Annotated in this window: 108 protein-coding genes, 1 tRNA gene and 3 pseudogenes (1 of these 112 running past the window's edge); 60 read left to right on the top strand and 52 right to left on the bottom strand. The window is 71.8% G+C overall.

The annotated features are described in order from the left end of the window. Window positions 1–1,389: the 5' portion of a hypothetical protein gene (locus ACZ7DL_RS20005; RefSeq protein WP_470775530.1), read on the bottom strand. It extends 51 nt beyond the left edge of the window; 1,389 of the gene's 1,440 nt are visible here — the first part of the coding sequence; it begins with the start codon at window positions 1,387–1,389; its stop codon lies beyond the left edge, outside the window. A 109-nt stretch (window positions 1,390–1,498) separates the two neighbouring features. Next, on the bottom strand, window positions 1,499–2,659 hold the full coding sequence (locus ACZ7DL_RS20000; protein ID WP_470775528.1) for a PP2C family protein-serine/threonine phosphatase: 1,161 nt from the start codon (window positions 2,657–2,659) through the stop codon (window positions 1,499–1,501). A gap of 154 nt (window positions 2,660–2,813) precedes the next feature. On the opposite strand from ACZ7DL_RS20000, the gene ACZ7DL_RS19995 reads away from it, so the two are divergent. Together ACZ7DL_RS19995 and ACZ7DL_RS19990 are read left to right on the top strand one after the other, a co-directional pair. After that, window positions 2,814–3,296: a hypothetical protein gene (locus ACZ7DL_RS19995; protein ID WP_470775525.1), complete on the top strand. Its 483-nt coding sequence runs from the start codon at window positions 2,814–2,816 to the stop codon at window positions 3,294–3,296. Between the two features lie 283 nt (window positions 3,297–3,579). Continuing rightward, the gene (locus ACZ7DL_RS19990; protein ID WP_470775523.1) at window positions 3,580–4,509 is read left to right on the top strand and encodes a hypothetical protein; all 930 of its coding nucleotides are present in this window, start codon (window positions 3,580–3,582) and stop codon (window positions 4,507–4,509) included. Here ACZ7DL_RS19990 and ACZ7DL_RS19985 read toward each other — a convergent pair. Further along, window positions 4,409–5,755, bottom strand: a complete 1,347-nt coding sequence (locus ACZ7DL_RS19985; RefSeq protein ID WP_470775521.1) for an aminotransferase-like domain-containing protein — start codon at window positions 5,753–5,755, stop codon at window positions 4,409–4,411. The genes ACZ7DL_RS19990 and ACZ7DL_RS19985 overlap by 101 nt on opposite strands. 87 nt (window positions 5,756–5,842) lie before the next feature. Here ACZ7DL_RS19985 and ACZ7DL_RS19980 point away from each other — a divergent pair, with 87 nt between their 5' ends. The 5 genes and pseudogenes from ACZ7DL_RS19980 (at window position 5,843) to metG (ending at window position 11,925) form a co-directional block, all read left to right on the top strand. Further along, complete coding sequence (locus ACZ7DL_RS19980; RefSeq protein ID WP_470775519.1) at window positions 5,843–6,631, top strand: alpha/beta fold hydrolase; 789 nt, start codon at window positions 5,843–5,845, stop codon at window positions 6,629–6,631. 10 nt (window positions 6,632–6,641) lie between these two features. Then, window positions 6,642–7,598 (top strand): endonuclease/exonuclease/phosphatase family protein, encoded by a 957-nt coding sequence (locus tag ACZ7DL_RS19975; protein ID WP_470775517.1) that lies wholly within the window; start codon window positions 6,642–6,644, stop codon window positions 7,596–7,598. Between the two features lie 276 nt (window positions 7,599–7,874). Continuing rightward, window positions 7,875–8,249: pseudogene (locus tag ACZ7DL_RS19970) on the top strand (FUSC family protein); the annotation flags it as partial. Window positions 8,250–8,338: 89 nt separating this feature from the next. Then, window positions 8,339–10,078, top strand: a complete 1,740-nt coding sequence (locus ACZ7DL_RS19965) for a VWA domain-containing protein (protein ID WP_470775515.1) — start codon at window positions 8,339–8,341, stop codon at window positions 10,076–10,078. Between the two features lie 131 nt (window positions 10,079–10,209). Then, a complete protein-coding gene (gene metG / locus ACZ7DL_RS19960; protein WP_470775514.1) occupies window positions 10,210–11,925 on the top strand; it encodes a methionine--tRNA ligase in 1,716 nt (571 codons plus the stop codon). Between the two features lie 64 nt (window positions 11,926–11,989). On the opposite strand, the gene ACZ7DL_RS19955 is transcribed toward metG, so the two are convergent. After that, on the bottom strand, window positions 11,990–12,199 hold the full coding sequence (locus ACZ7DL_RS19955) for a DUF397 domain-containing protein (RefSeq protein WP_470775512.1): 210 nt from the start codon (window positions 12,197–12,199) through the stop codon (window positions 11,990–11,992). Next, window positions 12,196–13,071 (bottom strand): helix-turn-helix domain-containing protein, encoded by an 876-nt coding sequence (locus ACZ7DL_RS19950; RefSeq protein ID WP_470775510.1) that lies wholly within the window; start codon window positions 13,069–13,071, stop codon window positions 12,196–12,198. The genes ACZ7DL_RS19955 and ACZ7DL_RS19950 overlap by 4 nt, the downstream gene beginning before the upstream one ends. A 247-nt stretch (window positions 13,072–13,318) precedes the next feature. Here ACZ7DL_RS19950 and ACZ7DL_RS19945 point away from each other — a divergent pair, with 247 nt between their 5' ends. Then, the gene (locus ACZ7DL_RS19945; RefSeq protein ID WP_470775508.1) at window positions 13,319–13,600 is read left to right on the top strand and encodes a hypothetical protein; all 282 of its coding nucleotides are present in this window, start codon (window positions 13,319–13,321) and stop codon (window positions 13,598–13,600) included. Window positions 13,601–13,693: 93 nt separating this feature from the next. Here the strand turns inward: ACZ7DL_RS19945 and ACZ7DL_RS19940 are convergent, their stop codons facing one another. Then, window positions 13,694–15,043 (bottom strand): pectate lyase family protein, encoded by a 1,350-nt coding sequence (locus tag ACZ7DL_RS19940; RefSeq protein WP_470775507.1) that lies wholly within the window; start codon window positions 15,041–15,043, stop codon window positions 13,694–13,696. A gap of 147 nt (window positions 15,044–15,190) precedes the next feature. On the opposite strand from ACZ7DL_RS19940, the gene ACZ7DL_RS19935 reads away from it, so the two are divergent. Next, window positions 15,191–15,886 (top strand): hypothetical protein, encoded by a 696-nt coding sequence (locus ACZ7DL_RS19935; RefSeq protein WP_470775505.1) that lies wholly within the window; start codon window positions 15,191–15,193, stop codon window positions 15,884–15,886. A 106-nt stretch (window positions 15,887–15,992) separates the two neighbouring features. Here ACZ7DL_RS19935 and aspS read toward each other — a convergent pair whose 3' ends face one another. Then, window positions 15,993–17,756: an aspartate--tRNA ligase gene (gene aspS / locus ACZ7DL_RS19930; RefSeq protein ID WP_470775503.1), complete on the bottom strand. Its 1,764-nt coding sequence runs from the start codon at window positions 17,754–17,756 to the stop codon at window positions 15,993–15,995. 175 nt (window positions 17,757–17,931) lie between these two features. On the opposite strand from aspS, the gene ACZ7DL_RS19925 reads away from it, so the two are divergent. After that, a complete protein-coding gene (locus tag ACZ7DL_RS19925; RefSeq protein WP_470775501.1) occupies window positions 17,932–20,097 on the top strand; it encodes a SpoIIE family protein phosphatase in 2,166 nt (721 codons plus the stop codon). Here the strand turns inward: ACZ7DL_RS19925 and ACZ7DL_RS19920 are convergent. Beyond that, window positions 20,055–21,113 (bottom strand): AI-2E family transporter, encoded by a 1,059-nt coding sequence (locus tag ACZ7DL_RS19920; RefSeq protein ID WP_470775499.1) that lies wholly within the window; start codon window positions 21,111–21,113, stop codon window positions 20,055–20,057. The genes ACZ7DL_RS19925 and ACZ7DL_RS19920 overlap by 43 nt on opposite strands. A gap of 113 nt (window positions 21,114–21,226) precedes the next feature. On the opposite strand from ACZ7DL_RS19920, the gene ACZ7DL_RS19915 reads away from it, so the two are divergent. Continuing rightward, complete coding sequence (locus ACZ7DL_RS19915) at window positions 21,227–21,817, top strand: GNAT family N-acetyltransferase (RefSeq protein WP_470775497.1); 591 nt, start codon at window positions 21,227–21,229, stop codon at window positions 21,815–21,817. Between the two features lie 166 nt (window positions 21,818–21,983). Here the strand turns inward: ACZ7DL_RS19915 and ACZ7DL_RS19910 are convergent, their stop codons facing one another. Continuing rightward, window positions 21,984–22,625, bottom strand: coding sequence for an Asp23/Gls24 family envelope stress response protein (locus ACZ7DL_RS19910; protein ID WP_470775496.1), 642 nt, complete (start codon window positions 22,623–22,625; stop codon window positions 21,984–21,986). After that, window positions 22,616–23,206: an RNA polymerase sigma factor gene (locus ACZ7DL_RS19905; protein WP_470775495.1), complete on the bottom strand. Its 591-nt coding sequence runs from the start codon at window positions 23,204–23,206 to the stop codon at window positions 22,616–22,618. The genes ACZ7DL_RS19910 and ACZ7DL_RS19905 overlap by 10 nt, the downstream gene beginning before the upstream one ends. Window positions 23,207–23,361: 155 nt before the next feature. On the opposite strand from ACZ7DL_RS19905, the gene ACZ7DL_RS19900 reads away from it, so the two are divergent. The 6 genes from ACZ7DL_RS19900 to ACZ7DL_RS19875 all read left to right on the top strand — a co-directional run bounded on the left by ACZ7DL_RS19900 (window position 23,362) and on the right by ACZ7DL_RS19875 (window position 26,117). Next, entirely contained in the window at window positions 23,362–23,844 is a 483-nt protein-coding gene (locus tag ACZ7DL_RS19900; protein ID WP_470775493.1) for an Asp23/Gls24 family envelope stress response protein, read from the top strand. A 72-nt stretch (window positions 23,845–23,916) separates the two neighbouring features. Then, window positions 23,917–24,087 carry a hypothetical protein gene (locus tag ACZ7DL_RS19895; RefSeq protein WP_470775788.1) on the top strand — a complete coding sequence of 57 codons (171 nt, stop codon included), beginning with the start codon at window positions 23,917–23,919 and terminating at the stop codon, window positions 24,085–24,087. Beyond that, window positions 24,084–24,491 carry an Asp23/Gls24 family envelope stress response protein gene (locus ACZ7DL_RS19890; RefSeq protein ID WP_470775491.1) on the top strand — a complete coding sequence of 136 codons (408 nt, stop codon included), beginning with the start codon at window positions 24,084–24,086 and terminating at the stop codon, window positions 24,489–24,491. Before ACZ7DL_RS19895 ends, ACZ7DL_RS19890 begins: the two co-directional genes overlap by 4 nt. A 121-nt stretch (window positions 24,492–24,612) precedes the next feature. Beyond that, window positions 24,613–25,239 carry a DUF6286 domain-containing protein gene (locus ACZ7DL_RS19885; protein WP_470775488.1) on the top strand — a complete coding sequence of 209 codons (627 nt, stop codon included), beginning with the start codon at window positions 24,613–24,615 and terminating at the stop codon, window positions 25,237–25,239. Window positions 25,240–25,264: 25 nt separating this feature from the next. Next, on the top strand, window positions 25,265–25,873 hold the full coding sequence (locus ACZ7DL_RS19880) for an alkaline shock response membrane anchor protein AmaP (RefSeq protein ID WP_470775486.1): 609 nt from the start codon (window positions 25,265–25,267) through the stop codon (window positions 25,871–25,873). A gap of 88 nt (window positions 25,874–25,961) precedes the next feature. Next, the gene (locus tag ACZ7DL_RS19875) at window positions 25,962–26,117 is read left to right on the top strand and encodes a DUF6131 family protein (RefSeq protein WP_470775484.1); all 156 of its coding nucleotides are present in this window, start codon (window positions 25,962–25,964) and stop codon (window positions 26,115–26,117) included. A gap of 133 nt (window positions 26,118–26,250) precedes the next feature. Here the strand turns inward: ACZ7DL_RS19875 and ACZ7DL_RS19870 are convergent, their stop codons facing one another. From ACZ7DL_RS19870 to ACZ7DL_RS19860, 3 genes are all read right to left on the bottom strand, one after another. Then, window positions 26,251–26,643, bottom strand: coding sequence for a DUF5994 family protein (locus tag ACZ7DL_RS19870; protein ID WP_470775482.1), 393 nt, complete (start codon window positions 26,641–26,643; stop codon window positions 26,251–26,253). Between the two features lie 276 nt (window positions 26,644–26,919). Beyond that, on the bottom strand, window positions 26,920–27,891 hold the full coding sequence (locus tag ACZ7DL_RS19865; protein WP_470775480.1) for a pirin family protein: 972 nt from the start codon (window positions 27,889–27,891) through the stop codon (window positions 26,920–26,922). A 144-nt stretch (window positions 27,892–28,035) separates the two neighbouring features. Beyond that, window positions 28,036–28,518, bottom strand: a complete 483-nt coding sequence (locus ACZ7DL_RS19860; protein ID WP_103813517.1) for an SseB family protein — start codon at window positions 28,516–28,518, stop codon at window positions 28,036–28,038. Window positions 28,519–28,712: 194 nt separating this feature from the next. On the opposite strand from ACZ7DL_RS19860, the gene ACZ7DL_RS19855 reads away from it, so the two are divergent. From ACZ7DL_RS19855 to ACZ7DL_RS19845, 3 genes are all read left to right on the top strand, one after another. Next, window positions 28,713–30,539, top strand: a complete 1,827-nt coding sequence (locus ACZ7DL_RS19855; protein WP_470775478.1) for an acyl-CoA dehydrogenase — start codon at window positions 28,713–28,715, stop codon at window positions 30,537–30,539. A gap of 98 nt (window positions 30,540–30,637) precedes the next feature. Then, a complete protein-coding gene (locus ACZ7DL_RS19850; RefSeq protein ID WP_470775476.1) occupies window positions 30,638–31,936 on the top strand; it encodes a M18 family aminopeptidase in 1,299 nt (432 codons plus the stop codon). Window positions 31,937–32,002: 66 nt separating this feature from the next. Next, the gene (locus ACZ7DL_RS19845; RefSeq protein WP_470775474.1) at window positions 32,003–32,251 is read left to right on the top strand and encodes a DUF6458 family protein; all 249 of its coding nucleotides are present in this window, start codon (window positions 32,003–32,005) and stop codon (window positions 32,249–32,251) included. Here the strand turns inward: ACZ7DL_RS19845 and ACZ7DL_RS19840 are convergent. Both ACZ7DL_RS19840 and ACZ7DL_RS19835 read right to left on the bottom strand, forming a co-directional pair. Beyond that, on the bottom strand, window positions 32,239–34,104 hold the full coding sequence (locus ACZ7DL_RS19840) for a thioredoxin-like domain-containing protein (protein WP_470775472.1): 1,866 nt from the start codon (window positions 34,102–34,104) through the stop codon (window positions 32,239–32,241). The two genes, ACZ7DL_RS19845 and ACZ7DL_RS19840, sit on opposite strands and share 13 nt — an antisense overlap. Before the next feature lie 116 nt (window positions 34,105–34,220). Continuing rightward, on the bottom strand, window positions 34,221–34,616 hold the full coding sequence (locus tag ACZ7DL_RS19835) for a cupin domain-containing protein (protein ID WP_470775774.1): 396 nt from the start codon (window positions 34,614–34,616) through the stop codon (window positions 34,221–34,223). Between the two features lie 60 nt (window positions 34,617–34,676). Here ACZ7DL_RS19835 and ACZ7DL_RS19830 point away from each other — a divergent pair, with 60 nt between their 5' ends. After that, on the top strand, window positions 34,677–35,645 hold the full coding sequence (locus ACZ7DL_RS19830) for a GlxA family transcriptional regulator (RefSeq protein WP_470775470.1): 969 nt from the start codon (window positions 34,677–34,679) through the stop codon (window positions 35,643–35,645). 168 nt (window positions 35,646–35,813) lie between these two features. Beyond that, window positions 35,814–36,308, top strand: a complete 495-nt coding sequence (locus tag ACZ7DL_RS19825; protein WP_470775468.1) for an LURP-one-related/scramblase family protein — start codon at window positions 35,814–35,816, stop codon at window positions 36,306–36,308. Between the two features lie 21 nt (window positions 36,309–36,329). Here the strand turns inward: ACZ7DL_RS19825 and ACZ7DL_RS19820 are convergent, their stop codons facing one another. Further along, window positions 36,330–37,295 carry a LuxR C-terminal-related transcriptional regulator gene (locus tag ACZ7DL_RS19820; protein WP_470775466.1) on the bottom strand — a complete coding sequence of 322 codons (966 nt, stop codon included), beginning with the start codon at window positions 37,293–37,295 and terminating at the stop codon, window positions 36,330–36,332. 221 nt (window positions 37,296–37,516) lie between these two features. On the opposite strand from ACZ7DL_RS19820, the gene ACZ7DL_RS19815 reads away from it, so the two are divergent. The 13 genes from ACZ7DL_RS19815 to ACZ7DL_RS19755 all read left to right on the top strand — a co-directional run bounded on the left by ACZ7DL_RS19815 (window position 37,517) and on the right by ACZ7DL_RS19755 (window position 49,436). Further along, window positions 37,517–37,690, top strand: a complete 174-nt coding sequence (locus ACZ7DL_RS19815; RefSeq protein ID WP_470775465.1) for a hypothetical protein — start codon at window positions 37,517–37,519, stop codon at window positions 37,688–37,690. A 184-nt stretch (window positions 37,691–37,874) separates the two neighbouring features. After that, complete coding sequence (locus ACZ7DL_RS19810; protein WP_470775463.1) at window positions 37,875–38,831, top strand: 2-dehydropantoate 2-reductase; 957 nt, start codon at window positions 37,875–37,877, stop codon at window positions 38,829–38,831. Beyond that, on the top strand, window positions 38,828–39,958 hold the full coding sequence (locus tag ACZ7DL_RS19805) for an NAD(P)/FAD-dependent oxidoreductase (protein ID WP_470775462.1): 1,131 nt from the start codon (window positions 38,828–38,830) through the stop codon (window positions 39,956–39,958). Before ACZ7DL_RS19810 ends, ACZ7DL_RS19805 begins: the two co-directional genes overlap by 4 nt. A gap of 4 nt (window positions 39,959–39,962) precedes the next feature. Then, window positions 39,963–40,259, top strand: coding sequence for a 2Fe-2S iron-sulfur cluster-binding protein (locus tag ACZ7DL_RS19800; RefSeq protein ID WP_470775461.1), 297 nt, complete (start codon window positions 39,963–39,965; stop codon window positions 40,257–40,259). Between the two features lie 55 nt (window positions 40,260–40,314). After that, window positions 40,315–41,085, top strand: coding sequence for a hypothetical protein (locus ACZ7DL_RS19795; RefSeq protein ID WP_470775460.1), 771 nt, complete (start codon window positions 40,315–40,317; stop codon window positions 41,083–41,085). 117 nt (window positions 41,086–41,202) lie between these two features. After that, window positions 41,203–42,561, top strand: coding sequence for an ATP-grasp domain-containing protein (locus ACZ7DL_RS19790; protein ID WP_470775459.1), 1,359 nt, complete (start codon window positions 41,203–41,205; stop codon window positions 42,559–42,561). Window positions 42,562–42,618: 57 nt separating this feature from the next. Then, a complete protein-coding gene (locus ACZ7DL_RS19785) occupies window positions 42,619–43,959 on the top strand; it encodes an ATP-grasp domain-containing protein (protein WP_470775458.1) in 1,341 nt (446 codons plus the stop codon). Next, window positions 43,959–45,248, top strand: a complete 1,290-nt coding sequence (locus ACZ7DL_RS19780; RefSeq protein WP_470775457.1) for an ATP-grasp domain-containing protein — start codon at window positions 43,959–43,961, stop codon at window positions 45,246–45,248. Before ACZ7DL_RS19785 ends, ACZ7DL_RS19780 begins: the two co-directional genes overlap by 1 nt. Then, entirely contained in the window at window positions 45,245–46,336 is a 1,092-nt protein-coding gene (locus ACZ7DL_RS19775; RefSeq protein WP_470775456.1) for an LLM class flavin-dependent oxidoreductase, read from the top strand. The genes ACZ7DL_RS19780 and ACZ7DL_RS19775 overlap by 4 nt, the downstream gene beginning before the upstream one ends. After that, window positions 46,333–47,988 carry an MFS transporter gene (locus ACZ7DL_RS19770; protein ID WP_470775455.1) on the top strand — a complete coding sequence of 552 codons (1,656 nt, stop codon included), beginning with the start codon at window positions 46,333–46,335 and terminating at the stop codon, window positions 47,986–47,988. Before ACZ7DL_RS19775 ends, ACZ7DL_RS19770 begins: the two co-directional genes overlap by 4 nt. Next, window positions 47,915–48,520, top strand: coding sequence for a flavin reductase family protein (locus tag ACZ7DL_RS19765; RefSeq protein WP_470775454.1), 606 nt, complete (start codon window positions 47,915–47,917; stop codon window positions 48,518–48,520). The genes ACZ7DL_RS19770 and ACZ7DL_RS19765 overlap by 74 nt, the downstream gene beginning before the upstream one ends. After that, on the top strand, window positions 48,517–48,804 hold the full coding sequence (locus tag ACZ7DL_RS19760) for a hypothetical protein (RefSeq protein ID WP_470775453.1): 288 nt from the start codon (window positions 48,517–48,519) through the stop codon (window positions 48,802–48,804). Before ACZ7DL_RS19765 ends, ACZ7DL_RS19760 begins: the two co-directional genes overlap by 4 nt. Then, entirely contained in the window at window positions 48,801–49,436 is a 636-nt protein-coding gene (locus tag ACZ7DL_RS19755; RefSeq protein WP_470775452.1) for a 4'-phosphopantetheinyl transferase family protein, read from the top strand. The genes ACZ7DL_RS19760 and ACZ7DL_RS19755 overlap by 4 nt, the downstream gene beginning before the upstream one ends. A gap of 68 nt (window positions 49,437–49,504) precedes the next feature. Here ACZ7DL_RS19755 and ACZ7DL_RS19750 read toward each other — a convergent pair whose 3' ends face one another. Further along, on the bottom strand, window positions 49,505–50,299 hold the full coding sequence (locus tag ACZ7DL_RS19750; protein WP_470775451.1) for a carbon-nitrogen family hydrolase: 795 nt from the start codon (window positions 50,297–50,299) through the stop codon (window positions 49,505–49,507). Window positions 50,300–50,481: 182 nt separating this feature from the next. Between ACZ7DL_RS19750 and ACZ7DL_RS19745 the strand changes: the two genes are divergently transcribed. Together ACZ7DL_RS19745 and ACZ7DL_RS19740 are read left to right on the top strand one after the other, a co-directional pair. Further along, the gene (locus ACZ7DL_RS19745) at window positions 50,482–51,306 is read left to right on the top strand and encodes a maleylpyruvate isomerase family mycothiol-dependent enzyme (RefSeq protein ID WP_470775450.1); all 825 of its coding nucleotides are present in this window, start codon (window positions 50,482–50,484) and stop codon (window positions 51,304–51,306) included. Between the two features lie 114 nt (window positions 51,307–51,420). Further along, on the top strand, window positions 51,421–52,197 hold the full coding sequence (locus tag ACZ7DL_RS19740; RefSeq protein WP_470775773.1) for an SAM-dependent methyltransferase: 777 nt from the start codon (window positions 51,421–51,423) through the stop codon (window positions 52,195–52,197). 220 nt (window positions 52,198–52,417) lie between these two features. Here the strand turns inward: ACZ7DL_RS19740 and ACZ7DL_RS19735 are convergent, their stop codons facing one another. Both ACZ7DL_RS19735 and ACZ7DL_RS19730 read right to left on the bottom strand, forming a co-directional pair. Continuing rightward, window positions 52,418–53,728, bottom strand: coding sequence for an MFS transporter (locus tag ACZ7DL_RS19735; RefSeq protein ID WP_470775449.1), 1,311 nt, complete (start codon window positions 53,726–53,728; stop codon window positions 52,418–52,420). Continuing rightward, a complete protein-coding gene (locus tag ACZ7DL_RS19730; protein ID WP_470775448.1) occupies window positions 53,725–54,399 on the bottom strand; it encodes a GntR family transcriptional regulator in 675 nt (224 codons plus the stop codon). Before ACZ7DL_RS19730 ends, ACZ7DL_RS19735 begins: the two co-directional genes overlap by 4 nt. A 189-nt stretch (window positions 54,400–54,588) precedes the next feature. Between ACZ7DL_RS19730 and ACZ7DL_RS19725 the strand changes: the two genes are divergently transcribed. Next, window positions 54,589–55,491: a D-alanyl-D-alanine carboxypeptidase family protein gene (locus ACZ7DL_RS19725; RefSeq protein ID WP_470775447.1), complete on the top strand. Its 903-nt coding sequence runs from the start codon at window positions 54,589–54,591 to the stop codon at window positions 55,489–55,491. Window positions 55,492–55,666: 175 nt separating this feature from the next. Then, window positions 55,667–56,386 (top strand): annotated as a pseudogene (locus ACZ7DL_RS19720) (BRO-N domain-containing protein); the annotation flags it as partial. Window positions 56,387–56,502: 116 nt separating this feature from the next. Here the strand turns inward: ACZ7DL_RS19720 and ACZ7DL_RS19715 are convergent. From ACZ7DL_RS19715 to pdhA (ACZ7DL_RS19705), 3 genes are read right to left on the bottom strand one after another with little or no spacing between them, the layout of a single operon-like run. Beyond that, a complete protein-coding gene (locus tag ACZ7DL_RS19715; protein WP_470775446.1) occupies window positions 56,503–57,900 on the bottom strand; it encodes a dihydrolipoamide acetyltransferase family protein in 1,398 nt (465 codons plus the stop codon). A 10-nt stretch (window positions 57,901–57,910) separates the two neighbouring features. Then, window positions 57,911–58,888 (bottom strand): alpha-ketoacid dehydrogenase subunit beta, encoded by a 978-nt coding sequence (locus ACZ7DL_RS19710; protein ID WP_470775445.1) that lies wholly within the window; start codon window positions 58,886–58,888, stop codon window positions 57,911–57,913. Between the two features lies 1 nt (window position 58,889). Then, window positions 58,890–60,131: a pyruvate dehydrogenase (acetyl-transferring) E1 component subunit alpha gene (pdhA, locus tag ACZ7DL_RS19705; RefSeq protein ID WP_470775444.1), complete on the bottom strand. Its 1,242-nt coding sequence runs from the start codon at window positions 60,129–60,131 to the stop codon at window positions 58,890–58,892. 323 nt (window positions 60,132–60,454) lie between these two features. Here pdhA (ACZ7DL_RS19705) and ACZ7DL_RS19700 point away from each other — a divergent pair. Continuing rightward, window positions 60,455–60,592, top strand: a pseudogene (locus tag ACZ7DL_RS19700) (DNA-binding response regulator); the annotation flags it as partial. A gap of 281 nt (window positions 60,593–60,873) precedes the next feature. Continuing rightward, window positions 60,874–61,890, top strand: coding sequence for a phosphotransferase (locus ACZ7DL_RS19695; protein WP_470775443.1), 1,017 nt, complete (start codon window positions 60,874–60,876; stop codon window positions 61,888–61,890). Window positions 61,891–61,941: 51 nt separating this feature from the next. On the opposite strand, the gene ACZ7DL_RS19690 is transcribed toward ACZ7DL_RS19695, so the two are convergent. Continuing rightward, entirely contained in the window at window positions 61,942–63,576 is a 1,635-nt protein-coding gene (locus tag ACZ7DL_RS19690; protein ID WP_470775442.1) for a protein kinase domain-containing protein, read from the bottom strand. 342 nt (window positions 63,577–63,918) lie between these two features. On the opposite strand from ACZ7DL_RS19690, the gene ACZ7DL_RS19685 reads away from it, so the two are divergent. Next, complete coding sequence (locus ACZ7DL_RS19685; protein ID WP_470775441.1) at window positions 63,919–65,589, top strand: protein kinase domain-containing protein; 1,671 nt, start codon at window positions 63,919–63,921, stop codon at window positions 65,587–65,589. Between the two features lie 66 nt (window positions 65,590–65,655). Here ACZ7DL_RS19685 and ACZ7DL_RS19680 read toward each other — a convergent pair whose 3' ends face one another. Next, window positions 65,656–66,198 carry a bacterial proteasome activator family protein gene (locus tag ACZ7DL_RS19680; RefSeq protein ID WP_470775440.1) on the bottom strand — a complete coding sequence of 181 codons (543 nt, stop codon included), beginning with the start codon at window positions 66,196–66,198 and terminating at the stop codon, window positions 65,656–65,658. A gap of 173 nt (window positions 66,199–66,371) precedes the next feature. Between ACZ7DL_RS19680 and ACZ7DL_RS19675 the strand changes: the two genes are divergently transcribed. After that, window positions 66,372–67,073, top strand: coding sequence for a hypothetical protein (locus tag ACZ7DL_RS19675; RefSeq protein ID WP_470775439.1), 702 nt, complete (start codon window positions 66,372–66,374; stop codon window positions 67,071–67,073). A gap of 18 nt (window positions 67,074–67,091) precedes the next feature. Here the strand turns inward: ACZ7DL_RS19675 and ACZ7DL_RS19670 are convergent, their stop codons facing one another. The 7 genes from ACZ7DL_RS19670 to pdhA (ACZ7DL_RS19640) form a co-directional block, all read right to left on the bottom strand. After that, complete coding sequence (locus ACZ7DL_RS19670; protein ID WP_470775438.1) at window positions 67,092–68,072, bottom strand: NAD(P)H-quinone oxidoreductase; 981 nt, start codon at window positions 68,070–68,072, stop codon at window positions 67,092–67,094. A 29-nt stretch (window positions 68,073–68,101) separates the two neighbouring features. Beyond that, window positions 68,102–69,199, bottom strand: a complete 1,098-nt coding sequence (locus ACZ7DL_RS19665; RefSeq protein WP_470775437.1) for a potassium channel family protein — start codon at window positions 69,197–69,199, stop codon at window positions 68,102–68,104. Next, window positions 69,196–70,602, bottom strand: a complete 1,407-nt coding sequence (locus ACZ7DL_RS19660; RefSeq protein WP_470775436.1) for a molybdopterin molybdotransferase MoeA — start codon at window positions 70,600–70,602, stop codon at window positions 69,196–69,198. Before ACZ7DL_RS19660 ends, ACZ7DL_RS19665 begins: the two co-directional genes overlap by 4 nt. After that, window positions 70,599–71,507 carry an NTP transferase domain-containing protein gene (locus ACZ7DL_RS19655; RefSeq protein ID WP_470775435.1) on the bottom strand — a complete coding sequence of 303 codons (909 nt, stop codon included), beginning with the start codon at window positions 71,505–71,507 and terminating at the stop codon, window positions 70,599–70,601. Before ACZ7DL_RS19655 ends, ACZ7DL_RS19660 begins: the two co-directional genes overlap by 4 nt. Before the next feature lie 233 nt (window positions 71,508–71,740). After that, window positions 71,741–73,138, bottom strand: coding sequence for a dihydrolipoamide acetyltransferase family protein (locus tag ACZ7DL_RS19650; protein ID WP_470775434.1), 1,398 nt, complete (start codon window positions 73,136–73,138; stop codon window positions 71,741–71,743). Then, window positions 73,138–74,142: an alpha-ketoacid dehydrogenase subunit beta gene (locus ACZ7DL_RS19645; RefSeq protein ID WP_470775433.1), complete on the bottom strand. Its 1,005-nt coding sequence runs from the start codon at window positions 74,140–74,142 to the stop codon at window positions 73,138–73,140. Before ACZ7DL_RS19645 ends, ACZ7DL_RS19650 begins: the two co-directional genes overlap by 1 nt. Next, window positions 74,139–75,302, bottom strand: a complete 1,164-nt coding sequence (pdhA, locus tag ACZ7DL_RS19640) for a pyruvate dehydrogenase (acetyl-transferring) E1 component subunit alpha (protein WP_470775432.1) — start codon at window positions 75,300–75,302, stop codon at window positions 74,139–74,141. Before pdhA (ACZ7DL_RS19640) ends, ACZ7DL_RS19645 begins: the two co-directional genes overlap by 4 nt. 175 nt (window positions 75,303–75,477) lie before the next feature. Here pdhA (ACZ7DL_RS19640) and ACZ7DL_RS19635 point away from each other — a divergent pair, with 175 nt between their 5' ends. Further along, entirely contained in the window at window positions 75,478–75,978 is a 501-nt protein-coding gene (locus ACZ7DL_RS19635; protein WP_470775431.1) for an Lrp/AsnC family transcriptional regulator, read from the top strand. Between the two features lie 2 nt (window positions 75,979–75,980). Here the strand turns inward: ACZ7DL_RS19635 and ACZ7DL_RS19630 are convergent, their stop codons facing one another. Continuing rightward, entirely contained in the window at window positions 75,981–76,568 is a 588-nt protein-coding gene (locus ACZ7DL_RS19630; protein ID WP_470775430.1) for a TetR/AcrR family transcriptional regulator, read from the bottom strand. Then, window positions 76,565–78,079: a 3-hydroxyacyl-CoA dehydrogenase gene (locus ACZ7DL_RS19625; RefSeq protein ID WP_470775429.1), complete on the bottom strand. Its 1,515-nt coding sequence runs from the start codon at window positions 78,077–78,079 to the stop codon at window positions 76,565–76,567. The genes ACZ7DL_RS19630 and ACZ7DL_RS19625 overlap by 4 nt, the downstream gene beginning before the upstream one ends. Before the next feature lie 160 nt (window positions 78,080–78,239). Here ACZ7DL_RS19625 and paaN point away from each other — a divergent pair, with 160 nt between their 5' ends. Further along, complete coding sequence (paaN, locus tag ACZ7DL_RS19620) at window positions 78,240–79,931, top strand: phenylacetic acid degradation protein PaaN (protein WP_470775428.1); 1,692 nt, start codon at window positions 78,240–78,242, stop codon at window positions 79,929–79,931. A gap of 70 nt (window positions 79,932–80,001) precedes the next feature. On the opposite strand, the gene ACZ7DL_RS19615 is transcribed toward paaN, so the two are convergent. From ACZ7DL_RS19615 to ACZ7DL_RS19605, 3 genes are read right to left on the bottom strand one after another with little or no spacing between them, the layout of a single operon-like run. Beyond that, complete coding sequence (locus ACZ7DL_RS19615; RefSeq protein WP_470775427.1) at window positions 80,002–80,751, bottom strand: TrmH family RNA methyltransferase; 750 nt, start codon at window positions 80,749–80,751, stop codon at window positions 80,002–80,004. Then, entirely contained in the window at window positions 80,748–81,959 is a 1,212-nt protein-coding gene (locus tag ACZ7DL_RS19610) for an HTTM domain-containing protein (RefSeq protein ID WP_470775426.1), read from the bottom strand. The genes ACZ7DL_RS19615 and ACZ7DL_RS19610 overlap by 4 nt, the downstream gene beginning before the upstream one ends. Further along, window positions 81,956–82,708, bottom strand: a complete 753-nt coding sequence (locus ACZ7DL_RS19605) for a DUF5819 family protein (RefSeq protein ID WP_470775425.1) — start codon at window positions 82,706–82,708, stop codon at window positions 81,956–81,958. Before ACZ7DL_RS19605 ends, ACZ7DL_RS19610 begins: the two co-directional genes overlap by 4 nt. A 526-nt stretch (window positions 82,709–83,234) precedes the next feature. Here ACZ7DL_RS19605 and paaA point away from each other — a divergent pair. The 6 genes from paaA (at window position 83,235) to ACZ7DL_RS19575 (ending at window position 88,156) form a co-directional block, all read left to right on the top strand. Continuing rightward, a complete protein-coding gene (paaA, locus tag ACZ7DL_RS19600; RefSeq protein ID WP_470775424.1) occupies window positions 83,235–84,251 on the top strand; it encodes a 1,2-phenylacetyl-CoA epoxidase subunit PaaA in 1,017 nt (338 codons plus the stop codon). Continuing rightward, complete coding sequence (paaB, locus tag ACZ7DL_RS19595; RefSeq protein ID WP_014673816.1) at window positions 84,248–84,535, top strand: 1,2-phenylacetyl-CoA epoxidase subunit PaaB; 288 nt, start codon at window positions 84,248–84,250, stop codon at window positions 84,533–84,535. The genes paaA and paaB overlap by 4 nt, the downstream gene beginning before the upstream one ends. A 26-nt stretch (window positions 84,536–84,561) precedes the next feature. Next, window positions 84,562–85,263 carry a 1,2-phenylacetyl-CoA epoxidase subunit PaaC gene (gene paaC, locus ACZ7DL_RS19590; RefSeq protein ID WP_470775772.1) on the top strand — a complete coding sequence of 234 codons (702 nt, stop codon included), beginning with the start codon at window positions 84,562–84,564 and terminating at the stop codon, window positions 85,261–85,263. Continuing rightward, entirely contained in the window at window positions 85,257–85,784 is a 528-nt protein-coding gene (gene paaD, locus ACZ7DL_RS19585) for a 1,2-phenylacetyl-CoA epoxidase subunit PaaD (protein ID WP_470775423.1), read from the top strand. The genes paaC and paaD overlap by 7 nt, the downstream gene beginning before the upstream one ends. Then, a complete protein-coding gene (locus tag ACZ7DL_RS19580) occupies window positions 85,784–86,848 on the top strand; it encodes a 2Fe-2S iron-sulfur cluster-binding protein (RefSeq protein ID WP_470775422.1) in 1,065 nt (354 codons plus the stop codon). Before paaD ends, ACZ7DL_RS19580 begins: the two co-directional genes overlap by 1 nt. Before the next feature lie 165 nt (window positions 86,849–87,013). Next, window positions 87,014–88,156, top strand: a complete 1,143-nt coding sequence (locus ACZ7DL_RS19575; protein ID WP_470775421.1) for an acyl-CoA dehydrogenase family protein — start codon at window positions 87,014–87,016, stop codon at window positions 88,154–88,156. Between the two features lie 103 nt (window positions 88,157–88,259). Here the strand turns inward: ACZ7DL_RS19575 and ACZ7DL_RS19570 are convergent, their stop codons facing one another. From ACZ7DL_RS19570 to ACZ7DL_RS19555, 4 genes are all read right to left on the bottom strand, one after another. Further along, window positions 88,260–88,589 (bottom strand): rhodanese-like domain-containing protein, encoded by a 330-nt coding sequence (locus tag ACZ7DL_RS19570; protein ID WP_470775770.1) that lies wholly within the window; start codon window positions 88,587–88,589, stop codon window positions 88,260–88,262. 50 nt (window positions 88,590–88,639) lie between these two features. Next, a complete protein-coding gene (locus ACZ7DL_RS19565) occupies window positions 88,640–89,449 on the bottom strand; it encodes a hypothetical protein (RefSeq protein WP_470775420.1) in 810 nt (269 codons plus the stop codon). Between the two features lie 90 nt (window positions 89,450–89,539). Continuing rightward, complete coding sequence (locus ACZ7DL_RS19560) at window positions 89,540–90,970, bottom strand: DUF2252 domain-containing protein (RefSeq protein ID WP_470775419.1); 1,431 nt, start codon at window positions 90,968–90,970, stop codon at window positions 89,540–89,542. 270 nt (window positions 90,971–91,240) lie between these two features. Beyond that, window positions 91,241–91,324 (bottom strand) — tRNA-Leu (locus ACZ7DL_RS19555). A 419-nt stretch (window positions 91,325–91,743) separates the two neighbouring features. Between ACZ7DL_RS19555 and ACZ7DL_RS19550 the strand changes: the two genes are divergently transcribed. The 7 genes from ACZ7DL_RS19550 to ACZ7DL_RS19520 all read left to right on the top strand — a co-directional run bounded on the left by ACZ7DL_RS19550 (window position 91,744) and on the right by ACZ7DL_RS19520 (window position 100,703). Next, window positions 91,744–92,598 carry an FhaA domain-containing protein gene (locus ACZ7DL_RS19550; protein ID WP_470775418.1) on the top strand — a complete coding sequence of 285 codons (855 nt, stop codon included), beginning with the start codon at window positions 91,744–91,746 and terminating at the stop codon, window positions 92,596–92,598. A gap of 10 nt (window positions 92,599–92,608) precedes the next feature. Continuing rightward, window positions 92,609–93,136: an FHA domain-containing protein FhaB/FipA gene (locus tag ACZ7DL_RS19545; protein ID WP_470775417.1), complete on the top strand. Its 528-nt coding sequence runs from the start codon at window positions 92,609–92,611 to the stop codon at window positions 93,134–93,136. A 140-nt stretch (window positions 93,137–93,276) separates the two neighbouring features. Beyond that, on the top strand, window positions 93,277–94,908 hold the full coding sequence (locus tag ACZ7DL_RS19540) for a Stp1/IreP family PP2C-type Ser/Thr phosphatase (protein WP_470775416.1): 1,632 nt from the start codon (window positions 93,277–93,279) through the stop codon (window positions 94,906–94,908). A 27-nt stretch (window positions 94,909–94,935) separates the two neighbouring features. Beyond that, window positions 94,936–96,387 (top strand): FtsW/RodA/SpoVE family cell cycle protein, encoded by a 1,452-nt coding sequence (locus tag ACZ7DL_RS19535; RefSeq protein WP_470775415.1) that lies wholly within the window; start codon window positions 94,936–94,938, stop codon window positions 96,385–96,387. Further along, window positions 96,384–97,868 carry a peptidoglycan D,D-transpeptidase FtsI family protein gene (locus ACZ7DL_RS19530; RefSeq protein WP_470775414.1) on the top strand — a complete coding sequence of 495 codons (1,485 nt, stop codon included), beginning with the start codon at window positions 96,384–96,386 and terminating at the stop codon, window positions 97,866–97,868. The genes ACZ7DL_RS19535 and ACZ7DL_RS19530 overlap by 4 nt, the downstream gene beginning before the upstream one ends. Before the next feature lie 195 nt (window positions 97,869–98,063). Then, window positions 98,064–100,070 (top strand): Stk1 family PASTA domain-containing Ser/Thr kinase, encoded by a 2,007-nt coding sequence (gene pknB / locus ACZ7DL_RS19525; protein WP_470775413.1) that lies wholly within the window; start codon window positions 98,064–98,066, stop codon window positions 100,068–100,070. A 207-nt stretch (window positions 100,071–100,277) separates the two neighbouring features. Beyond that, window positions 100,278–100,703: a hypothetical protein gene (locus ACZ7DL_RS19520; protein ID WP_470775412.1), complete on the top strand. Its 426-nt coding sequence runs from the start codon at window positions 100,278–100,280 to the stop codon at window positions 100,701–100,703. 98 nt (window positions 100,704–100,801) lie between these two features. Here the strand turns inward: ACZ7DL_RS19520 and ACZ7DL_RS19515 are convergent, their stop codons facing one another. From ACZ7DL_RS19515 to ACZ7DL_RS19490, 6 genes are read right to left on the bottom strand one after another with little or no spacing between them, the layout of a single operon-like run. Next, complete coding sequence (locus tag ACZ7DL_RS19515; RefSeq protein WP_470775411.1) at window positions 100,802–101,551, bottom strand: class E sortase; 750 nt, start codon at window positions 101,549–101,551, stop codon at window positions 100,802–100,804. A gap of 27 nt (window positions 101,552–101,578) precedes the next feature. Then, the gene (locus tag ACZ7DL_RS19510; RefSeq protein WP_470775410.1) at window positions 101,579–102,694 is read right to left on the bottom strand and encodes a class E sortase; all 1,116 of its coding nucleotides are present in this window, start codon (window positions 102,692–102,694) and stop codon (window positions 101,579–101,581) included. Next, complete coding sequence (locus ACZ7DL_RS19505) at window positions 102,691–103,329, bottom strand: aminodeoxychorismate/anthranilate synthase component II (protein WP_470775409.1); 639 nt, start codon at window positions 103,327–103,329, stop codon at window positions 102,691–102,693. Before ACZ7DL_RS19505 ends, ACZ7DL_RS19510 begins: the two co-directional genes overlap by 4 nt. Beyond that, the gene (locus tag ACZ7DL_RS19500) at window positions 103,326–103,487 is read right to left on the bottom strand and encodes a hypothetical protein (RefSeq protein WP_470775408.1); all 162 of its coding nucleotides are present in this window, start codon (window positions 103,485–103,487) and stop codon (window positions 103,326–103,328) included. Before ACZ7DL_RS19500 ends, ACZ7DL_RS19505 begins: the two co-directional genes overlap by 4 nt. 53 nt (window positions 103,488–103,540) lie before the next feature. Then, entirely contained in the window at window positions 103,541–104,230 is a 690-nt protein-coding gene (locus ACZ7DL_RS19495; protein ID WP_470775407.1) for a class E sortase, read from the bottom strand. A gap of 21 nt (window positions 104,231–104,251) precedes the next feature. Then, window positions 104,252–105,040 carry a DUF881 domain-containing protein gene (locus tag ACZ7DL_RS19490; RefSeq protein ID WP_470775406.1) on the bottom strand — a complete coding sequence of 263 codons (789 nt, stop codon included), beginning with the start codon at window positions 105,038–105,040 and terminating at the stop codon, window positions 104,252–104,254. Window positions 105,041–105,191: 151 nt separating this feature from the next. On the opposite strand from ACZ7DL_RS19490, the gene crgA reads away from it, so the two are divergent. Then, the gene (gene crgA / locus ACZ7DL_RS19485; protein ID WP_061922326.1) at window positions 105,192–105,446 is read left to right on the top strand and encodes a cell division protein CrgA; all 255 of its coding nucleotides are present in this window, start codon (window positions 105,192–105,194) and stop codon (window positions 105,444–105,446) included. A 280-nt stretch (window positions 105,447–105,726) separates the two neighbouring features. On the opposite strand, the gene ACZ7DL_RS19480 is transcribed toward crgA, so the two are convergent. Together ACZ7DL_RS19480 and ACZ7DL_RS19475 are read right to left on the bottom strand one after the other, a co-directional pair. Then, a complete protein-coding gene (locus tag ACZ7DL_RS19480) occupies window positions 105,727–106,611 on the bottom strand; it encodes a rhomboid family intramembrane serine protease (RefSeq protein ID WP_470775405.1) in 885 nt (294 codons plus the stop codon). Between the two features lie 121 nt (window positions 106,612–106,732). Beyond that, window positions 106,733–107,263, bottom strand: coding sequence for a peptidylprolyl isomerase (locus ACZ7DL_RS19475; RefSeq protein WP_470775404.1), 531 nt, complete (start codon window positions 107,261–107,263; stop codon window positions 106,733–106,735). 279 nt (window positions 107,264–107,542) lie between these two features. Here ACZ7DL_RS19475 and ACZ7DL_RS19470 point away from each other — a divergent pair, with 279 nt between their 5' ends. Further along, a complete protein-coding gene (locus ACZ7DL_RS19470) occupies window positions 107,543–108,244 on the top strand; it encodes a DUF5324 family protein (RefSeq protein WP_470775403.1) in 702 nt (233 codons plus the stop codon). Between the two features lie 67 nt (window positions 108,245–108,311). On the opposite strand, the gene ACZ7DL_RS19465 is transcribed toward ACZ7DL_RS19470, so the two are convergent. The 4 genes from ACZ7DL_RS19465 to ACZ7DL_RS19450 all read right to left on the bottom strand — a co-directional run. After that, window positions 108,312–108,791: a hypothetical protein gene (locus ACZ7DL_RS19465; RefSeq protein ID WP_470775402.1), complete on the bottom strand. Its 480-nt coding sequence runs from the start codon at window positions 108,789–108,791 to the stop codon at window positions 108,312–108,314. 116 nt (window positions 108,792–108,907) lie between these two features. Further along, window positions 108,908–110,695, bottom strand: coding sequence for an alpha/beta hydrolase (locus ACZ7DL_RS19460; RefSeq protein WP_470775401.1), 1,788 nt, complete (start codon window positions 110,693–110,695; stop codon window positions 108,908–108,910). A gap of 8 nt (window positions 110,696–110,703) precedes the next feature. After that, entirely contained in the window at window positions 110,704–111,120 is a 417-nt protein-coding gene (locus ACZ7DL_RS19455; RefSeq protein ID WP_470775400.1) for a hypothetical protein, read from the bottom strand. Window positions 111,121–111,325: 205 nt separating this feature from the next. After that, the coding region (locus ACZ7DL_RS19450) for an ABC transporter permease (protein ID WP_470775399.1) at window positions 111,326–111,839 on the bottom strand (514 nt) is incomplete at its 5' end.

The following is a 111,839-nucleotide window of genomic DNA, read 5'->3' as shown; positions in this document are numbered from 1 at the left end:
GCCGCGCCGGCGCCCCGGCACCCTGAGCCGCAACTCCGCGAGCGCGGGCCCGAGTTCACGGGCCCGCGCCGTGTCCTTGATACGGGTCCACTGGTGGTGGGCGCGGTCGACGGCCGCCTCCACGGCGGGCGCGTCTCCCGCCTGACCCGCGGCCAGCCGCGCCCCCGCGACGTCCAGCCAGACCCGGCAACTGCGCACCGGGTCCCCCGCGAACATCGCCAGGTCGGCCCGGACCTCACTCCAGTGCAACGCCTGCTCGGACCCGGCCCCGTGCGCCCGCACGGCGTCCGCCTCATACCGAGCCGCCAACCCATCCGCCTCCCCGTGCCGCCCGGCCTCCACGGCAGCCGCGATACCGGCGTGCGGGTCGTCGGGGTGGGGGGTGGTGGTGGGGGAGGTGAGGGGGGTGAGGGGCCTGAGGGAGTCGATGGTGCCGGTGACGGGGACGGTAAGGCCGGCGGCGGTGGCCGGGCCGGTGGCGGGGAAGGCCGGGGAGTCGGTCGGGCCGGGGGCGGTGGCACCAGCCCTGGAGTCGTGGGCAGGGCCGCCGTACCGGGATCCCGGCACCAGGCCCTCGGAGCCGCCACCCGACACCGGGCCACCGGCCACGGCACCCGGCATCGGACCACCACCCGCGACACCCGACACCAAGCCGCGGCTCTCGGTGCCCGGGACCGGACCGGCGCCCCCGGCCGGCGGCGCGAAGCCGCCCATGCCCGCACCCGGCACCATGCCGACCGCCGGGTAGGCCGGCCCATGGCCGCCGGCGCCGGCCAGCAGCAGGTTTCCCACCGTCTCCGCCGGGATCCGGCCCAGCGCCTGCTGGTGCAGGACGTCCAGGGGAGGTCGGTGGCCGCTGCGCAGCAGGGTGGCCACCGTTTTCATGTAGGCCGGCTCGGCCAGGGTCCGCCGGGAGGCGGGCGGGGCGATGCGGCCGTAGACGGCGGTGTGCGGGCCGGAGTCGAGGCCGCGTTCGGTGATGTGCCGCCAGGTCTCCGCGTCCGTGTGCAGGTCCACGACGAGGGCGGTGTCCGTGGCGGAACGCAGCCGCAGCTCCTCGCGGATCCAGTGCCAGGGCAGGGCGGTGTAGCGGACCGTGGCCGGTGTGGTGCGGGCCAGGGCCAGATGGAGCTGGTGCTGCCGGCGGTCCAGGTGGAGCTGGCCGGTGACGTACACGGTGAGCGGACCGGGGGAGGCCGCGGCGGCCCGCAGCCGGGTCAGGACGGCCTGTGGTTCCAGCGGGTCGGCGAGTTCGACGACGTTCGCGGTGTCGGTGCCGGCCAGCACGGCGGGGGCGACGGCGGCCAGCACCGGCAGGACACCGGCCGCGTCCACCAGGCGTCCCCGGCCCAGCGGCGAGGCCGCGAGCAGCAGCACGGTTCCGGGCATCGTGCCTCCCCCTGTCGCACTGCGAACCCCGTGAACCCTCCGTACCCGAGGACCCCGTAGATCCGCTCTCCAGCCAGCACCGTAGCCGCTGCCGCCGCCCATCGGCGCCTCAGGACCGCAAACGTCCCTGTTCGTGGTCTTCGACCGCGGCCGCGGCCCGCCGCACCGCGAAGATCGTGGTGTCGTCCACCAGCCGCCCCCCGGTGTGCCGCAGGACGCCGTCACGGACCCCGCGGACCAGGGGCCGGGGCTCGGCGCGGTGCGGGTCGGCGGCGACGGCGCGGGCGACCTCGCGGGCCAGCTGGTAGAACGCGCCGGGGCCGTCGCGGGCCTCGGTCACCCCGTCGGTGACCAGCAGCAGCGTCTCGTCGGCGGCCAGCGGCACCCGGTGCACGGGTGGCAGGGCGCCCGCTAGGTCACCGAGGCCGAGCGGCACACCGTCGCCGCTGGGCAGCTCCCGGACCCCGCGCGGGCCGACGGCGAGCGGGGCTTCGTGGCCGAAGTTGAGCATCTCGATCGCCTCCGGGGCGTCCTCGGGGAAGGCGATGAGGACGGCGGTGGCGAAGCGGTCGCCGTCGTCCCGGCCGAGCGCGGCGGTGTGGGACCGGTGCCTGAGCATCCGGATCTCCAGGCGTTCGGCGACGGTCGCGAGGCCCTTCTCGTGGTAGCCGGCCTCGCGGAAGGTGCCGAGCAGCGCGGCGGCGGCCTCCACCGCGCCGAGCCCCTTGCCCTGCACGTCGCCGACGAGGACCCGGGTGCCGTGCGGGCCGGGCTGGATGTCGTAGAAGTCGCCGCCGACCCGGGCGTCGACGTCGGCGGCCAGGTACACCCCCGCGTGCTCCAGCCCGGCCCAGCCGGGCGGCAGCGGGCGCAGCACGGTGCGCCGGGTGGTCTCGGCGATGTCCCGGATGTGCAGGACCTGGCGTTCCTGGCGCACGCGCACGGCGGCGGCCAGGGTGGCCAGGGCGCCGCCGAAGGCGACCAGGAGGAAGTCGCCGAGTCCGGCCTGGTACTGGTCGGGCCAGGCGCTGTCCACGGCCACGTACGTCACCACCGACACCACGCCGTACGCGGCCGTCGTCCACACCCCGCAGATCGCGGCGGCGATGCCGGGGACCAGGACGATCCAGGAGACGATCCGGAACTGCTCGCCGGTGTTGAAGTCCAGCAGGACGACGCCGGTGAGCAGCAGCAGCGGCGGCAGCCACGCGATGCTCCACCCGTGGACCCGCAGCAGCGGGCGCCGCCGCCCGTACTCGATCTCCGTCACGGCGGGCAGCCCTCCATGTCTTTCAGACAAGCACGGGAGAGAACCGCATGCATCCGGGCACTCGTCACCTTCCTGGCCGATTTGCCAGCCCTGGTGCCCCGGTGTGCCCTGGTAGCGGGGGGCGGATCGGGGGCGAGGAGAGAGGAGTGCCCTCATGGCTCAAGCGGCACCCGCGCCCGGCGGCATGTCCCGGCCCGGCCGCACGCCCGAGGTGGAGGGCCGGGCGGCCGATGTGCGCGCACGGCCACCGGACATCTTCGACGCCCGCACCCACGCGGTCGCCCGGCTGGCCGTCCCCATCGTCCTGGGACTGGTCTACGGCTACTGGGTGGCGGCCAACAACCGCTCCGGCGGTGCGATCACCGGCTGGAACCTGCTGCTCGGCTTCGTCAGCGCGCTGGTGTTCGCGGTGGCGTGCATCGCCCTGCTGACGCTGGCCCCGCGGATGCCGCGGGAGGTGCACGCGCTGCTGTGGACGGCGTTCGTCGGCTGTGCGTTCGGCTTCATGTACAGCCAGACCGGCGCGACGGTCCTGCGGTCCGTGCTGATGTCCCTGGTGGTGTCGGCGGTCACCTTCGCCGTGTTCTTCTACCGCTACTACACGCGGGAGGACGCCTTCGGACGCCGGGTCCGCTGAGCGGGCACGGCGGAGAGCGCGCGTGGGCCCCGGCCGGACGGCCGGGGCCCACGCGCTCCCCTGTGCCCCCCGGGATCCCCACCGGGGCTGCGTTCCGGACCCGGTCCGGCTCCACGACCCGGAGAAGCCGGACGATCCGGAACCGCCCAGCACCAGGAAACACCCGTTCGGGTGAACCCTCCACCGGAGAGCGGAAACCCCAGTTCCGCCAAGGGGGTCCTCCTACCGCCCGAATGCAGTCCTCCCGCTCGCGTGCCGGCCGCCGCAGCCCTTGCCTGGAACCGTGCCCTCACGCCTCAGGAGCGCCCTGTCGACCGTACTGATCGCCCTGTCCTGCCTCCTCGTGCCCTTCGGCGCGCTGGCGGCCTGGGCGGCGTACGGGCTCGCCGACACGGGCCGGTACGTCACCACGATGGCCCCGCTCGCCGCCGACCCGGCCGTGCGGGAGGCCGTCGCGGACGCGGTCGGGGACGGCATCCTGCGCGCGGTGGACCAGCACGTGGACGTCCGCCCGCTGCGCGGCTCGGTGCGCCCGTTCGTGCACGACGCGGTGCGCTCCTTCACGCAGACCCGGGCCTTCCGGCTGGCCTGGGACACCGGCAACCAGGTCACCCACGACGCCGTGCTGCGCGCCCTGCGGGCCAAGGACGAGGACGAGCGCGATGTCACCGTCGACCTGGCTCCGGTCACCGCCCAGGTCAAACGCCAGCTCGCCCAGGACCACGTGCCGCTCGCCGCGCGCATCCCGGTGGAGCACACCGCGGTGGCCGTGCTCCCGGCGGGCGAACTGACCGCGCTCCGAAAGGGGTTCCACGTGCTCGAAGTCGCCGGTTTCTGGCTGCCGGTGGCGGCCGTCGCGTTCGCCGTGAGCGGGATCGCGCTCGCCGTCCACCGCCGCCGTGCCGTCGTCGCCACCGCCCTGGGCACGGCCCTGGGCGGCGCCCTGCTCGCGCTCGCCCTCACCGTCGGCCGCGGGCTGACCCTGGCCGACCTGCCCGCCGGCGTGTCCCATCCGGCGGCGGGCGCGGTCTACGACGCCCTCACCGCCACCCTGCGGTCGGCCGCCTGGCTGCTGCTCGGCCTGGGCCTCGTGGTGGCCCTCATCGCCTGGCTCACCCGGTACTTGCGGCTGCCCCGTCCCGTGCGACGCCGGCGAGGGTCGCCAGCGCCCGCGCCAGCACCGGCTCCGGCTCCGACCCGAGCCCGAGCCTGACCGCGTCCGGGGTCCGGTTCGGGTCGACCGAGAAGGCCGTACCCGGGGTGACGGCGATCCCGCGGGCCCGCGCGGCGGCCGTGAAGGTGTCCGCCCGCCACGGCGCCGGCAGCTCCCACCAGGCGAAGTAGGCGGCGGGATCGGACCGTACGGCGAACCCGGCCAGCTTCTCGGCGACCAGCCGCTGCCGCCGCTCCGCTTCCCGCCGCTTGGCGGCCACCAACCGGTCCACGGTCCCGTCGCCGAGCCACCGCACGGCCGCCTCCAGCGCGAAGGCACCCGCGCTCCACCCGCCGGACCGGATCGCCCGCGCCACCGCCTCGCCGCGGTCCTCCGGTACCACGGTGAAGCCGACGGTGAGGCCGGGCGCGACCCGCTTGGACAGGCTGTCGACCAGGTGCACAAGACCCGGAGCGAGCGCGGCGAGCGGGGGTGTGCCGCCCGGCTGGAGGAAGGCCCAGATCCGGTCCTCCACCACCGGTATCCCCAGCCTGTGGACAGTGTCCGCCAGCTGCCGCAGCCGCTCGGCACTCGTCGTCCGGGAGGTCGGGTTGTGCAGGGCCGGCTGGAGGTAGAGGGCGGACAGCGGCGTGCCGCGGTGGGCGGCGGCCACGGAGTCGGGCACGGGCCCCTCCGCGTCCGTGGCGAGCGGGACCAGGACCAGGCCGAGGCGGGCGGCGATCTCCTTCACCAGCGGATACGTCAGCTGCTCCACGCCGACCCGGCCGCCGGGCCGGACCAGCGAGGCGAGGGTGGCGGCGATCGCCTGGCGGGCGTTGCCGGTGAACAGGATCCGCTCCGGGCGGGTCCGCAGCCCGCCGCGTGCGAGCAGGGCGGCGATCGCCTCCCGGGCCACCGGGGTGCCCGCGGCGGCGGCCGGCCGCAGCGCCTGGCCGAGCGCGTCGGGCCGCAGCAGCGGGGCGAGGGCCGGGGCCAGCAGTTCCGCCTGGCCGGGCGCGGAGGGGTAGTTGAGCTCCAGGTTCACCAGCGGGGCGCCCGACGCCTCGGTCAGGGCGTGCCCCGGCTGCCCGTCCGGCGCGGTGGCCCGCACGAACGTGCCGCGGCCCACCTCGCCCACCACCAGTCCCCGGCGCACGAGTTCGGAGTACACCCGGCCCGCAGTCGACGGCGCGATGCCGTGCCGGCGGGCGAACGCCCGCTGGGGTGGCAGCCGCGCGCCGGGGCGGAGCCGTCCGCCGGTGATGTCCGCCGCTATCCGGTCGGCGATGCGCCGGTAGTCGTCCACAAGTCCCCCTGTTCTCCGATGCGTTGGATTGCACCGAGGGCAAAGATTTTATTGCACCGAGCGATGGGGCGCCCTAGGGTCGTTGCCATGCCCCCCTTCCTCGCATTCGAGGACAAAGACCCCGGAGTCACCTCCCGGGTTCCCCTCGTCCTCGTCCACGGACACCCCTTCGACCGCACGATGTGGCACCCGCAGCTGGCGGAGTTCTCCGCCGGCCGCCGGGTGATCGCCCCCGACCTGCGCGGCTACGGCGCCTCCCCGGTGACTCCCGGCAGCGTCCCGCTCTCCCGCCACGCCGAGGACATCGCCGCCCTCCTGGACCACCTGGACGTGGACGCCTGCGTCCTCGCCGGCCTGTCCATGGGCGGCCAGATCGTCATGGAGTGCGCCGCCCGCTTCGGCGACCGGATCCGGGGCCTCGTCCTCGCCGACACCTTCCCCGCCGCCGAGAGCCCCGAGGGCAGGCGGAGCCGCAACGCCATGGCCGACCGGCTGCTCGCCGAGGGCATGCGGGGCTACGCCGACGAGGTGCTGGAGAAGATGGTCGCCCCGTACGCCGACCCCGAGGTCAAGGCCCATGTGCACGGCATGATGACGGCCACCTCCCCCGAGGGTGCCGCCGCGGCCCTGCGCGGCCGGGCCGAACGCCCCGACTACCGGGACCTGTTGACGAAGGTGGCCGTGCCCGCCCTGGTCCTGGTCGGTGCCGACGACACCTACACCCCCGTCGCCGACGCCGAGGCGATGCACGCGGTCCTGCCCGACTCCAGCCTGCACGTCATCGCGGGCGCCGCCCATCTTCCCAACCTGGAACGGCCCGAGGAGTTCAACCGGGCCCTCGGCGCATTCCTGGCGCGCGTGGACGGGCGACCGTAGGCTCGCTCCCGTGACCCAGCGCCCCGGACGCAGGCTCGGCGCCTGGTGTGCCGGGCTGCTGCTCGCCGGGGTGAGCGTGGTCGTCGGCTGCCGGGTCGCCGACACCGACGGCATCAGCCCCGTGCCCCAGCTCCTCGCCTTCCTGCCCTGGCTGCTGGTACCGGCCTGCCTCGCCCTGCTGTGCGCGCTGCTCGCCCGCTGGTGGCCGGGCCTGGTGTGGTCGGTCGCCGTCCTCGGCCTGCTCGCCTGGTACCAGGAGCCGTACGGCACGGCCGGCGAGCCCGACGGCCTGCCCCTCGCCCGGCTCCGCGTCCTGACCTCGAACGTCGAGTACGGCCGCGGCACCCCCGCCCTGGCCGGGGTGGTGCGCGACCGGCGTCCGGACGTCGTCTTCGTGGCGGAGTGCGAGCCCGGCTGCCGGGCCACGCTGGAACACGACGTCGGGGCCGTCTACCCGCACCGCCGGGCCGTCGAGGCGGACGGCTCCAAGGGTTCTGTCATCCTCAGCCGCTTCCCCCTCACGCCGGCCCCGGGCGTGCCCGGCACCATGGGCATGCCCGGCGCGGTGGCCGACGTGCGCGGCCACCCCGTACGCCTCCAGCTCGCCCACCCCGTGCCCCCACTGCCGGACCAGGTCGGCCTGTGGCGCCGCGAGCTGGGCCGGATCCGCGCCTTCGCGGCCGCCGGCACGGGCACTCCCACCATCCTGGCCGGCGACTTCAACGCCTCCCAGGACCACGCGGCCTTCCGGCACATCCTCGACACCGGCCTCGCCGACGCGGCCCGGCTCGCCGGCCACGACCGCACCCCGAGCTGGCCGTCCCGCACCGCCTCCGTCATCGGCGTCCAGATCGACCACGTGCTGGTCACCCGGGACTTCACCGCGACCGACGCCCGCTTCCTGCGCGTGCCCGGCACCGACCACCGCGCCCTCGTGGTCGACCTCACGCTGCACCGACGGCAGTGAACGGCAGACGGACAGGGCACCCAGGGGGCAGGCGGGCGGGAGGACGGGCGGGCGAGGGGGCAGGGCGGCGAGAGACCCCGCCCCGGGCCGACCATCGCATTCCGGCCATAATGGGCGCATGTCCCGAGAGTCCCCATCGGCCTCCCCCCTCCCGACTGGCTGGTGCGGAACCTCAAAGCCCAGCAGGCGCCCGTCAGCCGAGGCCCGCCGCACGGTCACCCGGTCCCTGAACGAGTCGTACGACCTGATCCTCGCCCGGCGCGCCCGCCACCACGGCCGCAGCCGCGTGCCCGCATGCGCCGCCGCCTCTACCGCGACCTCTCCGTCATCCGCACGGAATTCCAGCGGGCCCTGACCGAACCCCCGCCGACCGGCCGGCGCGCCGCCGCCTGGTGGCTGCTGGTCGTCACCGTGGAACGCATCGTGGACGCCACGACGGCGGCCCGCGTCCGCGTCCGGCACGGGGCCGCGCCCCCGTCCACCGCCGAGATCACGCAGGTGGCCCTGCAGCTCCGTGAGCTGCCCGAGGGTGTCCGCAGCGCGGAGACCCTGACCGCCGTACGCACCGGCCTCACCGGCCCCGCGGACAGCGTCCTCGAACCCCTCCGCCAGGAGGTGGCCGCGGCCCGCGCAATCGCGTCCCCGCACTGACCGCTCGCCGCCGCCGGGGGCCGCTAACCTTACGTGTCCGTCCTGGCCAGCGATTGACGGGTTACAAGCTCACGCGAAGGGTTGCGCACATGGGCATTCTCACTCTCCTGCGGAACGCATTCGGCCGCTCACGCAAGTCACGAGCCACCGAGGCAGAGGGTGCGGACCGGGCCCCCGCAACCCCCACCGAACAGGCACCCCCCTCCCTCCCCGAACCCCGGTCCTCCGACGAGGAACACGAACTGGTGGCAGCCGCCTTCGCCAAGGTGCAGGTCCCCCACCCCTCGGAACCAACGGACACCGAGGAGCCGTCTCCGACCGCCCCGAAGGCAAAGACCGTGGAGACGGCTGCGGCCGAGGCCAAGGCGGAGACGGAGACGGAGACCGAGGAGACGGCTGCCGCCGAGGCGAAGGTAGAGGCCGAAGAGACGGCTACCGCCGAGGCCAAGACGCAGGAGCCCGCACAGACGACTCCGGCCGAGCCTGAGGCCGAGGCCAAGGTGGCGGCCGAGGAGACGGCTGCTGCTGAGGCTGAGACGGAGCAGCCCGAGGAGCCGACTCCGGTCGAGCCCGAGGCCGAGACGACGGTCGAGGAGACGGCTACTGCTGAGGCCGAGGACAAGGTCGAGGAGCCGACTCCTGCCGGACCTCGGGCCGAGGCCGAGGAGCAGGCCGAGCCTGAGGCCGAGGTGAAGGCGGAGACCGCGGAGACGGCTACGGTCGAAGCCGAGGCCGAGGAGAGCACGCCGGCCGAGGGCGTAACGGCTACGGAACCGGAACCGGTCACTGCACAGGCGGAAGAGGCGGCGACCGACACGCAGGAAGCGGCGGCCGAGCCGCAGACGGAAGTCGAGGCGGCGACCGAGAGCGTCGCGGCGGAGGCCGACATCCCCGCCGAGGACGCGACCGCTGAGACCGAGGCGCCCGCCGAGGACGCCGAGCCGGCCGACGACACCACGCCCCCGCAGGCCGCCGACGGCGAGGACGCCCCACAGGGGCCACCCGCACCCGGCGACGAGACCCGCACGGGTGGTGCGGGTGGGAACGCGGATGCCGAAGGCGAAGCCGAGGCGGCCCCGCAGCCGCAGGCACCGCAGGCAACCCGTGCGAGCGGGACCGCGGACGCCGAAGGCGAAGCCGAAGCCGATCCCAAGCCCAAGGCCGCCGCCACCCCCCTCGCCAGGGTCAAGAGCGGCACCCCCTCCCTCACCACCGCCTACAAGGCCGCCACAGCCGCCCTGAAGAAGAACGACCTCACCGGCACCCGAGCGAAGCTCTACCTCGTGCTCGACCGCTCCGCGAGCATGCGCCCGTACTACAAGGACGGCTCCGCCCAGGCCCTCGCCGACCAGACCCTCGCCCTCGCCGCCCACCTCGACCCCGAGGCCACGGTCCACGTCGTCTTCTTCTCCACGGAGGTCGACGGCACCACCGACCTCACCCTGACCCCGGACCACGAGACGAAGATCGACGACGTGCACGCCGGCCTGGGCCGCATGGGCCGCACCAGCTACCACGCCGCCGTGGAAGCCGTACTCACCCACCACGGGAAGAACCACGACAGCGGCACCCCGGCCCTCGTCGTCTTCCAGACCGACGGCGCCCCGGACGCCAAGACCCCCGCCACCCAGGCCCTCACCGACGCGGCGAAGAACCACCCCTCCGTGTACTTCTCCTTCGTCGCCTTCGGTGAGCACGACAACAAGGCCTTCGACTACCTCCGCAAACTGAAGACCGGCAACACGTCCTTCTTCCACGCCGGCCCGGCCCCCCGTGAGCTGACCGACACCGAGCTGTACGAGGGCGTACTCGCCGACTGGCGCCCGTAACGGCCGGTCACCGTACGCAACCCTCGGGCCGCCCCTTCCCACCCTGCAAAACGGGAAGCGGGCGGCCCACCCCTGTCGGCTACGATTTCAAGGTTCGAAACCGCAGAAAACGCGACCTGGGAGCAGCCACGATGGCTCGACACCTCATCACCAGCGCCCTTCCGTACATCAACGGGATCAAGCACCTGGGCAACATGGTGGGGTCCATGCTCCCGGCGGACGTGTACTCCCGGTACCTCCGCCAGCGCGGCCACGACGTCCTGTACATCTGCGCCACCGACGAGCACGGCACCCCCGCCGAGCTCGCCGCGAAGGAGCAGGGCCTCGCGGTGGACGAGTTCTGCGCCCAGGCGCACGACGCGCAGAAGGCGGTCTACGACGGCTTCGCGCTCGCCTTCGACTACTTCGGCCGCAGCTCGTCCCCGGAGAACCGGGAGATCACCCAGCACTTCGCCCGCAAGCTGAACGAGAACGGCTTCATCGAAGAGCGGGCGATCCGCCAGGTGTACAGCCCCGCCGACGGCCGCTTCCTCCCGGACCGGTATGTCGAGGGCACCTGCCCGCACTGCGGCTACGACAAGGCCCGCGGCGACCAGTGCGAGAACTGCACCCGCGTGCTCGACCCGACCGATCTGATCAACCCGCGCTCCGCCATCTCCGGCTCGACCGACCTCGAGGTCCGCGAGACCAAGCACCTCTTCCTGCTCCAGTCCAAGCTGCAGCACGAGGTCGAGGCGTGGGTCGCCCGGCACGAGGAGGACTGGCCGCAGCTCGCCTCCTCCATCGCCCGCAAGTGGCTGACCGAGGGTCTGCACGACCGCGCGATCACCCGTGACCTGGACTGGGGCGTCCCGGTCCCTGCGGACACCTGGCCGGAGCTGGCGGCCGAGGGCAAGGTCTTCTACGTCTGGTTCGACGCCCCGATCGAGTACATCGGCGCGACGAAGGAATGGGCCGACCAGGACCCGGAGAACCGGGACTGGAAGTCCTGGTGGTACGAGGCGGACGACACCGTCCGCTACACCGAGTTCATGGCCAAGGACAACGTCCCCTTCCACACCGTCATGTTCCCGGCCACCGAGCTGGGCGTGCGCGAGCCGTGGAAGAAGGTCGACTACGTCAAGGCGTTCAACTGGCTGACGTACTACGGCGGCAAGTTCTCCACCTCGCAGAAGCGGGGCGTCTTCACCGACCAGGCCCTGGACATCCTGCCCGCCGACTACTGGCGCTACTTCCTGATCGCCAACGCCCCGGAGTCGGACGACTCGTCCTTCACCTGGGAGCACTTCACCGCCACGGTCAACAAGGACCTGGCCGACACCCTCGGCAACTTCGTCAACCGCGTGCTGTCCTTCAGCAAGAAGCGGTTCGGCGAGGAGGTCCCGGCCGGCGGTGAGCCCGGCGAGGCGGAGGCGCGGCTCGGCGAGCAGATCGCCGAACTCCTCGCGGAGTACGAGTCGCAGATGGAGGCCCTCCAGTTCCGCAAGGCGGCCGCCGCCCTGCGCGCCCTGTGGTCGGCCGGCAACTCCTACCTGGAGGAGAAGGCCCCCTGGCTGGAGATCAAGACGGACAAGGAGGGCGCGGCCCTCACCCTGCGTACGGCGATGAACCTGATCCACCTGTACGCGGTGGTCTCCGAGCCGTTCATCCCGGCGACGGCGAAGACGATGCGCGAGGCGTTCTCCCTGACGGACGACACCGCTGCCTGGGTCGCCCGGGACGAGGCGAAGGCCCTGGCCTCCGTCCCGGCCGGCACCCCGTTCACGGTCCCGCCGGTGCTGTTCGCCAAGCTGACGGACGAGGACCTGGCGACGTACAAGGAGCGCTTCGGCGGCGAGGAGGGCTGACGACCTCACGCAGCGCGCCCCGCTCCTGGTGACAACCGGGTGCGGGGCGCGTGCCGTTTCCGCGTCAGCGGTCCGAGGTGTAAGCCACGAAGTCCGCCCAGGCGCCGGGCGTGAGCGCCAGACGGGGACCCTCGACGTTCTTGGAGTCGCGGACGTGCACCGTACCGGGGGTGACGGCAAGCTCGACGCAGGAGTTGCCGTCGTTGCCGCTGCTGTAGCTGCTCTTGAACCACGCCAGCTCGGAGGCGTCCCCGGCGGTGGTCTTGCGGATCATGTCTCTCCCAGCATTTGTTCGATGAAGGCCAGCGACTCCCGTGGCGAGAGGGCCTGAGCCCGGATCGTGCCATACCGCAGCTCAAGGATGCGCAGATGTTTGGGGTCCGAAGTTGGCCGGCCGTTGAACGCGCCATCGGAGCGGCCCACTGCTGAACCGTCTGCGAACTTCAGCAGTTCGATCTTGCCGTCCATGCCGGAGTGCGTCTCGCAGCTCAACGGCATCACCTGGAGAACGACGTTGTGCAGCCGACCCACCTCCAACAGACGTTCGAGCTGCTGGCGCAAGACCATTGTGCCCCCGATCGGACGGCGCAGGGCCGCCTCTTCCAGGACGAAGCTGAGCGCGGGTGCGGGCGAACGTTCGTAGATCGAAGCACGAGCCGCGCGCGCGGCCACCATCCGCTCCACCTCGTCCGGGGAGTAAGGAGGTTGCATGGCTTCGAACAGCGCGCGTGCGTGGTCAGGGACCTGCAAGAGCCCGTTGATGCCAGCGCTCTCGTAGATGCCGATCTCTACCGCCTGCGCCTCCAACTTCGCCAGTTCCCGAACCTTTTTGGGATACCGGACCCTCTTCACGTCCTCCCAGGCCGCCGCGATGAGTCCACCCGCACCCAACACCTCGTCGGCCTTATCCAGGTACTCCTGGCGAGGAATCCGCTTCCCGCCCTCGACCTTGTAGACCAGGTCCTCCCCGTACCCGACCGCCGCCCCGAACTCGGCGGCGCGCATCCCGACGGCCTCGCGCCGCAGTTTCAACTGCCGCCCCACGGTGGTGATGACGGCCACGCCCCACTCGTCGTCCGGGTCCACCTCCCACCCCGGCCCATCAGCCTCGTCCTTGAGCCGCCGTACCTCGCCGTCCACCGACATGCCGCAACCTCCGTCGCACCGCCGGACAGTCACCCTGCGTACCAGCGCTGTCACTGTTCACGGTAAGCACGCACCGCCACGCTCGGTGAGGTGAACCGGGAAAAGTCCACCCACCTTCTCTCGCCCGACGCCCACTTCGGCGTGCCGCCGTCCCGGAACTCCCGATCGCGTGCGCTCCGGAACCGCCTCCGACCGTCAGGCACCCGCTGCGGAACCGCGACACCTGCGACCGCGCTTTCATCAGGGCATGGGCAAGCACCCAGCCGCAGAACTCCGGAGGAAACTGGTGGCCGTGGACCTCTCTTTCTACAAGTCGCCCCTCTCCGAGGAACTCCGCGCCGAAGGCAGGAACGAGGGCCGTGCCGAGGGCCGTGCCGAGGACATCCTGTTCATCCTGGAACGACGCGGCGTCAACGTCCCCGATGAGGCACGCGCACGCATCACCTCCTGCGACGACCTCGATGTCCTGCGCCAATGGCTGGACCGCTCCCTCACCGCCCGCTCGGCCGATGAGGTCTTCGCCGAGTAGTCCCGGGCCGGGGCGTGCGCAGCCCCCGTTCAGGAGAGGAACCGCCGACGGCCCGGGAGAGGGGGGCACCGGGCCGCCGGCCGCGCAGGTGGGTCAGGACGCCGTCAGCACGCCCGCGCCGGTCGTCCCCGCCAGCTCCGTCGGCAGGTTCTTCGCCGACGTCTGCAGGCCCGCGGTGAGCGTGGGCGTCCAGTTCACCGTCGTCTTGATCTTCTTCGACGACGCGGCGTTGTAGGCGGCCACGAGGTCGGTCACCGTGCCGTTGACGAGGTTGCCGCCGCCCGCGACCGAGCCGGTGCCGTCGCCGCTCAGCAGCTTGGCGACCTTGCCGCCGGCCGGCACCTTCCAGTAGTTGTCCTCGGCGACGACCTGGGCCTTCGCACGGGAGTTGATGCTGTACAGGGGCGCGTAGCCGTCGACGGTCGTCGTGTCGTACACGTTGTTGTAGAGGTGGATCTGGCCGATGCGGGCCAGCGGGGCGCGCTGGACGATGCCCTTCCACACGTTGTGGTGGATCGTGACGCGCAGCTTGCCGGTGCTGTCCTTGTCGCTGGAGCCGATCAGCATGGTCTTGTCGTGGTCGGTGAACTGGTTGCGCTCGACGGTCACCAGGTCGGAGCCCTTGGTGATGTCGAGGGCACCGTCGTGGATCTGGTACTCGCGGCCGTAGTACTTCGGGTTGGCCTTGTCGAAGTGGGGCGCGTCGGTGAACGTGTTGTGGTCCGCCCAGACATGGGTCGCTCCGCGCAGGGTGACCGAGTCGTAGTTCGAGTTCCAGTTGCCCTCGTCGCCGTCGGTCGGGTCCCACTGCGGGAAGCAGTCCTCGGTGGCGGAGAAGGTCAGGTTGCGGACGATGACGTTGTCCACGCTCTGGATCTGGAGCATGCCGCCGAGGATCCCGGCGTTGCTGCCGGGCACGCCCACGATCGTGGTGTTGGCCGGCACCTTGAAGACGATGTTCTTCCCCTGCTTGGCCTGGGCGGCGGCGCGCGCCTTCTCCTGGGTGCCGGAGGGCAGCTTGGACCGGCCGTAGGTGGCGGGGTCGTACGCCTTGAGGTAGGCGGAGAGCGAGTAGCCGGTGCCGGCCGCGTAGTCGGCGCAGGTCAGCTTCTTGCCACTGTCGTCGGTGTTGGCGTCGATGGTGCCCTTGACCTTGATGATGCGGGGCGCGGTGTCGGAGGTCGAGCCCAGCGCCTTCACGAGCTGGGCCCGGGTGGAGACGGTGAACGTGTGCGCGGAGTCGGCCTTCGCGCCGCCGGTGGTCCCCGTGCCGGAGGCGGCCCAGCCGTCCTTGGCAGCGAGGGTCTGGTGGTACAGGTCGACGGCGTCGGCGTTCGCGCTCATCACGAACACCCCGGCACCGACGCCCGCGGCCACGACGGCGGCGGACGCGGCGAGGGCGCGCCGCTTGCGGAGGGACCGGCGGTGGGAGGGAGCTGCCACGGAGGAGTCCTTAAGGTCTGTCGTACATGCCTTACGACTCCTCAGTGACCGCCCGCCGGGCAGAAGTTGCCGCCGCCGCGAGAAAAAAATCCAGGTCTCGGACCCCGTCGTCGCGCATATATGACAGGAAGCCGGAAAAATCTTCCCGTGGACATCCCCGAACCCCATCACCGGCTCCTCGCGGACGTCGTCCCGGCAGGCGGTCCCTACGGTCTGGTCCTGGCCGGCGGCTACGCCCTCCAGGCGCACGGGCTGCTGCGGCGCCCGCACGCGAACCTCGACCTCGCCACCGAGAGTGCCGAGCCCATGGAGCGCATCGCCGGTGCCGTCGGCGCGGCCCTGGAGGCGCGGGGGCGGCAGGTGCGGGCCGGTGCGGTCACCGCGCTCACCGCGCAGCTGACGGTCACGGACCCGCCGAGCGGCGAGCCGTGCACGCTCGCGCTGCACAAGGAGGCGTTCTGGCAGCCGCCGGAACTCACGGAGTACGGCCCGGCGCTCTGCCTGGAGGACGCCGTCGGCACGAAGATCCGGGCGCTGTACGACCGGGGCGCGGCCGTCGATCTCGTCGACGCACGGGCGGCCGCGGCCCGCTTCTCCCTGCCCGGCCTGGAGGAGCTGGGCCGCCGGCACGCGCACGACCCCTTCGACCTGCCCACCCTGCAGTCCCGGCTGACCGGCACGGACTTCTACGCCGACGCCGACTTCCTCCGCCTCGGCCTGGACGAGCCGGAGATCGGCGCCCTGCGGGCCTGGGCCCAGCACTGGTCCGACGACATCGCCGAGCGGCTGCTGGAGGACGGCGCGACCCCGGACGAGGACCCCGATCCCGGCACCGGGGACTGAGGTCACCGGCGGCCGACGGGGCCCGAAGACGGCTGTGCGCGCCGATCGTCCAGAGTGAGTCAGGACGGATCGGCGCGCACGGGCCGCGGGTTACTTATGTGGTTGCCTACTTCGGCTGCGGCTTGCGGATGTTCAGGTGCAGCTCGCGCAGGCGGGACTCGTCCAGCTCGGTCGGGGCGCCCATCATCAGGTCCTGGGCGTTGCCGTTGAGCGGGAAGGCGATCGTCTCGCGGATGTTGGGCTCGTCCGCGAGGAGCATGACGATCCGGTCCACGCCCGGGGCGATGCCGCCGTGCGGGGGGGCGCCGAAGCGGAAGGCGCGGAGCATGCCGGCGAACTTCTCCTCGACGGTCTCCCGGTCGTAACCCGCGATCTCGAAGGCCTTGAGCATGATCTCCGGCTCGTGGTTCCGGATCGCGCCGGAGGACAGCTCGACGCCGTTGCAGACGATGTCGTACTGCCAGCCCAGGATGTCCAGCGGGTCCTGGGTCTGCAGGGCCTCCAGGCCGCCCTGCGGCATCGAGAAGGGGTTGTGGGAGAAGTCGATCGCGCCGGTCTCCTCGTCCTTCTCGTACATCGGGAAGTCGACGATCCAGCAGAAGCGGAAGACGCCCTCCTCGAAGTGGCCGGCCCGCTTGGCGGCCTCCACCCGGACGGCGCCCATGATCTTCGAGACCTCGTCGTACTCACCCGCGCCGAAGAAGACGGCGTGGCCCGGGGCCAGGGAGAGGCGCTTGGTCAGCTCGGCGACGTTCGCCTCGGTGAGGAACTTCGCGATCGGGCCGGAGAGCGAGCCGTCCTCGGCCACGCGCACCCAGGCCAGGCCCTTGGCGCCCTGCTCGACGGCGTACTCACCGAGCTGGTCGAAGAACTTGCGGGGCTGCGCGGAGACGTCCGGCACCGGCAGCGCGCGCACGTGCTTGCCCGCGAACGCCTTGAACTCCGAACCCTCGAAGACATCGGTGATGTCCACCAGCTCCAGCTTGGCGCGCAGGTCCGGCTTGTCGGAGCCGTACTTGGCCATCGCCTCGCGGAACGGGATGCGCGGGAACGGCGAGGTGACGTGGCGGCCGCCGCCGAACTCCTCGAAGAGTTCCGTCATCAGCTTCTCGATCGGCTGGAAGACGTCCTCCTGCTCGACGAAGCTCATCTCGACGTCGAGCTGGTAGAACTCGCCCGGGGAGCGGTCCGCGCGGGCGTCCTCGTCGCGGAAGCAGGGCGCGATCTGGAAGTAGCGGTCGAAGCCGGAGATCATCAGCAGCTGCTTGAACTGCTGCGGGGCCTGCGGCAGGGCGTAGAACTTGCCCGGGTGCACCCGGGAGGGGACCACGTAGTCGCGGGCGCCCTCGGGGGAGGTGGCGGACAGGATCGGCGTCGCCATCTCGTTGAAGCCCATCGCCGCCATCTTCTGGCGCATGGCCGAGATGACCGCGGTACGCAGCATGATGTTGCGGTGCATGCGCTCGCGGCGCAGGTCCAGGAAGCGGTACTCCAGGCGCCGCTCCTCGTTGACCCCGTCCTCGGCGTTGATCGTGAAGGGCAGGGGCTGGGCCGCGCCGAGCAGCTCCACCTCGGCGACCTCGACCTCGATCTCACCGGTGGGCAGGTCGGGGTTCACGTTCTCGGTTCCACGTGAAACCACCTGGCCGTCGACGCGGACCGTGGACTCCTTGGAGATCTTGTCCAGGGCCTCGTACGCGGGGGTGCCGGGGCGGGCGACCAGCTGCGTGATGCCGTAGTGGTCGCGCAGATCGATGAAGAGGATGCCGCCCAGGTCGCGCCGATTGTGCAGCCAGCCGCTCAGCCGGACGTCGGTGCCGACGTCAGAGGCGCGGAGCTGGCCGCAGGTGTGGGACCTGTACCGATGCATCGTCGTTCATCGTCCTTCGTGGTGGGGTTTCTCCTGCCGGCTCTGCGGACCGGCGGGAACGGGCACGGGGCCCGGACCCATCAAGGGTACCGGGCACCCCAAGCTCGGTTCCCCACCATTACCGCTCGCCCGCCTAGGGTGGCAGGCATCGGTCACATATTCCTAAAGTGGGGCAATGCGAACAGGCGAGCCGCTGCCGTCCGTCGAGGACGTCCTCGCCGCCCTCGCGACCGGAATGTGGCACTGGTCCACGGCGACCGGGCTGGTCACCGTGGACGCGGAGGCGGCGCGGCTGCTCGGGCTGCCCGCCGAGCCGGCCACCCTCACGGAGGCCCAGACCCGGGCCCGGTTCCACCCGGTCGACTGGAACGAGATCACCGGCGTGGTGCGGCTGGCGGTCACCGAGGGCACCCTCGCCGAGGTGCGCATCCGGATCATGGACGGCAACGGCGAGATCCTTCGGGTGGTCCGCAGCCGCTCCAAGCCGTCCTTCGACCCCGAGCGGCAGGCGTACGAGCTGATCGGCACCCTCCAGGAGGTGACCGAGCCGACCCCGGGCACGGCGGCCGCCCGCACCGCGGTCACCGGGGACTGGCGGCGCTCCCGGGAAGCCTTCCTGCTGGACGCCGGCCGGGCGCTGGCGGAGGCCCGGTCCACGGCCGAGGTGCTGCGGGTGGCGGGCGGCTTGTCCATGCCCGGCTTCTCCCCGGACGGGCTCGTGGTGTTCGGGGTGAAGGGCGACCGGCTGACGATCATCGGCCAGCACGGGCACCAGCCCGGCGACATGAACCCCTTCTCCGACATGCCGCTGGACACCGACTACCCGGCCGCCGAGGTCGTCCGCACCGGACGGGCCGTCTACCTGTCCTCCCCGGAGCAGTACAAGGACCGCTACCCGGTGACCTGGCCGCTCGCCCAGGTCTTCGGGCGCCATTCGTGGGCGTTCCTGCCGCTGACCGTGGCCGGGCGCACGATGGGCGCCTGGATGGCGGCCTTCACCTATCCGGTGGCGTTCACCCCGGACGAGCGCGCGGTCCTGACCACGGTCGCCCGGATGCTCGCCCAGGCGCTGTCCCGGGCCGGTGCCGCCGAGTCCGAGCGGGAGCTGACGGAGGGCCTCCAGCGCTCCATGCTGCCGTCGCTCGGCCCGGAGATACCGGGCATGCGGGTGGCCGCCCGGTACATCCCGACCGGCGGCGGGCTCCAGGTCGGCGGCGACTGGTACGACATGATCCCGCTGCCCTCCGGTCGCTTCGCGCTGGTCATCGGGGACGTCCAGGGCCACGACGTCCGGGCGGCCGGGCTCATGGGCCAGCTGCGGATCGCGCTGCGCGCCTACGCCGCCGAGGGGCACCGCCCGGACGCCGTCCTCTCCCGCGCCTCCCGCTTCCTGCACGGGATCACCCACGCCTCCGGGGACGAGGCGCTGGCCGACCTCCGCTTCGCGACCTGCCTGTACGTGGAGGCCGACCCGGTGGCCGGCATGCTGGAGATCGCCCGCGCCGGGCACCCGGACCCGGTGATCCGGATGGCGGACGGCACGGTGATGACGCGGCCGACGGCGGGCGGGCTGCCGCTGGGCATCGACCCGGACGCCGACTACCCGACGACCCGGTTCGCCCTGGAGGCCGGCGAGACGCTGATGCTGTGCACCGACGGTCTGATCGAGACCGGCGGGCACGACATGGACAGCGGCTCGCGCAGGCTGCGGGCGATCCTGGAGGACCACGAGGGCGATCCGGAGTCACTCGCCGACGCCTTGGTGCAGGCCGTGCACGGGCCGTCCTCCCACCACACCACCGGCCCGCTGGCCGACCGCCGCGAGGACGACATCGCGTTGCTGCTGCTGTGCCGCCTCGGCGAGGGCTGCGGCTGCGGCGACACCGTGACGGCCCGGCCGAAGGTGCGGCGCACGCTGCTGTCGGTGGCGCAGGACGAGCCGGAGCGGATCGCCGAGGCCCGCCAGCAGCTGCGCGAGCTGCTGCACGACTGGGCGTCGGCCGACCAGCTGGACTCGGCGGTGCTGCTGGTCTCCGAGATGGTCACCAACGTGCTGGTGCACACCGACGCCGACGCGCTGCTGCTGGCCGAGGTCGTCGGCGAGAACGCCGAGCGGCGGCTGCGGGTGGAGGTCTTCGACACCGGCGACGACCTCCCGCACAGGCGCCGCCCCGGCGAACTGGCCTCCTCCGGACGCGGTCTGATGCTCATCGAACTCCTCGCGGACTCCTGGGGGGTGGACCCGCGGGGCGAGGGCAAGAGCATCTGGTTCGAGCTGTACGAGCCCGGCGAACCGGATCACTCCGGCGCGGCGGGCGGCGCCTCGGCCCCTGCGCCGTGACGCCCCCGCAGCTCCTGAGCGACACCGAGAACGGCCGCGGTCAGCGGGACCGCGAGGAGCATGCCGAGGACGCCCGCGACGGAGGCGCCCGCGGTGATCGTCACCATCACCACGGCCGGGTGCATCTGCACGGTCCGGCTCTGCACCGCCGGCAGGAGCACGTGCCCCTCCAGCAGCTGCACCGCGACCACCACCCCGAGCACCCACAGCGCGATGGGGAAGCCCCGGTCGGCCAGGGCGACCAGCACGGCCACCGTGCCGGAGACGAAGGCGCCGAGGTAGGGGATGTAGGCGCCGACGAAGACGAGCGCGCCGAGCCCGACCGCGCCGGGTACCCGGAGGACCAGCAGGCCGACGGTGATGCACAGGGCGTCGATGAGGGCGATGACGGTCGTCCCGCGCATGTAGCCCTCCACCGCGGCGAAGGCCCGCCGGGCGACGGCCTCCAGGGTGTCGGCGGTGCCGCCGGGTGCGAGGGAGCGCAGGGCCGCCATGGCCCGGTGGGAGTCGCGCAGGAAGAAGAAGACGAGCAGCAGCGCGAGCACGGCCATGGCCATGCTCTCGGCGACGACGCTGACTCCGCTGATGACGTTGGAAGCGGCCGTCCCGCCGAACTTGCCGAGCAGTTCGCGCGCGTTGCCGGCGAGGTCGTCCAGCCCGGCCCCGGCGGGCCCGAAATACCGGGAGACGTCCTCCGCGGCGTTGCGCAGGGAGTCGATGATCTGCCCGCCGGTGTCCACGAGCGCGGCGACGACGATGTACACGGCACCGCCGACGACGGCCACCACGGCGACACAGGTCAGCGCGGCCGCCACCGAGGCCTGCACCCCGGCCCGCACCAGCCGGCGGTACAACGGCCCGAGCAGTGCGGTCCCGAGCAGCGCGAGCAGCACCGGGGTGACGGCCGTACGGAGCTCCGCACACAGCCGCACCCCGACCCAGCCCACCCCGGCGACGAGCAGCAGCACGGCGCACCAGGCGGCGAGCCGGCGGACGGGTTCGGGCAGCAGACGCACGAACCCAGCGGACCACGGCCACCGCCGCCTGTCCCGCGGCACGGGTCCGGGCGGGTGAGCCGCCGCCGCCATGGCCGCGGCCGTGACAGGGCGTCAGAACGTAGGATCGCGCCATGGGGAGGACGACAGCACAGGCGGCGGCTTCCGGCGCGGCCGGGGACCTGGTCTACCGGCCGGCGCGGCCCGGGGACGACGCGGCCATCGCGGCGCTCGACGGGTCGTTCACGACGGACTCGGTGTTCGAGGTGACGGTGACGGCGGAGGGGTTCGCGATCCGCGAGACCCCGGTGGATCCTCCCCTGCACAAGGTCTTCCCCGACGAGGACGACGACGCCGGCCAGGCCGGGCCCGCCGACGATCCCGAACAGAGCCGGACGGTGGTCGCCGTCGACGGCGAGGAGCTGTGCGGCTTCGTGACGGTCTCCTTCGACCCGTGGAACGCGCGCGCGACCGTCTGCGACATCGAGGTCGCGCCGGCCTGGCGGGGCAAAGGGGTGGGCCGGGCCCTGATGGGCCACGCCGTCGACTTCGCGCGGGAGCACGGGGCGGTGCACCTGTGGCTGGAGGTCAGCAACGTCAACGCCCCCGCCGTCCACGCCTACCTGCGCATGGGCTTCGCCCTCTGCGGCCTGGACACCTCGCTCTACACCGGCACCGAGTCCTCCGGCGAACAGGCCCTCTTCATGGCCCGGCCGGTGGACTGACCGGCCGGGCACTCGGGCGAGGGGTCACAGGCCGTCTCCGTCATCCCGTGGACGGCCGGGCGCCTGGCAGCCGCGTTGCCGTTCAGGCGAGGGGAGAGACGGGGGAACCGCGAGGGCTCCGCGCCGGCCGCGATGCCGAGGAGCGTGGTCGGGTGGATGACGGCCATCACGCACCGCCGCCGGTCGGGAGGCCGGGGCCGAGGGGCGGCTCCGGCTCCAGGACGTCGACCACGGTGATGTCGACGGCCGTCACGGCAAGACCCAGGTCCTGTCCGGCCGAGTGGAGGACGGATCGGCGCACCTGGTGGACCCGGTCGGGCAGCGGGCGGTCGAGAGCGGCGGCCAGGTTCATGGTCACCCGTACGTCGGTACCCTCCCCCTCAGGTACGAGCCGGCAGCCCGCTGCCCTGGCACCGGGAACCGTGTCCGCGGCCTGCCGCAGAACCTTCGCCGCGGCGCTCTCGGCGATCCACAGGTCCCGGTCCGGGTCTGCCAGGGGCAGCAGCCGCCCCAGCCGCAGCTCTGCCCTGACGATGCTCATGACACGGTCGGCGAGTGCGTGCAGGCCGTGGGTGTATTCGGCACGCAGCGCGCGGGTGGCCGCGTTCACCGCGGCCAGTCCCTCGACGGCCTCGCGGCAGTGCGGACAGGAGACGGTGTGCGGGTCCGTGGCCGGAGCCTCGTCGCGCGCCTGTTCCCAGACCCGGCTGAGCAGGCGACTGCAGGGGAGTACCTCATCGCCCTCGAACCGGGGCCCCTCGGCGGCGGGCGGTTCGGAAGGCCGCGCGTGCGGGTCGTCTAGCGCCATGGGCCCATCGCCTCCTGGAGGGATCGGCGTGCCCTGAACAGTCTGCCGCGCACGGTCGGCTCATTGGTCCGCGTCACGTGGGCGATCTCCTTGTAGGACAGGCCCTGCACCTCCCGCAGGATCCAGCAGAGCCGCTGTCCGGCGTCCAGATCGCCGAGCGCACGGGACAGCGCGGCGGTGGCCGCGTCCTGCTCGGTGAACCGGTCCGGCTGGCTCCAGGCGTCTCCCGCCGCGGGCTCGACGACGGCGTCCAGCGAGAGGGGTGGCTGCCGGCGCCGGCGCATGGTCAGACAGCGGTTGACGGTGATCCGGTACATCCAGGTACGGAACTCCGCGCTGTGGCGGTATTCCGGCAGTCGCCGCCAGGCGCTGACGAAGGCGTCCTGAACCGCCTCCTCGGCGTCCTGGGGATTGCCGAGCATGCAGCGGGCCAGGGAAAGGAGGGGTCCGCCGTGCCGCCGGACGAGAACGGCGAAGGAGTCCTCGTCCCCCTCGGCCGCCCGCACGGCCAGCAGTCCGTCCGGCAGACCGCGTCCCAGCAGTTCACGTTCCGGCGATGGCGGAACAGCGCGTTCGATCATGGCGCCCTCGCACGAAGCTCGGACCACCCGTGTACCCGAGAGACCATCTGTGATGCACATCACACTCGATGCGCGTGAGAGATGCGACGTCCGCCATGTCCAACGTTTCGACGGGCGCCACACCGGTGTCCGACCGATCGATCGAGGCGACCGCCATGACGGAAAACATCACGAGCGTCGGCACGAGCAGTCGGCCCGACGCGGGCGTGAGCGCGCTGAAGGGCCGTACCGGGGCCGGGGCTCCGGCCGAGACCCGGGGGAAGACCACGATCGCGGACGGCGTGGTGGCCAAGATCGCGGGCATGGCCGCCCGCGAGGTACCGGGCATCCACAGCCTGGGAGCGGGGATGGCCCGCGCCTTCGGCGCCATGCGGGAACGCGTCCCCGGCGGAGGCGGAGGCGTCACGCGAGGAGTGAAGGTCGAGGTCGGCGAGCGTCAGGCCGCGGTGGATCTGGACGTCGTCGTCGAGTACGGCGTCTCCATCGTCGAGGTCGCCGGCGGCGTACGCACCAACGTGATCGGCGCCGTGGAGCGGATGACGGGTCTGGAGGTCGTCGAGGTGAACATCGCCGTCGACGACGTCCACCTGCCCGACGAGGAGGAAGAGGCCGAACCGGACGAGGGCCGCGTGAGGTGATCCATCACCGGGCCTGCACGGGCGCGGGTGATCGCGCGCACGCCGACGTACGTGCGCGAGACGGGTGAGTGCATGATGAACACAGCAACGACGGGCCTCGCGGCCGGCATGGCCCTCGGCTTCGCCGGTTACTTCGGCGGCTTCTGGGCATTTCTGCTGGTTCTGGTCCTGGGTGCGGCGGGCCTGATCGTGGGCCTCGTCGTGCAGGGTGACCTCGAGCTCCCGACCCGGAGGCAGCGGTGAAGACCCGCCCCGGTTCCCCCGGCGAGGAGTCCGGCCCACCGGCGCCGGCCGTCGGCCTGCCGCCCCCGGCCGAGCGGGGCGCCACCGTCATCCCGGACAGGGTGGTCGCCCGTATCGCCACGCAGGCCGCACGCACGGCCCAGTCCCAGCGCGCCGCCGTACCGCCCGACCGGAGCGGAGCGGCGGCACCCCACGCCTCCGCCGCCGTCCGTACCGGATCGGTGCGCCTGCATCTGACCCTGGACCTGCCCTACCCCACCGACATCCCCCATGTCTGCGAGCGGATCCAGCAGGACGTCGCCGAACGGGTGGCTCAGCTGACCGGCTTGCGGGTGGGAGAGGTCACCCTCACCGTCCGGCGGCTGGTGACCGCCGCCCAAGCGAGCCGGGGGCGGGTCCGGTGAACGGCCACGCGGTCCTGGGCACCGGGCACGCCGGGCACGCCGCGCAGGAAGGGGGATCGCGATGACACCCGATCCCGGTTCTCCCGGCCGCAGCTCCGCGCCGTCCGCTGACCGTGCCACGGTGCCGCTGACGAAGGAGCCCGATCCACCCGAACGCGACGTGTCCAGCCGTGATCGCACGGCCGGTGAGCGCGACGGCGGGCACCGAACCCGCCGGCCGTGGTCCGCGCGCCGCATCACGGCGGCGCTGGCCGCCTCGGTGATCCTTGTGGCGGCGGTCGCGGCGCTGGTCGACGTGATCGCCGTACGGGCGGGACGTCCGGCGGCAGCCTGGCGACGGCACCTGGCCGACGAACTGGCCACCCGCTCCGTGGACGACGTGTGGATGCTCACGGGAGCCGCCGTGGCCGCCGCCGTCGGCGTCTGGCTGATCGTCCTGGCTCTCACCCCTGGGCTACGCCATTGGCTGCCCCTGCGCTCACCCGCCGAGTGCCCCCGGCTGCGGGCCTCCCTGGACCGCGACGGGGCCGCCGGCGTGCTGCGTGACGCCGCGATGCGGGTCCCCGGAGTCGGCGCGGCGCGCATCCGGGTGCGCCGCCACCTCATCAAAGCGCGCGCGGACGTCCGCTTCCGTGATCCCCGACAGGTGAAGGACGACCTCACCGCCGTCCTCGGCGAGGAACGCGACCGGCTGACCCTCGCCCGTCCTCCCCGCATCGTCGTACGCGTGCGGCGACGCACCGACTGACCGAAGACCCACCGGAGCCCGCACCATGACGCCGCGATCCGTACCCAACCGCAGTCTGCTGGCCCTCGCCGGACTGGTCCTGCTCGGCGGCGGACTGCTGATCCTCTTCGCCGGGCTCGACCTCTACCGGCGGCACGATCTGATCCCGCCCGTCGGCTGGCCCCTGGTCACCCCGGACGACGTCCTGCTCGGCTCCGCCGACCGGGCCCGCTGGAGCAGCCAGGGCTGGTGGTGGTGGCCCGCGGTCATCGCCGCCCTCGTCCTCGCCGCCCTGCTCGCCCTGTGGTGGCTGCTCGCCCAGCTGAGCCGACGCCGCCCCGGCTCACTGCCCGTCGGCGGTACACCCCCGCAGGAGGGCGTCGAACTGCGCGACCGCGCACTCAGCGACGCGATCGCGACCGAAGCCGGTGCCCTGCCGGGGGTCGACCAAGCGACCGTACGCATCACCGGCCGGCCTGCCCACCACCGCACCCGCGTCAGCCTCACCCTCACCCCCGAGGGTGCGCCCGGCGCCACTCTCGGTGCCCTCTGCGAAGGCCCGCTCCGCACCGCCCGTCGGTCCACCGGCCACCCCGACATGCCCACCGAGGTCCGCCTACACGTCGCCCGCCACAAGCCGCACCGCGCGGAGTAAGGAAGTGACCGACCGTTCCCATGTTCAACGCCCCCGCGGTCTTTCGCGGTCCGCAGGGGAACCGGCACCACTCCCCAAGGGAGAGACCATGATCGTCCTGGGCATCATCCTGCTCGTCATCGGCTTCCTCACCGGGATATCCATCCTGTGGACCATCGGGATCATCCTGCTGGTCGTAGGAGCCATCCTGTGGGTCCTCGGCGCGATGGGACACGCCGTCGCCGGTCGACGCCACTACTGGTAACCGGGGTCAGGTCCGACGGGCGACGACTCGGGCCGCAGGCGGGCCGAGTCGTCGCCGCCCGACCTTCGGGGGGCGGCGATTCGTTCGTCGTGCTGAGCATGGAGCCGGTGGATCAGAACGCCTCCGGCGGCGATCAGGACGAGCCGTCGCCGGCCATCAGCTGTGCGGCGGCGTTCGCACCGGTTTCCGGCGGGACCACCAGTACATCCCGGCGGCCATCAGCGGAGAAGAGAGTGAGCCTGTGCGGATCCTGCTCCTCCGTGGACCAGCCCACCTGCACGGTGCGCCCGGCGTCGGACACCCAATGCGGGAGGACGGGCCAGTAGGCCGGGTTCACGGTGACACCCGTGATACGACCCCACAGATCGCCCAATGCGGCCGCCAAAGGCGGCAGTTCACGGGTGAGGGCACGGGAACGGGGCCACCACACGCCGTCCAGGCCACCCGGTGCGGGCGTCAGGGAGAGCCGGGCCGGCGGCGACGGCGCGCGCCTGTTCGATGTCGTACGGTCAATGGTCACGGACATGGCGCGGACCTGTCCCCGGGCTCATGGGTGCGGCCCGGCGCTGTCGATCACCGGAAACGGCACCCGCAGCGGAGCCGGTGCGCGAAGAACTCCCGGTGTTTTCACACTACTCCGCTCGTCGGCCCGAAAAGCCTGTGATGACCAGGTATTTCCCCCCTTCGGGACCTGGTCGCCGGTGCCCGAGTCCGGTCCGGAGCCCTTGTGCACCAGGGCTCCGGACCGGACTCGTCCGCGTACGGGGGCTCCGGGCTCGTCCGCGTACGGTCCTGGCGAGCCCTACATGCCGCCCTCCGCCATCCCGTGCACCGCCGGAACGGTCCCCAGGCGGCCCTTCTGGAAGTCCTCGAACGCCTGCTGGAGCTCGTCACGGGTGTTCATGACGAACGGGCCGTAGTGGGCCATCGGCTCGCGGATCGGCCGGCCGCCGAGGAGGACGACCTCCAGGTCCGGGGTGTGAGAGTCCTGCCGCTCGTCCGCGCGCACGGTCAGCGAGCCACCCGCGCCGAAGACCGCGGTCTGGCCGAGGTGGATGGGCCGGCGCTCCGCACCGACGCTGCCGCGGCCCGCGAGGACGTACGCCAGCCCGTTGAAGTCCTCCCGCCACGGCAACGTGACCTCCGCACCCGGCGCCACCGTCGCGTGCACCATCGTGATCGGCGTGTGCGTGATGCCCGGACCGGCGTGCCCGTCCAGCTCACCGGCGATCACGCGCAGCAGCGCGCCGCCGTCGGGCGTGGTCAGCAGCTGGACGTTGCCACCGCGGATGTCCTGGTAGCGCGGAGGCATCATCTTGTCCTTGGCCGGCAGGTTCACCCACAGCTGCAGACCGTGGAAGAGACCTCCGGACACGACCAGGTGCTCCGGAGGGGCTTCGATGTGCAGCAGGCCCGAGCCCGCGGTCATCCACTGGGTGTCGCCGTTGGTGATGGTGCCGCCACCGCCCTGGGAGTCCTGGTGGTCGAAGACGCCGTCGATGATGTAGGTGACGGTCTCGAAGCCGCGGTGCGGGTGCCAGGGGGTGCCCTTGGGCTCACCCGGCGCGTACTCCACCTCACCCATCTGGTCCATCATGATGAACGGGTCGAGATGGCGGTAGTTGATCCCCGCGAACGCCCGGCGCACCGGGAAGCCCTCACCCTCGAAACCGCTCGGAGCGGTCGTGACGGCGAGCACGGCGCGTGCGACGGCGTCGGCGGGAGCGGTCACACGGGGCAGCGTCAACGGGTTCTCGACGGTCACTGCGGGCATGGTCGGTACCTCCTTGGTACGCCCACTTTAGTTGAGCGTTGAACTTCTTGCCACCAGGAACAGAGAAAGCCCGGAGGACATTCCCTCCGGGCTTTCGGTTGCACAAGGCGCGCGGATCAGCCTTCGGCCGCGCGGCGACGGCGGCTAGCCGTACATGCGGCGCATCGCGAAGTCGACCATCTGCTCGACCGCCTTCGCGTCGAACACCATCCGGTGCTCGCCCTCCATGTCCAGGACGAAGCCGTAGCCGGTCGGCAGCAGGTCGATCACCTCGGCGCCGGTGATGACGAAGTACTTGGACTCCTTGCCCGCGTACCGGCGCAGCTCCTTCAGCGAGGTGAACATCGGGATCACCGGCTGCTGGGTGTTGTGCAGGGCGAGGAAGCCGGGGGTGTCGCCGCGCGGGCAGTACACCTTCGAGGTGGCGAAGATCTGCTGGAAGTCCTCGGCGGACATCTGACCGGTGGTGAAGGCGCGCACCGCGTCCGCGAGCGACGGCGGGGACGGCTCCGGGTAGAGCGGCGGCTGCTGGCCGTACCCGCCGACACCACCCGGCATCTGCTGCTGCGACGAGGCGTACTGCTGCTGCGCAGCACCCCCGTCCATGGGCTGGCCGTATCCGTACATGGGCGCAAGCGTACCGAGCCGCTCCGCCACCCGAACGGCCCGCTGGGCGATCCGTCCCGCTTGAGACGCGTCACAGATGACCGGATCGGGGTTGCGTCTTATTACCGGCGGGTAGCATCATCGGAGCTACTTGTTGGTACGTGAACTAGTGCGAGGATTCAGTGCCTCGCCGATCTCTCTACGGAGCCGTCGCCATGGGGCACTACAAGTCGAATCTCCGCGACATCGAGTTCAACCTCTTCGAAGTACTGGGGCGCGACAAGGTGTACGGCACCGGCCCGTTCGAGGAGATGGACGTCGACACCGCCAAGAGCGTCCTGGAGGAGCTGACCCGCCTCTCCGAGAACGAGCTGGCCGAGTCCTTCACCGACGCCGACCGCAACCCGCCCGTCTTCGACCCGGAGACCAACACCGCGCCGGTCCCGGCGTCCTTCAAGAAGAGCTACCAGGCCTTCATGGACTCCGAGTACTGGCGCCTCGGCCTGCCCGAGGAGATCGGCGGCACCACCTCCCCGCGCTCCCTCATCTGGGCCTACGCCGAGCTGATCCTGGGCGCCAACCCGGCCGTGTGGATGTACTCCTCGGGCCCCGCGTTCGCCGGCATCCTCTTCGAGGAGGGCAACGAGGTCCAGAAGCACATCGCCAAGATCGCCGTCGAGAAGCACTGGGGCTCCACCATGGTCCTCACCGAGCCGGACGCCGGCTCGGACGTGGGCGCCGGCCGCACCAAGGCGATCCAGCAGGAGGACGGCTCCTGGCACATCGAGGGCGTGAAGCGCTTCATCACCTCCGGTGAGCACGACATGGAGGAGAACATCCTCCACTACGTGCTCGCGCGTCCCGAGGGCGCCGGCCCCGGCACCAAGGGCCTGTCCCTCTTCCTCGTGCCGAAGTACCTGTTCGACTTCGAGACCGGCGAGCTGGGCGAGCGCAACGGCGCCTACGCCACCAACGTCGAGCACAAGATGGGCCTGAAGGCCTCCAACACGTGCGAGATGACCTTCGGCGACAAGCACCCCGCCAAGGGCTGGCTGATCGGCGACAAGCACGACGGCATCCGCCAGATGTTCCGCATCATCGAGTTCGCCCGCATGATGGTCGGCACGAAGGCGATCTCCACGCTGTCCACCGGCTACCTGAACGCGCTGGAGTACGCCAAGGAGCGTGTCCAGGGCCCGGATCTGGCCAACTTCATGGACAAGACCGCGCCGAAGGTCACCATCACCCACCACCCCGACGTGCGCCGCTCGCTGATGACGCAGAAGGCGTACGCCGAGGGCATGCGCGCCCTGGTCCTCCACACCGCCTCCGTGCAGGACGCCATCCAGATCAAGGAGGCGAACGGCGAGGACGCCACCACCGAGCACGCGCTGAACGACCTGCTCCTGCCGATCGTCAAGGGCTACGGCTCGGAGAAGGGCTACGAGCAGCTCGCCCAGTCGCTCCAGACCTTCGGCGGCTCCGGCTTCCTCCAGGAGTACCCGATCGAGCAGTACATCCGGGACTCCAAGATCGACACCCTCTACGAGGGCACCACCGCGATCCAGGGCCAGGACTTCTTCTTCCGGAAGATCGTCCGCAACCAGGGCGCCGCGCTGAACTCCCTCGCCGAGGACATCAAGAAGTTCCTGGCGCTCGGCACCGGCGGCGAGGAGCTGGCCGGCGCCCGCGAGCACCTGGCCAAGGCGGCCGTGGAGCTGGAGGCGATCGTCGGCATCATGCTGACCGACCTCGCCGCCACCGAGCAGGACACCAAGAACATCTACAAGGTGGGCCTGAACACCACCCGCCTGCTCATGGCCTCCGGTGACGTCGTCGTCGGCTACCTGCTGCTGAAGGGTGCCGCGATCGCCGCCGAGAAGCTGGCCACGGCCTCCGCGAAGGACAAGGCCTTCTACACCGGCAAGATCGCCGCGGCGAAGTTCTTCGCGGCGAACGTCCTGCCGGGCGTCACCCTGGCCCGCAAGGTCGCCGGCACCGTCGACCTGGACCTGATGGAGCTGGACGAGGCCGCGTTCTAGGACGCAAGGGACAGCTGGAAGCACCTCCACACCGTCCTCACGAGGGCCCGCTCCCGGTAAGGGGGAGCGGGCCCTCGTCCGTCGTTAAGGTGAACCCCATGAGCGAACCCTCCCGCTTCGACCGCGGCCACACCGACGACCTGATGTCCTTCCTGGCGACGAGTCCGTCGCCGTACCACGCCGTGGCGAACGCCGCCGAGCGGCTGGAGAAGGCGGGCTTCCGGCAGGTCGCGGAGACGGACGCCTGGGACGGGACCTTCGGCGGCAAGTACGTGCTGCGCGGTGGCGCGATCGTGGCCTGGTACGTCCCCGAGGGCGCCGAACCGCACACCCCCTTCCACATCGTGGGCGCCCACACCGACTCGCCGAACCTGCGGGTCAAGCCGCGCCCGGACACCGGGGCGCACGGCTGGCGCCAGGTCGCCGTGGAGATCTACGGCGGCCCGCTGCTGAACTCCTGGCTGGACCGCGACCTGGGCCTGGCCGGCCGGCTGACCCTGCGCGACGGCTCCTCGGTGCTGGTGAGCGTGGACCGGCCGCTGCTGCGGGTGCCGCAGCTCGCCATCCACCTGGACCGCACGGTCTCCACCGACGGGCTCAAGCTCGACAAACAGCGGCATCTCCAGCCGGTGTGGGGCCTCGACGAGGCGGTGCGCGAGGGCGACCTCATCGCCTTCCTGGAGCAGGAGGCCGGGCTCACCGCGGGCTCGGTGGCCGGCTGGGACCTGATGACCCACCCCGTGGAGCCGCCGTCCTACCTGGGCCGCGACCGGGAGCTGGTCGCCGGCCCGCGCATGGACAACCTGCTGTCGGTGCACGCCGGTGTCGCCGCGCTCGCCGCCGTCGCGACCTCCGGTGCCGCCCTCACCCGCATCCCCGTACTGGCCGCCTTCGACCACGAGGAGAACGGCTCCCAGTCCGACACCGGCGCGGACGGCCCGCTGCTCGGGTCCGTCCTGGAGCGCTCGGTGTTCGCGCGCGGCGGCTCCTTCGAGGACCGGGCCCGCGCCTTCGCCGGCACGGTCTGTCTGTCCTCCGACACGGGCCACGCCGTGCACCCCAACTACGCGGAGCGGCACGACCCCACGCACCACCCGCGGGTCAACGGCGGCCCGATCCTCAAAGTCAACGTCAACAACCGCTACGCCACGGACGGTTCGGGGCGCGCGGTGTTCGCCGCGGCCTGCGAGAAGGCGGAGGTCCCCTTCCAGACCTTCGTCTCCAACAACTCCATGCCGTGCGGCACGACCATCGGCCCGATCACCGCGGCCCGGCACGGTATCCGCACGGTGGACATCGGCGTCGCGATCCTCTCCATGCACAGCGTGCGTGAACTGTGCGGCGCCGACGACCCGTTCCTGCTGGCGAACGCCCTGACGGCCTTCCTGGAGGGCTAGTCGGGAGCCCGCCGGGTACCCGGACGGCACCGGAGATTCCGGAACCAGAAGGGGAGGCGAGGTTTCATGGGGCTCGGCGGATGCATCATTCTCATAGCCGTGGGGGCCATCCTGACGTTCGCGACCGACTGGCACATGGAGGACGTCAACCTCACCGTCGTCGGGCTGATCCTCATGGCCGTGGGTCTGGTCGGCGTCGCCACGTTCAGCGGGATCGCCCGCCGCCGCCGGGTGGTGGTGCCCCCGACGCCGGTCGTCGAGGAGGAACCGCACCACCACCGCGGCGAGGGCTACAGCGACGGCTACGGCGTCTGAGTCCGGCCCTCCCGCTCGTCCGTCCCGGCCAGGACGAGCGGCAGGCGGTCCGCCCCGTCCCGCGTCAGGCGGACCGGGACGGCCCAGTCCTGCCGGTGGACGTGGCAGGCGGGACAGGCGTGGGCGCCCGCGGCCGGGCTGCCGTCGGACGCGGTGTCGTCGCAGGACGCGGCCATCGCCGAGACGTGCAGCACGCCCTCGGTGACGGCCGGGTTCAACTCCAGCTCGCGGGACCGGTCCGTGCCGGCTCCCTCGCCCTTGAGCAGCAGCTCGGGCGGGGTCGAGGAGACCAGCACGCGGGTCGAGGGCCCGTACCGCGTGTCCATCTTCTGGCCCGCGGGGGCCTGGAAGACCACGTCGAGGCGAAGTGTGCCCGGGGCCACCTCGGTTGCCGCGCGCTGCGTGCGGTGGGCGGCCGCCGCCACCCGCACCGCCTCCTCCGGCAGCCGCAGGCGGGTGAGCCGGTGCCGGGCCGACTCCACCACCACGATGTCATCGCCGGCGAGAACGGCGCCGCTGGGCTCGCGCAGATCGGTGGCGAGCGTCGTGACCTCGCCGGTGGCCGGGTCGTAGCGGCGCAGGGCGTGGTTGTAGGTGTCGGCGACCGCCACCGAGCCGTCCGGCAGGGCGGTGACGCCCAGCGGATGCTGCATCAGGGCCTGTTCGGCGGACCCGTCGCGGTGGCCGAAGTCGAACAGGCCCGTGCCCACGGCCGTGTGCACATGCCCGTCGACGTCCGCCCAGCGCAGGGCCGAGGTCTCGGCGTCGGCGATCCACAGCCGGTCGGCGGTGGCCGCGAGGCCCGAGGGCTGGGCGAACCACGCCTCGGCGGCGGACCCGTCCACCAGGCCCTCGTTGGTCGTGCCCGCCGCCACCGCGACGGTCCGCGTGGCCGGGTCGTACGTCCACAGCTGATGGACGCCCGCCATCGCGATCCACACCCTGCCGCCGAAGACCGCCACATCCCAGGGTGAGGAGAGGTCCACCGTGCGGGCCGGGCCGGAGGTGGCCGAGCCCCGCCACCACTGCCTTCCGGTACCGGCCAGGGTGGTCACCTCGCCGGTGGCGAGGTCCAGGCGGCGCAGGGCGTGGTTGACGGTGTCGGCGACCACCACCGTGCCGTCGTCGAGGAGCGCGAGCCCCTGCGGCTCGTTGAAGGACGCCTCCCCCGGGCCGCCGTCGGCGAACCCGCGCGCGCCCGAGCCGAGCCGCCGTACGACGGTCTCCGCGTCCTCGGCCAACTCGACCAGCTGGTGCCGTGTGGTGTCGCTGACCAGGAAGTTCCCCGACGGCAGCAGCAGCGCCTTACCGGGGAAACGGAGGGTCGTCGGCTCGGGCTCCGGCGGCACATAGGGGCCGTCGCCGCCGCGCAGGGTGCCCTTCGCCCCATGCTCGGCCTCCAGCTCCGTCACCAGCCGCTCGATGGCCTCCACGTGACCCTCACCCGAGTGCTGGGCGACGACATATCCCTCGGGGTCGACGACGACGAGCGTGGGCCACGCACGCACCGCGTACTGCTTCCAGGTGGCCAGCTCGGGGTCGTCCAGCACCGGATGCTCCACGCCGTAGCGCTCCACGGCGTCCGCGACCGCCCGGTGGTCGGCCTCGTGCGCGAACTTCGGCGAGTGCACCCCGATCACCACGAGCGTGTCCCGGTGCTTGCCCTCCAGCTCGCGCAGCTCGTCCAGGACGTGCAGGCAGTTGATGCAGCAGAAGGTCCAGAAGTCCAGGACGACGATGCGTCCGCGCAGGTCGGCCAGGGAGTACCGCTGATCTCCCGTGTTCAGCCAGCCGCCCCTGCCGGTCAGCTCGGGGGCGCGGACGCGGATGCGTCGCGGTGCGGAGTCGGTCACGGCTCCCAGAGTGCCACCCGGCACCGACAGCCGGTCCGTGCCTGTGGACAACCGTCGCGAGGGGGCGTCAGTCCTGTTCTCCGACACCTGGCGTCCGGGCGGATTCCCGGGTCCGGTCACGCGAGGGCGTGACCGGTCGTCGCGTCCACGTGGGCGGGGACGTCCTCGTGCCGGTCGCCGACGGTCGGCGTGCCGGTGGGCTCGAAGAGCAGGATCTCGGTCGGCACGGGCGCGTACGGCTTGTGTTCGGTGCCGCGCGGGACGGTGAACACCGAGCCCCTGGGCAGCACCACCGTGCGCTCGCCGGCGGTCTCGCGCAGGCCGATGTGCAGTTCGCCGGCGAGGACCAGGAAGAACTCGTCGGTGTGTTCGTGCACGTGCCACAGGTGCTCGCCCGCCACCTTGGCCACGCGCACGTCGTAGTCGTTCACGGTGGTGACGATGCGGGGGCTCCATTGCTCGGTGAAGGAGGCGAGGGCCTGGTCCAGGGAGATGGGTTCCGTGCGTGCCATGGGTTCCATACGTTCATCGTGCGGGTGGCCCGCCCGGCGCACGAGTGCTAGAAATCGCACATGCCGCAACGATCCTCTCACCGCGTGGTGCTGGTGGTCGACGACAACTCCAATCCGTTCGAGATGAGCTGCGCCATCGAGATCTTCGGGCTCGCGCGGCCGGAGCTGGGGCGGGAGCTGTACGACTTCCGGCTGTGCGCGGCCGAGCCGGAGACCCGGATGCGGGACGGTTTCTTCACGCTCACCGGGGTCGCCGGGCTGGCGGCGGCCGAGTCGGCCGACACGCTGATCGTGCCGAACCGGCCCGACACCGAGGTCCCCCGCTCGGAGCGCGTCCTGGAGGTGATCCGGCGGGCACACGCGCGTGGCGCCCGGCTCGTCGGCTTCTGCTCGGGCGCGTTCACCCTCGCGGAGGCCGGGCTGCTGGACGGGCGCCGGGCGGCCTGCCACTGGATGTGGGCGGACGCCTTCCGGGCCCGCTTCCCGCGGGTGCGCCTGGAACGGGACGTGCTCTTCGTGGACGACGGCGACATCCTCACCGCCTCCGGCAGCGCCTCCGCGCTCGACCTGGGCCTGCACCTCGTACGCCGGGACCACGGCGTGGAGATCGCCAACCACGTCTCCCGGCGGCTCGTGTTCGCCGCGCACCGGGACGGCGGGCAACGGCAGTTCGTGGAGCGGCCGGTGCCCGAGGTGCCCGACGAGTCGCTCGGCCCGCTGCTGGCCTGGGCGCAGGAGCGGCTGGACGAGCCGCTGTCCGTCGCGGACCTGGCCGCCCGCGCGGCTTGCTCCCCGGCCACCCTGCACCGCCGCTTCCGCAGCCAGCTGGGTACGACTCCGCTGGCCTGGCTCATCGGGGAGCGCGTGGCGCTGGCGTGCCGGCTGATCGAGCGGGGCGAGGAGCGGCTGGACGTCGTGGCGGCGCGCAGCGGCCTGGGTACGGCGGCCAATCTGCGGGCCCGGCTGCGGCGCGAGACCGGGCTGAGCCCGTCGGCTTACCGCAAGCGGTTCGGAGGGGCGCCCGGGTGAGCCCGCGCACGGCTTACGGGCGGCACACACGGCGCACGGCCAGGCGCGCACGGCTCGCGAGCGGCGCGCGCAGGCGGCGCGCGCGGCTCATCGTGGGCGCCCCTGGATCGCCGTAACCCTTGTGGTCGTTCCGTGACGATCCACCCCTGCCGGGGAAGCATGATTCCCATGAGATTCCTCGTACGCGACCGGATCCTCGGCATCGGTGACGACTGGTGGATCGAGGACGAGCATGGCCGGAAAGTGTTCCTCGTCGACGGCAAGGCGATGCGGCTGCGGGACACCTTCGAGCTGAAGGACGCCCAGGGGCGGGTCCTGATCGACATCCACCAGAAGATGCTCGCCCTGCGCGACACCATGGTGATCGAACGGGACGGCGAGGCCCTGGCCCGGATCAAGCGCAAGCGGCTGTCGCTGCTGCGCAACCACTACCGGGTCGCCCTGGTGGACGGCACCGAACTGGACGTCAGCGGGAAGATCCTGGACCGGGAGTTCGCGGTCGAGTACGACGGCGAACTCCTCGCGGTCGTCTCCCGCCGCTGGCTGACCCTCCGCGACACCTACGGGGTGGACGTCGTCCGGGAGGACGCCGACCCGGCGCTGCTGATCGCGGTGGCGGTGTGCGTCATCCATCTGGCCGAGAAGGAGGGGGAGGAGGACTGACCTCCCCCTCCGGCCTGCGGGTCAGTCGTCCAGCCAGCCGACCCGGCGGGCGTAGCTGCCCGCCTGGAAGCGGCTGTGGGCGCCCAGTTCGGTGAGCAGTTCGGAGACGTGCCGGCGGTAGGTGGTCGTCGACATGGACAGCTTGCGGGCCGCCATCTCGTCCTTCATGCCGGACTCCAGCATGCGCAGCACGGCCTGTCGCACCTCGTCCCGCGGTGCCGCGGGCGGTTCGGCGTCGGCGGCGGAGAAGGGCCGGGCGCCGACCCACAGGCTCTCCCAGGAGCGGTACAGATACCGGACCAGCGAGGGGTCCCGGACGACGAGCGCGCCCTGCCCGTCGGGCTGTTCGGGGTCGGCGATGACGGCTGTGCCGGCGTCGAAGAAGATGATGCGGTCCGGGATGTGGTCCACCGTGCGGAACGCGACACCGGTGTCGGTCATCTCGGCCAGATGCTGGCGCATGTAGGAGTGGGACAGCACCGAATGCGGGTAGAGCGTACGGAGCAGGACCCCCCGGCCCGCCGCCTCCGCGGTGCGCCGGCGGCCCTCCTCGATGACGTTCTGTGAGGGGAGCAGCGGATGCGCGGCGGCGATCTCCACGCGGGCGGTGGAGGAGAGACGTTCCAGCACGGTGCGGATGGCGTCCAGACCGGTCAGCCGCTCGACCGTGGAGCGCAGGAAGTGGCTCTGCCAGGCGTCCTCGAAGACCGGGCGCATGGTCATCACATGGCTGCTGATCCGGTCGGCCTTGCGCTGGAGGCGCCGGATGCGGGCCTCCATGGGCCCGTTGAGGTGGGTGACGGCGACATCGGGGCTGTTGGCGGTGTAGGCCGGGTTCCCGGCCGCGTCGTCGTCCTTCGCCGTTCGGCGCACGTGCAGCAGATGGAGATCGAGCAGATCGTTCACGGCCGACTCGATCTCGCGGTAGGGCAGGTCAAGCTCCATCGCGGCGAGCACCGGGTTCAGCGCGCCGTTCTCCAGTGCCATGCGGTATAGGCACTCATGCAGCTCGTCTAGCGTCGGAATGCGTGGTTCCTCGTCCATTTTGCCCCCGTTTCGCGAATTTTGACCTAACTTGCCGCTGAGAAGAACTCGTCTGGCACTTCTCACCAGGGGATTGCGCTGGTGTTCACCGAGTCCGAACCGGCAGGATCCTGCTCAGGGAACGGGGAAATCCTCCGAACCCGCTTCGCAGGGGGGAAACACTCATGAGCGACAAGCGCTTTTTCGGCACGTTCTTCATCACGTTGGCTTTCTTTGGAATTCTCGGTGGCACCGCCGTGGCGGCCGCGTCCGGTCAACCCGCGTCGAACGGCCACAACCGTGCCGGTGAGCCCTCCCCCACGCAGTCCGCCAGCACGGACGACATCATCTGGCACTGACCCCGGACAAACAGCCGAATTATAGCCCACGCGCTGTCGAACCGTTGTTTACATAACGTCGCAATGTTGCCGCAATAAAGTGCTCCTCCGAAGGGAACCGGAGCCGGGCGGACCGCATCGCGAAAACAACGCCGACACGCGCTGAACCCCTCGAAAACTTGCGGCCTGGGGCAGGAAAAGAATCGTGAAAGCAGCGGTAGTAGGCGCGGGCGGACTGGGCGGCTACTTCGGTGGCCGGCTCGCCGCCGCGGGGCACGACGTACGTCTCGTGGCACGCGGCGCCCACCTCGAAGCGCTCCGGAAGGACGGGCTCACGGTCCGGGGACCCGACGGCACCACATCCGTCACCCCGGTCCACGCCACCGACGACACCCGGGAGACCGGCCCCTGCGACCTGGTCCTGCTGGCGGTGAAGACCTGGCAGCTCGGCCCGGCCATCGAGGCCCTGCCGCCTCTCCTGGGACCCGGCACCGCCGTCGTCACCCTCCAGAACGGCGTCGAGGCCCCCGAGCAGGTGGCCGAGGCCATCGGCCGGGCGGCCGTACTGCCCGGAGTCGCCAAGGTCATCGCCCAGCTCGACGGGCCGGGCCGGATCCGGCACGTCGGCGGCGCCGGCTCCCTCGTCCTCGGCGAGTGGGACAACGCCGAGAGCGAGCGGGTACGGCAGCTGCGCGCGGCTCTGGAGGACGCGACCGTGCCCAGCCCGGCCGTCGCCGACATCTGGGCCGAACTCTGGGCCAAGTTCCTGTTCGTGGTGCCCTTCGGCAGCCTCGGCGCCGCCGCGGACGGCGGCTTCGGCGAACTGCGCTCCCGGGCCGGCACCCGCCGGCTGCTGACCGACGCCATGCGCGAGGTCGAACGGCTGGCGCGCGCCGCCGGCGTGGCCCTGCCCGCCGACGTCGTCGACACGACGCTGGACTTCGTCGACCGGCAGCCCGCCGCCGGCACCTCCTCGCTCCAGCGCGACCTCCTCGCGGGTACGCCCTCCGAACTCGACGCCTGGACCGGCTCGGTGGTCCGCCTCGGCGCCCGGCACGGCGTACCCACCCCGATCCACTCGCTGCTGTACGAGGTCCTCGGCGTGCGCGAGGAGCGGGCCGCCCGCAGCGCGGCCCGGCCGACCGCCGGACCGAGCCGATGACCTGGCCCGCCGGCCGGACCGCCGGCGGCACCGCCGACGCGCACGGCGCGCAAGAGGACGTGAAGACTGCCGTGGACACCTTCGAGAACACCTATGCGGAGACCGGCGCGACGGCCGACGACCAGGACCGCGACGTCGACATCGCCGTCGTCGGCGCCGGCCCCTCCGGGCTCTACGCCGCCTACTACGCCGGATTCCGCGGACTGAGCTGTGCCGTCGTGGACGCCCTGGACGAGCCCGGGGGCCAGGTGGCCGCCCTCTACCCCGAAAAGCCGATCCACGACGTGGCCGGGCTCCCCGGCGTCAAGGGCCGCGAGCTGGTGGCCGCCCTGGTCGCGCAGGCCGAACCCTTCGGCCCGCGCTACCTGCTCGGCCACACCGCGACCACCCTGACCCAGTACGGCACCGGCTGGACCATCGGCACCGACCGGGGCCGGCGGGTGCACGCCGGGGCCGTGGTGATCGCCGCCGGGCTGGGCCGGTTCGTACCGCGCCGGCTGCCCTGCGCGGTGCCCTACGAGGGCCGGGGCGTGGCCTACCACGTGCCCGACCCCGCCGCGCACCGCGACAAGGACGTGGTCGTCGTCGGCGGTGGCGACAGCGCCGTCGACTGGGCGCTGACCCTCGCCCCGCTGGCCCGCACCACCACCCTGGTGCACCGGCGCGCCACCTTCCGGGCGCACGAGCACAGTGTCAAGCAGCTGCTCGACGCCCCGGTGCGGGTGCTCACCGACGCCCGGGTGACCGCCTGTCACGGCACCGCCCACCTGGCGGAGGTGGAGATCACCCACGAGGCGGGCACCCTGCGCCTGCCGGCCCAGGGACTCGTCGCGGCGCTCGGTTTCAGCGCGGCCCTGGGCCCGCTCGCCGACTGGGGAGCGGCGCTGGAGGACGGCCTGTTCCGCGCCGACCCCGCCACCCGGGAGACCAGCCTGCCCGGCGTCTACGCGGTGGGCGACGGCTCCACCCACCCGGGCCGGGTCCCGCTGATCTCGGTCGGCTTCGGCGAGGCCGCCACCGCCGTCAACCACGCCGCCGTGGCCCTGCGCCCCGGCAGCCGGCTAGCCCCGGCGCACTCGACCGACCCCGACGCGGCCGGAGGGGGAACCACCCGATCCTGGAGTTGACCACGTGGAGTTGAAGAAGCTCACCCTGCTGCCGCAGGAGGTGGAGATCCTGCTGCCCGCGGGTTCCCCGCTCACCGACATCGAATACGAGACGCCCCGCCGCCACATCCCGTTCGGCTGCCGCTCCGGCGCCTGCGGCGCCTGCGTGGTCGAAGTGGTCGAGGGCGCCGCCGGCCTCGGCGAGCCCGACCCCGAGGAACTGGACTTCCTCGAAGACCTCGGCAAGACCGGGGGGACGTACCGGCTGGCCTGCCAGTGCCGCCTCATGGACTCCGCGACCATCCGCGTCGCGGTCGACTGAACCACACCTCACACCTCACCTCACCCGTGACGACCGATCGAAGAGGACCTTTCGCATGTCCAACCGTGTAATAAACGTCGGCTACCAGAACCGCACCCCCTTCCTGAACGCCGCCGCCTCCGCGCAGCTGCGCTCGGAGATCGACCAGCAGATCGACCAGCAGATCGACGAGTGGTACAAGACCGTTCCGGCCGCCGCGCACCTGGAGGGCAAGAACGTCGACTCCGCGTACTACAAGCGGAACCTGATCGAGACCGCCTGGCGCATCCGCCTGCTGCGCGTCGCCGAGTCCAAGGCGCTCACCGAGATCGCCAAGCGCAGCCCCGAGGCCGCGCAGGTGTGGGCCAACTACGAGCAGGAGGAGATGCTCCACGACGAGCTCTTCATCGACGACCTCGCCAAGGTCGGCGTCTCCCGCGAGGAGTTCCTGTCGGTGGAGCCGTACCTGTCGACGAAGCTCCTCACCGGCTACTTCTCCTACCTGCTCGACCACGAGGGCCCGCTCGGCGTCGTCGCGTACTCCTACCTCGTGGAGTACGTCAACGTGAAGCTGGAGCCGCGCAAGCTCGTCGCGCTCAAGGAGTCCGTCGGCGAGGGCAACATCGGCGGTCAGATCAGCCACTCGCACACCGACATCAACGACGACCACCCGGGCGAGGTCTGGGCCGCGCTGCGCTTCCTGATCCGCGGCGAGGACGACATCACGGCCCTGAAGACGTACCTCCAGGAGCACCAGCGCCTGCTCGCCCAGTACTTCGACGAGCTGTACCAGGACACCCTCGCCGGCCGTGAGAACGCCGAGCAGAAGGAAGCCGTCGCGGTCTGACCCCGCCCGGCCCGCCCGGCCCCGGAGACCCCCCGCTCCGGGACCGGGCTCCCTTCCTTCCCGGCACTCGGCACGCGCCACGCCCTCCCCACGCACCTCCCACGAAAGGACAGCAAGGTGAACCACACGGCCGGCACCGGGCGGACCGGTGACCGCGGTGTCCTGCTGCTCAGCCACGTCGGGTTCTCGTTCATGGAGGACCTGATCGCCGCCCTCGACGCGCGCGGCCTGCGGGCGCACATACTGACGTCGCTGCCCGAACCCGCCCACCAGCCCGGCCGGCTCCGGGACCTGGCGGACCGGGCGGCCTCGGTCCGCGCCACCGACAGCCACGAACTCACCGCCGCCGACGTCGACTCGGCACTGGACGCCCTGCGCGCGGCCGGTACCGAGATCCTGGCCTGCGTCACCGTGTGGGAGGGCTACCGGCACCTGATGGCCCACGCCAACGCCCGGCTCGGAGTGCCCGACCTGGGCGTCGACCAGGTGCTGGGCCTGCGCGACAAACTGGCGGTGCGCGAGCGGCTGGCCGGCACCGGGCTGAGCCGGGTCCGCGCGGTACCGCTCACCGAGGAGACGCTCGCCGACCACCGGGCGCGCCCGGGGCGGTACTTCGTCAAACCGGTCCGCGGCATCGCCTCCTACGGCACCTTCCCGCTGACCGCGAACACCACCTGGGAGGAGATCCGGCGGATCACCGAGGAGGCCACCGGCGACACCGTGTACGCGTCCGCGTTCGGAGCCGGGCCGAGCTTCCTGATCGAGGACTACCTGCCGGGGCGCGAGTTCAGCTTCGAAGTGCTCGTCGCCGGCGGTGAGCCGTTCGTCGTCGCCGTACACGAGAAGTGCGAGGTGACCGAGACCTCCGGAGCGGTGCTGGAGAACGCCTGCGCCAGCCCGCCGGTGTCGGTCGGGCCCGAGGCGACCGCGGCCGGCCTCGCCTGGGTGGCCGCACTGCTGGCCGAACTCGGCCTGGACTGGGGCTGCTTCCACATCGAGGCACGGCACGACGGGGACCGCTGGGACCTCATCGAGATCAACCCCCGGGTCGGCGGCAGCCTCATCTCGCCCAGCGTCAGGGAGCTGACCGGGGAGACCGACCTGCTCGGCCTCTGGCTCGACCTGCTGCTGTCCGCCACCGGCACCGCACCGGACCAGCGCGGCCGGCTGCGCCGCCTGGCCTACCGGGCCGACGGCACCACGCCCGCCCCCAACGCGACCTTCTTCCGGGTCTTCTTCGCCGAGCCCGGCCTCATCACGGGCATCGGCGTGGCGGACGGGCTGCCCCTGAAGCCGGCCATCACCCAGATCCTGCTGAAGGAGGGCGAGCTGATCGAGGCCCGGGCGCGCGAGGTGTTCCTCGGTCAGTTGCTGTGGACCTTCCCGGCCGCCGACCGGGACCGGCTGCTCCCGGCGCTGACGGAGGCATCGGCGACCGCGGTGACGGTGACCTACGCCCAGCACCAGCTCACCTAGCCGACCTGCCGCGCAGCTCAGCGCACCGCTTCCGCGACCGCCAGGAGACCTCCCACCATGCCCACCGCCGCCCCACCCCGCAGGTTCCTGATCATCGACTACAACCTCTCCCGCGTGGACGACGTACGGCACATGGCCGCCTACGCCCGCACCCGGCACGGCGCCGCGACCACCCTGGTCCGCCCCCAGCCGACCGAGACCGACGCCCGTATCTGCGACGAGGTGATCGATCTCGACCCGCTGGACCCGGACTTCGCGGCCGCCGGCGAGAAACTCCTCGGCTCACGCCGCACGGAGTTCGCCGCGGGCATCGTCTTCTCCGACAACGCCGTCCACAGCGGAGCGGAGCTGCTGCGCCGCCTCGGCCTGCCCGTCGACGCCCCCGACCCGGCGTCCGCCGCGTTCTGCAAGCTGACCTACCGCAGCGCCGAGACCCGCCACGCGGACCTGCTCGCCGCCCAGCGGATCCTGGTCCCGGACTTCGCCGAGGTCACTTCCCCGCGCACGCTGGCGGAGTTCGCGTCCCGCCACCCGGACGGCTTCGTCGTCAAGCCCGCCAAGGAGGGCAACAACCGGGGCGTCGTCCTGGTCCGCCCCGGCGACGACCCGGAGGCGGCGTTCGCCGAGGTGCGGCCGTATCTGTCCGGTGGCGCGCTGTGCGAGCAGCTGATCCCCTACGAGCGGGAGTTCTCCCACGACGGCCTCGGCGAACTCACGTTCCTCACCGAGAAGGTGACCGCCCCGGGCCGCTACCCCGTCGAGGTCGCCCAGGTGCTGCCCGCCCGGGTCAGCCCGGCCGGCCGGGCCACCCTGCTGCGCGCCGGCCGGATCGCGAACTGGCTCGTCGGCCAGTGCGACGGCCCCTTCCACAACGAGATCAAGCTGAGCCGGGACGACCGGCACGCCGCCGTCGTCGAACCCAACCGCCGCCCGGCCGGCATGAAGATCTGGTCCCTGGCCCACTGGGTGTACGGCATCGACCTGTACGAACGCTGGGTGGACACGGCGTTCGGGGCCCCCGCCCCGGCCGCACTGCCCGAACCGGCCCGGTCCGCGGCCACCGTGATGCTGGGTGTCGCCGCCGACCAGGACTTCGCCCCCGACGACGTGCGTCCGGGCGCCGACCCCTTCGCGGACGCGCTGGCCGCCACCCGCGCCCGGCACGGCCTCGCGGCCGACGAGCTGACCGCCGCCGAGTTCGGCTGGGTGTCCGCCGAGCGCCGCACCCTGCACGCCGTCGCCCGTGACAACGCCGATTTCGCCGCCCAGGGATGCGTCGTCCTGCACACCGACCGAGCCGACATCCGGGATGTCGTCCGCACCCTGCGCGAGCTGTGGCCCGCCGCGCTCGCCGCCGCCGTGCACACCCCCAACGCCGCCCTGCTGGAGGCCTGCTGATGCGCATTCTCATCCTGCACCGAGTGCCCTACCCCAAGATCGAGTACCACCGGGGCATCGACCACGACCGGCACGACGTCACCTACTTCGGCACGGCCGGCGCCCTCGCGACCCTGCCGGACGGCCTGCGCTGCGAGCGCGTCGAGCGCCCCGGCACATCAGACCCGTACGACGAGGCCGTGGCCTGGCTGGACGGGCTCGCCGAGCCGCCGCGCTTCGACCGGATCATCTCCATGTCGGAGTACGAGCTGCTCGACGCGGCCCGGCTGCGCGAGCGGCTCGGGGTGCCGGGCGCCCGGGTCGACCGGGTCCTGCTGGCCCGCGACAAGGTGCTGATGAAGCAGGCGGTGGAGAAGGCGGGGCTGCGCGTCCCGCGGTTCCTGCCGCTGCCGGCGTTCCTGGCCGCGGACGGCAAGGCCGGGTGGACCGGGCCGACGGTGCTGAAGCCGCACCGCGGCGCCTCCAGCGTCGACGTCATCGTCTTCGGCAGCGCCGAGGAGGCGTACACGTCCGTGTCCGGCCGCCGCTCCGGCGTCGCCGAACTGGACGGGGAGGAGCAGACCGAGGTCGCCGGGAACTTCGAGGTCGAGGAGTTCGTCTCCGGCCCGGTGCTGCACTTCGACGGCCTGGTGGAGGACGGCCGGGTGCTCGCCCTGACCGCCAGCGAGTACCTCGGCACCTGTCTGGCGTACGCGCAGGGCATCCCCATGGGCTCCTTCCAGATCGACGTCGCCGACGGGATCGCCGCCTGGGTGGACGACGTGCTGCGGGCCGTCCGGATCGAGGAGGGCAGCTTCCACCTGGAGGGGATCCGGGACGACGGCGGCACCGGCGAGCTGGTGTTCCTGGAGGTCGGCAACCGGGTCGGCGGCGCCGACGTGGCCGCCACCTTCGAGCTGCGCACCGGCGTCCACCTGCCCTCCTGGGAGCTGCGCGTGCTGCTCGGCGAGAAGGTCGCCGGACAGCTTCCCGCCGCGCCCCCGCAGGCCGGGTACTACGGCTGGTTCGTGCACCCCGGCCACCACCTCGCCCCCGGCACCTTCGAGGGCTTCGAGGGAGCCGAGCCCTTCCGCACCGACCCGCGGGCCCTGACCTGGCAGGAACTGGAGCCCGGCGCCCCGCTGCCCGGCCATGTCACCTACGGCGCCTACGAGACCCCGCTGGCCGGGATCGCCCAGGCCGCCTCGCCCGCGGAGACCCGGAACTTCATGGCCGGGCTTTTCCAGGCCCTGCGGCTGCGCACGTCGGCACCCCAGGACACGCAGGAAGCACAGGGAGTACAGGCATGACCGGGCTGCGCTTCCACTGGGGATCCGCCCTGGACAGCGGCCAGCAGAAGTCCACCGAGAAGTACCGCTCCGACGTCCTCGACCTGGCCGGCGCGCTGGACTTCACCAGGGAGGCGGACGAGCTGGGTGTGGAGTCCCTGCTCATGGCGCAGAGTTACAGCCTGCCCGATCCGCTGCCGCTGATCGGCGCGATGGTCCACGAGACCAGCCGCGTCCGGTTCATCCTGGCCTACCGGCCGGGCCTGCTCTCGCCCACCCTCTTCACCCAGATCGTGAACTCGGTCTCCTGGATGTCCGAGGGCCGCATCGCCCTGAACCTGGTCGCCGGCATCTCTCCCGTGGAGCAGGCCTACTACGGTGACTTCCTCGCCCACGACGAGCGCTACGCGCGCGCGGGCGAGTTCCTCGACGTCCTGCACCGCCTCTGGCGCGGCGAGACCCCGCTGACGTACGAGGGCGCCCACTACCGCCTGAAGGACGCCCAGCTGGGCCTCGGCTTCCACGGCGGCGGCCGGCCCGAGATCTACATCAGCGGCGCCTCCGAGGTGGCCCGGCAGACCGCCCTCACCTACGGCGACTGCTGGTTCCGGTACGCCGACACGCCCGCCGCGATCAGTGAGCTGACCGGGCCGTTCCGGGAGGCGGGCCGCGAGGTGGGCCTGCGCATGCAGGTGCTGGCCCGTCCCACCCGCGAGGAGGCACTGGCGGACCTCGCCGAGGTGATGCGCGACACCGACGAGAACCACCGCGAGTTCGTCGCCAGGTTCGTGGCCGCCGCCGACTCGCAGGCGGTGCACACCTCCTTCCGCCTCGCCGAACAGTCCGAGAACGGCTGGCTCTCCCCCATGATCTACTCGGGCGCGGTCGCCTACCGCGGCGGTCCCGCACTGTGCCTGGTCGGCTCCTACGACGAGGTCGCCGACCATCTCATGGAGTACAAGGCGGCCGGCGTCAGCCAGTTCATCTTCTCGGGCTGGCCGGCCCGGGACGAGATGCGGCGGTTCTTCACCGGGGTGCTGCCGCTGGTCCGGCAGCGCGAGGCGGCTCTCGACGGCACGCCGGCGGGCACCGGGGTGGCGGCCCGGTGACCGGATACCGCGGCCGCCGGTTCCTGTTCGGCACGGGTGTGCTGGCCGGCCTGCTGGCCGAGCAGCTCGTGCTGTTCGCCGTACCACTGCTCATCTACCAGGAGACCGGCGAGGTCTCCACGCTCGGCACGTCCTTCGCGCTCGAGTGGCTGCCCGCCCTGATGGCCTACCCGTTCGCCGGTCTGCTGGCCGACCGGGACGGCGGCACCCGGCTGTTCTCCCGCGCCAACGGCGCCCGCAGCGTGGTCCTGCTGTGCACCCTCACCCTGTGCATGGTCGTGCCCTCGTGGACCGTCGGGCTGCTCATGGCCAACGGGGCGCTGCTCGCGACGGTGATGCCGGCCGTGCGCATGTCGGTGGAGAAGGTGGTGCCGCAGCTCGCGCAGGGCGACGATCTGCCGCGCACCCAGGCGCTGTTCCAGAACATGGAGCTGCTCGCCACCGCGCTCGGCCCCGGTCTGGCGGTGGTCGCGGCCACCGCGCTCGGCAAGCTGTGGCTGCTGGCTCTGGCCGCGGGCCTGTTCGCGACCGGCTCGGCCTGCTGGCTCGGCCTGCCCCGGCTGAAGCCCGCCACCACCGGCGGCACCGACGTCCGGGCGATCTTCGGCGACCTCGGGCTGGGCTTCCGGCTGCTGGTCACGAACCGGCCGGTGGTGCTGCTGGCCGGGCTGAACTTCATCATCAACCTGGCCTTCGCGACCATGCTCAGTGCGAACGCCGCCGTCGTCACCGGCGAGCTGGACGCGCCGGAGTCGGCCTTCGCCCTGCTGAACACCCTGGTCGGAATCGCCGGCATGGCCAACCTGGCGCTCACACCGCGCCTGGTGCGCCGGTTCGGCCTCTCCCCGCTGGGCGCCGCCGGCTACGCCACGCAGTGCGTCGCCCTGCTCGTCCTGGGCTTCGCGCCGTCCTTCCCCCTCTACGCCGCCGCGTTCGTCGTGGGCATGGTCGGGGTCGCCTACTTCAACGTCTACAACCGCACCGAGCGGGTGAAGATCATCCCGGGTGAGCACCTGGGCAAGGTGATGGGGCCGTTCTTCCTTCTCGGGCTCAGCTCCTACCCCATCGGCGGCCTGCTCACCGGCACGCTCGGTCCGGTGATCGGCCCGCAGCGGCTGGTGGCGGCCCTGGCGGTGCTGCTCGCGGCGGTGGGCGCGATCGCCGTACCGCTGACGATCCGCAGCTTCCGCCGGGCACTGGCGGAGAAGGAGCGGGCGGAGACGGAGGCGGCGGAGAAGGCGCGCGCGGAGGCGGAGGCTCTCGGAGCTCCCGGGAGGGTGATTCCCGGGGCGGAGATTCCCGCGGCGGCGGGTTCGGAGGCGGCCACGGCGGCCACGGTCACCGATGCGGCTCCCGTCGCCGAAGGCGCCGGCGGTGCCGCGCGTGCCGACCGTGCCGACGAGCCCTCGCCCGGGGCCGCCGCGGCTCCCGAGACACTCGCGGACCCGGCGGACCTCGGTGACGGCGAGGAACCCCCGGCCGCCCAGACACATGAGCCCGCTCGGACCTCCCAGGATTCCCCGGGCTCCCCGGGCTCCCCGGACACCCCGGACACCCCGGATCGTAAGGAGAACTCACGTGACCGCGCTCCTCGACAGCACGCTCCCGTCCCCGCAGGAGGCACCCCCGGTGGAGGCGAAGACCTTCCGTGAGGCGATGTCGCTGCTCGCCGCCCCGCTGTCCGTCATCACGACCCGGGACGCGGCGGGCCGCCCCTGGGGCTTCACCGCCAGCTCGGTGACCTCGGCCTCGCTGCGGCCCCCGCTGCTCCTGGTCGGCCTCTCCGACACGTCCAGCTGCCGCGACGCGTTCTCCGCCGCCCGCGAGTTCGTCGTCAACCTGCTCGGCGAGGAACACACCGACATCGCGCGGACCTTCGCGACCAGCGGCGTGGACCGGTTCGCCGCGCACGAGTTCGAGAGCTGGCCCGGCACTGCACTGCCCCGGCTGCCCGGCGCGCACGCCGCGCTGCGCTGCCGGCTCGCCGACCGTATCCCGGTCGGCGACCACCAGCTGCTGGTCGGAGAGCTGACCGGTCTGCACACCGGCCGACCGGGCCGGCCGCTGCTGTGGCACGCCCGGGACTACCGCACGACCACGCCGACCGGATCCGTACCGACCGGATCCGTACCGACCGGATCCGCGCCGGCGGGGCCGTCCGCCACCGCAGGAGGTTCCCGATGACCGCCCTTCCCGAGGCGGCCGCCGAGCCGGTAGCACCGGTGACACCCGCGATGATCCCCGGCGTGGTCGACGGCACGGTCACCACCTCGACCGACGCGGAGGGCAACGTCTCCTTCCACATCGCGGTCGGTGACGCCCCCGGCGGCGCGTACGTGGAGTTCATCCTCACCGGCGAGCACGCCGGCCGGCTGGGCGCGGCGCTGCTCGGCGCGGCGGCCCGGCCCGACGTCCTCGTCCCCTGCTCGGTCGGCATCCGTACGGCCCCCGGCCACGGAGCGAGATGACCCACGCGACCCTCACCGGCGAGGTGCACGTCTGGTACGGCCGGGTGGGGGCGACCGGGGTGCTGGAGGACCTCGCGCTGCTGTCCCGGGAAGAGAAACTGCGATGCGCGCGGATCGCCGACCCGCTCCGGCGCCGCCGCCTCATCGGACTCCACGCCGACGCCCGCCGGATCCTGGCCCGGTACGTGCCGATCGCACCGGAGCACCTCCATCTCGTGTGGGACACGGACGGCAACCGGAGCGCCCGGCTGCTCGGCTGCTCCGAACGGGCCCGGTGTCCGGCCGGTGCCGTCGTCCCCTGTCTCGCGGAACCGCTGATCGTGGCGACAGCGCTGTGCGCCCACCGCTGGGCGATCGCGTCGGCGTCCCACGGTCCCCTCGCCCTGGCCATGGCGGCCCCACCGCCCGCCGGACCGGCACCGCTGGTGCCACGCCCCGCCGACTCCGAGACGCCGGACCGGCTCCGTGACCGGGTACGGCTCGAAGCCACGGTCCGCGCCTCCGGCCATCCGCTCCCGGCGGGCCCGGCCACCGCGGTGTACGACCTCCCACCGCACGGCACCGCGCTCACCGCCCTGGCCTGCGCCCACGACACACCGGCCGTCGCGGTCCGCTGCCACGACGTGCCCTGACCGGGACCGCGCCGGGCCAGGACCAGCCGGATCAGAGACCCGACCGGACCGAAACGGACCGGCCCCGGTCAGCGGCCGGGTGCCGGGCGCCCCAGTACCCGGTCCTTCAGTACCGGGAACTGCTCCCGGACCGCGGCCACCTTGCCCGGGTCGAAGTCGACCGTGAGGACCTCCTCGCCGGGGCCGGCCTCGGCGAGCACCTCGCCCCACGGATCCACCACGATCGAGTGACCCGCCTGCGGAACTCCGGCGTGGGTGCCGGACGTTCCACACGCGAGCACGAACGCCTGGTTCTCCACCGCCCGCGCCTGAGCCAGCAGCGTCCAGTGCCCGCGTCGCCGCTCGGGCCAGCCCGCCGGGAGCACCAGCACCTCGGCGCCGGCGTCGACGAGTCCACGGAAGAGTTCGGGGAAGCGGAGGTCGTAGCAGGTGGCCACGCCCACCGTGGTTCCGGGCAGCCGGACCGTCACCAGCTCCCGGCCCGCACCCATCAGCACGGCCTCGCCCTTGTCGAAGCCGAAGCGGTGGATCTTGCGGTAGGACGCGGCCAGTTCACCGGAGGGGGAGAAAATGAGAGAGGTGTTGTAGAGGGGGCCTTCAGGGTCGCGTTCCGGGATGGAGCCGGCGTGCAGCCACACCCCCGCGTCGCTCGCCGCCTTGGCCATCGCCTCGTACGTCGGCCCTTCGAGCGGCTCGGCCTCCCGGCCGAACTCCTGGTAGGCGAAGGCGCCGGTGGTCCACAGTTCGGGCAGCACGACGAGGTCGGCACCGCTCTGCTCCCGCACCAGCGCGGCCACGCGCCGGCGCCGGGAGTCGACCGGTTCGTCCTCGTCCACGGCGATCTGAATCAGCGAGGCGCGCACACTACCACCGTCCTGGCATTCGAGTCGTCCACACGGGCCTACGATCGTCACACGAAAGCACTGCCGGGGTGCCTTTCAGCAGCGTAACTTAGCCTCTCAAGACACCCGCCGCCGTGCAGCGCCGCCCGCCGGGAACGCCGCCAGAACCTGCCCGTGTACCGACCGCCGAGGGGTCCCGTTCCGTGAGTCTGCATCCCACCCTCCAGCCCTACGCCGACGCCTGGACGCACTCCATCGACGCGATATCCGAGATGGCGCAGTCGCTCGTCGAGGGCGAGTGGAACCGGCGGACTCCCTGCCCCGGCTGGTCGGTGCGGGACATCGTGTCCCATGTCATCGGCCTGGACTGCGAGATGCTCGGCGACCCGCGCCCCATCCACTCCCTGCCGCGCGACCTGTTCCACGTCGCCACCGAGCACCAGCGCTACATGGAGATGCAGGTCGACGTCCGCCGCCACCACACGGCGCCGGAGATGACGGCCGAGCTGGAGTACACGGTCATCCGCCGCAACCGCCAGCTGCGCAACGAGTCCCGCGACCCCGGCACCCCGGTGCGCGGCCCGCTGGGCACGGAGGTCACCCTGGAACACGCCTACCGGATGCGGGCGTTCGACGTGTGGGTGCACGAGCAGGATCTGCGCACGGCCCTCGGCCGCCCCGGCAACCTGGACTCGCCGGGCGCGTACGTCACCCGGGACGTCCTCCTGGACGTACTGCCCAAGGTCGTCGCGCATGACGCGAACGCCCCGCGCAGCTCGGCGATCGTGTTCGACGTGCACGGCCCCGTGGAGTTCCTGCGCACCGTCCGCGTCGACATCCAGGGCCGCGGCACCCTGGAAACCACCCCCGCCCTCGGCCCCGCCGCCACCCTCAGCCTGGACTGGGAGACCTACGTCCGCCTGGCCTGCGGCCGGGTCACCCCCGAGGCGGTGGGGGACCGGGTCAAGACGGAGGGCGATCAGGATCTGGCGGCGGCGATCCTGCGCAACTTCGCGGTGACGCCGTAACCGAACGGACCGCTTCGGCGCCAAGTCCCTTTCTCCGTCCGGTACTTCCCTGCGCCCCTGCGGAATATCGGCATGCCCCGGGCCGCTGTCAGCGGTTACCGTCCCGGCATGACCATGGAATCCACCTCGGCCGCGGCGCCGCCCCGGCTCAGTCGGCTCACTTTTCACGGCCCCCTCTCCGAGGAGCGGGCGACGGCCCTGGTCCGGCGGCTAGCCGGGGAACGGCCCGGCAGCGTGCTGGACATCGGCTGCGGCTGGGGCGAGCTGCTGCTCCGCGTGCTGGACGCCGTACCGGAGGCCCGCGGAGTCGGTGTCGACGTGAACGAGGAGGACCTGGCCCGGGGCCGGCGGAACGCCGCGGCGCGCGGGCTCGCGGACCGGGTGGAGTTCGTGGCGGAGTCGGCCCTGCAGACCCGGCGCGGGCCCGCCGACCTGGTGCTGTGTCTGGGCGCGAGCCAGGCACTGAGCACGGCCGAGCCGCCCACCGCGCAGGCGCTGCACGAGCTGCGCCGGCTGGTCACCGACGGCGGTCGGGTGCTGCTGGGCGAGGGTTTCTGGGAGCGGACGCCCACGGAGGCCGAGCTGGCGGGCATGTGGCCGGGCGCGTCCGCCGACGACCAATGCGACCTGGGCACGCTGCTCGATCTCGCCGTGGCGGCGGGTTTCCGGCCGGAGTGGACGGAGACCGCGAGCCTCGCCGAGTGGGAGGAGTTCGAGTCGGCGTACCAGGCGGACAAGGAGATCTGGCTGGCCCGGAACCCCGGCCATCCCCTGGCCGCCGAGACCCGGGCCGCCCTGGACCGGCACCGCCGCCAGTGGATGTCCTACCGGGGCGTCCTGGGCCTGGCGTACCTCACGCTGGTACCGGTGACCTCACCCTCACACCGGTGACCTCACGCTGGTACCGGCGACCTCACCCTCGTACCGGCGACGTCACGCTCGTACCGGCCACCTCACCCTCACACCGGTGACCTCACCCTCGTAGCGGCGAGTTCGCCGGAGCACGCGGCAACAAGCCGCCCACGAGGGACAGCCGCCGACGGCGAGCACTCCCACGGGTTGTCCGGCCTCTCAGCCGAGAGAGACGGGTGGCGCGTGGGTGGGCGAACTCTCACGCCGCAGGCACATGCACCGTCTCCACCCGGCTGGCCACCAACCGCTCCCGCTCCCGGCGCGCCGCCCGCCCCCGCAGCCGCAGGATCTGGCCGACCCCGAACGCCTGGAGCACGAACACGGCGCTGAACGCCACGGTGTAGTCGTCGCCGGTCGCGTCCAGCAGCACGCCGATCGCGAAGAGCGTCGTCATGGAGGCGACGAAGCCACCCATGTTGGTGATGCCGGAGGCCGTGCCCTGGCGCTCGGGCGGGTTGGCCGGCCGGGCGAAGTCGAAGCCGATCATCGAGGCGGGCCCGCACCCGCCGAGCACCGCGCACAGCACCACCAGCAGCCAGATCGGCGCGTGCTCCCCCGGGTACGCCAGCGTCGCCGCCCACAGCAGCGCGGTCGCGCCCACCGTGCCCAGCGCCAGCGGCAGCCGCGCCGCATGATGCCGGGCGACGATCTGGCCGTAGACCAGGCCGATCACCATGTTGGACACGACGACCAGGGTGAGCAGCTCACCGGCCGTGCCGCGGCTGAGCCCCTGCGCCTGGACCAGGAACGGCAGGCCCCACAGCAGCAGGAACACCATCGCCGGGAACTGGGTGGTGAAGTGCACCCACAGGCCCAGCCGGGTACCCGGCTCCCGCCAGGCCGCGGCGATCTGCCGGCGGACGTAGGCCGCGCCCTGGTGCGGGGACGGCTCCGGCTCCTGCCCCTCGGGGTGGTCCTTCAGGAACAGCAGGACCAGGGCGAGGACGACCGCGCCCGCCAGCGCGCTGCCCGCGAACGCCGGGGTCCAGCCGAGGCCGTGCAGCAGCCGGGACAGGACGAGGGTGGAGACCAGGTTGCCCGCCATGCCGACCAGGCCCGCGAGCTGCGCGACCAGCGGCCCGCGCCGGGCCGGGAACCAACGGGTGCCCAGCCGCAGCACGCTGATGAAGGTCATCGCATCGCCGCAGCCCAGCAGCGCCCGGGAGGCGAGCGCGGTGCCGTAGGAGGGGGAGAAGGCGAAGCCCAGCTGTCCGGCGGTGAAGAGGACCGCCCCGATGCTCAACACCCGCTTGGTGCCGAGGCGGTCCACCAGCAGGCCGACGGGTATCTGCATGCCCGCGTAGACCAGCAGCTGGAGGATGGAGAACGTCGAGAGGGCGGAGGCGCCCACGTGGAAGCGGTCGGCCGCGTCGAGGCCGGCCACCCCCAGCGACGTACGGAAGATGACGGCGACGAAGTAGACGGCCACACCGATGGACCACACGGCGACGGCCCGGCGTCCGCCCGCCGGATCCCCCGGAAGGGTGGCGTTGCGCTCCGGGCCGCTCATCGGACCTCACCCCGCGCGAGGTGTGAGAACCAGCTCACATGCCGGTGCACGACCTCGACGGCCGCGTCCGCGTCCCCGGCGCGCAGCGCGTCCAGGATCTCCTCGTGCTCGACGAGCGTCTTGGCGATCCGGTCGGGGTGTGAGTGCATGACGGCGACGCCCATCCGCAGCTGCCGGTCGCGCAGTTGGTCGTAGAGCCGGGAGAGGATCTCGTTGCCCCCGCTGCGCACGATCTCGGCGTGGAAGCAGCGGTCGGTGACCGCTGCGGCGGCCAGGTCACCGGCGGCGGCCTGCGCCTTCTGCCGCTCCAGCAACTCGGCCAGCCGCTCCAGCAGGCCCGGCGGGGCGGGTACGGCCTTGCGGGCCGCGTGCTCCTCCACCAGCAGCCTGGTCTCCACCACGTCGGCGATCTCCTGCGCGGAGACCGGCAGGACCAGGGCGCCCTTCTTCGGGTAGAGCCGGATCAGGCCCTCGACCTCCAGCCGCAGCAGCGCCTCCCGGACGGGCGTGCGCGAGACCCCGACGGCCTCGGCCAGCTCGCCCTCGGTGAGCAGGATGCCGCCCTCGTAACGGCGGTCGAGCACACCCTGCTTGACGTGGGCGTACACGCGGTCGGCGGCGGGAGGCGGCTTGAGGGGCTGGGGGGTGGACTGCTCGACGGCCGTGATCATGCCGACAGGATAGATACAACACGTACGCAAGGGACAGGATCGTCCATCATGCGGACGTGGGGGAAGCCCCCTTCCAGCGACCCCACAACCTTCTGTGCTACTTACGTGTCACACATGTGCGGCCCCTCCCCGTGCCACCTCAACTGGGCCGCACTTTTGGGGCATTCAAGACATTCGAGGTACATCACGTTGATTACCGGCATTACGGGCACCCACCTCCGCAGAGCCGCCGCCGTCGCCGTCACCTCCGGCGCGCTGCTCGCCACCGGTGCCCTCACCGCAGCGCCCGCACAGGCCGTCACCACGCCCTCGATCGTGGCCAAGGGCGGGTATGTGATGAACAACGCAGGCGGCTCGACGCTGTACACCAAGGCGGCCGACACCAAGCGGTCCACCGGCTCGACCACCAAGATCATGACCGCCAAGGTCGTGCTCGCGCAGTCGAACCTCAACCTCGACGCCAAGGTCACGATCAAGAAGATCTACAGCGACTACGTCGTCAAGAACAACGCCTCCCAGGCGCACCTGATCGTCGGCGACAAGGTCACCGTCCGCCAGCTGCTGTACGGCCTGATGCTGCCGTCCGGCTGCGACGCCGCCTACGCGCTCGCCGACAAGTTCGGCTCGGGCTCCACCACCTCCGCGCGCGTGAAGTCCTTCATCGGCAAGATGAACACCGCCGCCAAGAACCTGAACCTGACGAACACCCACTTCGACTCGTTCGACGGCATCGGAAACGGCTCCAACTACTCGACGCCGCGCGACCTGACGAAGATCGCCAGCAGCGCGATGAAGAACTCCACGTTCCGCACGATCGTCAAGACGAAGACGTACACCGCGAAGACGATCACCAAGACGGGCAGCACCCGCACGATGAACCCGTGGAAGAACACCAACGGGCTCCTCAGCAGCTACAGCGGCACCATCGGTGTGAAGACCGGTTCCGGCCCGGAGGCCAAGTACTGCCTGGTCTTCGCCGCGACCCGGAACGGCAAGACGGTCATCGGCACGGTCCTCGCCTCCTCCTCCATCACCCAGCGCGAGACGGACGCGAAGAAGCTCCTCAACTACGGTTTCGCCAAGCTCGGCTGACACCCAGCACTAAATCACGGGCCCGTCGCGAACAGCGACGGGCCCGTTCCGTTGCACACAAGGCCCTTGTGCTGCTGGGGTATTGGCGAACTTTCCCACGCAATCGTGAATATTGCCGTTGCGGTTGGCATATTCGATTTCCTCCGCCCTACGTTCCGCAGCGGAGGTGGTTCACATGAACGAACCCAAGAAGCAGTCGGGCTCCGCAGCCCGGCGCGAGGCGATCGACATCAGCGACTTCGTGTACGCGGCGACCGGAGCCCGCGTCCGCCGACTGACGATGCCGGACGGAAGCCACTGGTTCCCGGCGGTGGATGTCTGCAAGGAGCTGGGGCACAGCAACTCGCGGCAGGCACTCGCCGACCATGTGCCCGGACAGCACCGAGAGACTCTCGAGACCGTAACTGGAGCTTACGGTCTCAGCATTCCCGCAGGTAGAGAGTGGCGCCGAGACCTGAACATCATCTCTCTGCAAGGTCTCATCCTGCTGGTCAACGCCTGCACCAAGCCGGCCTGCATGCCCTTCAAACAGTGGGCCGCCGAGGTGATCGAGACGGTCCAGAGGGAGGGCTCTTACACCCTCCAAGAGGCCGAGGTGCAGCCGGCCGAGCCGGGCGCGCCCATCGCGTACGCCATGCCCGAGCAGGTCGCGGAAGCCATCGTCCGGCTTGAGGCGCACAACCTTCAGCTGGACGAGCAGATGGCCGGCGGGCAGCGCGAATCGATCGAGCTGCAAAAGGAAATGCTGGCCGTCCAGACGGAGACGCTGGCCGTCCAGAAGGAATCGCTGGCGATGCAGAAGGCCACACTCGCCGTGGACCAGGCCATGGTCCGGGCCCTGGAACGCATCGGGGACCGACTCGACGCACTCGTCCTCGAACGCCGGGCGCCCAGCGGCCCCGTCATCGGACACATTCGTTGACGCGGTGCACGGCCTGAAAGAGAGGGGGCGGTCGCAAGCCGAATTTGCGGCCGCCCCATCTTGTCTCCGACGTTACCCTCCGAAGACCGTCACGCCCAGGTGATCAACCTCTTCGGCTGTTCCAGAATCGCCGCGACGTCCGCCAGAACCTTGGAGCCCAGTTCGCCGTCGACCAGGCGGTGGTCGAAGCTCAGGGCCAGGGTGGTGACCTGACGCGGCTTCACCTTGCCCTTGTGCACCCACGGCTGGAGCTTGATCGCGCCGACCGCGAGAATCGCCGACTCGCCGGGGTTGAGGATCGGCGTACCGGTGTCCACGCCGAAGACGCCGACGTTGGTGATGGTCACCGTGCCGCCCTGCATCGCCGCGGGCGAGGTCTTGCCCTCGCGGGCCGTCGACACCAGCTCGCCCAGCGCCTCGGCCAGCTGCGGGAGCGTCTTGTCGTGCGCGTCCTTGATGTTCGGGACGATCAGGCCCCGGGGGGTGGCGGCCGCGATGCCCAGGTTGACGTAGTGCTTGAGCACGATCTCCTGAGCGGCCTCGTCCCAGGACGCGTTGACCTCGGGGTTGCGCTTGATGGCGACCAGCAGGGCCTTGGCGATCAGGAGCAGCGGGTTCACCCGCAGGCCCTGCATGTCCTTGTCCTGCTTCAGCTCCTCGACGAGCTTCATCGTGCGGGTCACGTCCACCGTCACGAACTCGGTGACGTGCGGTGCCGTGAACGCCGAGCCGACCATCGCCTGCGCGGTGGCCTTGCGGACGCCCTTGACCGGGACACGGGTCTCGCGCGCGGTGTCGTACGACGCCACGGGCGTCGGGGCCGCGGGGGCGGCCGTGACCGGGGCCACCGGCTCGGCCACCTGGGGCGTGGCCGCCGCGTGGACGTCCTCGCGGGTGATGATGCCGTCGGGGCCGGAGGGGATGATCGCGGCCAGGTCGACGCCCAGGTCCTTGGCCAGCTTGCGCACCGGCGGCTTGGCCAGCGGGCGGGACTTCTCGGCGACCGCGCCACCGTGGCCGTTCAGCTCGGTCTGGATCGCCTGGGCCGGCGCCGGGACGGTCACCTCGGGACCCTTGCGCGGCCGGCGGCGGGTGGAGGAAGTCGCCACGCCATAGCCGACGAGGACCGGCTGGCGCCCCTCGGTCTTCGGCTCCTCCTTCACCTCCTCCTTCGGCTGCGCGGGCTGTGCCGAGGGCTGCTCGGCGGGGGCCTCCGGCGCGGCAGCGCCGGCCAGGGCCACCGCAATGATGGGCGTGCCCACGTCCACCGTGGTGCCCTCGGGGAAGTGCAGTTCGCGGACCACGCCGTCGTAGGGGATGGGGAGTTCCACCGCCGCCTTGGCGGTCTCCACCTCGCAGACCACCTGGCCGTCGGTGACCGTGTCACCCGGCTTGACGTACCACTTGAGGATTTCCGCCTCGGTGAGTCCCTCGCCCACGTCGGGCATCTTGAACACGCGTACGGACGCTTCCGTCATCGTCGTCACGACCCTCTCCTCAGTACGCCAGCGAGCGGTCGACGGCGTCGAGCACGCGGTCCAGGTCCGGCAGGTACGCCTCCTCCAGGCGCGCCGGCGGGTACGGGGCGTGGTAGCCGCCGACCCGCAGGACCGGTGCCTCCAGGTGGTAGAAGCAGCGCTCGGTGATCCGGGCGGCGATCTCCGCGCCGGAGCCGAAGAAGACCGGCGCCTCGTGCACCACGACCAGGCGGCGGGTCTTCTCCACCGAGGCCTGGACCGAGTCGAAGTCCAGCGGGGACACCGTGCGCAGGTCCAGGACCTCGAGGGACTTGCCCTCCTCGGCGGCGGCCGTCGCGGCCTCCAGGCAGAGCTTCACCATCGGGCCGTAGGCGGCCAGGGTGAGGTCGGTGCCCTCGCGGACGACCTGGGCCTTGTGCAGCGGGGCCGGGATGGCCTCGAAGTCGACCTCGGCCTTGTCCCAGTAGCGCCGCTTGGGCTCGAAGTAGATCACCGGGTCGTTGCTCTGGATGGCCTGCTGCATCATCCAGTACGCGTCGGCGGCGTTGGACGGGCTGACGATCTTCAGGCCGGCCACATGCGCGAACAGCGCCTCGGGGGACTCGGAGTGGTGCTCGACCGCGCCGATGCCGCCGCCGTAGGGGATACGGATCACGACCGGCAGCTTGACCTTGCCCAGCGAGCGGGCGTGCATCTTGGCGAGCTGGGTGACGATCTGGTCGTAGGCCGGGAAGACGAAGCCGTCGAACTGGATCTCCACCACCGGGCGGTAGCCGCGCAGGGCCAGGCCGATCGCGGTGCCGACGATGCCGGACTCGGCGAGCGGGGTGTCGAAGACCCTGCTCTCGCCGAAGTCCTTCTGGAGGCCGTCCGTCACCCGGAAGACGCCGCCGAGCCTGCCGACGTCCTCGCCCATGATCAGCACCTTGGGGTCGGCGTCGAGGGCGCGGCGCAGCGACTCGTTGATGGCCTTGGCCATCGCCATCTTCTCTGCCATGTCAGTGACCCCCTTCGGCGTCCGCGAACGTCGCCTGGTAGGCGGCGAACCGGGCGCGCTCCTCGTCGACGAGCGCGTGCCCGTCCGCGTACACGTTCTCGAAGATGGCGAAATGGTCCGGGTCGGGCATGGCGCGGACCGCTTCGCGCACTCGTTTACCCAACGCCTCGGACTCGGCCTCGAGTTCCGCGAAGAATCCCTCGTCCGCGTGGTTTGAGACCTCCAGGTGCCGGCGGAGGCGCAGGATCGGATCCTTCGCCTCCCAGGCCAGCCGCTCCTCCTCGCCCCGGTAGCGGGTGGGGTCGTCGGAGGTGGTGTGGGCGCCCATGCGGTAGGTGAAGGCCTCGACCAGGGTCGGGCCCTCGCCGCTGCGGGCCCGCTCCAGCGCCCACCGGGTGACCGCGAGGCAGGCCAGCACGTCGTTGCCGTCGACGCGGACGCCGGGGAAGCCGAAGCCGTGGGCGCGCTGGTAGAGCGGCACGCGGCTCTGGCGCTCGGTCGGCTCGGAGATCGCCCACTGGTTGTTCTGGCAGAAGAACACCACCGGCGCGTTGTGGACCGCGGAGAAGGTGAACGCCTCCGCCACGTCGCCCTGGCTGGAGGCGCCGTCGCCGAAGTAGGCGATGACGGCGGAGTCCCCGCCGTCCCGGGCCACGCCCATGGCGTAGCCGGTGGCGTGCAGCGTCTGGGAGCCGATGACGATCGTGTAGAGGTGGAAGTTGTTGCTGTTCGGGTCCCAGCCGCCGTTGTTCACGCCGCGGAACATGCCGAGCAGGTTGGTCGGGTCGACCCCGCGGCACCAGGCGACACCGTGTTCGCGGTAGGTCGGGAAGACGTAGTCGTCGTCGCGCAGGGCCCGGCCCGAGCCGATCTGGGCGGCCTCCTGGCCCAGCAGGGAGGCCCACAGACCCAGCTCGCCCTGGCGCTGGAGCGCGGTGGCCTCGGCGTCGAAGCGGCGGGTGAGCACCATGTCGCGGTACAGGCCGCGCAGCTCGTCGGGGGTGATGCCGGCGACGTAGGCGTCGTACTCGGCGTTCTTGACCCGCTTGCCCTCCGGCGTCAGAAGCTGCACCAGTCCGGGCTCGGTGTTCTTCTTCGCGGTGCTGCGGGTGCTGCGGGTGGTGCGCTTGGTGCCGGTGGCTCCGGTCGTGTCGCCGGTCGTGCCGGCCTTGCTGCCGGTGGTGCCGGCCTTGCCTGCGGCGTTGCGCCGCGGTTTGCGCGCGGCACTGCTCTCCACGCTCACGTGTGCTCCTCCGTCGTTCCGGCCCCCGGGGTTGCCGGTAGGCCAGTGCGGCTCACCTGTTTCGACCACCGGGCACGGGGTGGGTGCCACTCGGCCGGGTACAGGCGTGACAGGTGCCCCGGCGAGCGCCCTGCAACCATTACGTTACCCAGTGCTCCACATTTCTGTGAAACCCCGTTTGACCTGCGATTTTGCTTGGATTTCCAAGTAAATCGAGGGTCGTGGGAAAGCGTGCTGGTCACAGCCTTGCGGCGGTCCGGAGCAATCGCACGTTATCCCGGGCACCCAGGTCACGGGAAGAGTTTGCGTGTGAGACCGAGCCCGTGCGCGAAGAGGGAAGAATCAGGGTATTTCTTCTCATGACCACGAAGTCGTCCGCCGCGGCGTCCCCGAGATGCTCTCCGTCGAACCGGACGTCGAGGTGGCCGGGCGAGGCCGGCACGGCGACGGAGGTCCTGGTGTGAATTCCCGAACTGATCGGCGAGGGGCCGGCCAATCGCCAGATCGTGCACGGCCGCGTCCGACCGAAAAGACGATCAAGAATTACGCCCCCGGCCTGCTCGCGAAACTCGGCATGCAGCGGTGTTCCCGGGCGCCGGCATATGTCGCCCGCATGCAGGCGGAAAAGCCCATGGAGTGACCGAAAGCGACCGACGGCGACTGCCTGTGACAAGCCCCAGCTCACAGGGGCTGCGCGTGCCCTAACATCTGGCGCGTGCCGCGCTCATGTGTACCACCCCTCGTGCCCCATGCGCCCCCTCTGGGTGCCTTGCTCCGCCTGTACGCCGCGGGTACCGCCCTCACCTGTGAGCCGGTCGACCAGGGCTTGCTCAACCGCGGCTACCGCCTGTGCACCACCCGCGGCCGCTACTTCCTCAAGCACCACTTCGATCCGGACACCGCCGACCCGGCCGCCATCGAGCGCCGGCACCGGGCCACCCAGCGCCTGGCCGACCTCGGCGTCCCGGTCGCCCCGCCGCTCGCCCACCGCGAGGGCCGCACGGTCGCCGTCGTCGGCGGCCACGCCTACGCGCTGCACCCCTGGATCGACGGCAGGCACCGCCACGGCGGCCAGCTCACCCGCGGGGAGAGCGCCCGCCTGGGGGCCCTTCTGGGCGCCGTACACGCCTGTCTGGAGCGGGTGATGCCGCCCAAGGGGCGCACGCGCCCGGCGACCAGCCCGCACCCCGTGGAGAGCGCCGACCCGGCCGACACCTTCGCCCTCATCGACGACCTGCTCGCCCATGTGCGCCGGCACCGCCCCGCCGACGCCTTCGACGAACTCGCCCGGCACCGGCTGCTGGAGCGCCGGGCGCTGCTGGAGCAGCACGCGGACCGGCGCCCGCCGCGCGGCGGCTCGGTGGGCTGGGTGCACGGCGACTTCCACCCGTTCAACCTGCTCTACAAGGACGACGCCCCGGCCGCGATCGTGGACTGGGACCGGCTCGGCGTGCAGCCGCGCGCGGAGGAGGCCGTACGCGCCGCCGTGATCTTCTTCGTACGGCCCGGCGGCACGCTGGACCTGCCGAAAGTGCGCGCCTACGCGCGCGCGTACCGGCGCGCGGCCGGCGCCGCGCCCTCGGAGCTGGCGGCGGCCGTGCACCGGGTGTGGTGGGAGCGGCTGAACGACTTCTGGATGCTGCGCTGGCACTACGAGCGCGGCGACACGCGTGCGGACTGCCAGTTCCCGGCCGCGTCCGCGCTCGCGGTGTGGTGGACGCGCGAATACGACGCGGTGTGCGACGCGTTCGTGCGCTGAACGCCCGGCGTCACCTCAGGGTGACACCGTCCCGGTCACCGGGGGTGTCCTTCAACCGGTGGTCTCGCCCGTGCCGCCGTCCGTCGTGGTCCCGGCGTCGGTGGTGCCGCCGTCCGTGGTCCCGGCGTCGGTGGTGCCGCCGTCCGTGGTCCCGCCGTCCGTGGTCCCGTCCGTGGTGCCGCCGTCGTCCGTGCCGCCGTCCGCCGGGTCCGTGGGCTGCGACTGCGAGGGCTCCGGGTCCGACGGCTCGCCGCTCGGGCTGGAACTGGCCGACTGGGGCTGGCTGTACGACGGCGTGGTCGCCGGCGGCCAGCCGGAGCCGGTGCCCGTGTCCGAACCGGTGTCGGTGGATGTGTCGGTGGGCTGGCCGGTGTCCTCGTCGGACGGGCTCGCGGAGGGCGACGTGCCCTTCGTGCTCTTGGAGTGGGTGGTCGTCGGCTTGGTGTCGGTGCCGTTGCCGCCGTTGCCGCTCGTGCCCTTGAGCGCCAGCGCCACGCCCGCCGCGATCGCGATGACCGCGAGGACGGCGACGATCCACAGCTTGCCGCGGCCACTGCCCTTGTTGCCGTGGCCCTCGAAGCCGCCGTCGTCGCCGCTGCCGTAGCCCGTGGGCAGGATCGGCTGCGGGATCTGCGAGGTGCCGCCCTCGTGGGGATGCGGCATGACGGTCGTCCCGGCGAAGCCGCTCGCCGGGGTGTGCCGGCCGTCGTGCGTCTCCACCGGGCCGGTGTTCCAGGTGCCGGTGTGGCCACCCTGGTCGTAGAGCATCTGGATGCCGTACTGGATCAGGCCGCGCATCTCCTCGGCCGTCTGGAACCGGTCGTCGGGCTCCTTGGCGAGGGAGCGCATGACCAGGCCGTCCAGCTCCGGCGGGCAACCGTCGGAGACCTCCGAGGGCGGGGTCGGGATGTCCTGCACGTGCTGGTAGACCACCGAGAGCGGGGTCTCACCGGTGAACGGCGGCCGCAGCGCGAGGAGTTCGTACAGCAGGCAGCCGGTCGCGTACAGGTCGGAGCGGTGGTCGACGGCCTTGCCGAGCGCCTGCTCCGGGGAGAGGTACTGCGGGGTGCCCATGACCATGCCGGTCTGCGTCATCGTCGTGGACGCGCCGTGCAGGGCACGGGCGATGCCGAAGTCCATCACCTTGACCGCACCGGTGTGGGTGATGATGACATTCGCCGGCTTGATGTCACGGTGCACGATGCCATGCTGGTGCGAGTAGGCGAGCGCCTCCAGGACGCCGGAGACGATGATCAGGGCCTGCTCGGGGCCCGGCGCCTCGGCGTTCATCAGCAGGTCGCGGATGGTGCGGCCCTCGACCAACTCCATGACGATGTACGGCACCGCCTGGCCGCCCACCTGGTCCTCGCCGGAGTCGTACACGGCGACGATCGCGTGGTGGTTGAGGCCGGCGACCGACTGCGCCTCGCGGGTGAAACGGGCCTTGGAGACCGGGTCCTCGGCCAGGTCGGCACGGAGCAGCTTGACCGCGACCGTGCGGCCCAGGCGGACGTCCTCGGCCGCGAACACCTCGGCCATGCCACCGCGGCCCAGCCGGTGCGTGAGCCGGTACCGACCGTCGCCCACGAGCCCGCCGTTCCCCCACATCTCCGGCGCGTCCGACATGCCGCCGCCGCCAGACGCCTCGGGGTCGGACGGGCCCTGAGAGCGCTGCGTCTGTGCCATCAGTCCTCGCCGTCGTTTCTGCCCGCGGTGCGCGCGGTGTTGTTACGGTCTCCGTCGGCCACGCTACAGCCTCCGTGGGGGCCACCGGTTCGGAACGGGACCGGGACCGGCTGGAGACGGACCGGTCATGAAACCTCTAGCACGCGCTGTCGTGCAAATTCTGTGTGCCGGGCGTAGGCCCCCTGTAACGCTTGCGCGACGCTTCTTGCGCGTACGGTCACGGAACGGGCACCGAGCTTGACGTGTCCGTGCCCTGGGGCAGACTTGGCCGGGAATGAGAGATTCGATCAAGGCCTGTTCGCTGGATGACGGCGCCGGACGGCCAGTGGGGGACGCGGAGAGATGAGCCAGGACGGCGCACACGGCCGGTACGCGGGGCAGGCGCTGGCCGGAGGCCGCTACCAACTGCGCGACTTGCTGGGCGAGGGCGGTATGGCCTCGGTGCACCTGGCGTACGACGCCGTGCTGGACCGCCAGGTAGCGATCAAGACGCTGCACACCGAACTCGGCCGGGAACAGGCCTTCCGCGAGCGCTTCCGCCGCGAGGCGCAGTCCGTGGCCAAGCTCACGCACACCAACATCGTCTCCGTCTTCGACACCGGCGAGGACGATCTGGGCGGCATGGCGATGCCGTACATCGTCATGGAGTACGTCGAGGGCCGGCCGCTGGGCTCGGTCCTGGAGGAGGACATCCGGCAGTACGGCGCGATGCCCGCCGACAAGGCGCTGAAGGTCACCGCCGATGTGCTCGCCGCCCTGGAGATCAGCCACGAGATGGGGCTGGTCCACCGCGACATCAAGCCGGGCAACGTGATGGTGACCAAGCGTGGCGTGGTCAAGGTCATGGACTTCGGCATCGCCCGCGCCATGCAGTCCGGCGTCACCTCGATGACGCAGACCGGCATGGTCGTCGGCACCCCCCAGTACCTCTCGCCCGAGCAGGCCCTCGGCCGTGGCGTGGACGCCCGCTCGGACCTGTACTCGGTCGGGATCATGCTGTTCCAGCTGGTCACCGGGCGGCTGCCGTTCGACGCGGACTCGCCGCTGGCGATCGCGTACGCGCATGTGCAGGAGGAGCCGGTGGCGCCCTCCTCCATCAACCGTTCGCTGCCGCCCGCGGTGGACGCGCTGATCGCCCGCGCGCTGAAGAAGAACCCGAACGAGCGCTTCCCGACCGCCGAGTCCATGCGCGCCGAGTGCCTGCGCGTCGCGGCCTCCTTCCAGGCGGCCGCGCCGAGCATCGTGCCGGGCGCCGGGCCGGTGCAGAGCGGCTCGGGTGTCGGCTCCGCGGTGTTCCCGCCGGTCGACGGGGCGACCCCGGCGCCGCACGGGCAGGTGCAGACGCCGTACCAGCCCCAGCCGACCCCCGCCCCGACCCCGGCCCCGACCCCGACCCCGCCGCCGAACCCGTACGGCACCCCGCCGCCGGCCCCGTCCTACGGCTACCCGCAGCAGGGCGGCTACCAGACGCCTCCGGTGGGCTACGGCCCGCAGACCCCCGCCCCGACCCCACAGCCGTACACGGTCTCGCAGCCGGCCGGGCGGCCCGCGGGCGGTGGCCCGAAGAAGAAGCGGCCGGTGGTCATCGCCTCGGTCGCGGTGGCGGCCGTCGTGGCCGTCGGGCTGGTCGTCGCGCTGACGCTGAAGAACGCCGGCGAGGACATCAAGGGCGGCGGCGGCGGATCGAGCGCCTCGGCGTCCGCGTCCCACCGGCCGGGCTACCGCGGCCCGGACACCTCCCGGCGCATCGAGAAGGACAAGTGCACGGATCCGCAGGAGTCGTACAGCGACCCGGACAAGGTCGAGCTGCCCGACTTCCGCTACAAGGACATCGGCTCCGTGAAGGAGTGCCTCCAGGCCGCGGGCTGGAAGTGGAACATCAAGGACGAGGACGACAACACCTGGGGCGACGGGACCGTCCTGAACCAGTTCCCCGCCCAGGGCACCGACGTCGACCCGGACGACGTGGGCAGCATCGAGCTGAGCGTGTCGACGGGCAATCCGCCGCAGTGATGCGGACGGGGATGTGAGAGGGGCCCGGCGGTCGTCCGCCGGGCCCCTTTGTCCGTAAGTGGCGAGTTACAGGTACGGTCCGCCCGAGCGGCCGCCCGTGCGGGGGTCGTCGCCGGCCTCGGGGCCCGAGACGCCCGGCGGGAGCGCGCGGCGCATCGACTCCAGTTGGGCCCGCGCGGCCATCTGCTGGGCGAACAGCGTCGTCTGGATCCCGTGGAAGAGGCCCTCCAGCCAGCCCACCAACTGTGCCTGCGCGATGCGCAGCTCCGCGTCGCTCGGCGTCGCCTCGTCGGTGAACGGCAGGGAGAGCCGCTCCAGTTCCTCGACCAGCTCCGGGGCCAGGCCGTCCTCCAGCTCCTTGACCGAGCTGGCGTGGATCTCCTTCAGCCGCACCCGGCTGGCCTCGTCGAGGGGAGCCGCGCGCACCTCCTCCAGAAGCTGCTTGATCATGCTGCCGATCCGCATGACCTTGGCCGGCTGTTCCACCTGCTCCGTCACCGGGGTCTCACGGGAGTCCTCGTCCCCGCCGCCGCCGAGCGCCATCCCGTCCTGGCCCACGACGAGGATCTGGGGATTCTCCGGCGACCGTTCGTTCCTCGGCATCTCCATGCCGCCATTCTCTCGCACGCCACCACCTCATCACCGTGGTGCCCCCTTGTGGGGCTGATCCACCGTTTAGACCCGTCGGCGCAATCCGGAATGCCCCATTAGTCAGCCAATGTGAGGCTTATCCCCGTCGGCTATCCATTGGTCATGGCACCTGGGTCCGGGAGGTCACCGACGTGACTCCACGCCTACCACTCACACTCCGCTGCGTCGGGCTGCTGCTCGCCCTCGCGGCGGCCCTGTCGGCGTACGGTACCGCCGTCGCGTACGGCAGCACGCCCGCCCCCACCGCGGAGCCGGACCCCGTCCGCCCGTCCGCCACAGGGCACCGGGAGGAGCCGCGGGGGTCCACCCGGGACCCGGCCCCCTACCACGCGCCCGCGCAGCAGGGCTCCCCGGACCGGCACCGTCCGGGCGAGGGGCCGTCCACTCCCGCCGGCGTGCCGGACCGGGACTCGCCCGCCGCCCTCCCCATGCCGTCCGACTCGGCCTCGGCGTCGGTCCGCCCCTATCGCCCGCTCGCCTCCGTCGAGCCGTCCCGGGCGGGCAGCCGGGCCGGTGAGGGACGGATGCGGCCCGGCCGGCCGGACGGGCCCGCGGCCGAGGTGGAGGGCGACGACGACCCGGCCCCCGCCACCGCCGCCGTGCAGCCGGACGAGCCGGAGACCACGGAGGTGCCGAGCGCCTCCCTGCCGCCCGAGGAGGCCGGCCTCGCCCCCGCCAGCCCGCCGCAGCCCACCGCCGCGCAGGCGGCCCGGCAGCAGAGCGAGGGCCCCGCGGAACCGGTCCTGCGGATCCTCCCACTGGGCAGCGGGCTGGTCCTCATAGGCATGGGCCTGGGACTGGGACTCCTGGGCCTGAGACTCCGCAAGGACTGACCGGACTCCGCCCCGCCGCTACGGCGCCACCAGCAAGACCTTGCCGATGTGACCGCTCGCCTCCACCAGCCGGTGGGCCTCGGCCGCCTCGGGCATCGGCAGTTCGCGGTCCACCACCGGCCGGACATGGCCGGCGGCGAGCAGGGGCCACACATGCTCGCGTACGGCGGCGACGATGGCCGCCTTCTCCTCCAGCGGACGGGCGCGCAGCGAGGTCGCGCTGATGGCCGCCCGCTTGGCGAGCAGCGCACCGATGTTCAGCTCGGCCTTCACACCGCCCTGCATGCCGATGATCGCGAGGCGCCCGTTGACGGCGAGCGCCTGGACGTTGCGCTCCAGGTACTTGGCGCCCATGTTGTCGAGGATGACATCGGCACCCGCACCGCCCGTGGCCTGCCTGACCTCGGCGACGAAGTCCTGCTCGCGATAGTTGATCAGTACGTCCGCGCCCAGCTTCGCGCAGTACTCCAGCTTTTCCTTCGTGCCGGCGGTCACCGCCACCTTGGCACCGACGGCCTTGGCGAGCTGGATCGCCATGGTGCCGATGCCGCTGGAGCCGCCGTGCACCAGCAGCGTCTCGCCCGGCCGCAGGTGGGCGACCATGAACACGTTGGACCAGACCGTGCAGACCACCTCGGGCAGCGCCGCCGCCCGGGTGAGGTCGACGCCCTCGGGCACGGGCAGCAGCTGCCCGGCCGGTACGGCGACCTTCTCGGCGTAGCCGCCGCCCGAGAGCAGCGCGCACACCTGGTCCCCGACGGCCCAGCCGGAGACGCCGGGGCCGATCGCGGCGATCCGGCCGGAGCACTCCAGGCCGGGGTAGGGGGAGGCGCCGGGCGGCGGGTCGTAGAAGCCCTGTCGCTGAAGGATGTCGGCACGGTTGACGGCGCTGGCCACCACCTCGACCAGCACCTCGCCCTCGCCGGGCACCGGATCGGGGACCTCGTCCCACACCAGCGCCTCGGGACCACCAGGTTCGGGAATCGTGATCGCATGCATACGCGTGACGCTACCCCTCAGGGATCCCGTCACCCGGGTGGCAGGGGCCGGGTGTCCGGGGTGACCTGGGCGCCGGGAGTGGCGCGCACGATGGTGATGAGCCGGTCCGTCAGCTGGAGGGTGCCGATGGACGGATCGTCGTAGCCGAGCACCCGGTGTCCGCGGACGACGCTGACCACGAGGTCGTCCGTCTCACGCGGCTTCTTGCCCACCTCGCCGCGGACCACCGGCCGTTCGACGAGGTCCAGCCCGCTGCCCTGCTGGATCAGGTCCTCCATCACCATGCCGGCGGCGGGGCTGAGCACGGAGAGGCCGAGCAGCCGGCCGGCCGCGCCGGAGCTGGTGATGACCGCGTCCGCCCCGGACTGCTTGAGCAGCGGGGCGTTCTCCTCCTCGCGCACCGCGGCCACGATCTTGGCGCTGCGGTTGAGCTGGCGGGCGGTCAGCGTGACGAGAACGGCGGTGTCGTCCCGCTGCGGGGCCACGATGATCTGCCGGGCCTTGTGCACCTCGGCCCACCTGAGCACGTCACTGCGGGTGGCGTCGCCTATGACGCCCGCGTAGCCCTCGGCGGTGGCCGCGTCGATCGCCTTGGAGCTGGGGTCGACCACGACCACCTGCTCCTTCCTCAGCCCGGTCGCGCAGACGGTCTGGATGGCCGACCGCCCCTTCGTGCCGAAGCCGACGACGACGGTGTGATCACGCACGGTGGACCTCCAGCGGTTCAGGCGCCATTCCTCACGGGTGCGTTCGGTGAGGACCTCCAGGGTGGTGCCGACCAGGATGATCAGGAACAGCACGCGCAGGGGCGTGACGACGAAGATGTTGGTGAGCCGGGCACCGTCGCCGACCGGCGTGATGTCGCCGTACCCGGTGGTGGAGAGGGTGACGGTCGCGTAGTAGAAGGCGTCGAGGAAATCGACGCCGCCGTCCGCGTCGTCGTGGTAGCCGTCGCGGTCGGCGTAGACGACCAGCGCGGTGGAGACGAGCACCACCAGGGCCATGACCAGCCGCTTGACGACCTGGCGGATCGGGCGTTCCACCACTTTCCTCGGGAGTTTCACCCGATGGGTCACCAGGTGTTCGCCCGCCTGGCGGGCGATGGCGTCATGGCCCGGAAGTTTCACGTGAAACACACCCCGATTCCGGCGCTCGCCCACGGCAGGTCCAGCAGCTCCGTCTCCTCGCCCTGCCGGGCCCCGCCCGGCGGTACGACGGCCAGCGCGTCGGCGGCCGCGACACCACGGAGCATGGCCGGGCCGTTGTAGTGCAGCGGCACGGCATGGTCACCGCGCAGCACCACGGGGATGAGCCGGGTGTCGTACGGGTGCCCCTGCACCGCCTCCCTGAGCGGCAGCGTGTACGGCTCCGGGGCGGGGTGGGCGGCAAGGGTCCGCAGCAGCGGTTCGGCGAGCGTGAGCAGGCCGGAGACGGCTGCGAGGGGGTTGCCGGGCAGGCCGACGAGATGCCGGCGGTCCTGGATGCGGGCCAGCAGCATGGGGTGGCCGGGGCGCACCTTGACGCCGTCGACGAGGAGTTCGGCGCCGATGCGTTCCAGGACCGGGTGGACGTGGTCGACGGGTCCGGCGGCGGTACCTCCCGTGGTGACGATCAGGTCGGCGTCGGAACCGGTGACGGCCCGGTGCAGGGCCTCGGCGTCGTCGCCGATCCGGCGTACGGCGATGACGTCGGCGCCGAGCGCGCGCAGCCACGGCGGCAGCATGGGGCCGAGCGCGTCCCGGATCAGTCCGTCGTGCGGAAGCCCCTCGGTCAGCAACTCGTCGCCGAGGACGAGGACTTCGACGCGTGGGCGGGGGACGACGGTGACCGTGTCGTACCCGGCCGCCGCGGCGAGGCCCAGGACAGCGGGGGTGACCAGGGTGCCGACGGGCAGCAACTGGTCGCCGCTGCGGCACTCCTGGCCGCGGGGGCGGATGTCCTGGCCGTGCAGCATCTCGCGGGTGGTGTGCAGGCGGCCCTGGGCGTCGATCCGGCCGTGCTCGGTCCGCAGGACGGCGGTGGTGTCGGCGGGAATGCGGGCGCCGGTGGCGATGCGGACCGCCGTGCCGTCGGTGAGCGGCTCGGGCTGCGCGTGCCCGGCGAGCACCCCCTCGTCCCGTACCTGCCAGGGGCCGGGTCCGGCGACCGCCCAGCCGTCCATCGCGGAGGTGTCGAAGGACGGCAGGTCGGTGAGCGCGTCGAGGGGAGCGGCCAGGGCCAGGCCGAGGGCGTCGCCGAGCGGCACGGAGACGGGGACGCGGCGGCCACCGCCGGGCGCGCCTCCCGAGGCCTTGGGACCCTGGGCGCGCGCTGCGCGGGCGGCGATCTCGCGGGCGCGCGGCCAGGGGGTCGCCCTGTGCCGTTCGGCGGAGCGCTCGCCGGGCGTGTGCGGGGCCGGGGCGGGCACCTGGCCCGGCCCCTCGCCCTCGGCTCCCCTGTGGGCTTCTCTCACCAGCGCCAGGGCCTCCTCGACATCGAGATCGTCGGTGTCCTCGGCGGTCGCCTCGGCCCGGGAGCCGGGGGCGGTCATCCGGCGTCCGGGGCGCTCGGGCCCCCGCTGCTCTCGTCCTTGCCGCCGTTCTCCTGCGCCCAGCGCAGCGCGAGCGCGGTGGCCTTGCGGGAGGCCTCGGCGACGGCCTCGGGGCCGCCCTTGCCCTGCGCCGCCGCGTAGCCGACGAGGAAGGTGGTCAGCGGGGCGGCGGGGCGGGCCACGCCGTGCGCGGCGTCCCGGGCCAGGTCGAGCAGTACGCCGGTGTCGACGTCCAGGTCGATGCCCAGTTCGTCCTTGACTGCGGAGATCCATTCATCCAACACGTGCCCATGCTCCCTGATGCGTGCCCTGGCGTCGGCGATGTCGTCCCAGGTGTCGCAGTCGAAGGACGCGAGCGGGTCCGGGACGCGGGTGAGGCGGAGGGCGCCGGTCAGCCGGCGCAGGGGCAGCCCGGTCAGACCGTCGTGCGCGGCGGAGAGGGCGGTCAGCTCGCGGCGCAGGGCGGCGGTGCGGTAGGCGGCGACGAGCGGCTGATCGCGGCCGCCGGTGTCGGTGAGCAGCGCGCCGTCGGTGCCGGTGTCCTGAAGAGCCGTCAGCAGGCGCTGGAGGGTGTCCGGTTCGAGGAAGGGCAGGTCGGCGGAGAGGACGACGGTGTGCTCGGCGGTGGTCAGGCGCAGGCCGGCCTCCAGCGCGGCGACCGGCCCGCCGCCGGGCGGTTCCTCGCACGCCCAGCGCACCGGCCGGGCGGTGGGCCGGGGAGCGGCCACGACGACGGTCGTCCGGGCGCCCGCGCAGGCCGCGAGCACCCGGTCGAGCAGCGCGCGGCCGCCGACCCGGACGCCGGGCTTGTCGGCCCCGCCGAGCCGCCGGGCGGCACCGCCGGCCAGCACGACGGCGTCGTACGGGGCGGGCGTCCCGGGCGCGGCGGGAGCGGTGGAGGTCACCCCCCGAGTATGTCCCGTCGGCTCGCCTTCCGGACCTGGCGTACGTCACACCGGGCGCCCGCTCGTCTCACGGGCGCCGGGGTGTCTCCGGGTGCGCGCTCGTCTCACGGGCGCCGGGGTGTCTCCGGGTGCGCGCTCGTCTCACGGGCGCCGGGGTGTCGCCGGGTGCGCGCGGTCCGCGCCGGGCAGGCCGAGCCGTCACCGGGTGCGCCGCCCGCGCGGCAGGCCGAGCGTCACAAGGTGCGCAGCAGCACCGCCGGCTGTTCCACGCAGTCCGCCACATACCGCAGGAAGCCGCCCGCGGTGCCGCCGTCGCACACCCGGTGGTCGAAGGTGAGCGAGAGCTGCACGACCTGGCGGACCGCCAGCTCGCCCTCGTGCACCCACGGCTTGGGGACGATGCGGCCGACGCCGAGCATGGCCGCCTCGGGGTGGTTGACGATCGGGGTGGATCCGTCGACGCCGAAGACGCCGTAGTTGTTCAGCGTGAAGGTCCCGCCGGTGAGTTCCCCGGGTGTCAGCGTCCCCGTGCGGGCGGCCTCGGTGAGCCGGGCGAACTCGGCGGTCAGCGACTCGGCGTCGCGCGCGTGGGCGTCCCGGACGACCGGCACGACCAGGCCGCGTTCGGTCTGGGCGGCGAACCCGAGGTGCACGTGGTCGAGCTGGACGACCTCGCGGGCCTCGGTGTCGACGTACGAGTTCAGTTCGGGGAACCGGGCGAGGGCTGCCGTGCAGATGCGGGCGAGCAGCGCGAGCAGGGAGATCTTCGAGCCCCCGGCCGCGTTCATCGCGGTCCTCGCGCGCATGAGTTCGGTGGCGTCCGCGTCGACCCAGCAGGTGGCGTCCGGGATCTCCCGGCGGCTGCGGGACAGCTTGTCGGCGACGGCACCGCGCACACCCTTGAGCGGGATCCGGACCCCGCCCTCGGCGCGAGGCGCGGCGGGGGTCCGTACGGCCGGTTCCTCGGCCGGACGGGCCGGCGCGGCCTCGGCCCGCAGGGCGCCCTCGACGTCCGCGCGCAGGATCAGCCCGTGCGGGCCGGAGCCGGCCAGCTGCCGCAGGTCCACGCCGTTGTCGCGGGCGAGCTTGCGCACGAGGGGGGAGATCACGGGGATCGGTCCCTCGGCGGGGGTGGAGGCGGGCGGGGGCGCCTGTGCGGGTGCCGGTGCGGCCACACGCGCCTGGGCGGGTGCCGGAGCCGCGGCGGCCTGCCCGTCGCGGACGGATCCGACCTGCGGGGCCTGCCCGTTGACGGCGGCTTCGCGCCGGGCGCCGTGCCCGTCGGCGGCTGCCGTACCCGCCCGTACCCGGCGGCGGCGGGCCGCCGGGGCCTGGGTGCCGTAGCCCACCAGGACGTTGCCGGAGCCCTCCGGCTCCGCCGCCGCCTCACCCACGGCGACCGTCAGGAGCGGGGCGCCGACGGGCAGTTCGGCACCCTCCTCGCCGTAGCGGGCGGTGACCACGCCGCCGTAGGGGCAGGGCACCTCGACCATCGCCTTGGCCGTCTCCACCTCGACCACCGGCTGGTCGACGACGACCACGTCACCGACCTGGACCAGCCAGCGGACGATCTCCGCCTCGGTGAGCCCTTCTCCGAGGTCGGGCAGCTTGAACTCCAGCACCTGAGCCATCAGCCCTCGGCCTCCCACTGCAACCGGGCCACGGCGTCCAGGATGCGGTCGACGCCGGGCAGGTGGTGCCGCTCCAGCATGGGCGGCGGGTACGGGATGTCGAAGCCGGCCACGCGCAGCACCGGCGCCTCCAGGTGGTGGAAGCAGCGCTCGGTGATCCGGGCCGCGATCTCGCCGCCCGGTCCGCCGAACCCGCTGGACTCGTGGACGACGATCGCGCGGCCGGTGCGCCGGACGGCCGCGCAGACCGTCTCGTCGTCGAACGGCACCAGGGAGCGCAGGTCGAGGACCTCCAGGTCCCAGCCCTCGGCCCGGGCGGCCTCGGCGGCCTCCAGACAGACCGGAAGCGAGGGGCCGTAGGTGAGGAGCGTGGCGCTGCGGCCGGGCCGGCGCACCACGGCGCGCCCGATGGGCTCGACCTCCGTGGGCTGCTCCGGGTTCCAGGTGTCCTTCGACCAGTACAGCCGCTTGGGCTCCAGGAAGACGACCGGGTCGTCGGAGGCGATGGCCTGGCGCAGCAGCCCGTAGGCGTCGGCGACGGTGGCCGGGGTGACGACATGGAGGCCCGGGGTCGCCATGTAGTAGGCCTCGGAGGAGTCGCTGTGGTGCTCGACGCCGCCGATGCCGCCGCCGTAGGGGACCCGGACGGTGATGGGCAGGGGCATCCTGCCGCGCGTGCGGTTGCGCATCCGGGAGACATGGCTGATCAGCTGCTCGAACGCCGGGTAGGCGAAGGCGTCGAACTGCATCTCCACGACGGGCCGCAGGCCGTACATCGCCATGCCGACGGCGGTGCCGAGGATGCCGGCCTCGGCGAGCGGGGTGTCGGTGCAGCGGTCCTCGCCGAACTCCTTGGCGAGTCCGTCGGTGACGCGGAAGACGCCGCCGAGGGTGCCGACGTCCTCGCCCATGACGTGCACGGCCGGGTCGGCGGCCATGGCGTCGCGCATCGCGCGCGTGAGGGCCTGCGCCATGGTGGCGGGCTTGACGGCGACGGTGGTCATCGGGCGCCGCCTTCCCGCGCGGCGGGCTCGCCCTGCTGCTCCTGCTCGGCTTCCAGCTCGGCCTGCAGCAGCGCGCGCTGCTCGCGCAGCTGCGCGGTGGTCTCGGCGTAGACGTGGTCGAAGAGGTCCATGGGGTTCAGCTCGGGGTCCCGGTTCATGCGTTCCCGCAAGGCGGCGGCCATCGTCTCGGCGTCCTGTCGGACGGCCTCGATACCGGCCTCGTCCAGCAGTCCGCGCGTGGTCAGCTCGCGCTCCAGCAGCTCGACCGGGTCGTGGGCGCGCCAGGCCTCGACCTCGTCGTCGCCGCGGTAACGGGTGGCGTCGTCGGCGTTGGTGTGGGCGTCGATGCGGTACGTGACCGCCTCGACCAGGGTCGGGCCGCCGCCCGCACGCGCGTGCCGTACGGCGTCGCTGAGCACCTCGTGCACGGCCACGGCGTCGTTGCCGTCGACCAGCCGGCCCGGCATGCCGTACCCGACGGCCTTGTGGGCCAGGGAGGGCGCGGCGGTCTGCTTGGCGAGCGGGACGGAGATGGCGAAGCCGTTGTTCTGCACCAGGAAGACGACCGGTGCCTGCCAGACGGCGGCGAAGTTCAGCGCCTCGTGGAAGTCGCCCTCGCTGGTGCCGCCGTCGCCGACCATGGCGAGCGCGACCACGTCGTCGCCCTTGAGGCGGGCGGCGTGTGCGAGGCCGACGGCGTGCGGCAGCTGGGTGGCCAGCGGGGTGCTGAGCGGAGCCACCCGGTGGGCGTAGGGGTCGTAGCCGCTGTGCCAGTCGCCGCGCAGCAGGGTGAGCGCCTCGGCGGGGTCCACGCCGCGGGCGACGACCGCGAGGGTGTCGCGGTAGCTGGGGAAGAGCCAGTCGCGCTCCTCCAGGGCCAGGGCGGCGGCGATCTCGCAGGCTTCCTGGCCGGTGGTGGACGGGTAGACGGCGAGCCGGCCCTGCTTGGTGAGGGCGGTGGCCTGCGTGTTGTAACGGCGACCGCGCACCAGTTCGGCGTACAGCCGGCGCAGCAGGTCCGGGTCGGCCTTGCCGGCCGTCTCGGTACCCAGGACGCGGTAGGGCTCGGCGTCGGGCAGCAGCGGCGCGGGGTCCATACGGGGCTGCCAGGCGGGCGGCGGCGATGGCCGGTACGCGCCCCGCTGCTCCAGAACCGTCATGACGGCACCTCCTCGTGGGAGCGGCTACGGGAGGCGTGTCGGCTGTGACCCGCCTCACCAACCGATTGTTCGGTCGCCGGCACATTTTGGCTACAGGCCCCTTCAGGCTGTGGACAAACGGTTCTCCACAGCCTGGAATGAACGCAGGACGTCCACGGCGATGAAGCGGGGGGACATGGGACCTGAACAAATGGCCGACGGACCGCAGACCGGGATCGTGCTGCCGCCGCCGCGCCCGCTGGACGCCATCGATCAGGACATCCTGAAAATCCTCCAGGCGGACGGCCGCGCCTCGATACGGTCCGTCGCCGAGCGCGTCCACGTTTCGCGAGCCAACGCCTACGCGCGCATCAACCGGCTCGTCGAGGACGGGGTGATCCGGGGCTTCAGCGCGCGCGTGGACCACGAGCGGGCGGGCCACGGCACATCGGCGTACATCACGCTGAAGATCGTCCAGAACACCTGGCGCACGGTCCGCGAGCAGCTCAGGCAGCTGCCCGGCGCCTCCCACATCGCCCTGGTGGGTGGCGACTTCGATGTGCTGCTCCTGGTGCACACGCCCGACAACAGGACGCTGCGCGAGCTGGTGCTGACACGGCTCCAGGCGATCCCGGAGGTGCTCAGCACCCGGACGCTGCTGGTGTTCGAGGAGGAGGACCTGGAGCCGGACGGCTGAGGTCAGCCCTGGCGCAGCCCGGAGAAGACCAGCTGGACGACGGCGTCGGCCACTTCCCGCTCGCTCACGCCCCGCGGGTCCGGCCGGTACCACTCCACGATGGAGTTGATCATTCCGAAGACCAGCCGGGTGGCGAGGCGGACCTCCACGTCGCCGCGCACCTCCCCGTCGGCCGCCGCCGCCTTCAGCAGCTCGGCGACCCGGTGGTCGAAATCGCGCCGCCGCTCCAGCGCCCACCGCTCGGTGGCGGTGTTGCCGCGCACGCGCAGCAGCAGCGTCACGTAGGGCAGCTCGGCTATGAGCACCTCGACCATGCGGCGCACGACGTGCTCCAGCCGGTCGGCGGGCCGCCCCGCGCGCGCCTGCTCCTCCTCCAGGATGGCGAACAGGCCGTCCAGGGCGCGGCTGACGGCCCGGCGCAGCAGCTCCTCCTTGCCGCTGACGTGGTGGTAGATCGACGACTTGGAGATGCCGGCCGCCTTGGACAGATGCTCCATGGAGGTGCCGTCGTAGCCACGCTCGTTGAAGACCCGCACCGCGACCGTGAGCAGTGTCTCGGGGGTGTAGGTGTCGCGCCTGGCCGTGGTCATGAGGTGCCCTCCCGCTTGTCGATGGCGTAGGCGTGGCGGTACAGCGCGAGGGAGGGCGCGTAGCGTCCGGACGGGTCGCGTTCGTGCATCTCGTCCAGGACGTCGAAGGCGAAGTCACGGCCGAGCCTGCGGTCCCATTCGAAGGGGCCGAGCGGGTAGTTCACGCCGAGGCGCATCGCGGTGTCGATGTCCTCCTCGGTCGCCACGCCCTTGGCGACCGCGTCGTGGGCGAGGTCCACGATCCGGGCGACCGTGCGGGCGACGATCATGCCGGGGACGTCCCCGATGACGCTGACCTCCTTGCCGAGCGCCTGGAACAGGCCGGTGGCCTCGGCGATGGTCCGCGGCAGGGTGTCCTGGGCGGCGGACAGGGCGATGCGGGTGGCCGTGCGGTAGTCCAGGGCGAGGTCGAAGTAGACGACGTCCCGGAACTCCGCGGAGGTCTGGCCGTCGGCGAGGACGAGCTGGCCGCCGCTGGGCAGCACCAGGCGGGTGCCGTTGTCCTCGTCCTCCTCGCGGACCTGGATGCCCGCCTCACGGATCATGGCGAGCAGTTCGGCGGCCGGCCCGAGACCGCCCTCGGCGATGACGTACGCGGGCGGCTGCTCCTTGTCGGCGGTGTGCGGCTCGGGCCGCTCGGCCCCGTCGGCGTAGTCGTACCAGCCGCGCCCGCTCTTGCGGCCGAGCCGGCCGGACTCCACCAGCCGGCGCTGGGCCAGGGAGGGGGTGAAGCGCACGTCCTGGAAGAAGGACTGCCACACCGAGTGGGTGACGGACTCGTTGACGTCCTGGCCGATCAGGTCGGTCAGCTCGAACGCGCCCATCCGGAATCCGCCGCACTCGCGCAGGACCGCGTCGATGGTGGCGGGGTCGGCGGCCTGGGCCTCGTAGACGGCGAACGCCTCGGCGTAGAACGGCCGGGCGATCCGGTTGACGATGAAGCCGGGGGTGTCCGCGCAGGCCACCGGGGTCTTGCCCCAGGCGCGGGCGGTCTCGTAGGCGCGCGTGGCCGACGTGACGTCGGTGGCGAACCCGGAGACCACCTCGACCAGCGGCAGCAGCGGTGCCGGGTTGAAGAAGTGCAGGCCCACGAAGCGGCCGGGGTGGCGCAGAGCGCCGCCGATGGCCGTCACCGACAGCGAGGAGGTGTTGGTGGCGAGCAGGCAGTCCTCGGCGACGACCTCCTCCAGCTCGCCGAAGAGCTGCTGCTTGACGTCCAGCCGCTCCAGGACGGCCTCCACGACCAGGCCGCAGTCGGCCAGGTCCGCGATGCTGTCGACGGGCTTCAGGCGGGCGCGGGCCGCGTCCCTGTCGGCGCCGGTGAGCCGGTCCTTGGCCACGAGCCGGTCGAGGCGGGCGCCGATCGCTTCGGCCGCGTCCCCGGCCCGCCCGGGGACCGCGTCGTACAGCCGCACGGGGTGCCCGGCGACGAGCGCGACCTGGGCGATTCCCTGGCCCATGGTGCCGGTGCCGATGACGGCCACGGGGCTGCTGAGGTCGAGTGCTGTCATGTGCGCGATCCTCCCGCACGGGGTTTTCCACAGATGCGGCGGACCCCCTTGTACCGACCGATCGTTCGGTTACTCTAGCTCTGACTGGTCGTCCCTGCCCATGTTTCTGCCGAGGTCACGAACTCGACGAAGAGTTCTCCAGACGAGGAGTTGGTCCCGCATGGCCGCCGAACTGACCGCCCGCGAGCTGATCGAGAAGCACCGGCCGACGCTCGACCAGGCCCTGGAAGCGATCCGCACCCGCGCGTACTGGTCCCCGCACCCCGAGCACCCGAAGGCGTACGGCGAGAACGGCAGCCTGGACGCGGCGGCGGGCAAGGCCGCCTTCGACGCCCTGCTGGGCACCCGTCTCGACCTCGGCCAGCCCGGCACGGACGACTGGGTGGGCGGCGAGGTCTCGCCGTACGGCATCGAGCTGGGCGTGACGTACCCGCACGCGGACACCGACGTGCTGCTCGCGGCCATGAAGAGCGGTCAGGCGGCCTGGCGGGACGCGGGTCCGGAGGTCCGGGCGGTGGTCTGCGTGGAGATCCTCAAGCGGATCAGCGACCGGACGCACGAGTTCGCGCACGCCGTCATGCACACCAGCGGCCAGGCGTTCATGATGGCGTTCCAGGCGGGCGGCCCGCACGCCCAGGACCGCGGCCTGGAGGCGGTGGCGTACGCGTACGCGGAGCAGGTCCGCACGCCCGGGTCGGCGGAGTGGACCAAGCCGCAGGGCAAGCGGGACCCGCTGGCGCTCACCAAGCGGTTCACGCCGGTCCCGCGCGGCATCGGCCTGGTCATCGGCTGCAACACCTTCCCGACGTGGAACGGCTACCCGGGCCTGTTCGCCTCGCTGGCCACCGGCAACGCGGTCCTGGTCAAGCCGCACCCGCGCGCGGTGCTGCCGCTCGCGCTGACCGTCCAGGTGGCCCGGGACGTACTGGCGGAGGCCGGCTTCGACCCGAACCTGGTCGCGCTGGCCGCCGAGCGCCCCGGCGAGGGCATCGCCAAGACCCTCGCCACCCGCCCCGAGATCAGGATCATCGACTACACCGGGTCGACGGCCTTCGGTGACTGGCTGGAGGCCAACGCCCGCCAGGCGCAGGTCTACACGGAGAAGGCCGGCGTCAACACGGTGATCGTGCACTCCACGGACGACTACCAGGGCATGCTGGCCAACCTGGCGTTCTCGCTGTCCCTGTACAGCGGCCAGATGTGCACCACCCCGCAGAACCTGCTCGTCCCGCGGGACGGCATCAGCACCGACCAGGGCCCCAAGACCTTCGACGAGGTCACCGCCGATCTCGCCCGCGCGGTCGACGGCCTGCTGGGCGACGACGCGCGCGCGAACGCCCTGCTGGGCGCGATCGTCAACCCGGACGTCAAGGCCCGCCTGGAGGCCGCGGCCGGCCTGGGCGAGGTCGCCCTCGCCTCCCGCGAGATCACCAACCCGGACTTCCCGGGCGCGGTGGTCCGCACACCCGTCATGGTCAAGCTGGACGGCGCCAAGCCGGACGACGAGGCGGCCTACATGAGCGAGTGCTTCGGCCCGGTCTCCTTCGCCGTCGCGGTCGACTCGGTGACGGACGCGGTGGAGCTGCTGCGCCGCACGGTCCGGGAGAAGGGCGTGATGACGGTCGGCGCGTACACCACGGACGCCGAGACCGAGCGGGCCATCGAGGAGGTCTGCCTCGAGGAGGCGGCCCAGGTCTCCTTCAACCTGACCGGCGGGGTCTACGTCAACCAGACGGCCGCCTTCTCCGACTTCCACGGCTCGGGCGGCAACCCGGCGGCCAACGCGGCCCTGACCGACGGCGCTTTCGTGGCCAACCGCTTCCGGGTGGTCGAGGTGCGCCGGGAGGTCTGAGAGCCCGGGGGCGCGGGCCGGTACGCGGCCGCGGGCAGTCGGTGACCGGTCGCGCGGTTCCCCGCGTCCCTCACGGGCGCTGTGCGTCCCCGGCGCTCCAGTGGTACAGGGTCATCGCCACGCTGGTGGCCAGGTTGTAGCTGGAGACCTGGGGGCGCATCGGCAGACGCAGCAGGTGGTCGGCGCGGGCGCGGAGTTCCGGTGACAGGCCGGTGCGCTCCGAGCCGAAGGCCAGTACGGCGTCGTCGGGCAGCTTGGTGCCCCGGATGTCCTCGCCCTCCGGGTCGAGGGCGAACAGCGGGCCGGCGGGCAGGTCGGCGGTGCCGAGGCGTTCCACGGCGGTGGCGAAGTGCAGGCCCGCGCCGCCGCGCACCACCGTGGGATGCCAGGGGTCGAGCGTGCCCGTGGTGACCACGCCGGTCACCCCGAAGCCGGCGGCCAGCCGGATCACGGCGCCGGCGTTGCCCAGGTTGCGGGGGTTGTCCAGGACCACGACGGGGGCGGTGCGCGGTGTGCGGGCGAGCGCCCGCAGGTTGGCCTCGCGGGACGGCCGTACGGCGAGGGCGGCCACACCGGTCGGATGGGGCCGCGGGACGAGGGAGGCGTATGCCTGCTCGGACACCTCCGTCAGCAGGGCGTCCAGGGTGTCGCGCACGTCCGCGGCCAGCTCCTCGGCGAGGGCGAGTGCGGCTTGCCGGTCGGTGGTGACCGCGACCGGCACCTCGGCCCCGAAGCGCAGCGCGTGCTTCAGGGCGTGGAAGCCGTCGAGCAGCACGGCGTCCGGTGCCTGCGCACGCCAGCGGCTCAGCGGGTCGGTCATGCGGTGAACCCTACGCGGTCCGGCGCGCTGTCCTCGGGGGAGCGCGGGGCGGGCACCGTACGGCCGGCGCGCCGCAGCAGCCCCCCGCGCGCGCGTGCCGCCAAAGCCCCGAGCCGGCGCAGGAACGACGTCGGCAGGAAGACCGCGTCCGCGGTGATCATCGCCAGCGAGAAGAACGGCAGGCCGAGCACGACCGCGATCACCGCGTGCTCGGCCATCATCAGCACCAGCAGGACGTTCTTGGCCCGCCGGTTGAGCAGGGTGAACGGGAAGGCGACCTGGACCATCACCGTTCCGTAGGCCACGATCATCATGATCGTGCCGCTGGAGGACATCAGCTCGGCCAGTCCGGGCCAGGGCGAGAAGTAGTCCAGGTGGAGCGGGTAGTAGACCGCGGTGCCGTCCTGCCAGCGCGAACCCTGGATCTTGTACCAGCCCGCGGTGGCGTAGATCAGGCACGCCTCGGCCATGATCACGACCAGGGCGCCGTTGTGCAGGACGTTGGCGACGACGTCCAGCAGGATCCGCGGCTCCTGCCAGGCCGCCCGGCGTCCGACGAGCCACCACAGGCCGAGCACCGCCCAGGCCGTCCACAGCAGCGCCGGGATCAGCCAGCCGTTGTCGAACCGCCCGGTCAGCGTCGCCGTGCCGAGCGCCAGGCCGAGCACTGCCCACAGCACCGGTCCCACCCGGTCGGCGGGCACCCGCTCCCCACGCGCGCGTGCCGCCTCGTCCTGTGCCGCGCGCCGGGCGTCGAGGGACCAGACCTGACCGCAGCGCGTGAACACCAGGTAGAAGGCCATCAGGTGCAGGACGTTGTCACCGCCGTCGCCGATGAACACGCTGCGGTTCTGCAGCGACAGCACGCCCACCATGAACAGCACGGACGCGGTCCGGGTGCGCCAGCCGAGCAGCAGGGCCGCGCTGGCGAGGATGGCCAGCGCGTAGCAGCACTCGAACCACAGCTGCCCGTCGGACCACAGCAGCGCCGTGAAGGCGTGGTTGTCGTCGGTCAGCTCCTTGGCGAGGTTCCAGCCCCACGGCCCCGAGGGGCCGTACAGCTCCTGGCGGTGCGGGAACTCGCGCAGCAGGAACAGCAGCCAGGTCCCGGCGAAGCCGATACGGATCACGGCGCTCTGGTACGGCCCGAGAGCCGCCTCGGTGACCCGGGCGATGCCGCGCGACAGTGTCAGGGAGAGACGGTTCACCGCACGCCTCCAGCGGCCTCGTCGGCCGTCAGGGACCACCACGGCTGCACGCGGTAGACGGGCTTGTCGGACACCCGCTCACGGCTCCATGCCGGCGGCTGCACATTGGTGGTGCTGGAACGGACCTGCACGCGCTGGATCACGCCTTCCCGGCTCGTCGGATCGTCCCGGTACAGCCGCATCACCACGATCCGGCGCAGATACTGCTCGGACAGGGAGCCACGCATGCCCACGGGACGGTTGTCGGCACTGTGCGTGGCCGTGAAGAAGTCCCAGGCCCGGCGCAGCTCGTTCTGCTGGGTGTGGCTGGGCGCGACATTGCCGTCGATGGCGGCGCCGTCCTGCGCGGACAGATCGGTCCAGCCGGTGGTGTGCAGGCCGCCGTCGTCGGTCCGCACCTCGGCACGCACCTGCACGGCGATGTTCTGCTGGAGCGGGTTCGGCGCGAACAGCTTCCAGTTCTGCTCGAACTCCGGGTAGACCCACTCCTCGACCGCCTTGCCGTGCTGCTTCGTCACGGTGTTCGAGGGCGCGAGGCTGAGGAACACCATGAGCAGATGCACACAGGCGGCCACGGCGACCACCGCGAGGGCCAGCGCCGCGCCGACCTGGTAGCGCGGGGAGAGCGCGGCGATGCCGGTGCGGGGCTCGGGCGGCGGGGGATCCTCCGGAGGCGGTTCCGGGAGACGCGTCCCGGCCGGCCCGTCGGGAGCCTGCGGTCCCCGCGAGTCCTCGTCGTACGCGTCCATTCCGTCTCGTCCCCCGTCTCGGCTCATTCTTCGGCCGGTCGTTCAGCCCGGTCGTTCAACTCGGTCGTTCAGCTCGGTCGTTCAGCTCGGTCGCTCCGCTCAGCGGTTCGGCCCAGCGGGTCGGCTCGGCGGCGCGGTGCCGTCACAGGCGCCCCGTGCTGCACGAGCGCCACGTCTCGGCGCCCGCACGGAACGGTACTCAGCCCCGGGCACCGGGCGCAGCCCCGGGTAGGGGCCGACCGCGGTGGTTCTCACCACGCACCGGGCTCCGCGGTGCCGACCGCTACGTCATCCGGCGGCCCACGAAAGGTCCGCCGACCCCTCGCATACGCCCCGCCGGTACCGCCGGGACCGGTCCGTCGGCTCGCTCCCGCTGGTTTTCCACAGGTGGCGCGAGGAGTTTTCCACAGCGGTTGACACCCCGCGGCGGCCCGGCACACCATGGATGCGCACGGACCGAACGATCGGTCGGGACCTCCCGGCCGGGGCCCGTGTCCACCGCAGAGCCCGAGGTCAGGGGGACCGCATGGCCACAGCAGCCGCGCAGCGCACGGCCCGCACGGAGGCGGACGGCGCACCGGACACCGTCGACACGACGGCCTACCAGCGCGCCTTCGACGCGGCCGTGGCCGCCGACGACCGCATCGAACCGCGCGACTGGATGCCCGACGCCTACCGCGCGACCCTGGTCCGGCAGATCGCCCAGCACGCGCACTCCGAGATCATCGGCATGCAGCCGGAGGCCAACTGGATCACCCGGGCGCCGTCCCTGCGCCGCAAGGCGATCCTCATGGCCAAGGTCCAGGACGAGGCCGGCCACGGCCTGTACCTGTACAGCGCGGCCGAGACCCTCGGCACCGGCCGCGACGAGCTGCTCGACAAGCTGCACAGCGGCCGCCAGAAGTACTCCTCGATCTTCAACTACCCCACCCTGACCTGGGCCGACGTCGGTGCGATCGGCTGGCTGGTGGACGGTGCGGCGATCACCAACCAGGTCCCCCTGTGCCGCTGCTCGTACGGCCCGTACGCCCGCGCCATGGTGCGGATCTGCAAGGAGGAGTCCTTCCACCAGCGCCAGGGCTACGAGCTGCTGCTGGCCCTCAGCAAGGGCACTCCCGAGCAGCACGCCATGGCCCAGGACGCGGTGGACCGCTGGTGGTGGCCCTCGCTGATGATGTTCGGCCCGCCCGACGACGAGTCCCAGCACTCCGCGCAGTCGATGGAGTGGAAGATCAAGCGCCACTCCAACGACGAGCTGCGCCAGCGCTTCGTGGACATCTGCGTCCCGCAGGCCGAGTCCCTGGGCCTCACCCTCCCCGACCCGGAGCTGAGGTGGAACGAGGAGCGGGAGCACTACGACTTCGGTCCGATCGACTGGACGGAGTTCTGGGAGGTCCTCAAGGGCAACGGGCCCTGCAACGAACAGCGGATCACCCAGCGCAGGCGCGCCCACGACGAGGGCGCATGGGTACGGGAAGCGGCCGCGGCCTACGCGGCCAAGCACACCGGCGAGACCGGTGAGACGGGAGCGACGCGAGCATGAGCACCACCGACTGGCCCCTGTGGGAGGTCTTCGTGCGCTCCCGGCGCGGCCTCTCCCACACCCACGCCGGCAGCCTGCACGCGCCCGACGCCGAACTGGCCCTGCGCAACGCCCGTGATCTGTACACCCGGCGCGGCGAGGGCGTCTCGATCTGGGTCGTCCCGGCCGCCGCGATCACCGCGTCCTCACCGGACGAGAAGGACCCCTTCTTCGAACCGGCCGCCGACAAGCCCTACCGGCACCCGACCTTCTACGAGATCCCGGAAGGGGTGAAGCACCTGTGACCGCCACCGGCCCCGCCACCGTCCCGGTGACCGCCGCGCTCGCCCTCGGCGACGACGCCCTGGTGCTCTCCCACCGGCTGGGCGAGTGGGCGGGTCACGCCCCCGTCCTGGAGGAGGAGGTCGCCCTCGCCAACATCGCCCTGGACCTCCTCGGCCAGGCCCGGGTCCTGCTGTCGCTGGCCGGCGACGAGGACGAGCTGGCCTACCTGCGCGAGGAGCGGGCCTTCCGCAACCTCCAGCTGGTCGAGCAGCCGAACGGCGACTTCGCCCACACCATCGCCCGCCAGCTGTACTTCTCCACCTACCAGCAGCTGCTCTACACCGAACTGGCCGCCGGCGACGGCCCCTTCGCACCCCTGGCCGCCAAGGCCGTGAAGGAGGTCGCCTACCACCGCGACCACGCCGAGCAGTGGACGCTGCGGCTCGGCGACGGCACGCAGAGCAGCCACGAGCGGATGCAGCGGGCCTGCGACGCGCTGTGGCGGTTCACCGGGGAGATGTTCCAGCCGGTGGAGGGCCTCGACGCCGACCGGCACGCCCTGGAGAGCCGTTGGCTGGAGTCCGTCACCGACGTGCTCGGCCGGGCCACCCTGACCCTCCCGGAGGGGCCGCGCACCGGCGCCTGGTCGGCGGGCGCCGGCCGGCAGGGCCTGCACACCGAGCCGTTCGGGCGGATGCTCGCCGAGATGCAGCACCTGCACCGCAGCCACCCGGGGGCGACATGGTGACCGCCACCGCCCTGGAGGCGGAGCTGCTGGAGCTGGCCGGCGCGGTGCCCGACCCCGAGCTGCCCGTGCTCACCCTGCGCGAGCTGGGCGTGCTCCGCGCGGTGCACGTCCACGGCCCGGACGCGGTGCAGGTCGACCTCACGCCCACCTACACCGGCTGTCCGGCCATCGAGGCGATGAGCTGCGACATCGAGCGGGTGCTGCGCGACCACGGCATGCGCGAGGTCTCCGTTCGCACGGTGCTCAGCCCCGCCTGGTCGACCGACGACATCACCCCCGAAGGGCGCGAGAAGCTCCGGGAGTTCGGCATCGCTCCCCCGCGTGTGCGGGCCGCCGACGGCCCGGTCCCGCTGACCCTCGGCCCGACCCGGACGAGCACGCCGGACCCCGAGCCGGTCCGCTGCCCGCACTGCGGCAGTGCCGACACCGAACTGCTGAGCCGGTTCTCCTCCACCGCCTGCAAGGCGCTGCGCCGCTGCCTGGCCTGCCGGGAACCGTTCGACCACTTCAAGGAGTTGTGATGGCGCGCTTCCACCCGCTCCCGGTGGCCGCGGTCGACCGGCTCACCGACGACTCCGTCGCCCTGACCTTCACCGTGCCGCCCGAGCTGCGCGAGGAGTACCGGCACGCCCCCGGCCAGCACCTGGCGCTGCGCCGCCGGGTGGACGGCACGGAGATCCGGCGCACGTACTCGATCTGCTCTCCCGCCCCCTACCCGGCCGGCGACGGCCCGCGGACCCTGCGGGTGGGAGTGCGGCTGGTCGAGGGCGGTGCCTTCTCGGCGTACGCGCTGAAGGAGATCAACGTCGGTGACGAGCTGGAGGTGATGACCCCGGCCGGCCGCTTCACGCTGGACCCGGCGCCGGGTCTGTACGCGGCGGTCGTCGGCGGCAGCGGCATCACCCCGGTGCTGTCGATCGCCTCCACCCTGCTCGCCCGGGAGGCGGAGGCGCGCTTCTGCCTGATACGCAGCGACCGTACGGCGGCTTCGACGATGTTCCTGGAGGAGGTCGCCGACCTGAAGGACCGCTACCCGGAGCGGCTCCAGCTGGTGACCGTGCTCTCCCGGGAGGAGCAGCAGGCGGGCCTGCCGTCGGGCCGGCTCGACCGGGAGCGGCTCGCCGGGCTGCTGCCCGCGCTGCTGCCGGTGGACGAGGTGGCGGGCTGGTTCCTGTGCGGGCCGTACGGGCTGGTGCAGGGCGCAGAGCAGGCGCTGCGCGAGCTGGGCGTGGGACGGGACCGGATCCACCAGGAGATCTTCCACGTGGACGCGGGGTCGGCCGCGGCGTCCGCTACTCCGGCGCCCGCGCACAGCACCGTCACCGCGCGACTCGACGGCCGCGGCGGCACCTGGCCGGTGCGGGAGGGCGAGTCGCTGCTGGAGACGGTGCTGCGCAACCGGCCCGACGCGCCCTACGCCTGCAAGGGTGGAGTCTGCGGCACCTGCCGGGCCTTCCTGGTCGAGGGCGAGGTGCGCATGGACCGCAACTTCGCGCTCGAGGCGGAGGAGACGGAGGCCGGGTACGTACTGGCCTGCCAGTCGCACCCGCTGACGGAGCGGGTGGAACTGGACTTCGACCGCTGAGGGTCCCGCCCGGCGGGCACCGAGTGCCCCTCCTCGCGGAGCCACGAAAAAGCTGACGGGGGGAGGGGCTCTGGAAAGCCGGGGCCTCGCGGCATTCCCTTATTCTAGAACCTGTTCTATCTTGACGGCCCGTCAGATGACCGGACCCCGCCGGGAGGACAGGCCGTGGACTTCACCTTCACCGAGGAGCAGCGGGCGGCGGCCGAGGCGGCGCAGGGGGTGTTCGCCGGTGTGGCGCCGGACGCGGTGCCCAGTCCGGCGCTCACCACCGGGGCCGTGGCCGAGGGCATGGACCGGGAGCTGTGGGCCCGGCTCGCCGGCGCGGACCTGCTGAGCCTGTTGCTGGACGAGGCGCACGGCGGGGCGGGCCTGGACGCGATCGCGCTGTGCCTGGTGCTGCGCGAGGCCGGCAAGGTGCTCGCCCGGGTACCGCTGCTGGAGCACAGCGCCGCCGCCGCGGTCGTGCAGACATACGGCGGCCCGGAGCAGGCGGACCGTCTGCTGGCCCGGGCGGGGCGCGGTGAGCCGGTGCTGACCGTCGCGGCACACGGGCGCACCGGCCACGACCCGGCCGAACGGGCCGTCACCGCACGGCGCGACGGGCGGGCATGGCTGCTGGACGGGGTCCAGACGGCGGTGCCGTGGGCGTACGACGCGGATCTGGTCGTCGTACCGGCGCACATCGAGGGCTCGGCCGCCGGCCGGGCCGTGCTGGCGCTGGTGCCGCGCGGGGCGGACGGGCTGGTGCCGGCCGAGCAGATCTCCACCACCGGTGAGCGGCTGGCCGAACTGCGGCTGCGGTCCGTACGGGTCGCACCGGAGGATGTGATCGAGGCCGAGGGCGCCTGGGAGTGGCTGCACGCGCTGCTGGCGACCGGCACGTGCGCGCTGGCGCTCGGGCTGGGCGAGCGGGTGCTGCGGATGACCGGTGAGTACACCGGCAAGCGGGAGCAGTTCGGGTATCCGCTGGCGACGTTCCAGGCGGTGGCCGTGCAGGCCGCGGACCGGTACATCGATCTGCGCGCCATGGAGGCCACCCTGTGGCAGGCCGCGTGGCGGATAGCCTCCGCGGCGCCGGGCGCGCTGCCCGTCGCCGGGGACGTCGCCGTCGCGAAGATCTGGGCGGCGGAGGGGGTGCGGCGGGTGGTGCAGACCGCACAGCATCTGCACGGCGGCTTCGGCGCCGACACCGACTATCCGCTGCACCGCTACCACGCCTGGGCCAAGCACCTGGAACTGGCGCTCGGCCCGGCGGCGGCGTACGAGGAGAGGCTCGGCGACCTGCTGGCCACCCATCCCCTCGCCTGACGCTGGCCCCGCGGCTCGGCCGAGACGCCCGGGCCAGAAAGCGGGAGACCCGGGCCAGGAGGCGGGAGACCCGGGCCGGGAAGCGGGAGGCGGGAGGCTCGGGCTAGAGGACGAAGCCGGGGGTGCCGGTGTCGGTGACGACCGGGCGGCCGGCCGTCTGCCAGTGCTGCATGCCGCCGTCGACGTTCACCGCGTCGATGCCCTGCTGCACCAGATACATGGTGACCTGGGCCGAGCGGCCGCCCGAGCGGCAGATGACGTGGACGCGGCCGTCCTGCGGAGCGGCCTCGGTCAGCTCGCCGTAGCGGGCCACGAACTCGCTGATGGGAATGTGCAGCGCTCCCTCGGCGTGGCCCGCCTGCCACTCGTCGTCCTCGCGGACGTCCAGTAGGAAGTCGCCGTCCTTGAGGTCCGTGACCTGGACCGTGGGCACACCAGCTCCGAAATTCATGCCTCCGACGCTACCCGAAGCGCCGGAGCGGCTCAGCCCTGCCCGAGCAGGGCGGCCAGGTCCGCCTCCCGCTGGGCGATGTCGGCGCGCAGCCGGCCGGCGATCTCGTCGAGCAGGCCGTCGGGGTCGTCCGGGGCGAGGCGGAGCATGCCGGCGATCGCGCCCTCCTCCAGTTCGCGGGCGACGAGGGTGAGCAGTTCCTTGCGCTGGGCGAGCCATTCGAGGCGGGCGTACAGCTCCTCGGCGGGGCTCGGGCGGCGCTCGGGCGGTACCGGCCCGGCCGCCCACTCCTCGGCAAGCTCCCCGAGCAGGGTCTCGTCACCGCGGGCGTAGGCGGCGTTGACGCGGCTGAGGAACTCCTCGCGCCGCTTCCGCTCCTCTTCCTCCTGCGCCAGGTCGGGGTGGGCCTTGCGGGCCAGCTCGCGGTAGAGCTTGCGGGCCTCCTCGCTCGGCCGCACCCGCTGCGGGGGCCGTACGGCCTGCTCGGTGAGCATGGCGGCGGCCTCGGGGAACAGGCCGTCGCCGTCCATCCAGCCGTGCAGCAGTTCCTCGACACCCGGGATCGGCAGCACACGGGCCCGGGCCTCCGCGGCACGGCGCATGTCCTCGGGGTCACCGGTGCGGGCGGCCTTCGCCTCGGCGATCTCGGCGTCCAGTTCCTCGATGCGGGTGTAGAGGGGGCCGAGTCGCTGTTCGTGCAGGCGGGAGAAGTTCTCGACCTCGACGCGGAACGTCTCCACGGCGATCTCGTACTCGATCAACGCCTGCTCGGCGGCCCGTACGGCCTGTTCCAGCCGTTCCTCGGGACGGGGTGCGGGCTGGTCGGCTTCGGGGGTCGTCACCCGCCCAGAGTATCGGCTGCGGTCGGCTGGAGCCGGGGTGCGGGGGCTCGCGGTAGGGCCAGCGGCCGGACGTCTGAGGGACCGCCCCCCTCACACCCCCGGCTCGGCCGCGATCCTCCCCGCCCGGATGCCCTGGACCAGGTCGACGTGGTCCGCCTCCGTGCGGTCGGCGTAGGCGACGGCGAACGTGGCGATCGCCTCGTCCAGTTCCTCGTTCTTGCCGCAGTAACCGGCGATCAGGCGTGGGTCGGCGCTGTGGGAGTGGGCGCGGGCCAGGAGGGCTCCGGTCATGCGGGCGTAGTCGTCGAGCTGGTCGGTGGCGAGGGCGGCCGGGTCGACGCTGCCCTTGCGGTTGCGGAACTGGCGCACCTGGTACGGGCGCCCGTCGACGGTGGTCCAGCCGAGCAGGATGTCGCTGACGACCTGCATCCGCCGCTGGCCGAGGACCACCCGGCGGCCCTCGTGCGCGACCGGCGGGGTCGCGAAGCCGGCCGTGGCCAGGTGCGGGACGAGCGCGGAGGGGCGCGCCTCCTTCACCTGGAGGACCAGGGGCTCGCCGCGGTGGTCGAGCAGCAGCACGACGTAGGACCGGGTGCCGACACTGCCGGTGCCGACCACCCGGAAGGCGACGTCGTGCACGGCGTGCCGGGCGAGCAGCGGGTGCCGGTCCTCGCCGAGGGTGTCGACGTACGGCTCCAGGGCGGCGGCGACCGCGGCGGCCTCGGCGTCCGGTACGCGGCGCAGCACCGGCGGGGCGGGCACGAACCGGCGCCCGCCGTCCGCCACGGCCTCGGTCGACTTCGCCGCGAACCGGCCGCTGGTGTTGGCCCGCGCCTTCTCCGAGACCCGCTGGAGCGTGCCGAGCAGGTCGTGGGCGTCGGTGTGGGAGACCAGTTCCTCGTCCGCGATGGCGTTCCAGGCGTCGAGTACGGGCAGCTTGGCGAGCAGCCGCATGGTGCGGCGGTAGGCGCCGGCCGCGTCGTGGGCCGCCGCGCGGCAGGTGTCGTCGTCGGCACCCGCCTCCCGGCCGGCGAGGACCAGGGAGGCGGCGAGCCGCTTCAGGTCCCACTCCCAGGGGCCGTGCACGGTCTCGTCGAAGTCGTTGAGGTCGATGACGAGGTCGCCGCGGGCGTCGCCGTAGAGACCGAAGTTGGCCGCGTGGGCGTCACCGCATATCTGGGTGCCGATCCCGGTCATGGGGGTACGGGCCAGGTCATGGGCCATGAGGCCGGCCGAGCCGCGCAGGAAGGCGAAGGGGCCGGCCGCCATCCGGCCCACGCGCAGCGGGGTCAGTTCGGGGATGCGGCCGGCGTTGGACTCGGTCACCGCGCTCACCGCGTCGGGGCGGGCGGCGTCCGGGTCGAGCGCATGGTGCGCGGAGCGCGGCACGCTCGCGCGGAGCGCCTTGCCCTCTTCCTTGGGCGAGCCCTGCGGCGGCCACGGGGCGAACCCGCGCACCCGGGGCAGCCGGCGCGCGCCCCGCTCCGCCGCGTCCGTCGCTCCCGCACCGCTTCCGGTCACCGCGACCGCCTCCCCCGTACTGGCCGCACGCCTCGCGCAGGCGCGGGTACGAACATCAACTCGGGGAGACCGTACAACCGGTGACTCGAACGCGTCAGGCCCTGTGGATACCGGCATGGCCACGGCCCGCCGGACGGCCCGTCACCAACCCTCACCACCAGGCCGCCCACCCCTGAGAGCTTCCTCACACGAGGGGTCGGCCCGGGCCTACGGACGGCGCGCATACGACTACGGGCCCATCGTTTTCACGATGGGCCCGTAGCCTCTGTGTGCGCGAGGGGGGAGTTGAACCCCCACGCCCTTGCGGGCACTGGAACCTGAATCCAGCGCGTCTGCCTATTCCGCCACCCGCGCATTGGGTGTGTCTTCCGTTTCCGGCCCTTGCGGGCTGGCCCCTTCCGACACCCAGAACATTAGCACGCCGTACGGGGTGGATTCACATCGCTTCCCAGGCCCCGGGCCTCGCCCCCCGCCGGCGCCCGCGCGGCGGCGCACGTATCAAGGAGACGCGGTTCACGTATCAACCTCGTACCGGTCCGGGCCGTCTGCCCAAGAGGCGGACCGGGTCCACAGCCAGGTGCGGGACACTGGTCTTCGCCCGCCTCTACGATCCATGGGAGCAGGACACGCGCCAGGAGTTCGAAGGGGAGCCGCTGGGGGAACCGGCTGATTGGCGGGCGCGTAGATACGATCAGTGAGCAGTACCGGCAGTACCCGGCAAGGCAGCGGCACAGAGCAGGGCAAGACGACGGCAGGGACGGAGGAGGTGCCCCATGGGAGTCCTGAAGAAGTTCGAGCAGCGTCTCGAAGGTCTGGTGAACGGCACCTTCGCCAAGGTCTTCAAGTCCGAGGTCCAGCCCGTGGAGATCGCCGGAGCGCTCCAGCGTGAGTGCGACAACAACGCGACCATCTGGAACCGTGACCGGACCGTCGTACCCAACGACTTCATCGTGGAGCTGAGCGCGCCGGACTACGAGCGCCTCAGCCCCTACTCCGGGCAGCTCGGCGACGAGCTGGCCGGCATGGTGCGCGACTACGCCAAGCAGCAGCGCTACACCTTCATGGGCCCGATCAAGGTCAACCTGGAGAAGGCCGAGGACCTGGACACCGGCCTGTACCGGGTGCGCTCGCGCACTCTCGCCTCCTCCAGCAGCCAGCAGGCCCCCGGCGCACCGGCGGCCGGCCGGCCCGCCCAGAGCGCCCCGGGCGGCTACGGCTACCCGCCCGCCGCGCCCGCCGGCGCTCCCCCGATGCCGTCCGCGCCGCCGCCCGGCGCCCGCCCCGGCGGCTACGGCTACCCGCAGCCCGCCACCCAGCGGCCCGCCGCGGCCCCGATGAGCGGCGCACGCACCCGCTACTGGATCGAGATCAACGGCACCCGCCACCAGATCTCCCGCCCGACGCTGGTGCTGGGCCGCAGCACCGACGCCGACGTGCGGATCGACGACCCCGGCGTCTCCCGCCGGCACTGCGAGATCCGGACCGGAACGCCCTCGACGATCCAGGATCTCGGCTCCACCAACGGCATCGTGGTGGACGGGCAGCACACCACCCGCGCTACGCTCCGCGACGGCTCGCGGATCGTCGTGGGCAGTACCACCGTTATCTATAGGCAAGCCGAAGGGTGAAGCGGGGGCAATGTCAGAGCTGACCCTCACGGTCATGCGGCTGGGTTTCCTGGCCGTACTGTGGCTGTTCGTGATCGTGGCCGTGCAGGTCATCCGGAGCGACCTGTTCGGTACGCGCGTCACCCAGCGCGGATCGCGTAGGGAGGCGGCCCGGCCGCAGCAGCCGGGCCGGCAGCAGACCCGGCAGCAGGCCACGCCGCCGCCGCAGCGCAGCCAGCAGGCCGGCGGCCGGCGCGGCCGCAACGCCCCCAGCAAGCTGGTCGTGACCGAAGGCACACTGACCGGCACCACCGTCGCGCTCCAGGGCCAGACCATCACCCTGGGCCGGGCGCACGACTCCACGATCGTGCTGGACGACGACTACGCCTCCAGCCGCCATGCCAGGATCTACCCGGACCGCGACGGCCAGTGGATCATCGAGGATCTCGGCTCCACCAACGGCACCTACCTGGACCGGTCCCGGCTGACGACCCCCACACCGATCCCGCTGGGCGCGCCGATCCGCATCGGCAAGACCGCAATCGAGCTGCGGAAGTAGTGCTACGTCATGAATAAGCGCGAGCGGAGCGAGCACGCAGCGGCAGGCCGCCACCCGGTCTCCGGCGCGCTCCCAACCGGAGGGTGGGCAGTGTGGCTCGACACGACCGGCTGTACCCGGAGCCGACGGGTGAGGTGCGCATGAGTCTGTCACTGCGCTTTGCCGCCGGATCGCACAAAGGCATGATCCGGGAGGGCAACGAGGACTCCGGTTACGCCGGTCCCCGCCTGCTCGCCATCGCCGACGGCATGGGCGGCCAGGCCGCGGGCGAGGTCGCCTCCTCCGAGGTGATCTCCACCCTGGTCACGCTCGACGACGACGTGCCCGGCTCCGACATCCTCACCTCGCTCGGCCAGGCCGTGCAGCGCGCCAACGACCAGCTGCGCTCCATGGTCGAGGAGGACCCCCAGCTCGAGGGCATGGGGACCACGCTCACCGCACTGCTGTGGACCGGCCAGCGACTCGGTCTCGTGCACGTCGGCGACTCGCGCGCGTATCTGCTCCGTGACGGTGTGCTCACCCAGATCACCCAGGACCACACCTGGGTGCAGCGGCTGGTGGACGAGGGCCGGATCACCGAGGAAGAGGCCACCACCCACCCGCAGCGCTCGCTGCTGATGCGCGCCCTCGGCAGCGGCGACCACGTCGAGCCCGACCTGTCGATCCGCGAGGTCCGGGCCGGCGACCGCTATCTGATCTGCTCCGACGGCCTGTCCGGCGTGGTCTCCCACCAGACGATGGAGGAGACCCTCGCCAGCTACCAGGGCCCGCAGGAGACGGTGCAGGAGCTGATCCAGCTCGCACTGCGCGGCGGCGGCCCCGACAACATCACGGTCATCGTCGCCGACGTGCTCGACCTGGACACCGGTGACACCCTCGCCGGGCAGCTGTCCGACCAGCCGGTCGTGGTCGGCGCCGTCGCCGAGAACCAGCACCACCTGAGCGACAACGGCATCATGCAGACGCCGGCCGGCCGCGCCTCCCACCTGGGCCGCCAGGGCCAGGGGCACGGCGGCGGCGAGTTCGGCCCGCCCGGCTCCGGCGACACCACCGGCTACGTCCCGGCCGGCGGCTTCGGCGAGTACGCCGACGGCGACTTCACCAAGCCGCGCAAGCAGCGCAGATGGCTGAAGACCTCGCTCTACGGCGCCCTCGCCCTCGCCGTGATCGGCGGCGGCCTGTACGGCGGCTACCGCTGGACGCAGACGCAGTACTTCGTCGGCGCCAAGGACGAGCACGTCGCGCTGTACCGCGGGATCAGCCAGGACCTGGCCTGGGTGTCGTTGTCGAAGGTGGAGACGGACCACCCCGAGATCGAACTCAAGTACCTGCCGCCGTACCAGCAGAAGCAGGTGAAGGCCACGATCGCGGAGGGCGACCTGGGGGCGGCCCGGACGAAGGTCCAGGAGCTGTCCGTGCAGGCCTCCGCCTGCCGCAAGCAGGCCGAGCGCAAGGCCGCCGAGGACGCGCTGAACAACGCCCGGAAGGGCCAGGACAAGACCGGGAAGACCGGTCAGGACAAGCCCGGCGGCACCACCGGCACCACTGGCACGACCGGCACCACCGGCGCGAACAGCACCTCCGGCACCACCACCCAGACCGCCTTCGTCAAGGCCTCCCCGACCCCGAACCCGTCGGCCTCGAAGACGTCGCCGACATCCCCGGCGTCACCTTCGAAGTCTCCGTCCACGACCCCGTCCGCGACCCCCAGCCCCGGCCCCACTCTCTCGGAGGACGAGCAGAAGGTCGTCTCGCTGTGCGGTAAGCAGTAGGCAAGCCGTGAGAGGCCCTGTCACACGATGAGCAGTACAACGAACTCGCCGACGCATCACACGTCCACGATCGGCGCCATCGGCGCCCCGAGCCGCCGCAACACCGAGCTGGCCCTGCTGGTCTTCGCCGTGGTCATCCCCGTGTTCGCCTACGCCAACGTGGGTCTGGCCCTCGACGGCCAGGTCCCCGCGGGCCTGCTGAGCTACGGCCTCGGTCTCGGCCTGCTGGCCGGCGTCGCCCACCTCGCCGTACGCAAGTTCGCGCCGTACGCGGACCCGCTGCTGCTGCCGCTGGCCACCCTGCTCAACGGGCTGGGCCTGGTGTGCATCTGGCGGCTGGACCAGTCCAAGCTGCTGCAGTCGCTGAGGGGCTTCTCACCGGCCGCTCCCCGCCAGCTGCTGTACATCGCGCTCGCCATCGCATTGTTCACCGTGGTGCTGATCTTCCTGAAGGACCACCGGGTCCTGCAGCGCTACACCTACATCTCGATGTTCGCCGCCTTGGTCCTGCTGATCCTGCCGCTGGTGCCGGGCCTCGGTGCCAACATCTACGGCGCGAAGATCTGGATCAGGATCCCCGGCCTGGGGTCCCTCCAGCCCGGCGAGTTCGCCAAGATCGTTCTCGCGGTCTTCTTCGCCGGCTACCTGATGGTGAAGCGCGACGCCCTGGCCCTCGCCAGCCGCCGTTTCATGGGCCTGTACCTGCCGCGTGGCCGCGACCTCGGCCCGATCCTGGTCGTCTGGGCCATTTCGATCCTCATCCTGGTCTTCGAGACGGACCTCGGCACCTCGCTGCTGTTCTTCGGAATGTTCGTCATCATGCTGTACGTCGCCACCGAGCGGACCAGCTGGATCGTCTTCGGTCTGCTGATGTCCGCGGCCGGCGCCGTCGGTGTGGCGAGCTTCGAGCCGCACATCCAGACGCGTGTGAACGCCTGGCTCAACCCGATGCGCGAGTACGAGTTGAGCCGCCAGGTCACGCACGACGGCATTCTCCACTCCGACCAGCTGCAGCAGTCTCTGTGGGCGTTCGGCTCCGGCGGCACGCTCGGCAGCGGCTGGGGCCAGGGCCACTCGGACCTGATCAAGTTCGCGGCCAACTCCGACTTCATCCTCGCGACGTTCGGTGAGGAGCTGGGCCTGGCCGGCGTCATGGCCATCCTGCTGGTCTACGGCCTGATCGTGGAACGCGGCGTGCGCACCGCCCTCGCCGCCCGCGACCCCTTCGGCAAGCTGCTCGCCATCGGCCTGTCCGGTGCCTTCGCCCTCCAGGTCTTCGTGGTGGCCGGCGGCGTCATGGGCCTCATCCCGCTGACCGGTATGACCATGCCGTTCCTGGCCTCCGGTGGTTCCTCCGTGCTGGCCAACTGGGCGCTGATCGCCATCCTGATCCGCATCAGCGACACCGCGCGCCGCCCCGCGCCCGCCCCCGCCGCCAACCCCGACGCCGAGATGACCCAGGTGGTCCGCCCGTCATGAACAAGCCCCTGCGCCGGATCGCGATCTTCTGCGGCCTGCTCATGCTGGCCCTGCTGCTGCGGGACAACTACCTGCAGTACGTCCAAGCCGACAAACTCAAGGACGACCCGAAGAATCGCCGCGTCACCATCGCCCGCTACGCCACCCCGCGCGGCGACATCGTCGTGGACGGCGATCCGATCACCGGGTCCGCGGAATCCAGCAAGACCGGTCTGAACGACCTGAAGTTCAAGCGGACCTACAAGAACGGCCCCATGTGGGCGCCGGTCACCGGCTACGCCTCGCAGGCCTTCGGCGCCACCCAGCTGGAGTCGATCGAGGACGGCATCCTCACCGGCAACGACGACCGGCTGTTCTTCCGCAAGACGCTGGACATGATCACCGGCAAGGAGCAGCAGGGCGGCAACGTCGTCACCACGCTCAACGGCGCCGCCCAGAAGGCCGCCTTCGACGGTCTGAAGCGGCAGGGCGGCAAGGGCGCGGTCGTCGCCCTGGAGCCGTCCACCGGCAAGATCCTCGCGCTCGCCTCCTACCCGTCGTACGACCCCTCGTCCTTCGCGGGCAACAGCAACGACGACGCGGCGGCCTGGAAGAAGCTCCAGAAGAAATACAACCCCAACGACCCGATGCTGAACCGGGCGCTGCGCGAGACCTACCCGCCGGGCTCCACCTTCAAGGTGGTCACGGCCGCGGCGGCGCTGGAGAACGGCAAGTACACCTCGGCCGACGAGAAGACCGACTCGCCGCTGCCGTGGACCATGCCGGGCACCTCCACCCAGCTGAAGAACGAGGGCAACATCCCGTGCAAGGACGCGCCCATGCGGGTCGCGCTCCAGTACTCCTGCAACACCGTCTTCGGCAAGATCGGCGCCGACCTCGGCAACGACAAGATGCTCGCCGAGGCGAAGAAGTTCGGCTTCGGCTCCGAGCAGTTCGTCCCGGTCCGCTCCAGCGCCTCGGTGTTCTCCGACGACATGAACCCGTCGCAGACCGCGCTGTCCTCGATCGGCCAGTACAACACCGCCGCCACCCCGCTGCAGATGGCCATGGTCGCCTCGGCGGTCGCCAACGACGGCAAGCTGATGAAGCCGTACATGGTCGACGTGCTCCAGTCCCCCGGCCTGGACCCGGTCGCCAAGACCGAGCCGGAGGAGCTGAGCCGCCCGCTGTCGCCGAAGAACGCGCAGATCCTGCAGGACATGATGCAGACGGTGGTCGAGAAGGGCACCGGTACGAACGCGAAGATCAGCGGCGTCCGGGTCGGCGGCAAGACCGGTACCGCCCAGCACGGTGTCGAGAACAGCGAGAACCCGTACGCCTGGTTCATCTCCTACGCCAAGCTGAGCGACGGCAGCTCGCCGGTCGCCGTGGCCGTGGTGATCGAGGACGAGGGCGCCAACCGCGACGACATCTCCGGTGGCGGCCTGGCCGCGCCGATCGCGAAGAACGTCATGGAGGCGGTCATCGAATCCAAGAAGTGACCGCTGCCGATCCCCGGGAGTGAGGCCACTCACATCACCTTCACATCCCCGCACGTTGCGATACCGGTCCCGTATCGGGTTACGGGCTTGGCCAGGTCACACAGAGCGAGCCGGGTACGGTAGGCCCGGACGGCAGCCTCCGGCCGCGCACAGGGGTGCGCGGCCGAGACCGACGGAGAGGGCTGGTAGGTAGCTATGGAAGAGCCGCGTCGCCTCGGCGGCCGGTACGAGCTGGGCCAGGTGCTCGGCCGCGGTGGCATGGCGGAGGTCTACCTCGCACATGACACCCGCCTCGGCCGCACCGTGGCAGTGAAGACGCTGCGCGCGGACCTCGCGCGCGACCCGTCCTTCCAGGCCCGGTTCCGCCGGGAGGCCCAGTCGGCCGCCTCGCTCAACCATCCCGCGATCGTCGCGGTCTACGACACGGGCGAGGACTACATCGACGGTGTCTCCATCCCGTACATCGTGATGGAGTACGTCGACGGTTCCACGCTCCGCGAGCTGCTGCACTCCGGCCGCAAGCTGCTGCCCGAGCGCGCGATGGAAATGACCATCGGCATCCTCCAGGGCCTGGAGTACGCGCACCGCAACGGCATCGTCCACCGCGACATCAAGCCGGCCAACGTCATGCTGACCCGCAACGGCCAGGTCAAGGTGATGGACTTCGGCATCGCCCGCGCCATGGGCGACGCCGGCATGACCATGACCCAGACGGCGGCGGTGATCGGTACGGCCCAGTACCTGTCGCCGGAGCAGGCGAAGGGCGAACAGGTCGACGCCCGCTCGGACCTCTACTCGACCGGCTGCCTGCTCTACGAACTGCTGACGGTACGGCCGCCCTTCGTGGGCGATTCCCCGGTGGCCGTGGCCTACCAGCACGTCCGCGAGGAACCCCAGCCCCCGTCGGTCTTCGACCCCGAGATCACGCCCGAGATGGACGCCATCGTCCTGAAGGCGCTGGTCAAGGACCCGAACTACCGCTACCAGTCGGCCGACGAGATGCGCGCCGACATCGAGGCGTGCCTGGACGGCCAGCCGGTCGCGGCCACGTCCGCGATGGGCGCGGTCGGCTACGGCGGCTACCCCGACGACCAGCCGACGACCGCCATGCGTTCGGACGCGGCCGCCGGAGCGACCGCCATGCTCCCGCCGATGAACCCCGACGACGGCGGCTACGGCTACGACGACCGCCCGGACCGCCGCCGCCAGCAGAAGAAGTCCCACACCTCCACGATCCTCCTGGTGGTGGCGGGCCTGCTGGTGCTGGTCGGCGCGATTCTGATCGGCAAGTGGGCGTTCAGCGGCCAGAACGCGGGCGACGACAAGGTGACCGTGCCGGCCTTCGTGGGCAACTCGCAGAAGCGGGCCGAGAAGATGGCCGAGAACGTCGACCTGAAGCTGTCGTTGACCAAGAAGCCCTGTGCGAACCAGGCCACGGGCAACGTGTGCTCCCAGGACCCGACGCCGGGCGAGAAGGTCGACAAGGGCAGCACGGTCAACCTGGTGATCTCGACGGGCGCGCCGAAGGTCACCGTGCCGGACGTGCGCGGCATCCAGTTCGACCAGGCGGAGACGCAGCTCAAGGAAAAGGGCTTCGACGTAACGAAGAAGACCCAGGTGTCGACCCAGACGCCCGGAGTCGTCATCACCCAGGACCCGGCGGGCGGCACCAGCAAGGAGAAGGGCACCCAGATCACCCTCACGGTCGCCAAGGCCGAGGAAAAGGTGACCGTCCCCGACGTCACCGGCAAGAGCTGTGACGAGGCCAAGGCCGAACTCCAGGCCAAGGGCCTGGCGCCGACCTGCAGCGACACCCCCGTCACCGACCCGGCCCAGGACGGCAAGGTCCAGAGCACCAATCCGGCGGCGGGCCAGCAGGTCTCCAAGAACACGCCCATCGCGGTCAACGTCGGCAAGGCACAGCAGCAGCAGAAGACGCAGGTCCCGGACGTCCGTGGCCGCACGGTCGCCGTGGCCCGGCAGATCCTGAACGCCGCCGGCTTCACGAACATCCAGTTCGCCCAGGGCAGCGACAGCAGCGACACCGCGATCGTCGCCGCCCAGGACCCGAAGCAGAACCAGCAGGTCGACGACCCGGCCGGCACCACGATCACCCTGACGACCGTGGGCTTCGGCAACGGCAACAACGGCGGTAACGGCAACGACGGCGGTACCAACTTCTTCGGCGGCGTGAGCGGCTGACGAACCCCCGTACGCGCGAGTGGGCCCCTGCCGGAGAAGTCCGGCAGGGGCCCCTCCTTGGACGGTGTCCCTCGCTTGGACGGTGTCCCTCGCGCTCTTCCCCCGCCGCGCCGTCCTCAACGTCGCCATGCTGCTCCGGGACAGCGAAGTCGCACGTAGGGGCGCGTGTACCTGCTGGACACGGAGTACCTGGCACGTACACAGCCTGTGGACAACTCCGTCCACAGCGAGGTCGTCTCCCTCGACGACCGTATCGACCAGCGGATCAGCCACATCCTCGGCAAGACCCTCGTGCCGATGTTCAACGCCCTGATCGCCTCCTCCGGCGAACACCGCCGCGAGCTCATCACGCTGCGACAGGACATCGAGAACGTCGAGCAAAGGCTGTGTTGGCACCACAGGCGCCTCACCGCACTCGCAGGCGATACCCCGACCGACTCGGTCAGGGCATCGCTCAGCAGCATGACCTGGCAAGCACTCGGACGCCATGTGGCAGACCTGCTCCGTCGTGACGGGTGCACCGAAGTCGTCGTACGGCAGGCCCGCAGCGACCGCGGGACACCGGACGCACCGCCGACGGACGCACAGCTGGAGGCGTGGAGTGCCGGCGCTCGCCTCAACGTACTGAGGTAAGTGACCACGACGAAGAGGACCGAAGCCGCAAAGGGCAGTTGCAGCTTCCGGCCTCCGTCATGCCCGGCGACCGCCCTCCTCGAAGAAGGTCTGTCGCCTCAAGGCAACTCCTTCGGCGGCGTCCGCTTGCCGTCCACCTTCTCCACGCGCACCAGCTCGCCCCACACCACATAGCGGTAGCGGGAGGTGTAGACGGGGGTGCAGGTCGTCAGGGTGATGAAGTGACCGGCCCGCTTCCTGCCGGACTCCTTGGGGACGGCCGAGAGGACGTCGACGTTGTACTTCGAAGTCTCCGGCAGGATCGAGTAGACCTTGTAGACGTACCAGTCGTCCCGCGTCTCGAAGACGATCGGGTCGCCCTTCTCCAGCTTGTCGATGTTGTGGAACTTCGCGCCGTGACCGTCCCGGTGGGCGGCGAGGGCGAAGTTGCCGTTCTTGCCGCTGGTGGGCAGCGTGGCCTTGACCGGTTCCGTGTAGTAGCCGGCCACACCGTCGTTGAGGACGTCCGCGCCCGTGCCCTTATCGACCAGCACCTCGCCGTTCCCCATCGCCGGCACGTGCAGGAAGCCGATGCCGTCCTGGGTGTCGAGGGCGCCGGGGCCGGAGTCCCGCTGCTGCGCCCAGTGCTCGCGGACCTTGTCGGCCTGCCGGTCCGCCTTGCGGTCCGCTATCACGTTCGTCCACCACAGCGAGTAGACGACGAACAGGCCGAGCAGGACGCCCGCCGTGATGAGGAGTTCCCCGAAGACGCTGACTGCCAGCGCGATCCGGCCGGGGCGCCGGCGCGCCGCCGGCTCCGGTGCGGACGCGTCCGTGGTCGCTTCGGTCTCGTCGGCGGTCGCTGCCACAGTTCCTCTGCCCTTACTCGATGAGCCCTACTCGATGAGCGCGTCCGGCTTGCCTTTGCTGCGCGGCCGTTCCTGCACCATCTTGCCCCAGACGATCAGCCGGTACTTGCTGGTGAACTCCGGCGTGCAGGTGGTGAGGGTGATGTAGCGGCCGGGCTCGGTGAAGCCGGAGCCCGGGGGGACCGGGTCCAGCACGCTGGTGTTGGACGGCGGGGTCACCGGGAGCATCGAGGTCACCTTGTACACGAAGTACGTGTCCTGCGTCTCGACCACGACCGCGTCACCGGGCGTGAGCCTGTTGATGTACCGGAACGGCTCCCCGTGCGTGTTCCGGTGCGCCGCGAGACCGAAGTTGCCGGTCTCGGCCTGGGGCATCGCCGTCTTCAGCGGCGCCTCGCCGTAGTGCCCGACCATGCCCTTGTCGAGCACCTTCTTGTTGCTGACGCCCTCCGCGATGGGCGCCACCACGTCCAGCTTGGGGATGTGCAGGATGGCGAAGCCCTGGCCCGGCTCGAAGACGCCGGGGTTGCGCTTGCCGCTGGCCCAGTCGTCCTGGAGCTGGTGCGTCTCGCTGCCGGCCTGCGCGTGCGCGCGGACGTTGGTCCACCACAGCTGGTAGGTGACGAACAGCAGCATCAGAACGCCGGTGGTGATGAACACCTCGCCGATGGCCCGGCTCGCGAGGGTCGCCGGGCTCGGCTTGCGCAGCCGGGCCTGGCGCCGGGCCTCCACCCGGGTCAGGGGCCGCTGCGGGTCCTGCGGCGCCGGGGGCGCCGCCGGCACCCGGGCGGCGCCGTGCCGACGCCCGCCACGCCGCTTGGCGGCCCTTCTGCGGGCCGCGCGGCCCCCCGGGGTGAGTCCGTTGCCGGCAGCGGCGGACGAGGCCGCAGAGGGCCGTGTGGCCCCGCTCTGCGGCCCGGATCCGGCGAGTCCCGGGACCCGCAGTGCCATCGTCTCGTCGTCGACGGGAGCGAGCGGCGCCGTCAGATCCCCGGCGACGCCCTGGGCCACGCTCTCGACCACCCGGGGCATCGGGGCCGTCGGCGGGTCCTGCCGGTGTGCCGCGTGCGGCCGCGCACCGCCGGAGGACTCGTACGGTCTCCCGCCGTGCAAGTCCTCGCGCTCGGGGCGCAGCGCGGTCACGCCGTGGCCCTGCCCACCACCGGGGCGAGCCCCACCGACCTCGCCACGGCGCCGTGGTCGCCGCACTCCCCCAGCCAGTTGGCCAGCATCAGGTGTCCATGCTCGGTCAGCACCGACTCGGGGTGGAACTGCACGCCCTCGACGGGGAGTTCCCGGTGGCGCAGGCCCATGATGATTCCGTCGTGCGTCCGGGCCGTCACCTCCAGTTCGGCCGGGACGGTCGCGGGCTCGGCGGCCAGGGAGTGGTAGCGGGTCGCCGTGAAGGGCGAGGGCAGGCCCGCGAAGACGCCCTTGCCCTCGTGCTCGACCAGCGAGGTCTTGCCATGCAGCAGCTCGGGCGCCCGGTCGACCACACCGCCGTACGCCACCTGCATCGACTGCATGCCGAGGCACACGCCGAAGACCGGCACCCCGGTCGAGGCGCAGTGCCGGACCATGTCCACGCACACGCCCGCCTCCTCCGGCTTCCCCGGGCCGGGCGAGAGCAGCACGCCGTCGAAGCCGTCCTGAGCGTGCGCCGTCGACACCTCGTCGTTGCGCAGCACCTCGCACTCGGCGCCCAGCTGATACAGGTACTGGACGAGGTTGAAGACGAAGCTGTCGTAGTTGTCGACGACGAGAATCCGCGCACTCACTGGTTGTCCACCGTCACATCGTTGAAGGGCAGCAGCGGCTCGGCCCACGGGAAGACGTACTGGAAGAGGACGTAGACCACGGCCAGGATCAGTGCGAGCGACAGGAGTGCCCTCACCCACGCGTTGCCCGGCAGATGCCGCCAGATCCAGCCGTACATGCCGTCCCTTCCGTATCCCCTACGGCACCAGACCCACGCCGTACGCCACCAGACTAGCGGCGCAGGGCCCCCGGTTCGCCTGCCTCCACAGGCTGTGTGGCATCCAGGTGCGCCCAGACGATCAGGCGGTGGCTGTGCCCCCATTCCGGATCGCACGTGGTGAGCGTCAGGTACCGGCCCGGACGCGTGTACCCGGACGTACGTGGGACAGGGTCGATCACCTCAACGTCGGCCGGCACGGTTTTGTAGGGCCCTTTGTCGATCCGATACGTGAACCAGGTCCTTCCGTCCGTGAGCACCACCGCGTCGCCCGGCCGCAGCTTCGGGAAGTCCTTGAACGGATCGCCGTAGGTCCGCCGGTGCCCGGCGACCGCGAAGTTGCCCTGCCGGCCGAGCTGGGCGGTGCCCCGGTAGTGGCCGAGGCCCTTGGCCAGCACATCCCGGCCGGTGCCCTCCAGCACCGGCTTGTTCCACGTGGAACCGAGCCGCGGAATGTACATGATCGCGAAGGGCCTGCCGGGGCGGTACGGCGCCGGCTTCGGAGCGCCCGCCGCGGCACCGCGGGCCCCTGCCGTGGTGGGCACGCCGCCCTTCGACCACTGCGCGTGCAACTGGTCGATCTGGTCGCTCATCGCGCCGTCGGCCCGCACGCCCGTCCAGAACAGCACGTAGCCGACGAAGAGCACGATCAGGGTGCCGAGGGTGATGCACAGCTCGCTGACGGTCCGGACGATCACGCGCACCGGCGGCTCCTGAGAAGGGACCTACTCCACGGGCTTCGCGTAGTGCAGATCCACTGTGCCGGAGTAGCCGGGAAGAGTCACCGTCCCGTCGTCGGTGACTTTCCAGCCGAGGCCGTAGACGTTCACGTAGACCATGTAGGTCTGGATCGCCTTGCTGTCCGCGAGCGCCTGCTTCAGCCGCTCCGGGTCCCCGACCGCCGTGATCTTGTACGGCGGTGAGTAGACGCGGCCCTGGAGGATCAGGGTGTTGCCGACGCAGCGCACCGCGCTCGTGGAGATCAGCCGCTGGTCCATGACCTTGATCCCCCGGGCGCCGCCCTGCCACAGCGCGTTCACCACGGCCTGGAGGTCCTGCTGGTGGATGACCAGGTAGTCGGGCTGCGGCTCGGGATAGCCGGGGAGCTTGGCGGTGGCGTTGGGCGGGGCGTCGTTGAGGGTGACGGTGATCGCCTTGCCCGTCAGCTTCTGCGTGCCCGCGCTCCTCTCCAGCCGGCCCAGCCTCTCGTCCTCGGCCTTGGTGCTGCCGTCGTCGCTCTCGGCGAGCGACTCCACGCTGTCGCGCAGCGTCGCGTTGGACTCGTCCAGCGCCTTGTTCTTGCGGCTGCGCTGCTGGATCAGGTCGGAGAGCTTCAGCAAGGAACCGTCCTGGCGGATGTCGGTGCCCTTGGCGGTGTTGAAGCTGGTGAAGAAGATCAGCCCGGCCAGGGCGAAGACGGCCGCCGTGAGCATCCGCACGGGCCGGAAACGCAGCCTGCGGACGGGACCGGAGCCCGTTGATCCCGTACCGGGGGAGTCGGCAGAATTGCTCAACGTACCCTTATCTCCTTCGGCGCCACGGAAGCACTACGCTAACGGACGCCCGGGGGAGCACACAGAGTCGTCATGTTGGCCCCTTGTACGCTGCCCCGAGCCCGACCAGTTACCTGCGCGGCCACGCAGCGCATCGACAGGAGAGACCCTCGTGCCGAAGTCACGTATCCGCAAGAAGGCCGACTACACGCCGCCGCCGGCGAAGCAGGCGCAGGCCATCAAGCTCACCAACAGCGCCTGGGTCGCGCCGGTCATGCTGGCCATGTTCCTGATCGGTCTGGCCTGGATCGTCGTCTTCTACGTGACCGACGGCTCCCTGCCGATCGACAGCCTGGACAACTGGAACATCGTGGTCGGCTTCGGCTTCATCGCCGCCGGATTCGGTGTCTCCACGCAGTGGAAGTAGCCGGGCCGGCCGACTGACCACAGCTCTGCCCAGGGCTGTTCGCTGAGTTATCCACAGCTGTTTTCCACAGTGGGGAAAAAGAAACGACGATCTGTGGATAACTCATCGGGCGTTGACGCCGGTATGACCGGCCGAGCGCCCGTCAGACACCCGTTCGCCCCCTGTCCGACCTGCTCCGACCTGCTCCGACCTGCGGAAACACATCCGAGCGACAGGGGGCACAGCTGTGCCCGCACAGCGTGCACAAGATCCGCCACACGCTGTGGACAACGGTTCGGTATCAGGTGAGCTGAGCGGTCCTGACCAGCACCAGCGCCACCGACAGAGCCAGAACGACGGCACAGGTGCCGTACTGCACCAGCGCCCGCTTCTCGCGCGGGGCGTGGACCATCGCGTACCCGGTGACGACACCGGCGACGAGACCGCCGATGTGGGCCTGCCACGAGATGCTTCCCCAGCCGAAGGTGATGATCAGGTTGATCACCAGCAGCGCGATGACCGGCCGCATGTCGTAGTTGAGCCGGCGCATCAGCACGGCGGTGGCGCCGAAGAGGCCGAAGATCGCGCCCGAGGCGCCGAGCGAGGCGGTGGCCGGGGCGGTGAGCAGATAGGTCAGCGCGCCGCCGGCCAGCCCGGAGACGAAGTAGACGGCCAGATAGCGGACCCGGCCGAGAGCCGCTTCGAGGGGACCGCCGATCCACCACAGGCTCAGCATGTTGAAGGCGATGTGCCAGTACTCCTGGTGCGAGAACATCGACGTCACGAAGCGGTACCACTCGCCGTCGGCGACGCCCGAGGTCGGCGCGAACGGTTTCGGGGGCCAGGCGCCGTAGAGCACCAGGTGGTCCAGGAGCGAGCTGTCGGCCTGGACCGCGATGAACACCGCGAGGTTGATCCCGATCAGGATCTTGGTGAGCAGGCGGGGGTCGGCCGCGACCGTGCCGCCGGCGACCGTGCGCGGCCGGGACGCCCCGGGCGCGGGTCCCGTGCCGGAGCCGCCGCGGACGCAGTCCGGGCACTGGAAACCGACCGAGGCGCTGACCATGCACTCCGGGCAGATGGGCCGGTCACAGCGGGTGCAGCGCACGCCGGTCTCGCGGTCCGGGTGCCGGTAGCACACGGGCACGCTCCGGGCGTCCTGCGCGCTCCCTGCGGCCTGGTCCATCAGATCCCCTTGCTCGTCGTCCGTCGGTCCGCGGCTGCCTGCCTGCGGCACCGTCCTGCCCGCACATCCTTACGGACGAGCGGGACGTTTGGTTCCCTTCCCGGTTTTCCGGCGCCGGGACTCAGCTCTCCCGCGTGTCCACGACCACCGTCTTCAGGACGACGTCGTCCAGCGGACGGTCGTTGCGCCCGGTCGGCACGCTCGCGATGGCGTCCACGACCTTCTGGCCCGCCGGGCCGGTGACCTCGCCGAAGATGGTGCGCTTGCCGTTCAGCCAGGTGCTCGGGGTGACGGTGATGAAGAACTGCGAGCCGTTGGTGCCCGGTCCGGCGTTGGCCATGGCCAGCACGTACGGGGTACCGAAGGAGAGGTCCGGGTGGATCTCGTCCTCGAACCCGTAGCCGGGGCCGCCGATGCCGTTCCCCAGCGGGTCACCGCCCTGGATCATGAAGCCGCTGATCACGGAGTGGAAGAGCGTGCCGTCGTAGAGCGGGGTTCTGCTTCTGCGGCCGGTGCCGGGGTGGGTCCACTCGCGTTCGCCGCGGGCCAGCTCGACGAAGTTTCTGACCGTGAGGGGCGCGTGCAGCGGGAAGAGCCGGACCTCGATGTCGCCGAGGGTGGTCTTGAAGGTGGCGTACAGCTGCTCGGCCACGGTCTGCCTTCCGTATTCGTCGTCGTCCGCCGCGACGCTTCGATCCTTGCACGCTCCCGCCCTCGCGTCGTCAGGCGGCCACGACTTCCGCCGGCAGGGCGGCGCGCGCCCGCGATTCGTGGCAGTGTCGACGACAAGCCCCTGTTGCCCTGAATGACGCCGAAGGGAGCGGTCGGCACCCATATGCCCGTCCGCGCATGCCGCACGGCGCGTCGGCAGGCATGATCCGTAAAAGGGTGGAAAGTCGAAATACCGTACGCCACCGAGGAGGAGGAACCCGTGACCCGCATCGACAGCGTGCGCGCCGCGACCGGCTCGGCGAAGGACAGCGTGCTGCACGCCGCGGAAGTGGTGGCGCCCTACGCCGACACGGCCAAGGAGCGTGCCTCGTATTACGCGCAGGAGGCACGCGTACGGCTGGCGCCCGTGGTGTCGCAGGCCGCAGAACAGGCCCGCGTGCAGTACGACGCCCGGCTCGCCCCGCGCCTGGAGCAGGCCCGCGCGCATGTGCCGCCGAAGGTCGACCTGGCCGCACAGGAGGCCGCCGTCCGTACCCGTAAGGCCGCCCGGCAGGCCGCCGAGTACTCGCGTCCGAAGATCGAGCAGGCTGTGGCCGCGACGGCGCCGGTGCGCGACGAGGCCGCCGCGCGCGGTGCCGCCGCTCTGGCCGCGCTGCGCGGTCAGGTCTCGGCGCAGCAGATCCAGAAGCTGGCCCGGCGCAACGCGCGGCGGTCCAAGGCCGGCCGTACCGTGAAGACGCTCGCGTTGCTGACCGTCGTGGCGGGCGGCGCCTTCGCGGCCTGGAAGTGGTGGGACAAGCAGGCCAACCCCGACTGGCTGGTCGAACCGCCCGCGGCGACGGAGGTGCCCGACGGGCCCCGGATCACCGCCGTGGACGGCACCGGCCCCTCGGGGCTGGATCCCGAGGTCCAGGCGAAGCAGGCGGAGGAGGACGCGGCCGACGGCGACGATCAGCCGTAGGCCGGCCCCGGCAGCTGCCGTCGAGCCCCCTTCCGCCGCGTTCCACGGGCGGCAGGGGGCTCGTCGGTCAGTACTGGGTGTCGAGGTCCGTTCCCTTGGGTGCCCGCCAGCAGCCGGAGACGACGTTGACGAGGATCTTCGGGTCCTTCTCGGGGCCGGCCGTCTCGCTGGACACCCAGAGTTCGGCGTTCACGGAGAAGGGCTCGTTCCCCGAGTCCGCCGTCATTTCGAGCGTCCGGTCCTTGCTCTTGTTCGGACCGTACTGGACGATCTTCCAGCCCTTGCCGGGGAGACCTTCCCTCAGCCGCTGGAATCCCGCCTTCAGCTCGTCCTCGGAGACACCGTAGACGGACCAGGGATGCACGGTCTTGTAGAGATGCTCGGGGTCCTCGTCGCAGGTCGCGATACGGGGACCCGGCTGGGTCACCTTCCCGGCCCGGATGCCGATCAGTTCGTAGATCTGGCTCGACACGGCCTTCGCCTTTTCCCTGGCCTTGTCCACGTCGAGAGTGGTGGCCTTCGATCCGCCGGTCTCCTGCCCCGGCACGGACGTTTCCTTGTGATCCACGGTGTTTGAACACCCCGTTCCGGTGAGCGTGAGGACGACGCCGGCGACGGCGATGCCGAGCCGGTAAACCCTTGGGTGATCACGAAGAGCGCGGGTCAATTGTCCTCCTGGACCTTGTCGTAGCGACCGGCCACCACCGCCGCCTGGTTCTTGAGGCTCTGCGATCCCTCGTCCCAGTACCCGCTGTGACCACCGGTGTCCACGTCCATCCTGTGGGCTCCGAACGCCTCGTCGGACGGGATGGTGTGGATGTATCCCGCGTCGTAGGGCACGCCGTGGTAGTACTGCACCCCCCACTTCCAGCCCCCGAGGAAGTCCCGGCCGATGTACGGCACCGGGTCGGAGCCGGCGGCTTCGGACCACACGTGGTCCTTGCCCACGTCCAGGTCGCCCGCGTCGCCGACCAGCATGCCGGGGCTGCCCGCGACGACGATGTCGTCGGCCGCTATCCGGTGCTCCTTGGCGGCCACACCGATCACCGTCGTGCCGTAGCTGTGCCCGATCACCGTGGTGTGGCTCACGTCCGGACCGCCCTGGGCGGTCTGCAGTCCGTCCAGGAAGTTGTTGAGGATGGGCGCCCCGTCGTAGGCATAGCCCGGTCGCGGGGAGTCGGTCACGATGTTCTGCGGGGCGTCGTAGCCGATCCAGGTGATGGTCGAGGTCGACTTGCCGGAGGCCATGGCGTTGGCTTCCGTCCACACGTTTGTCATGCGCTTGATGTCACCGCTCGCCCCCTCCAGCTTCGATGTCGTGCCCGGCACGTACACCGCCGTGTTGTCGGCCGTGTCCGGGTTGCCGGTGGCCAGGATCACGTGGCCGTTGCCCTTGAGGTCGAAGCCGAGCAGGTAGGCCGGGGGCAGGTCGTCGATGCCGGTCTGGTCGAAGCGGGCCCGGATGGCGTCCATGCCCTTGCGCTGGGCCGTGAGCCGGCTGCCGCCCATGGCGTCCCACACCGTCCACTCGGGGTTGCGGGTGACGCCGGCCGCCGTGACGATCGTCTTGGGCGGCTCCGGACCCAGCGCGTCGAGGTCGTGCTGCACCTGGGCGTACGTCTCGTCCAGCACCGTCCGGTTCGCCGAGTCGCGGACCGTGCTGGGTATGCCGTCGAGCGCGCCGATCTCCGCGGGATACAGCGTCTGGTACTCCTCGCGCTGCTCCTGGGTGAGGCCCTCCCACCACTTCCTGTTCTCGGCGGGGGACTTGCCGTGCGGGATGTGCTCCTTGCCGAGGTACTTGCCGGTCGCCTTCCCGACCTCGCCCATGTCGCGGGCCTCGTCGATGAGCATGTCGTCGGTGACGTCCAGGCCGTCCGGCGACTTCAGCCGGCGCAGGATGCCGGCGTACCGGTTGTCGATCTCGACGGCGTTCTTCACCGCCTGCCCGATGCGTTCGGCTATGTCCTCGGCCTTGCCCTTGTTGGGGTCGCCCTGTGCTTCGCCCGCGCCGGGCAGGAAGGGCACCGGGGCGCCCGGCTTGGCGACCCCGTTGCCGGCCGACGTAGCGGGGGCCAGGGGGACCTGCGTGCTGTGCGGATACTCGACCGAGCCGTCCTCGTGGACCGTGAACTTGAGGTCCGCGGCGTCCTGGAGGGCTTGCTTCAACTTCTTCTGCTCTGCGGACAGTTCAGAGGCGAGGCTGTTGAGGGTCGTGCGGACGAGGCCGCACTCGCCGTGCAGGTACTGGTAGTTGCGGCCGAGCCGCGTCATGTCCCGCTGGGCGGCGTTCTTCGCCTCGCCCTTCTGCGTGGTGTGGATCGGGGCCGCCATGTCCTGGTCGACCCGGATGCGCGCGGCGTCGGCCCGGTTGCTGACCTTGCCCCAGCCGTCGGCCGCGTCCTCGTACTCGGTGAACTTCGCGTCACGCAACTGCTGCCAGGTGGGCATCGCTCACCTCACCGGGCCCAGTCGGGCTTGTGGGGGACGTGCACGCCGTCGACCTTGCCCGCGACGGCGGGGTCGATCTCGCCGAAGTCGCGGCCGGTCTTGGCGAGCGCGCCGTGCAGCCGGCCGCACTCGTCGCGCACCGAGGTCAGCCGCTTCTCCCAGGTGGGCAGGATCTCGTTCAGCGCGGTGGTGCTGGTGAAGCCCTCGGTCCCGCCCTTGACCCCTTCGTGGGCCGTCTTCAGGTCGGTGAGCGCCGAGTTCGTGGCGGTCCGCAGGTCTTCCGCCACTCCCGACGCCTTCGTCCACGGCCCCTTCGAGGCCTTCAGGTCGGGACCCGACCCGCCGCCTCCGGGGTCGGCCAGGTGGTCGATCTGCATCCGCTGGGCCGCACCCGTCTTGAGCTGCTCCCACTCGTCCCACGCCATCAGTGTGTGTCCTCCCCCTGGTGGTGACGGTGCTGCGATGTGCGCCATGACGAACCGTGCCATTGCGATGGCACAGCTTATAGATGTGGTTCCGGAGGTACCTGAGTACGGGTACTCACTGCTGGTGCAAACCCTGTGCGAGTCCTGCGACCAGGGCTTCATCTGATCCCCGCAAGCGTCGGGCGGCGTAGGCCCGACGCTTGCGTCACTTGGGGTCGCGGTCGAACAGCGACGTGGACCAGACGTAGCCGAGCGCGGCCAGTCCCAGGCACCAGCCCACGGCCAGCCACCCGTTGTGGCCGATCTCGGTGCCGAGCAGCAGCCCGCGCAGCGTCTCGATGGCCGGGGTGAACGGCTGGTACTCGGCGATCGGCCGGAACCAGCCCGGCATCGCGTCGACCGGCACGAAGGCGCTGGACAGGAGCGGCAGGACCACCAGCGGCAGGGCGTTGTTGCTCGCCGCCTCGGCGTTCGGGGAGGAGAGGCCCATCCCGACGGCGATCCAGGTGAGTGCCAGGGCGACCAGCGCCAACAGCCCCACGGCCAGGAGCCACTCCACGACGGTGGCATCCGTGGCCCGGAATCCGATGGCCACCGCGACGGCGCCGACGAGGACCACGCTCATCACGCACTGGAGCACGCTGCCGATGACGTGCCCGATGAGCACGGAGCCGCGGTGGATCGCCATCGTGCGGAAACGGGCGATGATGCCCTCGGTC

The sequence above is a fragment of the Streptomyces sp. NPDC036984 genome (assembly GCF_055607665.1).
This window is presented reverse-complemented; position numbering and strand designations above follow the sequence as displayed.

Excerpts from the sequence above, each read along its gene's own strand:
- ACZ7DL_RS19690 (WP_470775442.1), bottom strand. The coding sequence starts at position 63,576 with ATGGCACAGACGCAGCGCTCTCAGGGCCCGTCCGACCCCGAGGCGTCT.
- ACZ7DL_RS19480 (WP_470775405.1), bottom strand. The coding sequence starts at position 106,611 with ATGGACCAGGCCGCAGGGAGCGCGCAGGACGCCCGGAGCGTGCCCGTG.
- ACZ7DL_RS19540 (WP_470775416.1), top strand. The coding sequence starts at position 93,277 with ATGAGTCTGTCACTGCGCTTTGCCGCCGGATCGCACAAAGGCATGATC.
- ACZ7DL_RS19980 (WP_470775519.1), top strand. The coding sequence starts at position 5,843 with ATGCCCCCCTTCCTCGCATTCGAGGACAAAGACCCCGGAGTCACCTCC.
- ACZ7DL_RS19815 (WP_470775465.1), top strand. The coding sequence starts at position 37,517 with ATGAGCGACAAGCGCTTTTTCGGCACGTTCTTCATCACGTTGGCTTTC.
- ACZ7DL_RS19455 (WP_470775400.1), bottom strand. The coding sequence starts at position 111,120 with ATGGCGTGGGACGAGTGGGAGCAGCTCAAGACGGGTGCGGCCCAGCGG.
- ACZ7DL_RS19865 (WP_470775480.1), bottom strand. The coding sequence starts at position 27,891 with ATGCCCGCAGTGACCGTCGAGAACCCGTTGACGCTGCCCCGTGTGACC.
- ACZ7DL_RS19710 (WP_470775445.1), bottom strand. The coding sequence starts at position 58,888 with ATGGCAGAGAAGATGGCGATGGCCAAGGCCATCAACGAGTCGCTGCGC.
- ACZ7DL_RS19670 (WP_470775438.1), bottom strand. The coding sequence starts at position 68,072 with ATGCATGCGATCACGATTCCCGAACCTGGTGGTCCCGAGGCGCTGGTG.
- paaN (WP_470775428.1), top strand. The coding sequence starts at position 78,240 with ATGGCCGCCGAACTGACCGCCCGCGAGCTGATCGAGAAGCACCGGCCG.
- ACZ7DL_RS19900 (WP_470775493.1), top strand. The coding sequence starts at position 23,362 with ATGACGGAAAACATCACGAGCGTCGGCACGAGCAGTCGGCCCGACGCG.
- ACZ7DL_RS19460 (WP_470775401.1), bottom strand. The coding sequence starts at position 110,695 with ATGCCCACCTGGCAGCAGTTGCGTGACGCGAAGTTCACCGAGTACGAG.
- ACZ7DL_RS19950 (WP_470775510.1), bottom strand. The coding sequence starts at position 13,071 with ATGTCGGTGGACGGCGAGGTACGGCGGCTCAAGGACGAGGCTGATGGG.
- ACZ7DL_RS19530 (WP_470775414.1), top strand. The coding sequence starts at position 96,384 with ATGAACAAGCCCCTGCGCCGGATCGCGATCTTCTGCGGCCTGCTCATG.
- ACZ7DL_RS19855 (WP_470775478.1), top strand. The coding sequence starts at position 28,713 with ATGGGGCACTACAAGTCGAATCTCCGCGACATCGAGTTCAACCTCTTC.
- ACZ7DL_RS19760 (WP_470775453.1), top strand. The coding sequence starts at position 48,517 with ATGACCGCCCTTCCCGAGGCGGCCGCCGAGCCGGTAGCACCGGTGACA.
- ACZ7DL_RS19820 (WP_470775466.1), bottom strand. The coding sequence starts at position 37,295 with ATGGCACTGGAGAACGGCGCGCTGAACCCGGTGCTCGCCGCGATGGAG.
- ACZ7DL_RS19680 (WP_470775440.1), bottom strand. The coding sequence starts at position 66,198 with ATGGAGATGCCGAGGAACGAACGGTCGCCGGAGAATCCCCAGATCCTC.
- ACZ7DL_RS19755 (WP_470775452.1), top strand. The coding sequence starts at position 48,801 with ATGACCCACGCGACCCTCACCGGCGAGGTGCACGTCTGGTACGGCCGG.
- ACZ7DL_RS19730 (WP_470775448.1), bottom strand. The coding sequence starts at position 54,399 with ATGATCACGGCCGTCGAGCAGTCCACCCCCCAGCCCCTCAAGCCGCCT.
- ACZ7DL_RS19780 (WP_470775457.1), top strand. The coding sequence starts at position 43,959 with ATGCGCATTCTCATCCTGCACCGAGTGCCCTACCCCAAGATCGAGTAC.
- paaA (WP_470775424.1), top strand. The coding sequence starts at position 83,235 with ATGGCCACAGCAGCCGCGCAGCGCACGGCCCGCACGGAGGCGGACGGC.
- ACZ7DL_RS19645 (WP_470775433.1), bottom strand. The coding sequence starts at position 74,142 with ATGACCACCGTCGCCGTCAAGCCCGCCACCATGGCGCAGGCCCTCACG.
- ACZ7DL_RS19895 (WP_470775788.1), top strand. The coding sequence starts at position 23,917 with ATGATGAACACAGCAACGACGGGCCTCGCGGCCGGCATGGCCCTCGGC.
- pdhA (WP_470775432.1), bottom strand. The coding sequence starts at position 75,302 with ATGACGGTTCTGGAGCAGCGGGGCGCGTACCGGCCATCGCCGCCGCCC.
- ACZ7DL_RS19965 (WP_470775515.1), top strand. The coding sequence starts at position 8,339 with ATGGGCATTCTCACTCTCCTGCGGAACGCATTCGGCCGCTCACGCAAG.
- paaB (WP_014673816.1), top strand. The coding sequence starts at position 84,248 with ATGAGCACCACCGACTGGCCCCTGTGGGAGGTCTTCGTGCGCTCCCGG.
- ACZ7DL_RS19500 (WP_470775408.1), bottom strand. The coding sequence starts at position 103,487 with ATGTACGGCTGGATCTGGCGGCATCTGCCGGGCAACGCGTGGGTGAGG.
- ACZ7DL_RS19775 (WP_470775456.1), top strand. The coding sequence starts at position 45,245 with ATGACCGGGCTGCGCTTCCACTGGGGATCCGCCCTGGACAGCGGCCAG.
- ACZ7DL_RS19685 (WP_470775441.1), top strand. The coding sequence starts at position 63,919 with ATGAGCCAGGACGGCGCACACGGCCGGTACGCGGGGCAGGCGCTGGCC.
- ACZ7DL_RS19545 (WP_470775417.1), top strand. The coding sequence starts at position 92,609 with ATGTCAGAGCTGACCCTCACGGTCATGCGGCTGGGTTTCCTGGCCGTA.
- ACZ7DL_RS19785 (WP_470775458.1), top strand. The coding sequence starts at position 42,619 with ATGCCCACCGCCGCCCCACCCCGCAGGTTCCTGATCATCGACTACAAC.
- metG (WP_470775514.1), top strand. The coding sequence starts at position 10,210 with ATGGCTCGACACCTCATCACCAGCGCCCTTCCGTACATCAACGGGATC.
- ACZ7DL_RS19995 (WP_470775525.1), top strand. The coding sequence starts at position 2,814 with ATGGCTCAAGCGGCACCCGCGCCCGGCGGCATGTCCCGGCCCGGCCGC.
- ACZ7DL_RS19630 (WP_470775430.1), bottom strand. The coding sequence starts at position 76,568 with ATGACCACGGCCAGGCGCGACACCTACACCCCCGAGACACTGCTCACG.
- ACZ7DL_RS19635 (WP_470775431.1), top strand. The coding sequence starts at position 75,478 with ATGGGACCTGAACAAATGGCCGACGGACCGCAGACCGGGATCGTGCTG.
- aspS (WP_470775503.1), bottom strand. The coding sequence starts at position 17,756 with ATGCATCGGTACAGGTCCCACACCTGCGGCCAGCTCCGCGCCTCTGAC.
- ACZ7DL_RS19945 (WP_470775508.1), top strand. The coding sequence starts at position 13,319 with ATGGGCAAGCACCCAGCCGCAGAACTCCGGAGGAAACTGGTGGCCGTG.
- ACZ7DL_RS19625 (WP_470775429.1), bottom strand. The coding sequence starts at position 78,079 with ATGACAGCACTCGACCTCAGCAGCCCCGTGGCCGTCATCGGCACCGGC.
- ACZ7DL_RS19850 (WP_470775476.1), top strand. The coding sequence starts at position 30,638 with ATGAGCGAACCCTCCCGCTTCGACCGCGGCCACACCGACGACCTGATG.
- ACZ7DL_RS19870 (WP_470775482.1), bottom strand. The coding sequence starts at position 26,643 with ATGTCCGTGACCATTGACCGTACGACATCGAACAGGCGCGCGCCGTCG.
- ACZ7DL_RS19835 (WP_470775774.1), bottom strand. The coding sequence starts at position 34,616 with ATGGCACGCACGGAACCCATCTCCCTGGACCAGGCCCTCGCCTCCTTC.
- ACZ7DL_RS19660 (WP_470775436.1), bottom strand. The coding sequence starts at position 70,602 with ATGACCGCCCCCGGCTCCCGGGCCGAGGCGACCGCCGAGGACACCGAC.
- ACZ7DL_RS19915 (WP_470775497.1), top strand. The coding sequence starts at position 21,227 with ATGGGGAGGACGACAGCACAGGCGGCGGCTTCCGGCGCGGCCGGGGAC.
- paaD (WP_470775423.1), top strand. The coding sequence starts at position 85,257 with ATGGTGACCGCCACCGCCCTGGAGGCGGAGCTGCTGGAGCTGGCCGGC.
- ACZ7DL_RS19905 (WP_470775495.1), bottom strand. The coding sequence starts at position 23,206 with ATGATCGAACGCGCTGTTCCGCCATCGCCGGAACGTGAACTGCTGGGA.
- ACZ7DL_RS19580 (WP_470775422.1), top strand. The coding sequence starts at position 85,784 with ATGGCGCGCTTCCACCCGCTCCCGGTGGCCGCGGTCGACCGGCTCACC.
- ACZ7DL_RS19845 (WP_470775474.1), top strand. The coding sequence starts at position 32,003 with ATGGGGCTCGGCGGATGCATCATTCTCATAGCCGTGGGGGCCATCCTG.
- ACZ7DL_RS19740 (WP_470775773.1), top strand. The coding sequence starts at position 51,421 with ATGGAATCCACCTCGGCCGCGGCGCCGCCCCGGCTCAGTCGGCTCACT.
- ACZ7DL_RS19795 (WP_470775460.1), top strand. The coding sequence starts at position 40,315 with ATGTCCAACCGTGTAATAAACGTCGGCTACCAGAACCGCACCCCCTTC.
- ACZ7DL_RS19875 (WP_470775484.1), top strand. The coding sequence starts at position 25,962 with ATGATCGTCCTGGGCATCATCCTGCTCGTCATCGGCTTCCTCACCGGG.
- ACZ7DL_RS19605 (WP_470775425.1), bottom strand. The coding sequence starts at position 82,708 with ATGGACGCGTACGACGAGGACTCGCGGGGACCGCAGGCTCCCGACGGG.
- ACZ7DL_RS19535 (WP_470775415.1), top strand. The coding sequence starts at position 94,936 with ATGAGCAGTACAACGAACTCGCCGACGCATCACACGTCCACGATCGGC.
- ACZ7DL_RS19805 (WP_470775462.1), top strand. The coding sequence starts at position 38,828 with ATGACCTGGCCCGCCGGCCGGACCGCCGGCGGCACCGCCGACGCGCAC.
- ACZ7DL_RS19550 (WP_470775418.1), top strand. The coding sequence starts at position 91,744 with ATGGGAGTCCTGAAGAAGTTCGAGCAGCGTCTCGAAGGTCTGGTGAAC.
- ACZ7DL_RS19825 (WP_470775468.1), top strand. The coding sequence starts at position 35,814 with ATGAGATTCCTCGTACGCGACCGGATCCTCGGCATCGGTGACGACTGG.
- ACZ7DL_RS19910 (WP_470775496.1), bottom strand. The coding sequence starts at position 22,625 with ATGGCGCTAGACGACCCGCACGCGCGGCCTTCCGAACCGCCCGCCGCC.
- ACZ7DL_RS19735 (WP_470775449.1), bottom strand. The coding sequence starts at position 53,728 with ATGAGCGGCCCGGAGCGCAACGCCACCCTTCCGGGGGATCCGGCGGGC.
- ACZ7DL_RS19955 (WP_470775512.1), bottom strand. The coding sequence starts at position 12,199 with ATGATCCGCAAGACCACCGCCGGGGACGCCTCCGAGCTGGCGTGGTTC.
- ACZ7DL_RS19860 (WP_103813517.1), bottom strand. The coding sequence starts at position 28,518 with ATGTACGGATACGGCCAGCCCATGGACGGGGGTGCTGCGCAGCAGCAG.
- ACZ7DL_RS19925 (WP_470775501.1), top strand. The coding sequence starts at position 17,932 with ATGCGAACAGGCGAGCCGCTGCCGTCCGTCGAGGACGTCCTCGCCGCC.
- pknB (WP_470775413.1), top strand. The coding sequence starts at position 98,064 with ATGGAAGAGCCGCGTCGCCTCGGCGGCCGGTACGAGCTGGGCCAGGTG.
- ACZ7DL_RS19650 (WP_470775434.1), bottom strand. The coding sequence starts at position 73,138 with ATGGCTCAGGTGCTGGAGTTCAAGCTGCCCGACCTCGGAGAAGGGCTC.
- ACZ7DL_RS19830 (WP_470775470.1), top strand. The coding sequence starts at position 34,677 with ATGCCGCAACGATCCTCTCACCGCGTGGTGCTGGTGGTCGACGACAAC.
- ACZ7DL_RS19615 (WP_470775427.1), bottom strand. The coding sequence starts at position 80,751 with ATGACCGACCCGCTGAGCCGCTGGCGTGCGCAGGCACCGGACGCCGTG.
- ACZ7DL_RS19880 (WP_470775486.1), top strand. The coding sequence starts at position 25,265 with ATGACGCCGCGATCCGTACCCAACCGCAGTCTGCTGGCCCTCGCCGGA.